This is a genomic window from Pseudomonas sp. NFPP24 (genome assembly GCF_900112095.1).
Lineage (GTDB): Bacteria > Pseudomonadota > Gammaproteobacteria > Pseudomonadales > Pseudomonadaceae > Aquipseudomonas > Aquipseudomonas extremorientalis.
In genome coordinates, this window is sequence record NZ_FOKD01000013.1 from 57,672 (window position 1) to 173,014 (window position 115,343).

Here is a 115,343-nt window from a genome sequence, read left to right on the forward strand (position 1 = left end):
AAACATAGTGGGCTGGCTGGCCCGGCAAAACACCGCAGTGGGTGACAGCAACGACCGTTACAGACTGATCCAAGCCTTGGAAAACTGGACACCGGACAGCGGCTCCAGGCGTCTTGTGGTCGATCCAGACTCTTCCCATCAACCCAAGGGCGTGACAACGGTTGCCGAATTTATCTCGCACAACAACTGGTACCCAGTGTCATCAAAAGCAGACAACGACAATTTGCTGAAGGCCTTGCAGACGCGGGCTCCCCACTCTCCTCCGCTGGGCAATCGCTGGGGGTTCCTGTCGACGCCACTGCCGCTGAATGCCGCGCAACGCGATGAGCTGGTCGAAGAGGCGAAAAAAAGGATCGGCACCAATAACACGCTCCTCAATTACCTCAGCAGTAGGGTTACCAACCTCAGTACCGATCCTGAACAGGCACTGGAGCAACTGCTTACCTGCAGTGATGCGCTTGAACTCGCCACCGATCTGCAAACCCGCATTAAGGTGGCTGTAACCTCAACCAGCTTGAGGAAGTTGCTTTTGACGTACCTGATACTGGAAGTTGATCCAACGGCCGGCACTCAACACAAGACCATTGCCGGAGCCGATTTGACCGACAACGATAACGTTGGCCGCAGCACTCACCTCAGGCGCGAACGCTTCACGCAACACCTGATTGAGAACAAAGGCATCCCTCGTCACCTTGCACCGGCAGTTGCGCACTTGCTTCTACAAGGGGCGGCACCGCAATTACTGGTGAAGGATGTACCGAAACAAGTAACGCTCGGCTCGCCGGAGGATGTCGAGTTTACGACTGCGGTCAACCGGATCGAATGGACAGCGCCTGGCGCGACCGCAAACATGACGTACCCGGAAATCATGAGTCTTCATAACATCCGGCCTATCTCAGCACTGGAAGCGCAGATATACAGCTACGCGCAAATGAATCCGTTATTGGATTGGGCGGCCATCCATAACAACGTTGATAAGAACAACTACACCCTGGAGCAATTGAAAGACAGCCAGCAGAAACTCCAGGCAGCCACCCAGGCCACCGCCGAAGCCGTCCAGTGGCTGAGAACAGTTGAAGCGCCCAATAGAAGGGACATGGCACTGAAAGTACTAAGAGAACAGTTCGGCAGCCATATCGACTATGAAAAACGCTTTATGATTGAAAACGAACTCGCTGGTTTGATCAGCGGGAGACACTATAGCCTGGCAGAAATCTATGAAGCAGGCAGGCTGGATGAAAGCTGGGGGCAGGAAGGCAATCATGTGGATTTCGACAGCCTGCGTAAAAAGGCCGGGGAACCTGGCTTTCCAGTGATCAACGATGAATTCGACAAGGCTATAAAGGCGGATTTCAATCTTCGCAGGCGGCATACCACGACACTGTTCGAGAACATGCTCAACAAGCTGCCTGTCGAAGAGCGCAAGAGCCTGCTTTATGGCGACGTAGAGTTTTTGAACGTTGAAGGCGCCGGCAGCGGCATGGTGATCACGTCGATCTACAACGGGGCCAGAAGAGATTTTGCGGTTTACCCGACGTGGGGCCAGATTGTAAGAATTGCCGACATTGATCCGGATACCCCCCTAGGCCAAAAAGTCAGCCTGGAAATCGATGCCGAGGCTTTCAAGACCGGCACTGAACCTAAATCGGGGGTTAAATCAGAAGTCGTTTTGAGAGCCACCGATCAACGCCTCCTGGATGACAATAACGAACCCTGGCCGTTACCGGTGTCCTTCCCTGCCCACCAGGAAAATGACGCGTTCTCCCCCCATTATGTGGCTGGAAGACTATCGAAATTGGCCAAAGTGATGGTCGACTCCACATACCTGTACAAATCCGACTTTGTCGACCTTCACCGTAATTGGTCCAGCAATACACTTGAAACGGCCACGCAACCCCGTGACTTCTTCAAGGCCATATGGCACTCCTTGCCCGGCACCAGCAGCTTGGAAGACCTTTATCACGGCCAATTCCTGAAAGCAGGCGTAGACCTTGGCATTGATGTCGCGATCCTTGTTGCCACAGAGGGCGCCAGCAATTTGTGGGGCTTGGCCAAATCTGCTGCATCTTGGGCGGCTGCCAAGGTATCCGCGGGGTTTATCGAGAAGTTTGGCGTTAAAGAGGTTGAAGCAATTGAGCTCAAGGACTTCACGGCTGCCACTACCACGCAATCAATCCGCTCGTTGAGCCGGCTTCAGGATGGCCAGCTAACTGAGCAGACAGCTGACATGGCCAATGGCAGCGTGTGGCTTTCCGGGGCTCAGGACCGGGCCAACATCACCGCCATACGCCAGGGCAATGAGTGGTATGCCTACGACGCAAAGACCATGGCCGCTTATGGTCCTGCGCTTGAGGGTTTTGTGTCTGACACATCCTCGGTCCTGAAACAAGAAACCTTTTCCGACGGCACAAAAGCCCTGGTCACCGAAAAGCCTTTGGCCGCAGATGCCTATACCGTCACGCGCACCCATGGCTTCGACTTGATCAACGAGGGCAAGGTTTACCGCTACGACTCTCGCCAACCAGGCTTGCTACGAGACCTGGAGTCAGCCGACCACTACACGCCGCTGGAAAGCTTTGAAGCCTGGTGCCCAGCCCCCAGTATCGGCGGCCGCGTCAAGCGCGGTGCCAACGACGTCTGTTTTACCAAGTTCATCGAGGAGGTATCCGGCGAATTGAAGCAGGAACTTCAGGCGCTTGAGCACGTGCGCCTGTTTCCCTCAGCGCCGAAGTTCCTGCGCAAGGGCCAGTTTGTGATTTTCGAACGCCGCCGCTGGAAAATGGTCGACGGCGAAAGGGGGCCAAAATTGCATCCGGTGCCTGGGACCAAGCCCATCGTCTACAAATCAAAAATCACCGGCACACTCAAAAATGAACCCGAATTCGGCTTTTTCAGCGCACAACACAGTGAGGGGCTGGAGCGAGAAACACGCGTGGTCAAGCTCAACCGCATCACTGATGCTGTCGACGATAAACGTGAACTGCGTGGGGTGATCGTTAACGACAAGGCACACGGCAGTACCGCCAAATACCTGGTGATCGAGGCGGATACCGCCGAGTTCTACTACGCACGATTGGAGGAGACACCCGGCAGCCAGCTGACGTTCAATAAATGCACGCGTAGGGAGCTGCCGATGGTGAGGGCTTACCGGAATAAATTCAGCATCCGTCAAGGTGCTGCCAACTTACCGTTTGATGCCAATTTCATTGCGCTGCCAAAATTGAAATTTGCCTTTGAAGATCTGGAGCGCACGGGCTACTTGAAAGAGGACATCGATGAGTTAAAAGCAATGTGCAAGAATCTGACGGATGAACAGCAACGCGAGGTTGTCTATCAGCTACAGCGGGCCAAAGCGATTGATAAAGCGGATATTGCCTTGCAACCCAACCAGGTTACCGCGCTGGACCATCCCGCCAACTTCACATCGTGGACCGCTGAACAGCAAAACAAATTCTACGCACAACAAGCGCAAGACAGCGTGAACCGTTCCATGAAAGCCACCGGCCTGGGGCCTGCTAACCAAATGCACTCAAAAGCGGACCTGGCCCGCGCTGAGGCCGCAGATATGACGATTAACTGGTTGCGCAACACCGTACCGCCTGGGGCGTTGAACCATCCAAACCTGATTGTGAAGTCCGGGGCTGGAAACTGTGGGGAAATGGCTTTGCTATCCGAAAACATCATCGAAAAAAGCGGAGGAAAGGCCCAAACATGGTATGTGGAAGGAGGCGACCACGTATTCACAGTTGTCGGCGGACCGGCCTCGGGAGGTAAAGCCACCATTGATTTTTCACAATCCGAATGGAAAGACGCCTGGATCGTCGACCCCTGGGCCGAAATTTCATGCAGGGCATCCGAGTACACCGAGTCAGTGAAGAAGAAGATGGCCGAGTGGGACGCAAAAGGCCTGAAAATTCACACCCGTGGCCAATGGCGCAAGCCTGTGGACCCACAGTGGATCAAAGAGCTGACCACGCATGAAAAAAGAGCCTATTAAGTCGTAGCATCGTAACCTGCGAAGACCTGGCCCCACCGCACTATTCAGGGCGCCAGGTTTTCGGATGCCCGCCGGCGTCAAGCCCCCACCTGAACTCAAGTGCAAAAAAGTATCAGTCCTAGTGCTCCCAAGGATTTGTCACATCGCCGTTTCAAGGCTGTAATCGACGCACACTCTTCCTGACTCCTTGTAGGAAGACACAACAACAATAACTGTCCTTCCGTAGCCCCCTGGGCATGGAAATGGAGTGCGCGATGAAGTTCACAGCAAAAGCACTGCTCGTCTCTACCTGCATGACCACCTGCATGACCCTCAGCGCCGTCAGCTTTGGCGCGCAGACCCTGACCATTGCCACCGTCAACAACAGCGACATGATCCGCATGCAAAAGCTCTCGAAAACCTTCGAGGCCGAGCATCCGGAGATCAAGCTGAACTGGGTGGTGCTCGAAGAAAACGTACTGCGCCAGCGCCTGACCACCGACATCGCCACCCAGGGTGGGCAGTTCGATGTATTGACCATCGGCATGTACGAAGCTGCACTGTGGGGCGCCAAGGGTTGGCTGGAGCCGATGAAGGATCTGCCGGCGTCCTACGACCTCGACGATGTCTTCCCTTCAGTACGTGACGGTTTGTCCGTCAAAGGCTCGCTGTACGCCCTGCCGTTCTACGCCGAAAGCTCGATCACCTATTACCGCACCGATCTGTTCAAGGACGCCGGGCTGACCATGCCCGAGCACCCGACCTGGACCCAGATCGGCGAATTCGCCAGCAAACTCACCGACAAGAGCAAAGAGCAATACGGCCTGTGCCTGCGCGGCAAAGCCGGTTGGGGCGAGAACATGGCGCTGATCACCACCCTGGCCAACGGCTACGGGGCGCGCTGGTTCGATGAGAAATGGCAGCCGGAATTCAACGGCCCTGAATGGAAGGACGCACTGAACTTCTACGTCGACAACATGAAGAAATCCGGCCCGCCGGGCGCTTCCAGCAACGGTTTCAACGAAAACCTGGCGCTGTTCAACAGCGGCAAGTGCGCGATCTGGGTGGATGCCAGCGTGGCCGGCTCGTTCGTCACCGACAAGACCCAGAGCAAAGTGGCTGACCATGTCGGCTTCACCTTTGCCCCTCATGAAAAGACCGACAAAGGTACGTCGTGGCTGTACTCCTGGAGCCTGGCGATCCCGACCAGTTCCAAGGCGAAGGACGCCGCCAAGGTGTTCACCAGCTGGGCCACCTCCAAGGAATATGGTGCCTTGGTCGCCAAGACCGACGGCGTCGCCAACGTACCGCCAGGCACGCGCACGTCGACCTACAGCGACGAGTACATGAAAGCCGCACCGTTTGCCAAGGTGACGCTGGAATCGTTGAAAGTCGCGGACCCGACCAAACCGACGCTCAAGCCGGTGCCGTATATCGGTATCCAGTTGGTGACCATTCCTGAGTTCCAGGCGATTGGCACCCAGGTCGGCAAGTTCTTCTCGGGCGCGCTGACCGGTCAGCAGACAGTGGATCAAGCCTTGACCGCCGCGCAGACCACCACCGAGCGTGAGATGAAGCGGGCGGGTTACCCCAAATAACCCAGCCCCACCCACAGTCAAATGTGGGAGGGGGCAAGCCCCCACCCACATTGACCGCGCTCCGATTCGTATCTGACTGGTCTTGACCCTAATGAATACACCCGCCAAAAACCGCCTGGCCAACCCCGGCTGGTTCCTCGTCAGCCCCTCGGTGGCCTTGCTGCTGCTGTGGATGATCGTGCCGCTGGGCATGACCCTGTACTTTTCGCTGATCCGCTACAACCTGCTCTACCCCGGTGAAAACGAGTTCGTGGGGTTGGAAAATTTCGCTTACTTCGTGACCGACTCGGGCTTCCTGCCCGGCGCCACCAATACCCTGTTGCTGGTGGGCAGCGTGCTGCTGATCAGTGTGGTGTTCGGTGTGTTGATCAGTGCCCTGCTCGAAGCCAGTGAGTTTTTCGGTCGTGGCCTGGTGCGGGTGCTGCTGATCTCGCCGTTCTTCATCATGCCTACCGTCGGCGCGCTGATCTGGAAGAACCTGATTTTCCACCCGGTGTCGGGGATTCTCGCTGCCGTGTGGAAGCTGTTCGGTGCCGAGCCGGTGGACTGGCTGGCGCACTACCCGTTGCTGTCGATCATCATCATCGTGTCGTGGCAATGGCTGCCCTTTGCGATCCTGCTGCTGATGACCGCCATGCAGTCCCTCGACCAGGAACAAAAGGAAGCTGCGCGCCTGGACGGTGCCGGCGCCATCGCGATCTTCTGGCACCTGACCCTGCCCCACCTGGCCCGGCCGATTGCCGTGGTGGTGATGATCGAAACGATCTTCCTGCTCTCGGTGTTCGCCGAAATCTTCACCACCACCAACGGTGGCCCCGGTTACGCCTCGACCAACCTCGCGTACCTGATCTACAACCAGGCGCTGGTGCAGTTCGACGTGGGCATGGCCTCGGCCGGCGGCTTGATTGCCGTGGTCATCGCCAATATCGCGGCGATCATCCTGGTGCGGATGATCGGCAAAAACCTGACTGACAAGCCTTGAGGGCCGCGCCATGACGCTTCAACAATCCCGCCGCCTGCAAAGCCTGTTGCTCGGCACCCTGGCCTGGGCCATCGCGATCCTGATTTTCTTCCCGATCTTCTGGATGGTGCTGACCAGCTTCAAGACCGAGATCGACGCGTTCGCCACGCCGCCGCAGTTCATCTTCACGCCGACGCTGGAGAACTACCTGCACATCAACGAGCGCAGCAACTACTTCAGTTATGCGTGGAACTCGGTGCTGATCTCCTTCAGCGCCACCGCCCTGTGCCTGCTGATCTCGGTGCCGGCCGCCTACTCCATGGCGTTCTACGAAACCCAGCGCACCAAAGGCACGCTGCTGTGGATGCTGTCGACCAAGATGCTGCCGCCGGTGGGCGTGCTGATGCCGATCTACCTGCTGGCCAAGAGCTTCGGCCTGCTGGATACACGCATCGCGCTGATCATCATCTACACCCTGATCAACCTGCCGATCGTGGTCTGGATGGTTTACACCTACTTCAAGGATATCCCCAAGGACATCCTCGAAGCCGCCCGCCTGGATGGCGCCACCCTATGGCAGGAAATGGTCCGTGTACTGCTGCCGATTGCCAAGGGTGGCCTGGCGTCAACCGTGTTGCTGTCGCTGATCCTGTGCTGGAACGAGGCGTTCTGGTCGCTGAACCTGACCTCGTCCGCCGCCGCGCCGCTAACCGCGCTGATCGCCTCCTACTCCAGCCCCGAAGGGCTGTTCTGGGCCAAATTGTCCGCCGTGTCGACCCTGGCCTGCGCGCCGATCCTGATCTTTGGCTGGATCAGCCAGAAACAGCTGGTGCGCGGTCTGTCCTTCGGCGCCGTTAAATAATAATTCCTAGCGGAGGCCCCTCATGGCCAACCTGAAAATCAAGAATCTGCAAAAAGGCTTCGAAGGCTTTTCCATCATCAAGGGCATCGACCTGGAAGTGAACGACAAGGAATTCGTGGTGTTCGTCGGCCCCTCGGGCTGCGGTAAATCCACGCTGCTGCGCCTGATCGCCGGCCTGGAAGAAGTCAGCGAAGGTACCATCGAACTGGACGGGCGCGACATCACCGAAGTGACCCCGGCCAAGCGCGACCTGGCCATGGTGTTCCAGACCTATGCGCTGTACCCGCACATGAGCGTGCGCAAGAACATGTCGTTTGCCCTCGACCTGGCCGGTGTCGACAAGAAACTGGTGGAAAGCAAAGTCAGCGAAGCGGCGCGCATCCTGGAACTTGGGCCATTGCTGGAGCGCAAGCCCAAGCAACTGTCTGGCGGCCAGCGCCAGCGTGTGGCCATTGGCCGGGCAATTGTGCGTAACCCGAAGATCTTCCTGTTCGACGAACCGCTGTCCAACCTCGACGCCGCTCTGCGCGTGCAGATGCGCCTGGAACTGGCGCGCCTGCATAAAGAACTGCAAGCGACCATGATCTACGTGACCCACGACCAGGTCGAAGCCATGACCCTGGCCGACAAAGTGGTAGTACTCAACAGTGGCCGTATCGAGCAGGTCGGCTCGCCGCTGGAGCTGTACCACCAGCCGGCCAACCTGTTTGTGGCGGGTTTCCTCGGCACGCCGAAGATGGGCTTCCTCAAAGGCAAGGTAACCCGCGTCGAAGGCCAGGGCTGTGAAGTGCAACTGGATGCCGGCACCACCATCAGCCTGCCGTTGAGCAGCGCCACCCTGAGCGCCGGCAGCGCGGTGACCCTGGGCATTCGCCCGGAGCACCTGGAAATCGCCACGCCCGGCCAAACCACCCTGACCGTCACCGCCGACGTCGGCGAGCGCCTGGGCAGCGACACCTTCTGCCACGTCATCACCGCCAATGGCGAGCCGCTGACCATGCGTATCCGTGGCGACATGGCCAGCCAGTACGGCGAGACGCTGCACCTGCACCTGGACCCGGCGCACTGCCATCTGTTCGACACCGATGGCGTGGCCGTGGCCCGCCCACTGCGCGCTGCCGCCTGATTTCGCGAGATTGAGCTGATGAAACTGAATAAACACAACCTCACCCAGCTGGCACCGCAAGTGAAGCTGCCCACCTATGCCATCGCCAGCACCACCCAGGGCATCGCCCATATCGGCGTCGGCGGTTTTCACCGTGCGCACCAGGCGTATTACACCGATGCGCTGATGAACACTGGCGAAGGGTTGGACTGGAGCATCTGCGGCGTCGGCCTGCGTGCCGAGGACCGCAAGGCCCGCGACGACCTGGCGGGCCAGGACTACCTGTTCACCCTGTACGAACTGGGCGACACCGACGACACCGAGGTGCGGGTGATCGGCTCGATCAGCGACATGCTGCTGGCCGAAGACGGCGCCCAGGCGCTGATCGACAAACTGGCCGACCCGGCCATTCGCATCGTCTCGCTGACCATCACCGAAGGCGGCTACTGCATCGACGACAGCAACGGCGAGTTCATGGCCCACCTGCCGCAGATCCAGCACGACCTGGCGCACCCGAGCGCACCGAAAACCGTGTTCGGCTTTATCTGCGCCGCGTTGACCCAGCGCCGCGCCGCCGGCACCCCGGCGTTTACCGTGATGTCCTGCGATAACCTGCCGCACAACGGCGCCGTGACCCGCAAGGCCCTGCTGGCGTTCGCGGCGCTGCACAATGCCGAGTTGCACGACTGGATCAAGGCCAATGTGAGCTTCCCGAATGCCATGGTCGACCGCATCACACCGATGACCAGCACCGCCCACCGCCTGCAATTGCATGACGAGCACGGTATCGACGACGCCTGGCCGGTGGTGTGCGAACCCTTTGTGCAGTGGGTGCTGGAAGACAAATTCGTCAACGGTCGCCCGGCCTGGGAAAAGGTCGGCGTGCAGTTTACCGATGACGTTACGCCCTATGAAGAGATGAAGATCGGCCTGCTCAACGGCAGCCACCTGGCGTTGACCTACCTGGGTTTTCTCAAGGGTTATCGGTTTGTGCACGAGACCATGAATGACCCGCTGTTCGTGGCCTACATGCGCGCCTATATGGACCTGGACGTCACGCCGAACCTGGCGCCGGTGCCGGGCATCGACCTGACGGAGTACAAGCAGACGTTGGTAGACCGCTTCTCCAACCAGGCGATTGCCGATCAACTGGAGCGCGTGTGTTCCGATGGCTCGTCGAAGTTTCCCAAGTTCACCGTGCCGACCATCAACCGGTTGATTGCCGATGGGCGCGAGACGCAGCGTGCGGCGCTGGTGGTAGCGGCCTGGGCGTTGTACCTGAAAGGCGTGGATGAACATGGCGTGAGCTACAAGATCCCCGACCCGCGTGCCGAGTTCTGCCAGGGACTGGTGAGTGACGATGCACTGATCAGCAAGCGCCTGCTGGGGGTGGAAGAGATTTTTGGCACGGCTATTCCCAAGTCGGCCGAGTTTGTGGCAGCGTTCGAACGGTGTTATGCAAGCTTGCGTGATCACGGCGTGACCGAAACCCTGAAGCACCTCCTGAAGAAACCGACTTGAACATGTGGGAGGGGGCTTGCCCCCTTGCACATTGGAATGCATTGCCAACTCGAACAATAAACTGCTGAGCACACCCTCATGACCCAGCAAAACCTGTTTCTCGGCATCGACTGCGGCACCCAGGGCACCAAGGCCATCGTTCTCGACGCCTCCAGCGGCAAGGTACTCGGCCTCGGCGCTGCGGCGCACACCCTGATCAGCGGCGCCAATGGCCGCCGCGAACAGCACACCCAGGAATGGCTGGACGCCTTCACCGAGGCCACCCACCGCGCCCTGCAACAGGCCGGCGTGGACGGCCAGGATATCCTCGGTATCGGCGTGTCCGGCCAGCAACATGGCCTGGTGCTGCTGGATGAACACGGTGAGGTATTGCGCCCGGCCAAGCTGTGGTGCGACACCGAAACCACGCCTGAAAACGAGCGCCTGCTGGCCTATCTGGGCGGTGAGAACGGCTCGCTGGAACGCCTCGGCGTGGCGATTGCACCAGGTTATACCGTGTCCAAGCTACTGTGGACCCGCGAACAGCACCCGGACCTGTTTGCACGCATTGCGCATATCCTGTTGCCCCACGACTACCTCAACTACTGGCTCACCGGCCGCGCCGTCGCCGAGTATGGCGATGCGTCCGGCACCGGCTACTTCAATGTGCGCAGCCGTGAATGGGATGTGGACCTGCTCAAGCACATCGATCCCAGCGGCCGCCTTGAAGCGGCGCTGCCGGCGTTGATCGAAGCGAATCAAGGCGTCGGCACGATCCTGCCGGCCATCGCCGAACGCCTGGGCATCAACCCCAACGCCATCGTGTCCAGCGGCGGCGGCGATAACATGATGGGCGCCATTGGCACCGGTAATATCGCAGCCGGCGTGATCACCATGAGCCTGGGTTCATCGGGCACCGTGTATGCATTTGCCGACCAACCCAACGTCAGCCCCCAGGCTTCGGTCGCGACGTTTTGCTCATCCAGCGGCGGCTGGTTGCCATTGATCTGCACCATGAACCTGACCAACGCCACCGGGGTCATGCGCGAGCTGTTCGACCTCGACCTGGCCGCGTTCAACACCCTGGTCGATCAGGCGCCCATCGGCGCCGACGGCGTGAGCATGCTGCCATTCCTCAACGGTGAGCGTGTACCCGCCCTGCCCCACGCCACCGGCAGCCTGCACGGCCTGACCATGACCAACCTGACCCGCGCGAACCTGTGCCGCGCCGTGGTCGAAGGCACCACCTTCGGCCTGCGCTACGGCCTCGACCTGCTGCGCGAGACCGGCCTGCAAAGCCAGAGCATCCGCCTGATCGGCGGCGGATCGAAGAGCCCGGTGTGGCGGCAGATGGTGGCCGACATCATGAACACCGAAGTGGTCTGCACCGAACAAAGCGAAGCCGCGGCCCTGGGCGCGGCGATCCAGGCGGCGTGGTGCCAGTCCGGCGAAGCGCTGGCCAGCCTGTGCGACAAATGCGTAAGCGTCGACCCCGCCAGCCGGACCCTGCCGGTGGCGGCCAGCGTAGGCGCCTACCAGCAGGCTTACGAGCGCTATCAACAACTCGTGGCAACCCTTTAAGAGCGAACGACTATGTATCTGGTGTGTGGTGAAGCGCTGTTTGATTTCTTCAGCGAGGAAGATGCCAGCGGGCAGGCTTCCAAGGTCAACTACAAGGCGATTGCCGGCGGTTCGCCGTTCAACGTGGCGGTAGGCCTGCGCCGCCTGGGTATCGAGGCCGGGTTGTTCGGCGGCTTGTCCACCGACTTCCTTGGCCGCCGCTTATTGCAGGTGCTCAAGGATGAAGGCGTGAGCGAGCAGTTCCTGGTGGAGTTCGCCGCACCGACCACCCTGTCGATGGTCGCCGTGGGTGCCGATGGCTCACCGCAGTACAACTTCCGAGGCGAAGGCTGCGCCGACCGGCTGCTGGAAATCGCCCATCTGCCCAGCCTGAGCGATGATATTCGCGGCCTGCACGTCGGCTCGTTCTCCCTGGTGGTGCAACCGATTGGTGACACGCTGCTGAACCTGGTCAAGCGTGAAAGCGGCAAGCGCCTGATCAGCCTCGACCCCAACGTGCGCCTCAACCCGCAGCCGGACATCCAGCTGTGGCGCGACCGCGTGGCGGAGCTGGTCAAGCATGCCGACCTGATCAAGGTCAGCGACGAAGACCTGCACCTGCTCTACCCGGACCAGTCGCCGGAAAGCGTGCTGCAGGGCTGGCTGCAACACCGTTGCCAATTGGTGTTCCTCACCCGTGGCGGCGACGGTGCCAGTGTGTTCAGCCGCCAGCACGGCAACTGGTCGCAACCGGCAGTCAAGGTGGTGATGGCCGACACGGTGGGGGCCGGCGACACCTTCCAGGCGGCGTTGATTGCCTGGCTGACCGAGCAGCAGCTTGACTCGGTAGAGGGCCTGCAACAGCTCACGCGGGCACAGATCGACGTCATGCTGGGCTTTGCCATTCGCGCCGCGGCGATGACCTGCGGCAAGACCGGGCCGGACCTGCCCTATCGTCATCAGCTTGGATGAAGCTTTTGTCAGCCAGGCAAACTTTAATCGATGGTTAATCCCGCAAGCCGAGAGTGAAGTTGTACCCACTTGTTGCGGAGAAACACCATGAAACTGCGCACGTTGATGCTCGGTGCCACCCTTGCACTGGCGGCTGCGTCTGGCCTGGCCCAGGCCGACGATCAAACAGCCGCCGTCAAACCCGTGCCTTACCACTACGGCCTGCCGATGAATATCGACAAGGTGCTGGCCATGAACGAAACCCCGACCGATGAGTGCAAGGTCATCAAGGCGGATATCAAGTTCCTGGATAAAGCAGGCAAGGTGGAAGACGTGAGCTATCGGAAGATGTCCGAAGCCTGCGACTTCCAGAACTGAGGCGTTGAAACAATAGAGCCAGGCCCGCACTAATAGGCGTACGCTTGCGGGCTTGTCATAAGGCTGAAAGGATTCGCCATGCGCTTGAACTTCCGTACCCTCGCCACCTTCACCGCCCTGCTGTGCTTCGCCCTCGCACTGGTCTGGGGCCTGCGTCCCGACCTGCTGCTGTGGTTGTGGAGCGTGGAGTATTCCAACGCCACCGGGATGGTGTCGCGCCGCAACGCCGCGCTCTTCCTGGGCATCGGCATCATGTTCTACCGCGCCCGTCACGCGCCTCCTTCAGACACGCGCCGCGCCCTGACCACCGGGTTTGTCACCGGGTGCCTGGTGCTGGCGCTATTGGGGTTTGGTGAGTGGATCAAGGGCAATGCGGGGCCAGGCATCCTGCTGGCGGTGGCAACAGAAACCGTATTGGGCCTGGCGTTTATCCAGGCCCACAGGTCTTCGGTCCCTCATACTCAAGCGTCAAGCTAATAGAAGCTGCGCCCTCCCGCGCGTTGCAGGGCGGGTGCATGGGTGTGCTTGAGGTCTTCGCGCAACCCGGCAATCAGGTTGCAAATCGCTCGACTGCTGTCGAGTTTGTCGGCGTTGATACCTTTGACTTCCAAATCCACCCGGTCACGGTCACGGTCGTCATAGATCTTGATCGTCAGCGAGGCATCTTCGGCTTTGGTGCATTCGCACCGTTTAGGCAGGAAACTTCCTTCAATGATGCTGCGAAGCTCTAGTTCCGAAAGCATGGTCAACCTCTCCTTTTCTGAGACTGCCAACAGATTGTCATGAACCTGGCAGGCGCGTGCCCGCCACGTCTTGCCGACCCTGGCAGACGCTTGTAACTCCCAAGCCTACTCGGCAAAAACGGCCCTCGTTGTAACCTTTCCTCATAAGCACTGTGCGTTGTTATAGAGGTTGAACAGTGTCGACGGAATCGTCGTCGAACCGCTGCGATTAATCGTTTAACCCTGGGCTTCAAGTTAAACGGCGCCCTGTGCAGCCACCCTTTCAGCAACATGTCGCAAACTATCGAAGTTGATGTTCGCCCCGGAGTTGATCGCCACCAGGGTCTGTCCGCGGAATTGATGACGGGCCACGTAGTGGCGGATGCCCGCTACCGCCAACGCACCGGAAGGCTCGGTGATGGACCGCGTGTCGTCGTAGATCAACTTGATGGCGCTGCACAGTTCGTCGTTGCTGACAGTGATGACTTCATCCACCCAGTCGCGGCAGATCTCGAAGCCATACGCGCCGACCTGCGCCACTGCCGTGCCGTCGGCAAACCCGTCGACGCTGGGTAGTATCACCCGTTCACCGGCCCGCAGTGCCGCCAACAGGCAGCTGGAACCTTCGGGCTCGACGCCAATGATGCGCACCTCGGGCCGCAGGTATTTGACGTAGGCGGCGACGCCGGCGATCAGGCCACCACCGCCCACCGGCACGAAGATCGCGTCCAGTGGCCCTTGCTGCTGGCGCAGGATCTCCATGGCAACGGTGCCTTGGCCGGCGATCACGTCCGGGTCATCGAAGGGCGAAACAAAGGTGCACCCGGAACACTCGGCCAACTGCAGCGCGTGGGCCAGGGCAAACGGGAAGCTTGCGCCGCGCAGCACCGCTTCGGCGCCGCGTGAACGCACGCCCAGCACCTTGAGTTCCGGGGTGCTGGCGGGCATTACAATGCGTGCCTCGATCCCCAGTTCCCGTGCCGCCAGGGCCACACCCTGGGCGTGGTTACCCGCCGACGCGGTCACCACGCCACGGGCTTTTTGCTCAGGCGTAAGCTGCACCAGCTTGTTGTAGGCGCCGCGAATCTTGAAGGAAAAGGTCGGTTGCAGGTCTTCGCGTTTGAGCAACACCTGGTTACCCAGCAGCGCCGACAGGGCCGGGGCCGCCTGCAACGGCGTGCGCACCGCCAGGTCGTATACCGGGGCGGCAAGAATCTTCTTCACGTAATGCTCAAGCAGTCCCGGGTCGGCGGTGTGAGGCGCGGTGCAGGTGCTCATGGGTGTCTCCTGGCTTTTTGTCAGAAACCCTGGAGACGGAAAAACAAAACCCGCCTCTAGGGCGGGTTTGGGTACAGCCGTGTGCTATCCCGCCAAATGAGGAATGGCGGTAATAATGCTTGGCTGGCTACGAAAGGCTTGAAATGTCATGTGACGAAACTAACCGGCGGCCTGCGGGCAAGTCAATGGTCAAGCGCCATTTGGCGGCCAGGGGTTTACTATCGATATACGAAACATATACGCTTTGTATATTGCTACCACACAGTGAACACCATGGGCATCGTCAAGATCACCGACCAACTGCACGAACAACTGCGCCTGGCCAGCGCCGCGATGGACCGCTCCATCAACGCCCAGGCCGAATTCTGGATCAAGATCGGGCTGCTTGCCGAACTCAATCCTCACCTGCCCTATAACGAGCTGATCAACAAACTGTTGTTGGACAAGCCCGACCTGATCCGGGGGCGCAGTTGATGATCAAGACTGCCGCACAACTGGCGGTGATGCGTGAATCCGGCCGCCTGCTGGCCCAGGTGTTCAGCATGCTCGATGGGTACGTCGCGGCCGGCCGCTCCACCCTGGAGCTGGACGCCGCCGTCGAAGCCTTCATCCGCAATGACCTCAAGGCCCGCCCGGCGAGCCTGGGTCAGTACGACTACCCCTTCTGCATCAACACCTCGATCAATGAGGTGGTGTGCCATGGCATGCCCAGCGCCAAGGAGATCCTCAAGGACGGCGACATCATCAACATCGACATCACCCTGGAAAAAGGCGGCTACATCGCCGACTCCAGCAAGATGTACATGATCGGTACCGTCGCACCCAAGGCCCGGCGCCTGGTGGAACAGACTTTTGAAGCGATGTGGGCCGGCATCCGCCAGGTCAAGCCCGGCGCACGCCTGGGGGATATCGGCCACGCGATCCAGAGCCACGCGCAGGCCAACGGCTACAGCGTGGTGCGCGAGTATTGCGGCCACGGCATTGGCCGACAGATGCACGAAGAACCGCAGGTCCTGCACTTCGGCCGTCCCGGCACCGGGTTGGAACTGCGTGAAGGCATGGTGTTTACCGTGGAACCGATGCTCAACCAAGGCAGCTCGAAAGTACGCAGCCTCAAGGATGGCTGGACGGTGGTCACCAAGGACAACAGCCTGTCGGCGCAGTGGGAACATACCGTGGCGGTGACGGCGGATGGGTTCGAGGTCTTGACCTTGCAACCCGGCGCCTGAACGACACACACCCTGTAGGAGCCGGTGTTCATACCACATTGGCGCCGCCCGCTATCCGCTTCAGCCCCAACACCATCAACCCCGCCCCAAGCCCCATCACCAGCAGGAACAACGGATACGACACCCACCACGGCGTCCCCGCCGTCATCATGCTGAACTCCGACATGCCGCCGATGCTCGCAATCAGGTTGAGCGGCAGGAACACCACGTTGATCAGCGTGAGCTTGCGCAACAGGTTGTTCATGCTGTTGTTCATCAGGTTGCCGCGCGCATCGATCAGGCCGGAAAACACGTTGGAATAGATCTCCGCCTGCTTGTAGCACTGGTGGTTCTCGATGATCAGGTCATCGATCAGCCCGATGATCTCGGCGCTGAAATGTTCCTTTTCCGCGTGGTTGCGCAACCGCGACAACACCGCCCCGTTGCTGTGCAGCGCGTTGATGTAATAGATCAGGCTCTCGCTGAGGTTGAACATCTGCATCAGGTGGTGGTTGCTCATGGACGCATTGAACTGCTGCTGCAACTCGCGGGCGACCAGCTTGATCACCTTCAGGTGGCCGAGGTAATGGTGGATGTTGTTGAGCAACAGATCGAGCAGCACATCCAGCGGCGTGTGCAGCGGACGGCGCTTGCCCAGGCCGCTGAGCGGGGTTTCGTCGGTGGCGATCACCAGCAGGCGGCTGGGAGAAAACAGCAGGCCGCAGGACGACACTTCGAACACCAGGTTGCCGCCGCCGGAGTAGTTCTCCGGCCGTTTCCAGATCAGGAACAGATTGTCGGGGTGAAATTCGATACGCGAGACTTCGTCCGGGTCCAGGGCCGAGGCCAGGGCGTGTTCGTCCAGCTTGTGGTGGTCGCGCAGCCACTCACGTTCGGCCAGGTCAGGGTTGTTGAACAACATGACCGGGGCTGCGTCACTCTCCCCGCCCTGCAGCTTGCCATCAGTCAGGTCGAAACGCTGGATCATCGCCGGGTCACCAGACCTGGCCCTGGCGCTTCAACTCCAGGCGCCGCACGAATTCCTCCAGCACCAGGCCATACAAGTCGTCCTGCAAGTACGCATCCTCGATGCCCGCATCCAGGTTGGGGTTGTCGTTGACCTCGATCACCACCACCTTGTCACCGGACTGCTTGAGGTCGACGCCGTAGAGGCCATCGCCGATCAGGTTGGCGGTCTTCACCGCCAGCTCCACCACTGCCCTGGGCGCTTCATGGACCGCCAGGGTGCGGCATTCACCGTTGATGTCCTGGCCGATGGCCTTGTGGTTGTAGATCTGCCAATGGCCCTTGGACATGAAGTACTGGCAGGCAAAGATCGGCTTGCGGTTGAGCACGCCGATGCGCCAGTCGTACTCGGTGTAGAAGAATTCCTGGGCCAGCAACAGCACCGAATGCTCGAACAACTCGGCGGTCGCCTTGAGCAAAGCCTCCTGGCTTTCAACCTTGATCACGCCTCGGGAAAAGCATCCGTCAGGGATCTTCAGCACCAGCGGGAAGCCCAGGCGCTCGCCGACCCGTTCGAAGTCTTCCGGTCGTTCCTTATACAGAATCTCGGTGGCGGGCATGCCCAGTTGGTGGCTGTTGAGCAAGTCGGTGAGGTAGACCTTGTTGGTACAGCGCAGGATCGACGCCGGATCGTCCATCACCACCAGGCCTTCGCTTTCGGCTTTCTTGGCAAAACGGTAGGTGTGGTTGTCGACACTGGTGGTTTCGCGGATCAGCAAGGCGTCGTACTCGGCCAGGCGCGAATAGTCCTTGCGCTCGATCAACTCCACATCGATGCCCAGGCCCTTGCCCACGCGGATGAAATTATCCAATGCCTTGGCGTTGGACGGCGGCAACTGTTCCTGAGGATCGTGCAGGATGGCCAGGTCATAACGGGCCAGGCGACGTGAGCGCGGCTGGCGCCAGATCTTGCGGCTGAAGTTGTCCAGCGCATGGGCGAAATGATCTTCCTGGTCATCGCGCAACTTGTGCAATACACCGGACTTGATCCCTTCGATATGCCAGCCGTTATTCCTTTTGAAATCAACTAACAGGATGGGACACGGGAACGCTTCAAATAACTGACGGGCCAGGTCCTGCAACGGTTCTATATTGGTCCGGCCGAAGTAAAGTGTCAGGGTAAAGCCTTCGGTATTGCTGTAAAGATGATGACTCAAGGCTTTATCGAGGGTTTTATCCAGGTCGTCCAGGGCCAGCCCGTACAGCGACTTCTTCGTCAGTTCGCTGATGGTGCGCACCGACGGAATCACCTTGTGCCCGCGGGCTTCGGCCAGCAGCGAGCAGTAATAACCGTGCCCCAGGTACTTGTAGCCGCGGCACAGGTTGATCACCTGCACACGCTTGCCAGTCTCGGTTTCCCGGGTCTGTTCCAGGTACTCCTGGGCGGTGACGATATCTTCGCTGGGGAAGTAGGAGGCCCAATCTTCCTTGCGCTCGACAATGATCACGACTTGACGGGTTCCTTTGATAGGGGCGAGAAAATAACCCTTGTCAGTTATTGTCGTCGCGACTGTTTGCTCCGATACTTCACGCCAATGACCTTGTACCGCCGACATAATAGTTGATCCGCTTTAGAGAACTCGACCTTTTCTATTAAGCACGATCATTTAGAGAAGTCCCGTTTCGTTACGCAACTTTTACGGCGGTCATATGGCTCTTTGCTTTCGCGTTGCAACCTCCAACGATGTGTCTGAACTGGTGGCACTGGAACAGCGCTGCTTCAGCAGCGACCGGCTGTCATCGCGCAGTTTCCAGTGGATGGTCAGCCGCGCCCACGGCCAGTTGCTGGTGGCGGAAAATGACCGGCAGTTACTCGGCTATGCGCTGGTGTTGTTTCGTCGGGGCGCCTCCTCGGCGCGCCTGTATTCGATTGCCATTGCCGAGCATGCACGCGGCATTGGCTTGGGCAAGCAGTTGCTGAACGGCGTGGAAGCTATCGCCGTGGCACAGGGCTACACCTGCATACGTCTGGAAGTACGCACCGACAACCCCGGCGCCCTCAACCTCTATGAGCGCAACGGTTATCGGCGCTTTGCCCTGATCAACGACTACTACGAAGACCACACGCCCGCCCTGCGCCTGGAAAAACACCTGTAGCAAGCCCGCTCACTACTTGCACGGATCAAGCTCGCACGGATCAAGCCACCTGTTTGATTGCCGCCTTGGCTTCAAGCTCTCGCACCAGCGGCAACACGCGCTTGCCGAAGTATTCGACTTCTTCCTGGAAGTGCAGGAACCCGGCGAGTACCAGGTCCACCCCCACCGCCTTGAGCGCAACGATGCGCTCGGCGATCTGCTGCGGCGTGCCGATCAGGTTGGTCTTGAAGCCATCGTTGTACTGCACCAGGTCCTCGAAGCTGGATTTGGCCCAGTTGCCCTCTCCCTCCGGCGACGCCTTGCCGGCCTGTTTCGCCGCATCGCCGAAGGCATTCACCGCTTCCGGGTCGGCCTTGTCGATGATCTCCGCCAGCACGGCGCGCGCTTCTTCCTCGGTGTCGCGGGCGATCACAAAGGCGTTGACGCCGACTTTGACCGAGTGGTTATTGGCTGCTGCCTTGGCACGGATGTCGTCGACCTGGGCCTTGATACCTTCCGGGGTGTTGCCGTTGGTGAAGTACCAGTCCGACACCCGCGCCGCCATGTCCCGTGCCGCCCGCGAGCTGCCGCCCTGGAACACTTCCGGCTGGCCCAGTGGCTTGGGCTTGAGGGTGTAATTGTTGAACCGGTAGAAGTCGCCCTTGAAGGTGAAGTCATCCTGGGTCCAGATGCCTTTGAGGGCGCGGATGAACTCTTCGGAGCGGCGATAACGCTCGTCGTGCTCCAGCCAATGTTCGCCAATGGCCTGGAACTCACCCCTGAACCAACCGCTGACGATATTCACCGCGATACGACCATTGGTGAGTTGGTCGATGGTTGCCAATTGCTTGGCCGCCAGCGCCGGCTGCCACGGGCCGGGCAGGATCGCGGCGATCACCTTGAGCTTGGTGGTTGCAGCCAGCAACGCATGGCTGAATGCCACGGACTCATGCTGGTTCTCGGCGCCGTAGCCGGCGGTGAAACGGATCTGGGTCAGGCCGTACTCGAAGCCGGCAGCCTCAGCCAATTGCGCCAGCTTGCGGTTGTAATCGATGCCCCAGTGGGTGCGTTGCTCGATTTTGCTGACCACCAGCCCACCGCTGACGTTGGGCACCCAGTAGGCAAATTTCACGGCATGTTGAGTCATCGGACGGTACCTCGCAAAAAGGGATGTACCAGGGCTTGAGCAGCAAGCGTGCCAGGCTGGGAAACGCCCGCGCCATGCGGGCTGCGTTGAATACCGTGCGCCGTCGCCAGTGTCCTGGATTGCACGGGTTTGTCGATCCGCTGTTGCCAGGGCAACAGTGACTCGACGTTTGTCCCCGTAAATACGCGCCCCGGCACCCGGCACGGACTGTGCAATCGCCTCTGCATCGATCACTGCCCAGGAACCTCGCCATGACCGAACATCACGTCATCAACCCGCTGTCCACCGGCGTCGACTACCCCACGCTGGCGGCACGCTTTCGCCCGATCTTCCAGCGCATCGCCGAAGGCGCCGTAGCACGCGAACACAGCCGCACCCTGCCCCATGAGCCGATCCAATGGCTCAAGGAGGCGGGGTTTGGCGCGGTGCGCGTGCCGGTGGAGTATGGCGGCGGTGGTGCTTCATTGCCGCAGTTGTTCGAACTGCTGATCGAACTGGCCGAAGCCGACTCCAACGTGCCCCAGGCCCTGCGCGGGCACTTCGCCTTTGCCGAAGACCGCCTGAATGCACCGCCCGGCGCCGGCCGCGATGTGTGGTTCAAGCGTTTCGTGGACGGCGATATCGTCGGCTGTGCCTGGACCGAAATCGGCAACGTGGCCATTGGCGACGTGGTGACCCGGGTCAGCCCCGACGGCGACCAGTGGAAGCTCAACGGAGAAAAGTTCTATAGCACCGGCAGCATCTTCGCCGACTGGATCGATGTGTACGCCCAACGCAGCGATACCGGTGGCGACGTGATCGCCGCGACCCGCGCCCGTCAGCCTGGCGTGGAACACAGTGACGACTGGGACGGTTTTGGCCAACGCACCACCGGCAGCGGCACGTCGCGCTTTACCGATGCGGTGGTGGAGGCGGACAACGTGATCGACTTTGCCACGCGCTTCAAATACCAGACCGCGTTCTACCAACTGGTGCTGCTGGCCACCTTGGCGGGCATCGGCCGTGCCGCACTGCGCGATGTGGCGCATCAGGTGCGCAGCCGCAAGCGCATCTACAGCCATGGCAATGCGGCGCATGTCAGCCAGGATGCGCAGATTCAACAGGTGGTGGGTGAAGTGGCGGCGCTGGTGTATGCCGCCGAAGCGAGCGCGCTGAAGGCGACACTGCCCGCGCAACGGGCGTATGTGGCGCGATTCGGGGGCGACGATGCGGTAGAGCGCGAAGCCAATGTGGCGGCCGAGATTGAGTCGGCTACCGCACAGGTGGTGGTGTCGTCGTTGATTCAGCGGGCGACCAGCGAGTTGTTTAATGCGCTGGGGGCTTCGGATGTGCGCCAGGGTAAGGCACTGGATCGGCATTGGCGGAATGCGCGGACGGTGTCGTCGCATAATCCGCTGATTTACAAGGCGCGGATTGTGGGGGATTGGGTGGTCAATGGGGCTGAGCCGCCGTTTGTCTGGCAGATTGGGAATGGGCCTGGCGTAGTGGGTTGAGGTTTTTGACTGTGTGTATATCCGTTATTTAGGTGATGGCGGAACCCTAAATGGCCGTTACCTGAACAACGGATATGCGCCCAATCAGAAAGCCAGTTTATAGCCAATAGCCATGAGCATAACCGCCAAACACGGCCGCAGCACCCCATCCGGCAACTTCCCCGTCATATGACTACCGATATAGATCCCCGGCAACGACCCCATCAACAAAAACCCGAGCAGATGCCAATCCATATTCCCCATGCTGGCATGCCCCAACCCGGCTACCAGGGTCAACGGCACGGCATGCGCAATCTCAGTCCCCACCAGCCGCCGCGTGGCCAGAAACGGATAAAGAATAAACAACGCCACCGTCCCCAGCGCACCCGCGCCAATGGAGGTCAGCGCCACCATGGTGCCGAGGATCGCCCCTGTCACCACCGTCAGCGCATTCAAGTTGCGCGGGCTCATGTGATAGCTGTCGCCCGCATGCCGCTGGGCAAACGCCAACAGGCTTTTCTTGAACAGAATCGCCAACGCCGTCAGCAGCAGCACCACACCGAGCGCCTGCTTGATCACTGCATTCATGGCGCTGGGGTCAGTATGCAGGCTGGCCAGAAACCACAGCGTCAGCAACACCGCCGGCACACTGCCCAGGGTCAGCCAGCCGGTGATGGTCCAGTCGATATTCTTGTTCTTGCTGTGTACCAGCACCCCACCCGACTTGGTGATGGCGGCGTACAACAGATCGGTACCCACGGCAGTGGCCGGGTTGATGCCGAACCACAACAGGATCGGCGTCATCAACGAACCGCCGCCCACACCGGTCATGCCCACGATAAAACCCACGATCAGACCGGCAACCACAAAACCAAAATTACCCACATCCATTACAGCTACCTGCGGCCTTATAAATTTCTGGCCGCAGGATAGCGATTTTTCTTATAACGACTTATACCAATATGATCTGACTTTATGCCTTTTAGGCCAGTCGATGACAGACATAAGCCTGGGTCTTATACGGAAAGGCCACGGTGTCCTTCCCCTTCAACGCCGGATGGGTGTCGATCAGCGCCTGCAATTGCGCGGTAACGCGGGCCTTGGGCTCATCGTCCAGCGCGGCAATAAAGCTCACCGAGAGAAAGCGATCCATGATCACCTCTTGAGGACTGCCGACATGGCTATAGGGGAAACAGGTGACTTCGGGCTGGGAAAAATACTTGCCGCTGAACGCGTCACGCCAACGCCCGGTATGAAAGCGCGGGGTATCGCCCTCGTACGGGGTGATGATGTCGGTGATCGCGGCGACCCAATCCACCGATTCGTCTCGCACATTCCACACCAGGCCAAGGCGGCCGTCAGGCTTGAGCACGCGATGGATTTCCGCCAGGGCCGCCTCGGTGGAAAACCAGTGGAAGGCCTGGGCGCACACCACTGCATCGGCGCTGGCGGCTGGCAATGGGATGGATTCAGCGGTGCCATTGAGCAGACGCACATCCGGCATCAGTCGGGTCAACTGCGCGCCCATCGCCGCCACCGGCTCGACCGCGATCAGGGTCGGTGCCAGGGTGCTGAGCAAGCGGGTGAACTTGCCGGTGCCGGCGCCCAGGTCAATCACGCTGGACTGCGCGCTGATGCGCAACGTGTCGGCCAGCCAGCCGGTGAGTTGCCGCGGATAATCCGGTCGCCCCTGGGCGTAGGTAACAGCCTGGGCAGAAAAACCTTGTTGAGCAGACGTGTGCACACCAGTCATTGCCAATCTCTCCTCGGGTAAAACGGGGGGACACAGTGTGCGCCCTCTCAGGTTTATTTTCTAATCGCTGCATCCAATCGTGCCGGCCATGGGTAGTCCTCTCAGTTACCCCGCTGTTTCACTGAAATGGAGAAGTACCCATGAACGCTAAAGCACTGCTCTGCCTCACCGCCCTGCTCGCCGCCGCGCCTGCCGCCTTTGCCCAGGCCGACCTGCCCGACAGCATCAAGGTGCCGGACGGCCACAAAGTGGCACTGGAGACCACCGGCGTTGGCGAAATCACCTACGAGTGTCGCGACAAAGCCAACGCCGCCGGCCAGACCGAGTGGACTTTTGTCGGGCCCAAGGCAGTGTTGAACGACCGCAGCGGTAAACCAGTCGGCACCTACTTCGGCCCACCGGCCACCTGGCAGGCCGAGGACGGCTCGAAAATCACCGGCACGCAGTTGGCCGTGGCACCGGCGGGGGCGGGCAACCTGCCGTATCAACTGGTCAAGGCCAACCCGGCCGAAGGCAAGGGTGCAATGAGCGGCGTGAGCTACATCCAGCGCGTGGCGCTCAAGGGTGGCGTGGCGCCGAGCAGCGCGTGCACCACGGCCAGCAAAGGCAAGCAGGAAGTGGTGAAATACCAGGCGGATTACATCTTCTGGGCGGCCAACTGAGCAAAGTCGGCTACGCTGCCCCCCATACTGATCGTTGGGGGGGAGCACCACGTGTTTGATTACGAAGCTTGCCTGCGGGCCTGCGCCCGCGGCGAGCAACGCGCCTTGCGCCAGCTCTACGAGCAGGACAGCAGTCGCTTGCTCGGCGTGGCTTTGCGCATCGTGCGCGAAAAAGCGCTGGCCGAAGACATCGTGCACGACGCGTTCATCAATATCTGGCGTGGTGCCGGCAGTTTCGACCCCAGCCGCGGTTCGGCCCGTGGCTGGGTGTTCAGCGTGACCCGGCACCTGGCGCTCAATGTGGTTCGCAACCACTACCGTGAAGTGCCGCTGGGCGAGGAATACGAGCAGGTCGCAGCCACCGACACTGTTGAATTCAGCACACGCTCCGGGCAAGTCCACACCTGCCTGGAGCAGCTCGACCCGACCCGTCGCACGTGCATCCTGCATGCCTATGTCGACGGTTTTTCCCACAGCGAAATCGCCCGGAAACTGGACGCCCCGCTGGGGACCGTCAAAGCCTGGATCAAACGTAGCCTCGCCGCGCTGCGGGAGTGCATGGCATGAGCAACCCTCTGGACGAACTGGCCGGCGAATACGTGCTGGGCACCCTGCCCGGCGAACAGCGCGCCGAGGTGGAACAACGTCTCCAGCACGACGCCGAACTGCGTGCCGCAGTGGACGCCTGGGAGCAGCGTCTGTTGCCGCTGACCGCCTTGGCGGAGCCCGTGCCCCCCTCCGCTGAATTATGGCGACGCATCGAGCGCCACACGGCAAGTGCCCGCACCCCCTGGTGGAACCTGCTCGCCGTATGGCGCAGCCTGGCCGGTGCCGGGATGGTCACCACGCTGGTCCTCGCCGCGCTGCTGCTGACGCGTCCGCCTGTCCTTGAACCCAGCTTTGTGGTCGTGTTGGTCGCCCCGCAAAGCCAGGCGCCGGGCTGGGTGATCCAGGCCAGCAATGACCAGCAGATCCAATTGATTCCATTGGGCGTGATGGACGTGCCGGGCGACAAGGCCCTGCAGTTCTGGACCAAAGGTGATGGCTGGCAGGGGCCGGTGTCCCTGGGGCTGGTCAAGCCGGGCCAGACACTGTCGGTGCCGCTGGACCAACTGCCGCCGCTGACACAGAACCAGCTGTTCGAACTGACCCTGGAAGACTCACAGGGCTCGCCGACCGGCAAGCCCACCGGGCCGATCCAGGCGATCGGCCGTGCGGTCAAGGTGCTCTGATCAGCCGGCGCTGGGCAACCACAACCGGAACCGCGCACCACCCAATGGCGACGCCAACGCCGTCAAGGTGCCGCCCTGGGCTTCCAGGGCGCGCCGGCTGATGGCCAGGCCCAGGCCGAAACCGCCGGTGGCGCGATCACGGCTGCGGTCCAGGCGGTAGAACGGTTCGAAGATGCGTTCACGCTGGTCAAGCGGGATGCCGATGCCATCATCGTCCACCCAGATTTCACACCCCTTGGCGCAGACCTTTACGCCGACCTGAATGCGCTTGTCGCAGTAACGTGTGGCGTTGCGCAGCAGGTTTTGCAAAGCGCGGGCGGTGAGGCGCGGGTCGAGGCTGAAGCGCTCCACGGCACAGTCGAGCGCGACATCGATGACGATCTCGGGATTTTCCAGTTCGTCGTCGACGCTGCCCAGCACGCTGTCGATAAACTCATCGAGCACCACCTCGACCCGCTCCGGCAGTTGCGCCGGGTTTTGCAGGCGGCTGTAGGACAGTAGCTCCAACACCAGTTCATCCAGCTCGCGGATATGTGCCACCAGGCCGTGCAGGCGTTCGCGGCTGGCCTCGGGCAAATCTTCGGACAACGCCAGGGCCAGGCCGAAATCCAGGCGCGTGAGCGGTGTGCGCAGTTCATGGGAAACGGCGTTGAGTAGATCGCGCTGTTGGTTGAGCAGGTGCTCGATGTCGTCGGCCATGGCGTCGAACACCGATGCCAGGCTGCCGATGCTGGAACTGGCCGGAAGACCGGTGCGTTCAGCCAGGTTACCCTGGCCCAGTTGCCCGGCGGTGCTTTTCAGGCGTTCCAGGTCGCGCCAGTGCGGACGCAGCCATATGAGCAGGCAGGCCAGCAGCGCGGCGACGATCAGCACGTTGATCGCCCAATACAGCACGTTCATGTCCATCGGGTCGGGCGGAATGGTCAGCTTGACCACGAATTGCTCATTGATCGGCGAGCTGATCTGCTCCATCCAGCCCCATTCGCCCAGGCGCACCACCGACTTGCCCTGCTCCAGCAGCTGTTCTTCCGCCGGGGTGTAGCTGGCGTCCTGGCGCAACAGCAATTGCACTTTCAGCGGCGCAAAATCGCGGCCCAGTTGCTCGGTCACCTGTGACCAACGCTCTACCGGCGCCCGCTGATATTGCTTGACGATCAGCTTTTGCTGGCCGCGGGTCTGCTCGATGTTGTAGTTCATGTAGCGGTGTTCGAACAGCTGGATCACCAACGAAGGGATCAAATAGATCGCCAGGCTGTAGGTGACGATGGTGATCAGGTAGAGGCGCAGCAATACACGAAACATGGCTCAGCATTCCCACTCGGAACGGCTGAACAGGTAGCCCTTGCCCCACACCGTCTTGATCTTGCGCGCCTCGCCGGCGTTGTCGTCGAACTTGCGACGCAGCTTGGAGATGGCCACGTCCACCGAGCGGTCGGTGCCGTTGAACTCGATGCCGCGCAGGCGTTGCAGGATCTGGTCGCGGCTGAGCACTTCACCGGCATGCCGCGCCAGCACTACCAGCAGGTTGTATTCGCCGCTGGACAACTCCACCGCCTGATCGCGCCAGGTCACGGTGCGCTCCGACAGGTCGATGCACAGGTTGCCCATGATGATCTGGTCGTTGGCCACCTGGGGCTCGGACAGGCTGCTGCGACGCAGCAAGGTGCGGACGCGGGCGAGCAGTACACGTGGCTCGCAGGGCTTGGTCACGTAGTCGTCGGCGCCCATTTCCAGGCCCAGCACCTGGTCGTGGCTGTCATCGCGGGCGGTGAGCATCAGGATCGGCAGGCCCGCCGAGTCGGCACGCAGCAGGCGGCACACCTGCAGGCCGTCGAGGCCGGGCAGCATCAGGTCGAGGATCACCAGGTCCGGCGGGTTCAGGCGTGCGCGCTCACGGACATGGTCGCCACGGCTGAGCACATTGACGTGGTAGCCATTGCGTTCCAGGTAGCTGGCAATCAGCTCGGAGAGTGCGGCGTCGTCTTCCACCAGGAGGATGTTGGGCATAAAGGTGTTTCCAGAAAATACAGTTGTTGGTCGTACACAAATCCCATGTGGGAGGGGGCTTGCCCTCGATAGCGGTGGCTCAGTGAAGCGTATTTCGACTGATACACCCCTATCGGGGGCAAGCCCCCTCCCACATGGCATCTCCATGTTTGCAGGATTGTGCAAGGATATACGCCCCCGGCGCCCCGCGCGCCGCACCTTACATTTCTTCACAGACCCGCTACACAGCTTCACAGCACCACGGCGCAGGTGACTTTAGGATGCGCCAGTCAATATTGGGATAAGAGCATGTCGAAGAATCTGTTTGCGCCATTTTGCCTGCTGGCCCTCACCCTGGCCCTGAGCGCGTGTGGCGACTCCGCCGCCGAAGCGCCGCAAATGCCCCTGGCCAAAGTGCGCATCGAAACCCTGGAAGCCAAGCCCCTGTCGATCAGCAGCGAACTGAGCGGGCGCATTGCCGCGCCGCGCATCGCCGAAGTGCGCGCAAGGGTCGCCGGCGTGGTGATGCAACGGGTGTTCAAGGAAGGCCATGACGTGAAACAGGGCGACGTGCTGTTTCGCATCGACCCCGCGCCCTTCAAGGCCGACCTCGACAGCGCCCAGGCCAACCTGAGCAAGGCCGAGGCGGATGCGTTCAAGGCGCGCCTGCAGGAGCAGCGCTACAGCCAATTGGTGGAAGGCAACGCCATCAGCGGCCAGGACTACGACAACGCCCGCGCCGCCGTACGCCAGACCAACGCCGAAGTCGCCGCCAACAAGGCAGCCGTGGAACGCGCCCGCTTGAACCTGGGTTATGCCACTGTGACCGCACCGATTTCCGGGCGCATCGGCCGGGCGCTGGTGACGGAAGGCGCGCTGGTCGGGCAGAACGAGGCCACGCCGCTGGCGATCATCCAGCAACTGGACCCGATCCATGCCGACCTGACCCAGTCCAACCGCGAGCTGAACGACCTGCGCCGCGCCTTCCGTGCCGGCAGCCTGAAGCAAGTCGGCCAGGACCAGGCCAAGGCCACCCTGATCGAGGACGACGGCAGCCTGTACCCACTGCCGGGCAAGTTGCTGTTCGCCGAGATCAGCGTCGACCCGGGTACCGGGCAGATCATCCTGCGCAGCGAGTTCCCCAACCCGGACCTCGACCTGCTGCCCGGCAGCTTTGTACGGGTGCGCCTGGAGCAAGCCGTCGACAAGCAAGGCATCAGCGTGCCGCAACGCGCCATCACCCGTGACAGCGCCGGTATCCCGATGGTCTTGCTGCTGGACGCCGAGCAGACCGTGAGCCAGCAGCCGGTGGAGTTGGGCGCGGTGGTCAACGATCGCTGGATCGTCAGCAGCGGTCTCAAAGCCGGTGACCGCATCATCGTCGAAGGCCTGCAGCACGCGCGCCCCGGTGAAAAAGTTGAAGTGGACGACAGCCCGCTCGTAAAGGAATAACCCGCCATGCCGCAGTTCTTTATTGACCGCCCGATCTTCGCCTGGGTGGTCGCCCTGTTTATCCTGCTGGCCGGCTTGCTGGCCATCCCGCAGTTGCCGGTGGCGCAGTACCCCAACGTCGCGCCGCCGAAAGTAGAGATCTACGCGGTGTACCCCGGTGCATCGGCGCAGACCCTGGACGAAAGCGTGGTGAGCCTGATCGAGCAGGAGCTCAACGGCGCCGATCACCTGTTGTATTTCGAATCCCAGAGCAGCCTGGGTTCGGCCACCATCACCGCCACCTTCCAACCGGGCACCAACCCGGAAATGGCCCAGGTCGATGTGCAGAACCGCCTCAAAGCGGTCGAGCCGCGCCTGCCGCAAGCCGTTACCCAGCAAGGCTTGCAGGTGGAGAAAGTCTCCGCCGGCTTCCTGCTGCTGGTGACCCTCACGTCCAACGACGGCAAGCTCGATGACGTGGCGCTCAGCGACTACCTGGCGCGTAACGTGATGAACGAGCTCAAGCGCCTGGACGGTGTGGGCAAGGCCCAGCTGTACGGCGCCGAGCGTGCCATGCGGATCTGGATCGACCCGCAGAAGCTGATCGGTTTCAACCTCACGCCGGCCGATGTGAACGCGGCGATCAGCGCGCAGAACGCCCAGGTCTCGGCGGGCAGCATCGGTGACTTGCCGGGTACCAATACCCAGGAAATCACCGCGGCGATCCTGGTCAAGGGCCAGTTGTCGACGCCGGCCGAGTTCGCCGACATCGTGCTCAAGGCCAACCCGGACGGCTCCACCGTGCGCATCGGCGATGTGGCGCGGGTGGAAGTCGGCAGCCAGGAATACCAGTTCTCCACGCGCCTCGACGGCAAGCCCTCCACCGCCGTCAGCGTACAGCTGTCGCCCGGCGCCAACGCGTTGAGCACCGCCACCCTGGTGCGAGCCAAGATGGACGAGCTGTCGCGCTATTTCCCGGCCAATGTGGAATACAAGATCCCGTACGACACCTCGCCGTTCGTCAAGGTTTCGATCACCAAGGTGGTCTACACCCTGCTTGAGGCAATGGCGCTGGTGTTCGCGGTGATGTTCCTGTTCCTGCAAAACGTGCGCTATACGCTGATCCCGACGCTGGTGGTGCCGATTGCGCTGATGGGCACTTTTGCCACCATGTTGCTGCTGGGCTTTTCGATCAACGTGCTGACCATGTTCGGCATGGTGCTGGCTATCGGCATCCTGGTGGACGACGCGATTGTGGTGGTGGAAAACGTCGAGCGCATCATGGCCACCGAGGGCCTGTCGCCCAAGGAAGCGACGAAAAAAGCCATGGGCCAGATCACCGGCGCCATCATCGGCATCACCCTGGTGCTGGTGGCGGTGTTCCTGCCGATGGCGTTCATGGCCGGCTCTGTGGGGGTGATCTACCAGCAATTCTCGCTGTCGATGGCCACCTCGATCCTGTTCTCGGCGTTTCTCGCCCTGACCTTGACCCCGGCCCTGTGCGCCACCTTGCTCAAGCCGATCCCCAAGGGCGAGCACCATGCCAAGGGCGGTTTCTTCGGCTGGTTCAACCAGCGTTTTGAAAGCCTCACCGACCGCTATGAAGGCTGGGTGGCCTATGCCCTCAAGCGCAGTGGCCGTTACCTGCTGATCTACCTGGTATTGCTGGTGGGCCTGGGCTGGATGTTCAGCCGCCTGCCCTCCTCGTTCCTGCCGGTGGAAGACCAGGGCTACACCATCACCGACATCCAGTTGCCGCCGGGTGCGAGCAAGAACCGCACGGTGCAGGTGGCCGAGCAGATCGAAGCGCACAACGCCGAAGAGCCTGGGGTGGGTGATACCACCATGATCATGGGTTTCAGCTTCTCCGGTTCGGGGCAGAACGCAGCGCTGGCGTTTACCACGCTCAAGGATTGGTCGCAGCGCAGCAGCGATGACTCCGCATCGTCGATTGCCGACCGCGCCAACATGGCCTTCAGCGAACTGAAAGATGCGGTCGCCTACGCCATTCTGCCGCCGCCAGTGGACGGCCTGGGCACCTCCAGCGGCTTCGAGTTCCGCCTGCAGGACCGCGGTGGCGTCGGCCATGCCGCGTTGATGGCCGCGCGTACCGAGTTGCTGGCCGCCGCCGCGAAAAGCCCGATCCTGGCCAACGTGCGCGAAAGCGCCCTGGCCGAAGCACCGCAAGTGCAGCTTGAAGTGGACCGCAAACAGGCCAATGCGTTGGGCGTGTCGTTTGCCGACGTCGGCAATGTGCTGTCCTCGGCCGTCGGTTCGGCCTATATCAACGACTTCCCCAACCAGGGCCGCATGCAGCGGGTGGTGGTGCAGGCCGAAGGTGACCAACGCAGCCAGGTGGCGGACTTGATGAAAATCAACGTGCGCAACAACGCCGGCAAGATGGTGCCACTGTCCGCCTTTGTCGAAGCCAGATGGACCCAGGGCCCGACCCAGTTGACCCGCTACAACGGCTACCCGGCCATCGCGATTTCCGGCGAAGCCGCTCCAGGGCACAGTACCGGTGAGGCCATGGACGAGATCCAGCGCCTGGTCAGCCAATTGCCCGCCGGCCTGGGCCAGGAATGGACCGGTTTGTCGTTGCAGGAACGTCTGTCCGGCTCCCAGGCCCCGATACTGCTGGGCTTGTCGCTGCTGATCGTGTTCCTGTGCCTGGCGGCGCTGTATGAAAGCTGGTCGATCCCGACCTCGGTGCTGCTGGTGGTGCCGCTCGGTGTGCTGGGCGCGGTACTGGCCGTGGCCTTGCGGGGCATGCCCAACGATGTGTTCTTCAAGGTCGGCCTGATCACCATCATCGGCCTGTCGGCGAAGAACGCGATCCTGATCATCGAATTCGCCAAGGACCTGTACGACCAGGGTGAAGACCTGATGAGCGCCACCCTGAAGGCTGCGCGCTTGCGCTTGCGCCCGATCATCATGACCTCGCTGGCGTTCATCCTCGGCGTGGTGCCGTTGGCGATTGCCACCGGCGCCAGTTCCGCCAGCCAGCAAGCGATTGGTACCGGCGTGATCGGCGGGATGATCACCGCGACACTGGCGGTGGTGTTTGTGCCGGTGTTTTTTGTGGTGGTGATGAAGTTGGTTAAAAAGCGCCGCGACTGATTGACGTCAACCGACGCAAGCCCACTGAAAAGAGCCCTTACAAACTGTCAATGTTGACAGTTTCGCAGGGTTCTTTTTCGTTTTAGTGTGCCTTTGTTCAATCCGAACGATCAGTAAAGAGAAGCTTCCCATGAGCGAACACTCAGGCTTACTGCTTTCCAACGGGTACCTGGCGGTAGGCATTGGAAACAGTTTTTTTGTCAGCGAAGACTTAACAGTAATCCATACGAGCCAATTGCTGCGTATTGAGGCACCGGGCACTGGAAACTCAGCCGGAGAATTCATCATCACGGTCAATAACCCTGGGAATGGTGGAACAGCCATACCGGTTGGTCCTGGCAACCCTTCGCAGCTCACCTACGAACGGTACGGCTATCCTACCCGCCATGCCGGTAGCGGAAGCATAACCTTCGTGTGGGACCCTACACGTAAAATGCTTGATGCGACGTTTGAAGCCATCTTGGTTCCTGTCGCGCACTACCCCGCAGTCAAACTCACGGACGGCGCCATCCGTCACGTTGAATAAGCACGGCTGTAACCGCCATGTTTGATGGCCAGGACGTGCAACTGACAAAAAGGAGTGTTCGACGCAGTCAGTCAGGGACTAAAGAATGCGCTATGGTGCTCGCAGAGACATTTCATTGTGAGCCGCCATGCCGTTCCTCGCCCGCACCCACCCTCGCCTCTCCGCCGCCGCCGTGCTGGGTATTGCCGTGGGCATCATGGCGCCGGCAGACACCGTCGTCAGCAAAATCCTCATCGGCTGGAATGCCGGGGTCTGGACCTACCTGGTACTGATGCTATGGCTGACCCGGCGGGCCAAGGCCGAGGATGTGAAGCGCATCGCCGAAATCGAAGATGAAAATGCCGGGCTGGTGCTGTTCACGGTGTGCATCGCCGCTCTCGCCAGCCTGGCAACCATCACCTTCGAACTGGTGGGCAGCAAAGACCTGGCCACCTCGGAACGCCTGCTGCACTACGGTTTCACCGGGCTGACAGTGATCGGTTCGTGGTTGCTGATCGGGGTGATCTTCAGCGTGCATTACGCGCGCCTTTATTACACCTGGGACGGCAAGGAGCCGGCGCTGCGCTTTGCCGAAGGTTTGCAGACCCCCAACTATTGGGACTTCCTGTATTTTTCCTTCACCATCGGCGTGGCGGTGCAGACCTCTGATGTCGGGGTTGCCACCCGAGGCATGCGCAAGGTAGTGCTGGGTCAATCATTGATCGGGTTTCTGTTCAACACGGCGATCCTGGGGTTCTCGATCAATATCGCCGCTGGCTTATTCGGTTGAGGCTGCACAAACCTTCTAGACGCTTATGCCCAGCTGGGCGCTAATTACCTCACCTATTCCGCCTCGGTGTTTTATGGCCGCGCACAATTGGATCGACCTGTCCCAGGACGCCGACACCGGCATCGAGACCCTGCGCGCGCATTTCGAAGGCCATGCGTACGACCCGCATTGGCACGACAGCTACCTGATCGGCGTGACCGAGCAAGGCGTGCAGCAATTCAACTGCCGCCGTACCCGCCACAACAGCGTGCCCGGCCAGGTGTTCCTGGTGGAGCCCGGGGAACTGCATGATGGCGATGCGCCCACTGCCGACGGCTTCACTTACCACATGCTCTATCTCGACCCGCAGTGGTTGGCGCGGGAGGTGAGCGCGGTGTTTGAAGAGGCACCACTCGATAGCCAACTGAGTTTCGCCAATACCTTGACCAGCGACCCGCGCCTGGCCATCGCCACCACTCAAGCTTTCCAGACCCTGCACGCCGGCGAACTGCGCATCGTGCGCCAGCGCGCCATGGACCATCTGTTGGAGCGCCTCACCGGCCAACTCTACTGGCGCATCCGCTACCGCGAAGACCCGCGACTGCCACTGGTTGCGCACAAGGCGCGGGAATACCTGCACGCTCATCTGCACGTGGATGTGGGCATGGACGAACTGGCCCTGGCCTGCGGCGTCGACCGTTTCCGCCTGACCCGTGCGTTCAAGAGCGCCTTTGGCCTGCCCCCTCACGCCTATTTGGTGCAACTGCGTCTGGCCCGCGCCCGTCATTTTCTGACCAGGGGCGAACAACCGGCGGACGTCGCGATTGCCCTGGGCTTTGCCGACCAGAGCCACTTGGGGCGTTGGTTTGTACGCGCCTACGGCCTCACACCTGCGGCCTACCGCAAGCGCTGCTCAAATCTTCCAGACAGGTAGCAAGCGGGCTTGTGAAGATCGACTCCATCGATTGGTTTATTGGAGTCTGCCGTCATGTTGCCGTTTATGTTGTTCGCCTTTGTGGCGTCGATCACCCCCGGCCCCACCAACATCCTGGTGCTGAGCAACAGCGCACGTCATGGTTTCAAGGCGGCCTTGCCGATCATTCTGGGTGCCTGCGCAGGTGCTGCGGGCCTGGTGTTGGTGGTGGGCAGCGGGGTTGGCCAGTCGTTGGTGCATGTGCCCAAGGTGCAAATGGCCATGCAATGGATCGGCATCGCCTGGTTGAGTTACCTGGCCTGGCAGATCTTCAGCGCGCCCGCCCAAGCCATCCACGTGCAAGCCAGCGAAAAGCCCCTTGGCCTGATCGGCGCCGCCAGCCTGCAGTTGATCAACCCGAAAACCTGGATGATGGCCCTGGCGGTGGTCAGCGTATTCGCTGACAACGGTGCTGAGCGCCAGAGCCAAGTGGTGTACCTGTCCCTAGTATTTTTCCTGATATCGCTGCCGTGCCTGGGCACTTGGGCGTTGCTGGGCGTGGGGTCGGCACGGCTGTTTCGTTCGGCCAGGGCGATGCAACGTTTCAACCGGGGCATGGCGCTGTTGCTGCTGGTGGCGACTTGGCTGAGTGTGGTGATTTGACGCACCGGCCATCCGGCTTTGTCCGACAACAGCTTGACGACTTTCCTCATTTGATGGTTTCCTGAAACCGGTTTCAGTCATTCCAATAAAAACAGAAGGTCGATGACCGTGAACACTTTTTCCGCCGCCCAGCGCAGCCGCGTGACCATGCTCGACGTGGCCCAACACGCCGGCGTCTCCAAAGCCAGCGTCTCGCGCTTTATCGGCGACGACCGTGCCCTGCTCTCCGATGCCATCGCCCTGCGTATCGAGCAAGCCATCGAGCACCTCGGCTACCGCCCCAACCAGATGGCCCGTGGCCTGAAACGTGGGCGCACGCGCCTGATCGGCATGCTGGTGGCCGATATCCGCAACCCCTATTCCATTGCCGTGATGCACGGTGTCGAAACCGCTTGCCGTCAACACGGCTACAGCCTGGTGGTATGCAACACCGACCGTGACGACGAGCAAGAACGCCAGCACTTGGCAGCGTTGCGTTCGTACAACATCGAAGGGCTGATCGTGAACACCCTCGGCCATCACTTGGACCAGTTGCTGGAACTGCAACGGGAAATGCCGCTGGTGCTGGTGGACCGCAAGGTCGAGCCGCTGCGCAGCGACCTGGTTGGCCTGGACAACCCGGCGGCGGTGCGTATGGCTGTAGAACATCTGGAGCGACAGGGTTACCGCGATGTGCTGATGGTCAGTGAAGCCACCGATGGCACCAGTTCGCGCCTGGAGCGCCTGGACAGTTTCAAGGCTGAAATCGCCAGCCGCCCGGCATTGACCGGCGCTGTGCTGGCGTTGGATGAAACACTGCAACAACACCTGCACACCTTTCTTGCCAAACCTGGCCCCAAGGCACTGTTCTGTGCCAACGGCGTCGCGGCGCTGGCCTGCACCCGTGCATTGAAGAACCTGGGTTGCAACCTGTTCGACGACATCGGCCTGATCGCCCTGGATGACCTGGACTGGTACCCGCTGGTAGGCACGGGTATTACCGCCCTCGCCCAGCCGACCGCATCCATCGGTGCAACGGCATTCGATTGCCTGCTCAAGCGCTTGCGCGGCGATACCGAGCCAACACGTACCCTGGATTTCCTGCCCGAGCTGATCGTCCGTGGCTCGACCCGGCACCTCTAAAAAATTTTGAACAAAAATGAAACCGGTTTCAGAGGTAAACAACAATGCATAAATACCCCGTCTCCATCAGCCTTTCCAGCTACGGCGCCGAGCTGGTACGTCAGCAGGGCCAGCTTAGTTTCGTCGAAGTCCTCGCCGCCGCCGGCGCCCAGTGCATCGAGTGGCGCGAAGAGCTTTTAACGGACGAACAGCCCACCGAACTGGCCCAGGCAGCAGCGCAACAGGATTTGAAGTCGGTGTTCTCATCGCCTTTGGAACTGTGGGTCGCCGGCCGCGCCCAAGCGAATGCCGAACTCGCGGCCACCCTGGATCGGGCGCAGGCGTTTGGCTCACGCTGGCTGAAAGTCTCCCTCGGCTACTTCACCGACACCAACGACCTGGAAAGCCTGCACGCCCTGCTCAACCGCCACCCGGTCCGCCTGTTGGTAGAGAACGACCAGACCCTGCACGGCGGCCGCATCGAACCCCTGCAGCGCTTCTTCACCGAAGTGGAACGCCTGGGCCTGCCGGTGAAGATGACCTTCGACATCGGCAACTGGCAATGGCAAGACCAATCCGCTCTAACCGCTGCACGCCTGCTGGGCCGGCATGTGGATTACCTGCACTGCAAGGCCGTGGCCCGGCGCCCGGACGGCAAGCTGGTCGCTGTGCCGCCGGGCGCCACCGACCTGCATCTGTGGGAACAACTGCTCAAGCATATGACTCAAGGGATTACCCGGGCGGTGGAATTCCCGCTGCAAGGCGATGACCTGGTCGAGGTCACCACCCGGCACATTGCCGCCCTCGCCATCCTTGGCCAACCGCGCGTGGAGAATGCCCATGTCTGAGATCGATATCCTGTCGTTTGGTGAGACCATGGCGATGTTCGTCGCCGAACAGACCGGCGACCTGGCGCAAGTGGCGCAGTTTCACAAGCGCATTGCCGGGGCGGACAGCAACGTCGCCATTGGCCTGTCACGCCTGGGCTTCAACGTGGCCTGGCTGAGCCGGGTCGGCAATGACTCCCTTGGGCGCTTTGTGGTCGATACCTTGAACAAAGAAGGCCTGGACTGCCGGCATGTGGCGGTCGACCCGTTGCACCCCACCGGCTTTCAGCTCAAGTCCCGTGAAGAAACGGGTGATGACCCTCAGGTCGAGTATTTCCGCAAAGGCTCGGCAGCCAGCCACTTGTCCGTCGCAGCCATCAGCCCTGCCCTGCTGCAAGCCCGCCATCTGCATGCCACCGGCATTCCGCCAGCGTTGTCCGCCGCCACCCGCGAGTTGTCCGCCGAGCTGATGACCCAGATGCGCAAGGCCGGGCGCAGCGTGTCGTTCGATCCCAACCTGCGCCCATCGCTGTGGGCCAACCAGCAGACGATGATCCGCGAAATCAACGCCCTCGCTGGGCTGGCCGATTGGGTCCTGCCGGGTCTGGGCGAAGGTCGCCTGCTGACCGGCTTCGATGACCCGGCCGATATCGCCGCGTTCTACCTCGACCAGGGCGCCGAAGCCGTGGCGATCAAGCTTGGCCCGGACGGCGCCTATTACCGCACCCAGATGGACCAGGGCTTCGTCGCCGCCGTGCGGGTGGACAAGGTGGTCGACACCGTTGGCGCCGGCGACGGTTTTGCCGTGGGCATGATCAGCGCCCTGCTGGAAAACCTCAGCTTTCCCGAGGCGGTGCAGCGCGGCAACTGGATCGGCAGCCGCGCCGTGCAGAGCCGTGGCGATATGGAAGGCTTGCCCACCCGTTCAGAGTTACCGATTCGATCCGTTGCCTGACCCATTCCCTGTTGCCACAACTACAACAAGCTCAGGAGCAACCCCATGGACACCGTGAAACTCGCCACCCGCCGTTGGTGGTACATCATGCCCATCGTTTTTATCACCTACAGCCTGGCGTACCTGGACCGCGCCAACTATGGCTTCGCCGCCGCCTCCGGGATGGCCGAAGACCTGATGATCACCCCCGGTATGTCGTCGTTGCTGGGGGCGCTGTTCTTCCTCGGCTACTTTTTCTTCCAGGTGCCGGGGGCGATCTATGCGCAGAAGCGTAGCGTCAAGAAGCTGATCTTCGTCAGCCTGATCCTGTGGGGCGGCCTGGCCACCCTGACCGGCGTGGTGTCCAACGCCTACATGCTGATCGTGATTCGCTTCATGCTCGGCGTGGTCGAAGCCGCCGTGATGCCGGCGATGCTGGTGTACCTGTGCCACTGGTTCACCCGTGCCGAGCGCTCGCGCGCCAATACGTTCCTGATCCTCGGCAACCCGGTGACCATGCTGTGGATGTCAGTGGTGTCGGGCTATCTGGTGCAGCATTTCAGCTGGCGCTGGATGTTTATCATCGAAGGCCTGCCGGCCGTGCTGTGGGCGTTTATCTGGTGGAAGCTGGCCGATGAGCGTCCAAAGGATGCCAAGTGGCTGAGCGACGCCGAGAAACAGGACCTGGAAACCGCGCTGGCCGCCGAGCAAGTCGGGATCAAGGCGGTGAAGAACTATGCCGAAGCGTTCCGCTCGCCCAAGGTGATCATCCTGGCGCTGCAGTTCTTTTGCTGGAGCATCGGCGTGTATGGCTTTGTACTGTGGCTGCCGTCGATCCTCAAGCAAGGCTTGCAGATGGACATGGTCGAAGCCGGCTGGCTGTCGGCGCTGCCTTACCTGGCGGCGGTGATCGGCATGCTGGTGGTGTCCTGGGGCTCGGACAAGCTGCAAAAACGCAAGCGCTTCGTATGGCCGCCGTTGCTGATTGCTTCGATTGCTTTCTATGCGTCCTACGTGCTCGGCGCCGAACACTTCTGGTGGTCCTACACCCTGCTGGTCATTGCCGGCGCGTGCATGTATGCGCCGTACGGACCGTTTTTCGCCATCGTCCCGGAAATTCTCCCGGCCAACGTCGCCGGGGGCGCCATGGCACTGATCAACAGCATGGGCGCCCTGGGTTCATTCGGCGGCTCGTACCTGGTGGGCTATCTCAATAGCAGCACCGGTTCGCCCGGCGCCTCTTACCTGCTGATGAGCGGCGCGTTGCTGCTGTCGGTGGTGCTGACGATTTTTCTCAAGCCCGGCGCCAGTGACCGTACGCCGGCGCCCAACCCGGAATTGAAGGTAAAGACCGCATGAAAAAGTCTGTCGTGTTGTACAAGAAACTCTCGGCACCGTTGATGGCCCGCCTGCATGAACAGGCCGAGATCACGCTGATCGAAGCGTTGGGCGAGACCGGCCTGGCCAAGTTGCGCGCCGCCCTGCCCGGCGCCCACGGCCTGTTGGGCGCAAGCCTGCGCCTGGACGCCAGGCTGCTGGACCTGGCGCCACGACTGGAGGCGGTGGCGAGCGTGTCGGTGGGCGTCGACAACTATGATATCGACTACCTCACCGAGCGCGGCATCCTGCTCAGCAACACCCCGGATGTGCTCACCGAGACCACCGCCGACACCGGTTTTGCGCTGATCCTGGCCACCGCGCGCCGTGTGGTCGAACTGGCCGACATGGTGCGCGCAGGCCAGTGGAGCAAAAACATCGGCCCGGCGCATTTCGGCAGCGACGTGCATGGCAAGACCCTCGGCATCATCGGCATGGGCCGCATCGGCGAAGCGTTGGCCCAGCGCGGGCATTTTGGCTTCGGCATGCCGGTGATCTACCACAGCCATTCGCCCAAGCCTGCGGTGGAGGCCCGTTTTGGCGCGCAGTACCGCAGCTTGAACGAGTTGCTGCAACAGGCCGACTTTGTCTGCCTTACGCTGCCACTGACCGCTGAAACCGAGAAGTTGATTGGCGCCGAACAATTCGCACTGATGGGCGCGGAGACGATCTTTATCAATATCTCGCGGGGCAAGGTGGTGGATGAGGCGGCACTGGTGCAGGCGTTGCAACAACGCACGATTCGAGCGGCGGGGTTGGATGTGTTCGAGCAGGAGCCGCTGGATCATGGCTCGCCGTTGTTACGCTTGAACAATGTGGTGGCCACGCCGCATATCGGCTCGGCCACCCATGAGACGCGGGAAGCCATGGCCAAATGTGCAGTGGATAATCTGTTGCAGGCGTTGGCGGGTGAAAAACCGAAAAACCTGGTGAACCCAGGCGCCTGGAAACAGTAGCGCTGACACAACACAGAACAAATGTGGGAGGGGGCTTGCCCCGATGGCGGTGTATCAGTCGACTTATCTATAACTGATCCACCCAGATCGGGGGCAAGCCCCCTCCCACATTTAAATCACATTTCAGCCAGCTAAATAACGAACCTGGCCACCATCCCATTCAGGTCCACCGCCAACCGCGACAGCTCATGGCTGGCCGCGCTGGTCTGGTTGGCACCCGCCGCCGACTGGGTCGCCAGGTCACGGATATTGACCAGGTTGCGGTCCACTTCGCGGGACACCTGGGCCTGTTCTTCCGAGGCGCTGGCGATCACCAGGTTGCGTTCGTTGATCAGGCTGATGGACTGGGTGATCTGCTCCAGGGCCACCCCGGCGGCGCGGGCCATTTCCAGGGTGTCCTGGGTGCGCTGGTTGCTCTGCTGCATGGACTGCACGGCTTCACCGGTGCCGTTCTGGATACCGGCGACCATTTTCTCGATCTCCTGGGTCGACTGCGCCGTGCGGTGGGCCAATGCCCGCACTTCGTCGGCCACCACCGCAAAGCCACGCCCAGCCTCACCGGCACGTGCCGCTTCGATGGCAGCGTTAAGCGCCAGCAGGTTGGTCTGTTCGGCAATCGCGCGGATCACGTCCAGCACCTTGCCAATGTCCCGGCCTTGGGTGGCCAGGCCTTCGATCATCGCGGCAGTGTTCTGCACGTCCTGGGTCATGGTCTGGATCGCGCCGACGGTTTCCACCACGCGGTCGCGCCCTTCCCGCGCCGCCTGGTTGGACTGGGTCGACGCCTCGGAGGTGGACACCGCGTTGCGCGCCACTTCTTCCACCGCCGCAGTCATCTCGTTGACCGCCGTAGCGGCCTGGTCGATTTCATTATTCTGTTGTTGCAGGCCCTTGGAGGCTTCCTCGGTGACCGCACTCAGCTCTTCAGCGGCAGACGCCAGCTGGGTGGCCGACCCGGCAATGTGCTGGATGGTCTGGCGCAGGTTGCCTTGCATGGTAGACAAGGCGTTGAGCAAGCGCGCCGGTTCGTCCTTGCCGTCGTCTTCAATGGTCTTGGTCAGGTTGCCACCGGCAATGGTTTCGGCCACCTCCACGGCTTTGCGCAAGGGGACGACGATGCTGCGGGTCAGCAGCCAGGCCAGCAATACCGTGAGCAATGCGGCGGCAACCGAAACGACAATAGCGCCAGTGATGGCACTGCTGTAGTTTTGCCCGGCTTCCTCGTTGGCTTGCTTGGCATCCGCCGCGTTGATGGCGATCAGCTTGTTCAGCTGTTCGCCCATCTGGTCGGTGCCGTCCTTGATCCGCGTGTTGATCAGGGTGCGCATCTCATCGACCTTGTTCTGCCTGGACAGCGCCAGCATCTCGGCCTGAGCCTTGAGATAGTTGTCCAGGGTGGTCGTGAATACCTTGTACAGGGCGGCCTCCTCGGGCCCGGCAGGCAAGGCTGCGTAACTGGCCTGGGCAGTCTTCACCTTGTCGGCCAGCACGCCGATACGCACTTCAGCTTCCTGAAGGCCGGCAGGCTCACGGTTGACCAGCACGCGGAACGAAAGGATGCGCATACGCAGCACGTTTTCGGTGATCACCGACAGTGACGTCACGCTTGGCAGTTGATTGGTACTCATGTCCACCGAGGCCTGGCGGATCAGCGTCATACGGTTGACCGCAAATACCCCCAATACAACCACTAACACAGCAATAAACGCGAAACCGAGAGAAGCGCGAGGAGCGATATTCAGATTACGGATGGACATGGGGGAGCTCTCAAAAGTAGTGTCTGCGCGCGTCCCTGCCGCGAAACGATCTGTCAGCGTCAACGCACTGCCCAGACCTTGGTCACCACCGTTGTCATTAGTATGTGGGCCTAACCACGCTATCGGCAGGCGCTGCGGTTTCCCGCAGGGGCTTTATAAATATTTTTTTACACTTCTGACGACAGGCAGTTTCTGGCATCCTGCGCCTCCATTTTCTGACCCGAGCCCGCATTTTGTCTGACGCTCAAGCCCCGCGCCCCCGCTATAAATCCGACCTGATCTACGGCCTGGAAGACCGCCCGCACTTCACCGCCGCCCTATTTGCCGCGCTGCAGCATGTGCTGGCGAGTTTCGTCGGGATCATCACCCCCACCCTGATCGTCGGCGGCGTGCTGGGCCTGGAAAGCGAAGTGCCATACCTGGTGAGCATGGCGCTGTTCGTGTCGGGGCTCGGCACCTTTGTGCAGGCACGCACCTTCGGCCCGATCGGCTCGGGGCTGTTGTGCCTGCAGGGCACCAGTTTTTCGTTTATCAGCGTGATTCTCAGCGCGGGCTTCATGGTCAAGGCCCGGGGCGGCGGCACTGACGAAATCCTCTCGACGATCTTTGGCATCTGCTTTTTCGCCGCGTTTATCGAGGTGGTGCTCAGCCAGTTCATCGGCAAGCTGCGCAAGCTGATCACCCCGGTGGTCACCGGCACCATCATCACGCTGATGGGCTTGTCGCTGATCAAGGTGGCGGTTACTGACATGGCCGGCGGGTTTGGCGCCAGCGACCTCGGCGCGGCGAGCAACATGGGCCTGGCGGCGCTGGTGCTGCTGACCATCGTGGTGCTCAACCGCTTCAATAACCCCTTCCTGCGCCTGGGTTCGATCGTGATCGGCCTGACCCTGGGCTTCGTCGTGGCCTGGCTGCTGGGCCGCGTGGACATGGCGGCGCTGCCTGAGGTGCCGTTGATCAGTGTGCCGGTGCCGTTCAAGTACGGGTTCTCGTTCGACTGGGTGGCGTTTATCCCGGTGGCGGTGATCTTCCTGATCTCGCCGCTGGAAGCAGCCGGTGACCTGACGGCCAACTCGATGATTTCCCAACAGCCGGTCAAGGGCCCGCTGTATATCAAGCGCATCAAGTCCGGCCTGCTGGCCGACGGTCTCAATTCGGCGATGGCCGCCACCTTCAACAGCCTGCCGATGGTGACCTTCGCCCAGAACAACGGGGTGATCCAGTTGACCGGCGTAGCCAGCCGCTACGTGGCGTACTTCATTGCCGGCCTGCTGGTGCTGCTGGGGCTGTTCCCGATGATCGGCGCGGTGCTGCAACTGATGCCCAAGCCGGTACTGGGCGGCGCCACCCTGATCATGTTCGGCACCGTGGCCGTCGCTGGGATCAAGATCCTTGCCGAAGCCGGGTTGCATCGGCGCAATGTGCTGATCGTGGCGATCTCCCTCGGCATGGGCCTGGGCGTCGCTGCCGTGCCGGAAGTATTGCGCGAGCTGCCCAAGGCGCTGCACAACATCTTCGAGTCGCCGATCACCGTGGGCGCTTTCTGTGCAATCGTGCTGAACATTTTCCTGCCGGAAGAGTTCATAGAGCTGGAAGAAGATGAATTTGATCCGGAGTCCTCTACCCTCAAAGTGATGCAGGACCCGGACGTCACGAAATAGGAGCACCTTTGTATGCGCAGGCTCATGGTTCTATCGCTGTTGCTGCTGACCTTGAGCGCCTGTGCGCTGTTCCCCGACCGTGATCCGGTGAACATCAACGTAGTGGGCATCGAGCCCCTGCAAAGCCAGGACCTGGAAGTGCGCTTCGCCGTGAAACTGCGGGTGCAGAACCCCAATGAAACGGCGATCGACTACAACGGCGTGGCCCTGGACCTGGAGGTCAATGGCCGACCGTTGGCGTCGGGAGTGAGTGACCAGAGCGGCTCCATCCCGCGATTTTCCGAGACGGTCCTGAGGGTGCCGGTGAGTGTTTCGGCGTTTTCCGTGTTGCGTCAGACCCTGGGCCTGAGCCAGACCCAGAGCCTGAACAACCTGCCGTACGTGCTGCGGGGCAAACTGGCGGGCGGGCTGTTCGGCACGATGCGCTTTGTGGACCGTGGCACGCTTGACCTGCCCAATACCGCCACCTGGTAATTGACGCGGCTCACTTGTGGCGAGCGGGCGTGCCCCGCGTTGGGCTGCGTAGCAGCCCCAGCCCAGGCTCCACACAGTGTCAGACAAAAACGGTCGCTGGCTTCAGGGCGGCTTCGCCACCCAACGCGGGGCAAGCCCGCTCGCCACAGGATTTTGCTCAATCCGTCAGGTAGAGCACGCCGGGCTTGGCGCGCTCGTCCACCACCAACTCGAAGATATCCGGCCGGGCATAATGCCCCACCACGTCATAGTCATACCGCGCGCGTACCAAGTCATCCGTATTGATTTGCGCCGTCAGCAGCCCGGCTTCTCCCAGCAGCGGCCCGGCGAGAATGTCGCCCATCGGCCCGACAATCACGCTGCCGCCCGCGATCAACGGGCGGTCTGCCGGCCAGTTGGCGATCTCGACCCCCAACGCCTCGGGCGAGGCCTGCACCTGGCAGGCACTCACCACAAAGCAACGCCCTTCGTGAGCCACATGACGCATGCTCACCTGCCACATCTCGCGCTCATCCACCGTCGGCGCGCACCACACTTCCACGCCCTTGGCATACATCGCCGTACGCAGCAGCGGCATCATGTTTTCCCAGCACACTGCGCCACCGACACGGCCCACTGCGGTGTCGATCACCGGCAGTGTCGAACCGTCGCCCTTGCCCCAGATCAGCCGTTCAGTGCCGGTGGGCATCAGCTTGCGGTGCTTGGCCACCAGGCCGCCCGCCGGCTCGAAGTACAGCACGGTGCAATACAGGGTGCTGCCACTGCGCTCGATCACGCCAAGCACCAGACTGGCGCCGGTACGTGCGGACAAGCCGGCCAGCGCCTCGGTTTCCACACCTGGGACATCGATGGCATTGGCAAAGTAACGGGCAAAGGCTTCGCGGCCTTCCGGCAGGCGGTAACCCAACTGTGTGCCGAACGCCTCGCCCTTGGGGTAACCACCCAGCAGCGCTTCAGGCATCACCACCAATTGCGCGCCGCTGCGCAGGATCTGGTCCTCATAACTCAGGATTTGCGCCAGGGTTTCACCCTTGCCGCCGGGCAAGGAACCGATTTGCAGGGCCGCCACAGTAGAAACAGGCATCACGATCACTCCAGGTAAAGGGGGGTTGCCCATTCTCCCGCCAGCCTCGATCATGAATAAAGCCCACTTCAGTGCTGAATGATATGAGCCAAACAAATATCGACCAGGTCGATCTCAACCTGCTGAAAACCTTCGAAGCGTTGCACGACGAGTCCAGTGCCAGTCGCGCAGCCTTGCGCCTGGGCGTCACGCAATCGGCGATCAGCGCGGGGTTGCGGCGCTTGCGCGAGGTGTACGGGGATCAATTGTTCGTGCGTACCGGGCGCGGCCTGGCGCCGACGTTGCGAGCCAACCAGTTGAAACCGGTGATCAGTGAGGCGTTGGACCGCTGTCGGCAGAGCCTGGCAATGGTCAACCCGGATAACCAGCAGTATCAGGGCCGCTCAGTGGTGCTTGGGTTATCCGATGATTTCGAGGTGGCCTACGGCCGCCGATTGATCGAAGCGATTGCACAACGTGCGCCCAAACTGCGGGTGATTTTCCGTCAGACCCACAGCCAGATCGTCGCCGGCGCCCTGCTCGACCGCACCCTTGACCTGGCAATCACCGCCGGCGGTTTTGCCCAGGGCAGGCTGAGCCGCCAGGTGTTGGGGGAAGGTGATTATCGTTGCCTGGTGGATTCGGACCAGGCACACATCAGCCTGGACGAGTTTGTCACGCGTGAGCACATTTTGGTGTCGTCAGGCGGGTTTATCGGCATCACCGATGAAGGCCTGGCGGCGCAGGGCCTGAGCCGCCAGGTGTGCGCGTCGACCAGCCACTTTGCCGCACTGCCCTTTTTGCTCAAGGGCAGCCAAGCCGTGGCGACCATTCCAGGGCATGCGGCCCAGGCCATTGCCGAGATGACCGGCCTGCGCGTATTGCCCTGCCCGCTGGCACTGCCGCGCTACCCGGTGGAGCTGGGCTGGCGCACCCAGGCGCAGCTGGATCCGCTGTTGTTGAAAGTGCGTGAAGCCATCGTGGCGGGCTTTACTTGTTGGCCGCCATCAGCTTGTTGACTTCGCTGCGCACCATGTTGGAAAACTCCGGCGGCGACATGCCGTCAAGCTCTGCGCGAACCCATTCGGCCCACTTGCCCTTGCGCTTGGCGCGCTCACCGAACAAGCGTGCAGCTTCGCCCTTGGCCTTGCCCAGGTTGGTCTGCCACAGGTCATAGAGGCGGGACTTTTCATCTTCCAGCTCGGCGCGTTCGGCGAGGGTCTTGTTGGCGAGATTGAAGCTCATGTTGAATTACCTGCTGCACAAATAGGCGACATCTTACACTGTAGGTCGAAATTTCCTGATTCGGATTTTGCTCAAGAACAGGCAGCGGCAAAAAAACTGCAACTTTTGCCGCTGGCCAATACTCCATTGTTCACTGCCACATTCACTCGCAAGGAGTCACACAATGGCCCGCAAAACCGCTGCCCAAGCCGTCGAAGACCAAATCAAGGACCAAGCCTTCAGCGAACTCACCGCGCTGATCGAAGAATCGGACAAACTGCTCAAGAGCAGCGCTTCCCTGGTAGGCGAAGAAGGCGAAACCCTGCGCGAGCAGGTCGCCATCAAGCTCAAGCAAGCCCTGGACTCGGTGTCCAATGTGCGCGAGCGCAGCAAGCCGGTGGTGGATGCCACCGAAACCTACATCGGTGGTCACCCATGGCAGACCGTGGCGATTTCCGCAGGGTTTGGCCTGGTGGTCGGCCTGCTGCTCGGTCGTCGCAACTAAGCGGCTACAGGGGCTGCGCCAGCGGCGCAGCCCTGTTCAACCTTGCGCGATTTCCCGCAAGTGCTCCAACTCTTTGCGATCGACTTCGATCCCCTGCTCCTGCGACTTCGCCCGTGTGCGATGGCGCCGATCCCCCGGTAAACGCCGCAACCCTACCGCATGCATCTGCCGCACCAGCTCCTGGCTGCGCTCGGCAAACGCTTGCCCGGCGGTCTTGCTCGGGTCGATCACGATCAACAGTTGGCCGGTCCAGGGTGTGCGCGCCCCCGGATGATCGGCCCAATTGAACTCGAACGAGAAATTGCCGCCGGTCAACGCTGCTGCCAGCAGTTCGACCATCATCGATAACGCCGACCCTTTGTGCCCGCCAAACGGCAGGAGTGCGCCGCCCTCGAGGATCGCCTTGGGGTCCTGGGTCGGCTGGCCCAGGCTGTCGACGCCCATGCCCGGCGGCAGGCGCTCGCCTTTGCGCGCAGCGATCTGAACATCACCGTGGGCGATGGCGCTGGTGGCCAGGTCGAACACAATCGGCAAGCCATCGGCGCGAGGCGCGGCAAAGGCGATGGGGTTGGTGCCGAACAACGGGCGGTCGGCGCCATGGGGCACCACGCAGGTCATGCTGTTGACCACGCTAAGGGCCACCAGGCCTTCTTCGGCGAACGGCTCGACATCCGGCCACAGGGCGGCGAAGTGGTGGGAGTTATGGATCGCCAGCAGGGCAATGCCGGCACTGCGGGCTTTCTCCACCAGCAGCGCACGTGCGGCTTCGAGCGCCGGCTGGGCAAAGCCGTTGGCGGCGTCCACGCGCACAAACCCTGAGGCGACATCGGTCACCTGGGGCACGGCCTTGCCATTTACCCAGCCACTGGCCAGGGTGCTGATGTAGCCGGGAATACGGAAAATGCCGTGGCTGTGGGCGCCATCGCGTTCAGCACTGGCACAGTTGTGGGCGAGGATCGCCGCGACTTCAAGGGACGTACCGTGCCGTACGAACACCTCTTGCAACAGCGCGACCAGTTCAGCGAAAGCGACCGTGACGCGGGAACCCTCAACGACGTTGGACGGCGTAGACATCTGAAGCTCCGATTTTATGATTGGAAGGCGCAACAAGACGAAAGACCATGATTAAACAACGCGCCGACGGCCTGCTGTCAATCGACTTTATCGGCATGGCCGTCTCCGATCAGTTATGTACCGCAGTCATCGAACCCTTTGCCCCTAACGTGCTGCTCATCATCGTTGCCATCCCCAGGCCCTTACAGAGAGCAGCTCATGGCCCATGTAGATCCCCCGTATTTTTTTGATGAGTACCTGCGTCCGGTTTCGAGAAAACACCCAACCGACCGAGAGCGGGCGCTGGGTTTGACACTCAAGGATGTCAATTGGCTGAGTACGGTGTACGGCGCCACCCATGTCGGGCGCTATAATCGTGACGCGCCGATGACCGTAGAAACCCTGATGTTGAAAAGGCGCGGCAAGCGTGCAGTCGCGCTCGCCGGTGCGTTCATGATGAGTTCGAGCCCCGAAGAGAAAAAGACTGCGCTCTACACCCCCTATGCCGGTATCGAGGTATTCAATCAGCGCAAGGACTGCCTGGATGAGATAACCCGGCGACTCAAAGATCCAACCTCATACCTTGATTTAATCAGGTTTGTACCTATTGAATGGCGCAACCAGTTCAACCCCGGCAGCCCCTTCACGCTCAGCACCGCCACGGTTGAACACGCGGTATTCGAAGACCAGCAAAACACCCTGCGCGCCAACCAGACCCAGGATCTGCAGTGGGCGTTGAAAGAACTGCAAACCCTGCCGACGCTGCCCGACCTGCTGGAAGCGGTCCTCGACCTTGTCGGGGCAGCGAGCCCACACTTTCAAGGGCTCAAGCTCAAAGACACGCGGGTCAACAGTTTCGTCTCATCAACCCCGGACATTCCCGGGAGCACCTCCCACTGGGTGGCTTCGGCCACCCTGGCTGAAACCTTGCTGCAGTACTACGCCAGGCACGATTGGCCGGCGCAGCGCACACGCACTTTCGTCAACCCCAGGCATGACACCAGCCGGTTCAGCGCGGCCCAGCATCAACAAGACCTGCAACGCTGGGAAAGCCTGGTTCAGCAAGCCAGCGCAATCTTCTCCAAGCTGCTGAGCGCCCTGCTGCAAACCTGGTGGAATGCCCCCATCAGCCAGAACATGTCACGCCTGGATTTGTTTACTCAAATCATGAGCGACAAGTTCCGCCTGGACATGCTGCTCAAGCGCCAGTCACAAAGCGACATTTTGTCCTCAGACAACGCCTACCGACTGCTCGCCGTCTTCCTCCCCGACGAGGCTGAGCGCAACGCGTGGCAAAAAGGCTTGCGCATCGAAAAAATCAGCATCCATGCGCCCTATCAACATCACGTGGAGCTTGCCGCCACATTGTTGATCAGTGACGAGCACGCCTACCTGTACACCCAATCACGCGGGCTGCAGGTGCTCAAGGATGTCGACGACCTGAACGACACGCTGTTGAGCATGCTCAAGGCCGCCGGGCATCAAGACGAATTGTTGAACTTCCTCTCCCTGGAGGAGCGCAGCATTTACCTCGCCATGCGTGGCGTACAGGTTAGCGGGCGGGCGACACAGGGCAGTGTGTTCGGTGGGATGCTCACAGACATTCAAGACAAGCAACTGAGCAACCTGGAGCATGCACTGACGCAATTCCGCCGCAGCGAGGGCACCGTGGACCTGGCCGCTTTGCTCGATTGCTCCCTGGACATCCGCCAGATGCTCGACAGCCGCCTGCTGGACCTCGACGCCAGCGGACGCTGGAGCATGCACCCCGTCAGCAGCGGAAACGGCCGGCCATCCACCGTGCAGGCAGAACGCGCCAAACTGCAACTCCAAGCACTGCAGACCGATGAAAACGCCTTGCTGGCCGCACGGGCCACTCACCCGACGGTGCGTAGCCTGGCCACCAAAGCCCTCAATGAGGAAATGAATAAGCGCCATCTGGGCCTGGATGCCAGCGACGTCTACGTCAATACCTACCCCAGCGAGGCGCAGGACAGGGAAGAGCGACTGCCGCAGTCATCGGTCAACATGGTCGAGCACTTCATCAAGCGCCTGGCCAACGCCGCCGCGAATATAGGCAGCTCACCGCGCATCGGTTTTTACGGCGCGCGGCGCGACGGCGCAGCCTTGAGCTTGAACAACCTCAACAGCCATATTTTCAATGCAGTGATCACGCAGACCACCGCCTACTTCGTCAAACGCGACGTACGTTCGTTGCCCGGGCGATTCATGAAAAACCATGGTGATCAAATGATCGCAAGCCTCCTCCACGGCCTGCGCAGTGAGGCAGAGCTACGGCGGCTCAACAACACCTTGGGCCAAACCCCTTACGCGATGCTGGATACGGTCTTGCGTCGCGACAGCATGACCCGCGATAAACGCCATGGATTGCACGGTTTCTTGCCGGATGTTTTCGAGGTCACGGTCAGCATCAACGGTGACAAGCCGGTTCACCCCCTGGCCAACTGTTTTGTGCTGACGGAACGGGGCGGACTGGACCCGCGCCTCTCCGGTGCAGTCGTGCTGTGGACGCCGCAGCGCGGCCATGAAGCCTTCGACTCGCTGACCAGCCTGCGCAACCGGCTTCAACAGCGCCTGGAACACCCTGGCCGACGCACCGCCCTGCTGCAGAACTTGCCCATCAGCCTGCGCTCCCCGCACCAGCGATACCGACTGGGCCCATTGCAGCGTATCGACGAGCATTTTTTACTCAACCGCCAAAAGAGCCACCTGGTGCATCATCTGGATACCCTCGACTACTGGCTCGCCATGCCTCTGGAACCGATCCAGTTGCAGGACTGCCTGGATGCCGAGATGGGCCGTGTGGCACCGTCAAATATCGGCAGGGCGAAAGCCATTGCCAATGCCATGATCCAACAGCAAGGCCTGCCTGCCTGGCTGGGCATGGCGTCGCCAAAGGATCAGTTGCTGCATGCCGAACTGCTCGAGCAATATCGTCTCAGCGCCCCGGATAACCAAGATTACCTTCATAGCCTGCCGCTTCTGGAGGAACAGGTCGCTGAAACATTGACCGCCCTGCTCAACGCGCGCTTCCCACACCAGGCATTGTCCCCGGACGACATTCTGATCCCGGCACGCTTGGCACTCAATGGGCACACCCAAAGCCTGACTGAGTTTGCCCTGCGCCATTTGCCCGACCTGCAGCCCGATAACCTCACACCGCACGCACGCGGCACAACACCCTTGCCCGCCGCATTGAATGGCGAAGCGATCGTCCAATTGGTACGCCAATTGGACATCGGGAAAATCTACCGCGACCTGTTGACCACCCACCTGACAGCTGACACCGAGGATGCGCGCAAACGCCGCGAGCTATTCTGTCAGCAGCTTCCGTGGCAAGTACTGCTGCATGCCCACGAGGAAAAGCTGGCGGAACGCCTGAGCACGACGGCGTGGGGTTTTATCCAACAGATTTTCGATATGCCAGATGCCGTTGCCCGGGAAGCTGTCAGCGGCGCCACCGCAATGATCCGTCCGCTGGAACTGATTGCCACCCGCGGGGCGACTCCGGCCAGGGTGCCTGGCGTTTATGTGATAGGCGCGAGGGCCGGAACAAGCGGTCCATTGGTGCTCTATGCACCCTATGCCCCGTTGAGCGTTTTGAAGGAATACGGCGACGAAGAAAAATTGCTGGATGACATCAGCCGCCCAGGCCCACTTCAGGCCTGGATCATCAGCCAGTTGGGGGATCCCGAACAGGCAACATGGCGCAATCTGTTCGAAGCGTCGACCTCGCAGGAAAAAGAAAAAGAAAAAGAAAAAGAAAAAGAAAACATCAGCCTGGCTTCGAATCCGATCAGAGGCAACCTGCTGCGACTGCTGTTTCATGACAATGCCCTCCAGTTGATCAACATGCTTTCCAACCAATTCACCAAAGAGGGCAAGCATTTGTGGGAGGGCGTAACCAGCCTTGTACGTAAAGGCATTCCCATGGCACTGCAATTCATTGCGGGCAAACTCAAGTTTCCGCTGGTGGTCTGGCGTAGCTTCAGGCTGTTTGAAGCCTCCGCCGAGAATTTGCAAGAGCAGCACTTTGGCGCCGGTCTGCGCCTGTTTATCCAAGGCGTGGCTTCAATGGCGTCGCTGCGCAAAGAGCTCGACGGTGTGACCGCGGCTGAGACTGACACGCAGCCACCCACGACCTGGGAAGGCCCGGTGCCTGCCACCACCGTAGAAACCCTGGACATCACAGACCCATTGCGCACTCGGTTACGGCGGTTCGAAGACGTCACGGTGGCATTGACCGATTTGTCACTCGACCGCCAGAACCACGTGTACATCCAGCCGATCAACAGCCGCACCTATGTGCCCGTGGCCGGCCGAGTCTACCCGGTCGCCCGCAGCGGCACACAATGGCGAGTCAGCCTTGCTCGGGAACTGGGGCCCTTTGTCGAACGCAACGCACAGGGTCAGTGGGTGTTCGATCTGTCCATGCGCGAGCCGCGCTTCGGGCCAACCGTGTCCCGTATCAGGGACCGGGTCAGCACCCATCTATCAGAACGCGACGCCATCAATATCGAGGCTGTCGGCATGCCGGCCATTCGCGGGCTTGATCGTGACAAAGGGCTGTCTATCGACCGCGCACTCAACGTTGCGCTGTATTACACCAATACCTGCCAGCGCAACCTTGCGGAGTTTGCACTGCAGCGCCTTACCGAATCCACTGTCGGTCGCTTCTTGAGCGAGATGTTCGGCCTGCTGAATTTCAACCCCGGGCAAGTGGAGAAAATCCGCAACCGGGTCATGGAAGTCATGGAGGAGATGACCCGGCAGGATCTACTCACCCTGGACTCCAATCGATTTGTCACCGGCACTTCACGCTGGCCCATCGACGACGAAATCGCTTTTGTGATTCCTGAGGATGCAGAGCGGAAAATCTATCTGCTGGATCGCTTTTTCAATACCGGCATGGATCAATACCGCGAGCACCTCACTGCACCGTTCGATCTCGAGGATCATGCACGGGCTGCTACCCTTATCCATGAGATCAGTCACTTGGCGTCGAACACCGAAGACATTGCCTACATGGACACCATCCGCCCGTTCGTGGACCTGATCCATCGCGGTACGGCCGAGGGCTTGCGCAAGCACACGAGCCTGTCCACTTTGCAAAGCACTGCCCTCTCCGCGCTCACGCCGGCAACGATGCTGTTCAAGAGCTGGGATGCACTAGAACAACGCTGGGAAGACTTCGGCAAGACCGGCTCCACCAAACTGCGCGACAGGGTACTGCACCTCACGGGCGCCAGGACATTGGATGAGGCGCGGCAGACATTCATGAGCAATGCGGACCTTCGAATGGACATCATCCTGGCAAATGCCGACTCGGTGACCTTTCTGATTACACATCTGGGAAGGCGCTTGGAGCCAGGGGCCTGAACAGGCCCCTGGAGGATGTATCAGTCTTTCTGGTCACGCAGAACGTTGCCTGATGCGCCGTCGATACGGGCTTCATACACGGTGCCATCGGACTTGCGGCCTTTGACTTCCCAATAGCCGTCGTTGTCGGCTTCTGCCGAATAGACCTCGATGTAGCCGGCCTTGGTCTTGGCCACTTCGATGGCTTTTTCAATGGTAATCCAGCCTGCGCCCGGCTTGTCCGCCAGGGCAGCGCCTGCACTGAGCAAGGCGGTGGTTGCACACAGGGTGACTAAGGTTCTCTTCAGCATCGTCGTACTCCATTGTGGGAATGTCCTGAATATTTTTTTAGGTAGCAACAAACGAGAATAAGTTCCAATTGATGTGCAATCGCCATGACGGCTGTTCTCGCCGTCCACCTTGGGAGGTTAGAATGTGGGAAATCAGGATGAGTAAATGAGCGAAAAGTCCCTTTCAGAAGCCGAATATGACGCCATCACCGACGCCGCCGCGCATTGGTGCATGCGCCTGCATGCAAGCGATTGCACGCCCGGCGAACGTCAGGCCTTTGCCCAATGGCATGATTCGCACCCCCTGCACGCCTTTGAATACGCCGCGATGCTGGAGATCTGGGACGTCGCCGACCACCTGCCGCGCAGCGACATCCCGCCGGTAACGGTGCCCTCCAAACCCCGCAGCCGGGTGCGCACCTATGCCGTGGCAGCGGCCATCTGCCTGGCCGCCCTGCCCCTCGCCGCCTTCACTGGCTGGGAAGCGGGCTGGCTGCCGAGTTCCTATGAACGCTTCGAGGCTGCCAACGGCTTGCGCCAGGTCACCCTGGGCGACGGCAGCCAGGTGGAACTCAACCTGGGCACCGAACTGGTCTACAGCAACTACAAGGACCAGCGCCGCGTCACGCTGAACAAGGGCGAAGCGTTTTTCAAGGTCAGCCATGACAGTACCCATCCTTTCATCGTGCACGCCGGCACAGGCCAGGTGCGCGTCACGGGCACTCAGTTCAACGTCTGGAAATATGAAGACCAGGTGCGGGTGATGCTACTGGAAGGCTCGGTGCAGGTCAGCAGCGACCAGGTGCACGGCAGCGTCCCCCTCACCCCCGGTATGCAGGCCAGCTATCAACAGGGCGATGCCACACCGAGCGTGCGTGCAATCAGCCCCAATGACTCGGCCCTGGCGTGGCGCCAGGGCAAGCTGATCCTCGACAACCTGGCCCTGGCCGATGCATTGCCGCTGATCAACCGTTATCTCAGCAAACCGGTGATGCTGGCCGACGCCAACACCGGCACGATTCGCATCGGCGGTATCTACAACATCAACGAGGTCAACAACCTCGTGCCCTCCCTGCCCAAGGTGCTGCCGGTCTACCTGACCCAGAACCAGGACGGCAATCCCGTCCTCAATGCCATTCCGCGTAAAGCCCCCAAAAGCTGAGCCCTGTTGCGTCCTGCCTCAGGCATCGTTACGCCTGAACTGTCCATTTTTTTTACACACCTCTTCCCTGGATCGCCCGTGCGCAGCGGATTCAGCGTTTCGTCATGTTCGGTGTTACAGCGCTGATACAACGGGGTGAAGCGGTTGTGCAGTGGCTGGATAGCCGGGGCTTTCAGGGCGGTTGTCTCACGGCTGATACAGCACGGCTATCATTTTGCCTTGCAGTTATTGCAAGCCTTTGAAAAACCGTAATAAATCAAAAGCGGCACGGCTTCTGCTCTTTCCCTGACAACGTTGTTTAGGGTCAGCGTTGAGAATAAGGGATGCCGCCGTGATCACATTCACTCAAGGTTCGATGAACGTACTGCTGGCCAGCTGTGTACTCAGCGCCAGTATCAGTCTTCCAGCCCTGGCAGGTGACGGCGTGATCGTGACGGGCCGCAACGTACAGGGCCACATGTATGGCCGTTCCTCCTTTGGTCCTGACCCTTATCCCCAGACCGCCAACGCCAATCCCAGCCGAGAAATCAACAGCGCCCTGTCGGGCGAGCTGAGCGACCGTGACTTCGGTAGCGTCAGCAGCGGCCTGGGCATTACCCGCGCCCTCCAGCCCAACAGCAACCTCACCGGTTTGAGTGCCACGCAAAACGGTATGTCCACGCTGGGTGCCGGCGCAGCAGCCAGCCGCTCGGGCGGCAGCGGCAGCATGGGCGGGCAGATCAGCGATTCGATTCAGCGCGGCATGGCGCCCTTGAACAACCTGGGCGGCATGCTGGGTGGCAAACCATGAAACGCGCCCTGTTCATTCTGGCCCTGCTGGGCAGCGCCGTGGCCATGGCCGACAACACCGCCGTGATCAACAACAGCGGCAAGGACTACACCGGCAACCTGATGATCAACCAGGCGGCGGGCAACCAGCAGCAAACGGCAAACAACCGCGCCGTCACGCTGGGCGGCCAGGCCACCACCGGCAATACCCAGAGGATGGACGGCAAGGTCGACCCTTCCCTGAACGCCAAGGCGGCGATCGAGGGCACTTCTTTTACCAATGGCAACGGCATGTTGGGCGTCAACCAGTCCGCCGGGGCCAATAACCAATCAGTCAATGCCGTGCGGATCAGCGTCAATTCTGACCCGCAAGCCATCGACGACAGCGTCCTGTTGCAACAGAACACGACGACGCTGGCAACCGACTCAGGGCTCACCCCCACCACTGGCAGCCGCCAGGTCGTGACAAGCGACCAGGCCTTCACCGGCAGCCGAGGAGTGATTCAGGTGAACCAGAGTGCCGGGGTGGGGAACCGAGTGGCTAACACCCTGGGCATCACTATCAAGTAACGGCTTGGTAGCACTAGCTAGACCGTACCAACACTTAACCAACTAATCAGAAGCAAGGAGAAACACCATGAAACCTCAAATGGCTCTGAAACCAATGGTTTTCGCGCTCGCTGCACTCATGGCTGCTGCAGCTCAAGCAGGTGGTGGTGGCTGGCATCCAGCGCCTCAACCTACCGGTGTGGTTGCCTCCGTGGTTACGGACGTACAAAACAGCATCGGCAACAAGTTCGATGACACCAAGACCGAAAATAACGCGTCTAACGACAACTCAGTGAACGGCAACAGCGGTAACGTCGGCGTTAACGTTCAATCCGGCAGCGGCAACCAAGCTGACAACTCTGGCGCGATCTCCAGCGCCAAGGGCGACTTTGCTACCGTTTTCGCGGTAGTCGATGTCAACCAAAACAGTGCGCTGAACAACTTCATCAACAAGGGCACTCAAAACAACGCCTCCGTGGATAACGGCATCAACGGCAACTCCGGCAACGTGGGTTACAACGGTCAAGCCGGTCAAGGCAACCAAGGCAAAAACAACCTGGCGATCACCACAGCTGATGGCAAAAACATCGCAGCGGCCGCCAATACCGAGCAAAACTCGCTCGCCAACAACTACCTCAACACGGCGGCTACCAGCCACGGCTATGGCTATGGCGGCAAACCTCAGTATGTCTCCAACAACTCGAGCCTCGACAACTCGGTTAACCGTAACTCCGGCAACGTAGGTGTGAACCTGCAATCCGGCGCCGGCAACCAAGGCAGCAACAGCCTCTCTGTAGGCCAAGGCTGCAGCGTTTGCGGCAGCGGCGTGCGCTTCTGATCCAACGGGGCCTTGGCAACAAGGCCCCTTTCTTTTGCCAATGTCCAGCAGGTCACACGATCATGCGCCTCGCGACCCTTTCCCTCCTGATGCTGCTCACCGGCCCGACCTGGGCAGGCACCATGGCGATTTCCGCCATGCCTGGCGGTGCAGTCATCTACAAGAAGGTCGAGAGCATCCGTGAACGCAAATTCGCCAACCTGGTGGAACAGAAAACCGATTTCAGCTGCGGTGCCGCGGCACTCGCCACCATCCTGCGCCAGGGCTATTGGCTCGACGTCGATGAAGACCACGTGATCAAAGGCATGCTGGTCAATGCCGACCAGGACCTGGTTCGCACCCAGGGTTTTTCCATGCTGGACATGAAGCGCTACCTCGAAAGCATCGGCATGCGGGCCCGGGGCTACAAGATTTCGCCGGACACCCTGGTGACCGTGAAAATCCCCGTAGTGGTGCTGCTGGAGATTCGTGGCTACAAGCACTTTGTGGTGTTGCAGCGCGCCGACAAGGACTGGGTCTATATCGGCGACCCGGTGCTGGGCCACAAGCGCTATTCGCGCGACGACTTCGTCAAGGGCTGGAACGGCATCGTGTTTGCGGTGCTGGGTGAAGGCTACGACAAGGCCAATGCCTTGCTCGACCCGCCCACACCGCTGACCGCCAAGAACCAAGTCAATGAGTTCAGGCCTGTAGGCGATGCCGAGCTGATGGATTTCGGTTTCATCCAGAGCGACTTCTTCTAAGAAGCGCAATAAGGGGCAGGACGCTCCAGGAGCAGCAGATGAACACTCCCCGTTGGCTGACGGTCTTGTGTCTGGCAGCCTCAATGCCCGCTTATGCTTCATCGGCATTCAAGCCGATCGAACTCAAGGATTCGGAAATGGCCGAGTTGCGCGGTCGTTATGTAATGCCGGGGCGGATCATCAGCTTCGGTATTGTCATGAGCAGCACCTGGACCAATGCCGTGGGCGACACCCTCACCGGCAAGGCCAGCATGCAAATCGATTCATCGACCATTACACCGCAGTTCTACGTGCAGACCACCGGCTCGACCGGGAACGGCACCAACCCGAACGCCGGCACCGGTAACGTCACCGGAGGTGCCGGCCTGGGCACCGGCACAGGCGTGACCCAGAGTGTGCGTGCCGCCGGCGACAAAAACACCGCCTACAACAATGTCGGGATCAACGTCACTGAAAACGGCTTTGCACCTTCCAATGCCGCGCAATCGGGGCAGGTGCTGGTGGCCGGCGGTACCGTGACCGGCGACAGCGCGGCAGGCCGCGTGAGCGTCTCGGCCAACAATGGCGGCTTGCAGATGGCGATCCAGGCCAATCATAACCAAGGCAACAGCCTCCAGCAGATTGGTGGCGGCCAGGTGCTGCAAGGCACGGTATTGACTGGAAACAGCAACTTCGTCAACAACATGACCCAACTCAACGTGGTCATGAATAACGCATTGAACAACCCGGCGTTGAACTGCAATCTGGATCAACTCAAAGGCCTACGCACTCTCGGTTATTGAACTACGCTGACCCTCGACACTTACGCATTAGAAAAGGACGGCTTATTTCATGCATCGATCGTTATCGCTACGTGCGGTGGTCTGTTTAAGTACGCTCTTGCCCGCATCCGTGTTGTATGCCGCGCCAGACGCCGATATCGAAACCCTCAAGCGGGAACTTCTGGAGCTCAAGCAGCGGTACGAAGTGCAACAGAAAGCCCTGGCGGTGTTGGAGCAACGGGTGCGCCAGGTCGAGGACACGCCGGCGACCCCCGCGCCCAAGCGCCTGGCCAAATCCCCGGCGGACTTTCAAAAGGCCAGCGGTGCCACCGTGGCAGGCACGGGAGCGGCGGCGGCCTCCGGCGGTGCGGGCGGTGGCGGCAGCTCCTATGGGCAGTCGCTCAAGGACGATTCGGCGCCTGCGCAAAGCGTGAGCAACCTCTATAACGAGGCCAGCGGCTTCTTCGGCAATGGCAAATTCAGCTTCGAAACCGGCATCACTTATGCGCGCTACGATGCACGTCAACTGACGCTAAACGGCTTCCTGGCGCTGGATTCGATCTTCCTGGGCAATATCAATCTGGACCGGATCAAGTCGGATAACTGGACCCTGGACCTGACGGGGCGCTACAACGTCGACAACCGCTGGCAGTTCGATGTGAACGTACCGGTGGTGTACCGCGAGTCGACCTACCAGTCGGGCGGCGCCGGCAACAATGCCAACGCCACCTCGGAAGAATCGGTGAGCCGTGACCCGACCATTGGCGACGTCAACTTCGGTGTGGCCTACAAGTTCCTCGACGAAACCCCCACCCTGCCGGATGCGGTAGTGTCGCTGCGCGTCAAGGCGCCAACGGGCAAAGAACCGTTCGGCATCAAGCTGGTCAGGTCAACCGCCAACGACAACCTGTATGTACCGGAAAACCTGCCCACCGGTAATGGTGTCTGGTCGATTACCCCGGGTATCTCGCTGGTCAAGACCTTCGACCCTGCGGTGCTGTTTGGCTCGTTCTCCTATACCCATAACTTCGAGGAGTCGTTTGACGACATCAGCAGCGACGTCAACCAGAAAGTCGGCGGCAAGGTCAGCCTGGGTGACAGTTTCCAACTCGGTGTAGGCGTCGCATTTGCCTTGAACGAGAAGATGAGTATGTCGTTCTCGGTCTCCGATCTGGTGCAGCGCAAGAGCAAGCTCAAGCCTGACGGAGGGGACTGGCAGTCAGTGGTGTCCAGCGATGCCAACGCCGGTTACTTCAACGTGGGCATGACCATTGCCGCGTCGGATAACCTGACGATCGTGCCGAACCTGGCGATCGGGATGACGGATGATGCGCCGGACTTTACGTTCAGCTTGAAGTTTCCGTATTACTTTTAGGGAGAGCCGGGGGTGGGGGGCTGCTTCGCAGCCCAACGCGGGGCAAGCCCGCTCGCCACAGCAAGCCCCCCTAACCACGGCAAGCCCGCTCGCCACAGTACATAAGGAAAAGCCCCGCAACGATAAGGGTCGTTGCGGGGCTTTTCGGTTTACCCGCCCTAGCGGATCTGGTGTTTGTGCAGCAACCGGTAGAACGTTGGCCGGGAAACCCCCAGCACACGGGCGGCGACACTCAGGTTGTCGCTGTGCCGGTCGAGCACATCGCACAGCGCCTGGCGTTCGGCGCGGTGCTTGTAGTCTTCCAGTGTAGCCATCGGCGGGGAAATTGCCTGTTCGGCCTGCAATCCCAGATCAGCGGCTTCGATCTGGCGTCCTTCGGCCAGCACCAGGCCACGGCGCACGCGGTTGGCCAGCTCGCGCACATTGCCCGGCCAGGCGTGCTTGGCCATGGCCACCAGAGCACTCTCGCTGAAACTGCGCGGGCGTCGGCCCGTCTCCTGGCTGTAAAAGCGCGAAAAATGGTTGGCCAGCATCGCCACGTCGCCATGGCGTTCGCGCAACGGCGCCGTCACCACTTGCAGGACGTTGAGCCGGTAATACAAGTCTTCGCGAAAAGCGCCCCTTTCAACTGCGGCCTCCAGGTCGACGTGGGTCGCGGCCAACACCCGTACATCCACGGGAATGGGCTGGCTGCCACCGACGCGCTCGATCTGTTTTTCCTGCAGAAAGCGCAGCAGGTTGGCTTGCAGTTCCATCGGCAAATCACCGATCTCATCCAGGAACAGCGTGCCGCCGTGGGCCGCTTCAATACGCCCGACCTTGCGCTGATGGGCGCCGGTAAACGCGCCCTTTTCATGGCCGAACAATTCGGACTGGATCAAGTGTTCCGGGATTGCCCCGCAGTTGATCGCGACAAAGGGCTTGGCATGGCGCTGGGACTGGCGGTGCAACGTCCTGGCCACCAGTTCTTTACCCGTGCCGCTGTCGCCACGGATCAACACCGGCGACTCGGTGGGCGCCAGCTTGGACAGCAATTTACGCAGTTCACGGATCGCCCGGCTGTCGCCCAGCAGCTCATGCTCAGGCTCATCCACCAGGGTGTGGCCCTTGCCGCGCAAGCGCGCCATGCCAAAGGCACGGCCCAGGGTGACCTGCACCCGGGCGACGTCGAAGGGCAAGGTATGGAAGTCGAAAAACCACTCGCAGACAAAATCACCGACGTTCTGCAAGCGCAGTACGTCCGGGCTGAGCACGGCAATCCACTCGGTGCCGCTGCGGCCAATCAACTCCTTGACCGCTTCGGGGCGTTCCAGGTGAGAGGGTTGCAGGCGCAGCAGGCCGACATCACAGGAGCGCTCGCCGACCCCTTCCAGCGGGCAACTGTCGACCGCCCAGCCGGCTGCGCGCAATCCAGGCAACAGGTCGTGGCAATCGTCACAGGGATCAACCACTAGCAACCGACGTTGAACGGGAGGCATACCCATGACTGTTCCTTGGCGTCAAGCTTGGTAAAGTTATTTAGAAACAACGGTTTGTGACGCCTGCGACTAACACTAGCAAGATCTTGACGCGCGGCTTGTACCATTTCGCTATAAGTGTGGGCAAAAAGCCACTGGCCGGTGTTTTCAACGAATAAAGTTGCGAACCTTGGAAACTTTCATTCAGCTTTCAAAACAGCCGCTTACATGACGTCAATCACTAAAATCCGAAAATAGTTGTTCTAACATGTGACCCGTACCCCGCCATCGTGCATCAGTACAAGTAACCCGCCGCACGGTCAGCCCAACCGCCGGCAATCACTTGAATGGGCATTTAGAGAGACGACCCACATGAACGCCCCGCTCCGCATCAACGAAGCTCTTTTGATCGCAGACCGTGCTTTCCAACCCTTTCAGTGCGTGGCCTGGCATGACGGCAATGGCGCCCTCAGCCTGAGCGTCATCGACCGCACCAATACCCGCATCGGCAGCCAGCAACTGGATGCCGGCGTCTATTCCGATCCAACTCGGTTGGAAAACTTGCTGTTGCAGGCTCGTGCCGAGTTGGACAAGAGCGGCTATCAATTGCAAACCTGGGCCATGCCGAAGTAATTCAACGCACCGTTGAGCTGACGTCTTCGGTGAAGAACACGGTTTCGGCAACTTCGTGATCAATGTTCGAGCGCAGGACATTGATCAGTTGCAGTCGATTATTCGCCGCATAGTCTGTCAACTTCTTATAGCTGATGTTGCGCTCTACAAAGCGTTTGAGATACCCGCGAATGAAGTGGTAGCCGATATCCCGTGCCGCCCGTGTCCTATAGTGGAAACGGGCCAGCCACAGCGGGCGGCCGCTGGACTTTTCGCGCACTTCGAACTCGCGGATCAGTTCGACTGAAGATGGCCTTTCCACTACGTCGACCTTCCAGGCCTTGTACAGTTGCAACAGCCCTTCCGATGTCGGCGAGTACTTCATGATCATACGGTCACGCATCGCCGAACCCTCCTCCATGTAGCGCAAGATCTCGTCATACAGCGCACTGGGGGTATGTCGGAAGAAGTCTTGCAGGTCCCGATGCCCGGGCGAGTCCGGTCGCGCGTTGAGTGCCTTGATGAGTAACTCCCGTTGCGTCCTCATACGCTGGGCATACTTCCACCATTCGCCGCGCGCCAAGCGGGGCGACAACCTCTGGATGGTCTCCAGGCCGCAAAGCAGGTCGTACTCTCGCTGTGCATTGCGCCACAGGCGCAGTGCCTCATTGCCGATGTCAGCGAGCGACTGGAGCGCATCATCGTTGTCGGGCGGCGTTACAAGCCTCGGCACTGCTCTCCACAAGGACTCCTGTTCAACCCCCGGACGCTCGAATGTAAAGACAGGGCGATGGTCGAAAGGCTCCAGCACATCCACATATTCATGGGTGACACTTTGCTCGAGCACACTGCGTGGATTGCCGATCACCGCTCCCAATATGCCGTCATCAATCAGTCGCTTGGGCATGCCGGTGACTTTTGTGGAAATGGCTTCCAGGCTGGCATCCTCGTAGCGCCGATAGCGCTCGATCAGTTCTTCTTCCAGCCTGAGCTGCAGGCGCCTGACATGGCTTCGAAAATTGCCCAGCGCTTGAGGGACGATATAGGGAGGCGAAGGGGCCAGATGGTAAGCCACGCGCAGGTAGGCCAGCACCACCCCATCCAGTGCGTCATTGGCGACTCGCAGTTGATGGTCCAGGTTAAAACGGCCGGTGGTATATAGCTCCCGATAAGTCAACAGCTTCAGGCTGCATAACGCGGTGAGCTCTTCGATCAGGTCCATCGTCGCATCCCTGAAGGTGCTCACTCGCCCGTTGAAACACTGCAACGCCAGGGTGCGCAGGTGTAATTCTTGCCATTTCAAGGACATGCGACCACCGGCCCAGGCCGCGTTATCCAGCGCGGCAACAGCCGTGTCGCCAATCCTGCCCGAGCGCTTCATGTCTTCAAAACGCCGTTCGGCGTCCAGGCAAGCCTCGATAGCCTCCAGTTCCAGCGCTGCGTAATCGGGCAGCCTTGCGGCGATCCCACCCCAGGTTCGAGTATCCAGGACCCGTTTGCTCAGACTCTGTGCATCGAACCACGCAGCGTTGAAAAGATCGTCATGGAGCATGACCTTGCGTTTGCTGGCAAGCAACAATGCCTGATTGCGCCGCGCCTTGACTGCTCCGGCGGCGAACCGGTTGTACAACGCACTGAACTCCCTGATCAACATCATTTCCCGACGCCGGGTGAGCGCCTCCATCAGCGCGCTGGAACACCAAAACGCGGTGCTCGCATTGGCCAACTCCTCCTCGATCAGTGCCAGCGTGCCGGGCTCGTCACTGCGCTGGGTCAGCACCTGCAGCGTATCGTCGGCGGGATAGACCAGGCCCGCAAACTTCAGCACCAATTGGTTGTATTCATCATCGAGGGCCTTGCGTCGTTGCTCGGCACTTTTCAATTGCGCCAGACGCTGTTTCTCCAGCGCGAGGGCTTCCTGGAAGTCGTGGGGCACGACCGGCCCAGGGGAAAACAACCATTGCCCGTGTTCACCGGCCACCACTTGGGGGCCGAAACGGTTCACCAGGTCGTCGCTGACCACGCGCGTGGCCCCCTGGTGCTGCTCGACCTTGTACATGTCCCCATCGATACTTGCGTATACGGCTCCGCCGGCACGGAACAAGCCACGTTGCTGACCGCTGCTGATGCGCTCGGCATACGGCAGCGGCCTGACCTTGTACAGCGCCAGTTCGGCCAGGCGAATAACCGACAGCCGCTGGAACAGACCGCTCCATAACCGCTCCAGGTCCCCCGCCCCCCGCACCAGCTCTTCAGGCCCCTGCACCGTCGGCAATTGAACCGTCGGCGTCTGGATGCGACTGGTCTGGCCACCTTCGGACGGATGTTCCGCTGCCTCGCTCCAGCTCATTTCAATGCTTTGCTCCAGATCCGCGCCCTGGGCCAGGTCCAGCAAATCATCAGTTTTCGATCGCACTCCCGCCTTGGTGGAAATACGACCACGGCTGAGCAGGAGCAAACCGATATTCAACAACAGGTCGGCCACGCTGGAAGCCTTGCCTTCGGCGTGCTCCTGGCCAATCACGCGAACGTCCTGCACCACCGACCACGCCAGGTACAGCCACCCCAATGCCCGGCCAACCGCCCCCCCATAGAAGGTCAGGAGCAGAAACAGGCCTACGCCGAGAAAGCGCTTGATCCAGTCCCAGAACACCTCCAGCGCGGTCGGCTCTACCGGTTCTGTCAGGCTTAACATCGTGTCGACGCTGCTGCTGAACAGCGCCTCCATATAGTCGCCGTCGACCTCCCTGTCAGCCAGGACAATGCCGTCGCCCGACCACAGCGACTGATTGAAGTCGACCGCCTCGAACGCCGCGGGGCTAGGAGCCGTCACGCCCGGTACCAAATAACGCGACCTTGCCGTCTCCGGCAACCAGGCCAACACTTGGTACTGCAATTGCCCGGGACTGGCGATGGCCGCCATCAGTGCGTCGGCCGTGGCAAACTCGATGAATTTCACTGCACACATTGGCCGATACAGTATTTGCGGGCCTGCGTTGAGGTTGCGCGGGCCGATGATGAACGTGTTGCGAACAGTATCGGGTTGTTCGCCTACCTGGGCGTTGAATGCCAAAGGGCGCAGCACGATCGCCTCGGTCTTGGCGGCGGCGCGCGGCTGAAATACGGCGACCACGCTGGTGTAGGCTTTCCGGGAAAACGCCTGGGGGTACTTGAGGTGGTATTCCAGCGCCAGCATGGGTATTTGCAGGCGCACTTGCCGGATGAACTGGGCCTGGCGCCAGCGCCGCTCACTCTCGTTGTCCTTGAACTTTTCCCGGATCAACCGATTGTAGCCGCCGCGAACATCAGCCCGCGCGACCACGGCCAGCGCTTGAGCGCGTGTGAGCGATACATCAGGGTCGCCAGGGGCCGCCGTGAGCGTAAGTCGTGCAGGATCGACGGCCGTCAACGGCAACCATGCAAACTCGCTCAGGGTCCAGCTGCCATGGTTGTATAACGGCGGCAACTGCCACAACAGCGCGGGCTGCGTTTGCAGGTCACGCTCATCAAGTTCGATCATCACCTTGATGCGGTCGGGGTCGAGCACCGGTTCGCCGGGGTGGTCCTTGGCCAATTGCGCCGACAGCCCCTGGCGCGCGTAATCAAGCAACGACGGCACGCCTTCGTCAAAGGCTCGCCAGTCCGGCTGCCGGACCTGTCTGGCCAGGTCCAGGACATGGCGGCTCATTTGCAATTGCAGGTCATTGGGTGCCTGTATCAACCATCCCGGCAGTGCGTTACGCAGACGCTCCAAGAGCGGGGATTCGAGGGCAGTGCTGTCAAAGTCAGCGGTGATGACCTCCATTGCACGTTCCAGTACATATTGTGGTTCGGGAAATGTTCGGACCAAAGACAGGACGGCGTTGATATCTGCCAGTTGTTTGGCCAGGAAGGTCAGGCTGAAACTGTAGAAGATATTGCCAGCAGGCTGGTACAAACGCCATTGCATCGAATGGCCGGACGCTATTGCGCTCAACAGGTTGACCAGCCATTCGCCCAATTGCGCCAGGGAATCAAAGCGTTGAATGCCCTTGGACAGGGTGAAGAGCAACACCGTCGTACGTTCGCCCTGCTGCTTGACCAGCACCAGCCCGCGCAGCATCTCAAGGTTGATTGCCCCGGTTTCGCCCCATTGGTCAACGATGTAGGCCTGCCCGTTGGCCGGCTCCAGGTGCGAAGTCTGCTGTGAGCGGCTGATCAGACTCATCACCAGATCCAACTCAGTCCCGGCCAAGGCTGCATGGGTCGCCGCGTCCATCAACGCATTCCTGAGAATGTCGGCCAGGCCTATGTAGCGAACGACCTGGCCCTCTCCCCGGCTCATCCAGTAATCCACCAGCGCTTCCTGATAGCGCTCGAGCAACACCGGGCCCTGCTGATTGAGCATTCGCTCGACATAACCGATATCGACGTTCAACGGCAGCGGCAAACCCTCGACGTCGCGCACGATGGAATGGTCCTGGGCAAAATCGACGAACCGACCCGTCGCGCAACGCTCGATCAGCGCATCCGGCAGGTTTTGTGCGTCATGGCGTTCAATGGTGTAACTGCCGTTGTCGTAGCGATACACCGGTCGCAACAATATCGGCTCGGTGTGATTGATGGGCAGCCAGGGATACTGCGTGCCCAGGTGGTGTTGCAGCACGCGCAACGCAACATCCCGCAACGAAGGGGGCTCGGCAAAATGTTGGAGGATGTTCTGCGCAAGCGCCGCGCAACGCTCGCGACAGGGAGGAGTAGACAGGGCGGCCATGGGACATTCCTTGCTGATGAAGCGCCCTGCCATAGCGGGCGCATTAAGTCAGCTTCCATTGTCGGCGCAGTGCCCCGCCTCATTGCTGTATCTGTCTATCGCACGACGTCGGTGCCTTCCCAGCCTGCCAGGATAAACCGCTCGATCGCCTCGGCGGCGCCCTCATCGAGGTTACTACCGGTGACCACACTGGCCTGGCGCTTGACGGTTTCTTCCGCCTGCCCCATGGCAATCGACAACCCGGCCACCTGGAACATCGCCGGGTCGTTACCGCCATCGCCGATCGCTGCAGTCTGCTCCAGCGGTATACCCAGGTGTGCGGCCAGGGCCTTCAAGGCTTCGCCCTTGTTGGCCAGCATCGCCGTCACATCCAGGTAAACCGGTTGTGAACGCGACACCTGGGCCAGCCCCTGTACCTTGGGCTGCAACTGCGCTTCCAGCTCGACCAGCAACGAGGTGTTGTTGCTCGCGGCGACGATCTTGTCGATCCGATCCAGGTAGGGCTCGAAACTCTCCACCACCACCGGCCCGTAGCCCAGGCCATCGGCTTCGCGCTGTACCATCGGCCCGGGCGGGTCGCGGCGCAGCCAGTCACCGTCGGCAAACACCCACACTTCCACGTCCGGCTCGCCGGAAAACAGCGCCAGGGTGACCAGCGCCGCTTCCGCCGGCAAATGGTGGGCAACCAGGATGCTGCCATCGGGGTTGATCAGCGTGCCACCGTTGAAGCCTGCCACAGGCACATCGATACCGAACGTTTCGATCAGATGCAGCATGGCCTTGGGCGGACGCCCACTGGCCAGGCTGAAAAACACCCCGGCGTCACGCAGCGCATGCACCGTGTCGACGGTGCGCTGGCTGAGGCTGTGGTCGGGGTGGAGCAAGGTGCCGTCCACGTCACTGAGGATAAAACGGATGGGATGAATCGCTGCATCACTCATCCGAGGCGGTGCCAGGTGCGGCCATCGCGGGCCAGGAGCGCGTCGGCGGCGGCCGGGCCGTCTTCACCGGCCTTGTAGGCCTGGATGCCGTCGTCTTCCTTCCAAGCATCAAGAAACGGCTGCACGGCGCGCCAGCCATTTTCGATGTTATCGGCACGCTGGAACAAAGTCTGGTCGCCGGTCATGCAGTCATAGATCAGGGTTTCGTACCCGGTCGACGGTTGCATTTCGAAGAAGTCCTTGTAGGCGAAACCCAACTGGATATTGGCCATATCCAGGGTTGGCCCGGGCTTCTTCGCCAACAGGTCGAACCACATGCCTTCGTTCGGCTGGATCTGGATTTTCAGGTAGGTGGGCTTGAGTTCGTCCACCTCGGTGTCTCGGAACTGCGCATACGGGGCCGGCTTGAAGCAGATCACGATTTCAGTGTCGCGCACGCTCATGCGCTTGCCGGTGCGCAGGTAGAACGGCACGCCGACCCAGCGCCAGTTGTCGATCATCACTTTGAGGGCGACGAAGGTCTCGGTGCTGCTGTCAGGCGCAACGTTGGCTTCTTCACGGTAGCCCGGCAGTGGCTTGCCGCCGATTTCGCCGGCGGTGTACTGCCCGCGTACCGAGTTGGCCCGCGCATCCTCCAGGGACCAGGGGCGCACTGCACCGATCACCTTGGCCTTTTCACCGCGTACCGCATCGGCACCAAAGGCTGCGGGCGGCTCCATGGCCACCATCGCCAGCAACTGGAACAGGTGGTTGGGCACCATGTCGCGCAGGGTACCGGTCTTTTCGAAGAAGTTGCCCCGGGTTTCAACGCCGACGGTTTCGGCGGCGGTGATTTGCACGTGGTCGATGTAATGGTTGTTCCAGAACGCTTCGAACAGCACGTTGGAGAAACGGCTGATCAGGATGTTCTGCACCGTTTCCTTGCCCAGGTAATGGTCGATGCGATAGATCTGCTTCTCGCTCATCACCTTGAGCAGGCTGGCGTTCAGCGCCTCGGCGGTGGCCAGGTCGGAGCCGAAGGGTTTTTCGATGACCACGCGACGGAAGCTGTCGTCGGTTTCCGTCAACAGGCCGGCACTGCCCAGGCGTTGCACCACTTCACTGAAGAAGCGCGGCGCGGTGGCCAGGTAGAACACCGCGTTGCCGGTACCGCTGTCGGCAATCTTGCGGCCAATGTCGGCGTAGGTGCTGTCGTCGAGGAAGTCGCCCTCGACGTAGCTGATGCCCTTGGCCAACTGCGCCCACAAGGCGGGGTCCAATGCGTTGTCGGCATTGCCCTTGACCTTGCTCGCCGCTTCGGTGCGGATGAAGTCTTCGAGTTTCTTGGCGAAGTCGGCATCGCTGATGGCGTTGTGATCCACGCCGACAATGCGCAAGCCATCGCCCAGCAGGCCATCACGGCTGAGGTTGTACAGCGCCGGCATCAGCAGGCGCTTTACCAGGTCACCATGGGCACCAAACAGAAACAGGGTGGTGGGCGGAGCGGGTTCGGCCTTGGGTTTCTTGCCGTTGGCGGTCATTTTTTGGAAGTCTCCACGTGACCACCAAAGCCGAAGCGCATGGCAGAGAGCATTTTGTCACCGTAAGTGCTCTGCTGGCGCGAACGGAAGCGGGCGAACAGCGAAGTGGACAATACTGGCACCGGCACGGCTTGTTCCATGGCGGCTTCGATGGTCCAGCGGCCTTCGCCACTGTCGGCCACGGAGCCGGAGTAGCCGTCGAGTTTCGGGTCGGTGGCCAGGGCATCGGCGGTCAGGTCCAGCAGCCAGGACGAGACCACACTGCCACGGCGCCAGACTTCGGCGATGTCGGCGACGTTCAGGTCGAAACGCTGGTCTTCGGGCAGGTTTTCCGAGTTCTTGGTCTTGAGAATGTCGAAGCCTTCGGCAAACGCCTGCATCATCCCGTACTCGATACCGTTATGGATCATCTTGACGAAGTGCCCGGAACCGGCGGGGCCTGCATGAATGTAACCCTGCTCGGCACGCGGGTCGGCGCTGGAGGAACGATCCTTGGTACGCGGGATATTGCCCAGGCCCGGGGCCAGGCTCTTGAAGATAGGATCAAGGCGCTGCACGGTCTCGGCGTCGCCACCGATCATCATGCAATAGCCACGCTCCAGACCCCACACGCCGCCGGAGGTGCCGACGTCGACATAGTGCAGGCCCTTTTCCGCCAGGGCCTTGGCCCGGCGCACGTCGTCCTTGTAGTTGGTGTTGCCGCCGTCGATGATTGCATCACCGTCTTCGAGCAGCGTGCTCAATGCGTTGATGGTGTCTTCGGTGGGCGCGCCCGCCGGCAACATGACCCACACGGTGCGCGGCTTTTGCAGCCCGTCAACCAGCGCCTTGAGGTCGGAAACGCCGGTGGCGCCCTCTTCGCTCAGGCCTTTTACAAATGTTTCGTTACGGTCGTAAACAACGGTGGTATGCCCATTGAGCATCAGGCGCCGTGCAATATTCCCGCCCATGCGGCCTAGTCCGATAATCCCCAGTTGCATGTGCTGATGCTCCTAACTACTAAAAAATGTGTGACATAGTTTATAGCGCAATGCGGCTAATGAGGGTTAGTCCAGCGCGGATACCGCTAGTTTCATGGAAAAAAGTTGCCATCATTTCAGCATCACAGCACAAAAAGTCACACGACCATCAAAAATAAAAAAGTTCCATTGCCCGCAAAAAGAATTCAGAATTGTCTCCGACTGCTGCCGAGAACCTCGACTCAAGCGTTCTGGCACACCGCGACACACCGGCTATTTGCGAGGTAAGCAATGAGCACTGCACAGATGACACGTCCGCCACAGACCCTCTACGTCACTATCCGTCGCGACGAGTTGCACCAGTTGAAAGACGAGCGCGAACAGCTGCAGCAGGAAGTCCTGCGCCTGCGTGCCCATATCATCCAGGCCCAATTGGACCAGCCCGCCGGTGCGCAACCCGCGCTCTGCTGAGCCCCGTCATCGCTTTGTAAGATAACCGCTACAAAAATCTCACAAAGTTTTCACATGCCTCTCCCGATACTCCAGCCCCCAAGGGCCACCCCATGCAAGGGTGGCCTCCGTTGCGTGCAGCCCTGCGCGTCAACTGGAAAATCATCGGGTTGGAGCACTGGATGGCGATGTTCAAACGCAGCACCACGTCTGCGAAAGGCTTTGATTGGGCCGGCCTTGGCTGGCTGTTCTTGTTTTTCTGGTACTTCTCGGGCATTACCCAACTGCTGATCCAGTTGACCGGAACTTCCGGTTTCAGTGGTTTTCGCCAAGCCTTTTTCATGAGTGCGCTGTGGCTTGCGCCCATGCTGTTGTTCCCCAGCCGTACACGACTGCTCGCCGCCTTGATCGGCGCAGTACTGTGGGCGTGCTCCATGGCCAGCCTGGGTTATTTCTTCATCTACCAGCAGGAATTCTCCCAAAGCGTCATCTTCATCATGTTCGAGTCGAACATCTCGGAAGCCGGCGAATACGCCACCCAGTATTTTGCCTGGTGGATCGTGCTGGCGTTCATCGCCCATACCGCCTTCGCGGTATTCCTGTGGACGCGGCTGCGCCCGGTCTACCTGCCTCGCGGCCAGTCGATACTGGCGGCGGCAGCGATTGTGCTGGCGGTGGTGGGTTATCCGCTGGTCAAGCAGATCGCCACCAGCGACAACATGGAACAAGCCATCGATCGTTTTGAAACCCGTATTGAACCAGCGGTGCCGTGGCAGATGATCGTCGCCTACCGCCGCTACACCGAGCAGTTGGACAACATGCAAGGCATGCTCGACAGCGCCAGCCAGATCCCGCCCCTGACCAACCTCAAGGACACCATGGCCGGCCAACCGTCGACCCTGGTGCTGGTGATCGGCGAGTCCACCAACCGCCAGCGCATGAGCCTCTACGGCTACCCGCGCAACACCACGCCGGAGCTGGACAAACTGCGCGACCAACTGGCGGTGTTCGACAACGTCATTACCCCGCGGCCCTACACCATCGAGGCGCTGCAACAGGTGCTGACCTTCGCCGACGAAGAAAACCCGGACCTGTACCTCAAGACGCCGTCCATCGTCAGCGTGATGAAACAGGCCGGCTACAAGACCTACTGGATCACCAACCAGCAGACCATGACCAAGCGCAACACCATGCTCACGACCTTTTCCGAACAGGCCGACGAACAGGTGTACCTGAACAACAACCGCAACCAGAACGCCCGCCAATACGACGGCGACGTGCTGGCGCCGTTTTCCAAGGCCCTGGCCGATCCGGCCGAGCGCAAGTTCATTGTGGTGCACTTGCTGGGCACCCACATGAGCTACCAGTATCGCTACCCGCCGACCTTCGACAAATTCACCGACCGCCAGGGCGTGCCGGCGGGCATCAGCGACGATCAGTTGCCGACCTACAACAGCTATGACAATGCGGTGCTGTACAACGACTTCGTGGTGTCGAGCCTGATCAAGGACTACGCCAAGACCGATCCCAACGGCTTCCTGCTGTACCTGTCGGACCATGGCGAGGATGTCTTCGACTCGATTGGCCACACCACCCTGGGACGTAACGAAGGCAAGCCGACAGCGCCGATGTACACCATTCCGTTCATGGCCTATGCCTCACCGAAATGGCGCGAAACCCACGACTGGAGCTTCGCCGGTGACTTGCAACGGCCCTACTCCAGCTCGCAGTTGATTCACACCTGGGCTGATATGGCCGGTCTTAGCTTCAATGAACTCGACCGTACAAAAAGCCTGGTGAGTGACAGCTTCACGCCGCGCCCACGGATGATTGGCAACCCTTACGAGCGCCAACAAAAGCCCCTGATCGACTTCAGTCTGATCAAGCCGAAAAAGGCCAGCCCGACCGACGTGGTGCTCCAGGAAAAACCGGCCTTGTAACAGAAAGATAACAATCATTCTCGTTTAAGCCTAAAGATCCCCCTCTCCTTTCGTCTTTGAACCAAGGCCATTCCGACCGGAAAGGCCGCAAAGACGACAAGGAGTCTTCCGCGATGTTCGCGCCTTTCACCCGTTCCATGACGCTCACCATCGGCCTCTTCAGCGTGGTGGCAAGCCCCGACCTACTGGCTGAAACCGACCCCGAAAACAAAGCCCTCGAGCTGCGGTCCACCAGCATCACCGCCGAAGGCCTGGGTGCCACCACCGAACACACCGGGGCCTACACCACCGGCTCGATGAGCACCGCCACGCGGCTGAACCTGTCGGTCAAGGAAACCCCGCAATCGATCTCGGTGATCACTCGCCAGCAGATGGATGATTTCAATCTCAATACCTTGACCGAAGTGCTGCGCCAGACCACCGGGGTCAACGTCCAGCACAACGACTCCGACCGCGTGTCCTATTCCTCTCGTGGCTACGGCATCAACAACTTCCAGATTGATGGGATGCTCAACACGTTCGGCTACATGAAGTCCGATTCCGACACCATCATCTACGACCGCATCGAGGTGGTTCGCGGTGCTACCGGCTTGACCACCGGCGCCGGCGACCCCTCGGCCACGGTCAATATGGTGCGCAAGCGCCCCACCGCCCAGTGGCAGGCGAAAACCGGGGTGAGCGGTGGCAGCCATGACAACTACTACAGCTTCGTGGATGTCGGCGGCCCGTTGGCGTACGACGGCAAGCTGCGCGGGCGTACAGTGCTGGCCTATCGCGACAGCCAATCCTTCCGTGACAACTACGCGCTGCAGCGGGCAGTCGGCTACGGCATCCTCGAAGGCGACCTGTCGGACGACACCGTGCTGGCGGTCGGTTTTGATTACCAGGACAAAAAGGTACAGGGCACTTCCTGGGGCACCGTGCCCTACTGGAACAGCCAGGGTGGCAAGGCCGGACTGTCACGTTCCACCAATATGGCAGCGCACTGGAGTTCCTGGCCACTGACCGACAAGACCACCTTTGCCAGCCTCGACCACCGCCTGGGCGGCGACTGGCACTTGAAGGCGGCCTACACCCATCGCCAGAGCGACACGGACGGCAAGGTCTACTACGGCGGCGCGGGGTTCCCCAACGACGACCGCAGTGGCATGACGGCCTGGGCCAGCCATATGCGCGGCACCTCGAGAATGGAGGCGGTAGATCTCAACCTGGCCGGCAGCTATGCGCTACTGGGCCGCGAACATGAACTGATGGTGGGTTATGGCGAAGCCACACAGCGGGACGTCTCGCCAGTGATGCGCGACAACATCCCGGACGGCTACTACAGCATCGAAGACTGGAAATACATGGGCGGGATCGGCAAGTTTCCCGACACCGTGACCGGCCTCAAGGGTGAGCACAGCAGCAAGCAACAGAAAGCCGGCTACCTGGCCACGCGCCTGAGCCTGACCGAGCGCCTGCATGCGGTACTCGGCAGCCGTTATGGCAGCTGGGAGCTGGAAAGCGCGGCGCCTGAATACACGGCCAATGACCAATTGCTCAGGGCCAACAAGACCCGCCAGACCCACAATGATATGTGGACGCCCTACGCCGGGCTGCTCTACGACATCACCCCGGAGTACACCGTCTACGCCAGCTACACCGACATCTTCAAGCCGCAGAGCCTCAAGGACGTCAGCAACAAATACCTGGAGCCCGTGGTGGGCAGCAACTATGAAGTGGGGCTCAAGGGGAGCTTGTTGCAGGAGCACTTGAACGTAGCGGCCGCCTATTTCTGGAGCAAGCAGGACAACGTCGCGGAACGGGATGACTCCGTACCGCCGAACCCGATCACGGGCGAGGAGTACTACAAGTCAGGCGGCAAGGGTAACAAAGTAAGCGGCTTCGAGCTTGAGGTGGCCGGCGAGGTGATGCCGGACTGGAATCTCACGGCCGGCTACACCTATACCCACTCGGTGAATGGCACGGACAAACGCAACAACACTGGCCAACCGCTGAACCTGCTGAAGGTTTCCAGTTCCTACCGGTTACCCGGTGCATGGCGCAACCTGACGGTAGGCGGTGCCGTGAACTGGCAGAGCGATATCCATGAATTCGGCAACCGGCCAACGGGGGCTCGTGACAGCGAGGGAAATCGAATCACCACACGGGCAAAGATCACCCAGCAGGCCTACAGCGTGGTCAACCTGATGTCCCGCTACCAGTTCGACGAACATGTTACGGCATCGCTTAACGTCAACAATCTATTTGATAAAAAGTATTACGAGCGCGTTGGCTTTTATAACGGCGTGTATTGGGGTGACCCACGCTCGGTCACCTTGGCTTTGGACTGGAAGCTGTAGGATTTTTTAACCAAAAGTTAACGAAATTGTTAGCTTTTGGTTTTTCTGGCGTTAATTCCTACTTAATAAACTCTCTCCACACTCGCCCCATGAATCTGATCAAGGACAGAGCGGATACCGATCACACTTACCGGAAACACTGCCATGAAACTTTCTACCCTGATAGTTGCCAGCCTGATGACCTTGACCTCCGCCGCCGCCTTCGCCGAAGGTGGCTCGGAGCGTTCCAAGGCGTTCTACAAGGACTTTACCTTCGTGCAGCAACAAACCCACGGCACCGCTGAACAAACCGCGCTGGCCGATGGAAAGAGCGTGAAGAAAGAAACCGCTGACAAGTCCGCTGCCGAGCAACAACCAAACACTTGATGTAACCGTATTAACCCTTTGCCATCCCGCTCCTTTGGCCAAGGTCAACTTTGGCGCCATTCAATGGCGCCTTTTTTTGCCTGTTATTTATTAAAGCGGTTTGCTCCAGAACAACATGCGCCCGTGGGCCGGATCAAACTTCGAGTCATCAAAACCAAACTTGCGATACGCCGCTTGAGCCACCGCATTACCCTCCAGTACCTCCAGGGTGATCTTGCAGCAGCCACGCTGACGGGCGATTTCCTCGACCTTTTGCAGCATTTTCTGGCTCAGCCCCAAACCACGGAATGCATCCATCACCACCACGTCGTGGACATTGACCAAAGGACGGCAGGCAAACGTGGAAAACCCTTCAAAACAATTGACCAGACCCGCCGGTTCTCCCCCCACAAACGCCAGCACGCTGAACGCATGGGGCCGTTTGGCCAGCTCGCCCGGCAGTTGCTCCAGGAGGTCGGCGGGCAGGCTGTGACCACCGCCCATCGGGTCCTCGGCGTAATGGTTGAGCACGCGGCCGATGGCGTCGGCATGCACGGGGTTGGTGTAGCTGGCTTGCAGCACCAGGATGTCTGGGGTGTCCATGTCCTTCCTCGATCACGATTACAAGGGATTCGGCTCCCTATGAGGGGCACGATTGTAAGCGTGGAGCGAGCGCCAGATGAAGGAGATTAACTACAAATATGCGCATGAATACGCGAACGTTGCGTGGTTGAAAAAGCGCAATCAGACGATTCCTGGATTTTTTCGTACGGGCGTCAGCCGAAACGCTGCAACTGCATTTCTTGCAGCCGGCTGAGTGTCCTGCGAAAGGGAAACGCCAGGTAACCCTCGGTATAAAGTCGCTCCAGCGGCACCTGGGCCTCGATGAACAGCGGTACTTTACGGTCGTAGCACTCATCCACCAGGGCGATAAACCGACGCACGCTGTCATCGTGCACCGACAGCGCCGGCAACTCACGGTCGCCGGCTACTACACGCTGAACGCCATCCTCGGTGCCACGGGCAATCCGGCCAGGACGCTGTTGCGCGCTGAGGTTGGGGACTTCGCCAATCAGGATGGCCTTGAAGCGATCGCACAGCAGCATGAAATCCATGGCCGCCAGCGGTTGTTCGCACAGGTCGGCGTAACGGCACCAGAGCACGGTGTCGCTGGACTGCACGGCGACGATGGCGCGATGCCCCACGACAATCGGCCCGCTGCGGGTTGGCTCGCCCTGGGCCAAGCGCTGGAACACGCCCGCCAGCGCCTCGGGTTGATTGACCCAGTAGCGCTGGAGTCCTACACCCGGATGCAACCGGTGATCCTCTCCCCCATCCACCGCAACCACATGCATGTGCTGCTTGATCGCTGTAATGCCCGGCAAAAAGCGCTCGCGGTTGAAGCCATCGGCATACAGCTGGTCAGGTGGTTGGTTGGAGGTGCAGACCATCACGACGCCTTCTTCGAACATCACCTGGAACAGCCGCCCGAGGATAATCGCGTCACCGATGTCATTGACGAACAATTCGTCGAAGCACAGCACACGCACTGCCTGGCTCAGTTCCCGGGCCAGGGCCTGCAAGGGGTCGTGGGTGCCGGTCAGTTGGAACAGACGCTGATGCACCCACTGCATGAAGTGATGGAAATGCTGGCGCCGCGCGGGCACTCGCAGGCTTTGATGGAACTGGTCCATCAGCCAGGTCTTGCCCCGCCCCACCGGGCCCCACAGGTACACGCCAGTGATCGGCGCATGGCCGTGGTGCAGGGCTTGGTGGCAGGCTTGAAGAGCGTCCACCGCGCGGCGCTGGGCAGCGTCGGCGACGAAACCCTGTTGGGCAACGGCGTGTTGGTAGGCAGCGAGGGGCGTGTCGAAAGTCATGCCCGCCAGTATGAACTACAGCGAAATATCCAGCCGCGAAATCTTGCCCTGCTCGTTCAAGCGAAAGGTGTAGCGCAGCTCCAATGGGCTGCCCGGAAAATTGCCGGACACGATATTGCTGACCAACACCTTGCCGGTACGGTGTTGCACCTTGAGCACTTCGACCCGCGGCTGATAACGACGCCCGGTGTCTTCCATCCAGCGTGCAATGGCGGCGGCGCCCACCTGGTGCTGGCCTTCATCGAACACATTGGCATCCTCGGCAAAACACTGGGCGATAGCCGAGGTGTCACGGGTATTGGCCGCTGCGATATAGGCCACGATGGCCGGCGCCAACTCAGGGATAGACATGGCACAGCTCCTTTCTTGGTGATTTGTAGTGCCATGCTAAGCCACCATCGTGTCAGTTTTTGTCAGGAGTGAAGGGACCGGATTCATTCTGTTCCATCAGCTTGCGCCAGGCCCGCAGCCAATCGCTGCGCCGGCCCGGGTAACGTTCACCGGGCACCTCGGCTCTCGCCACGCGGTCGGTGCGAAAGGTGCGATAGGCACCGCGCAACTCACACCAGGCCACGATCACCCGTACTTCATTCAGAAAGCCCAGGGCCAGGGGCCAGATCAGCCGTTGGCTCTGGGTCTGGCTGGCGTCGGCGTAATCGATCTGCAGCTTGGCCTGGTTGCGAATGGCCTCGCGAAACACATCGAGCGACACGCGGTTTTCCGGGTAACCAAACCCCGGCGGGCCAGGCAGCAGTGTCGGGTTGCGCAAGGCTTCCTGGGCGGCGGGGTCGAGTACATCGGCGATCTTCGCCAGGGCATTGGCTGCGGCGCGACTGAGCACCTCGTCGCCACGCTGGTCGACATAACGCAGGCCGAGCACGATGGCTTCGGTTTCCTCGGCGTTCAACATCAAGGGCGGCAGAAACAAGCCACTGCGCAACACATACCCTACCCCCGCCTCACCAAAAATCGGCGCGCCCAGGGCAGTCAATTCGGCGATATCGCGATACAGCGTGCGCTCGGACACCTCCAACTGCGCCGCCAGCACGGCAGCGGTCACCGGACGTTTCTTGCCCCGCAGGGCCTGGAGCAAAGTCAGTAGACGAGTGGTTCGCGACACAGGAACGCCTGCCGAGAAGGGAAAAGTGACGCAGCTTAACAGAGCCCCCTGTCAGAAAACGTCAGCAGTAAAAAAGCCCCCTTGACCGAATACATTACCAATATCATATTAAATACATGTTACTAAACATGTAAGAAAATCACTGCCTCAGGAGTCCTTGTATGCGCAATAAAGTCTTTGGCCGCCGCAGCGGCCTGCAGGTATCCGAACTGGCCTTGGGCACCGGTAATTTCGGTACGGGCTGGGGCCATGGCGCCGAACGCGACGAAGCCAAGGCGATTTTTGACGGGTACCTCGAAGCCGGGGGCAATTTCCTCGATACCGCCAATGGCTACCAGTTCGGTCAGGCCGAAAAGCTGCTGGGGGAATTTATCGCCTCGGAACGCGACAACCTGGTGGTGGCCACCAAGTACACCCTGCGCACCGAACCGTCCGATGAAGGCACGATCCGGCTCGGTAACAACCGCAAGAACCTGGTGCGCTCGGTGGAAGAAAGCCTCAAGCGCCTGAACACCGACCGCATCGACCTGCTCTGGGCACACATGAGCGACAACGTCACGCCCATGGAAGAGATCCTGCGCGGTCTCGATGATCTGGTGCGCGCCGGCAAGATCCACTACGCCGGCCTGTCCAACTTCCCCGCCTGGCGCATTGCCCGCGCTGACCTGTTGGCCGAGGTACGCAGTTTCGCGCCGATCATCGGCATCCAGGTGGAATACAGCCTGGTCGAGCGCAGCGCCGACCGCGAGCTGCTGCCAATGGCCGAAGCATTGGGGCTGGCCGCCACGCTGTGGTCGCCCCTGGGCGGTGGCTTCCTGACAGGCAAGTACCGCAACACCCAGGACGACAACCGCGCCAACAAACTCGGGATCCTGGTGCACGCCGAACACACTGCGCGTGAAACCGCAGTGCTCGATACGCTGCTGGCGGTTGCCGGTGAAATCGACGCCACACCGACCCACGTCGCCATCGCCTGGCTGCGGGACAAGGCCCGGCGCTCGACCACCGCGCTGGTCCCGATCCTCGGCTCGCGCACCCGCGCCCAGCTGGACAGCACCCTCGGCGCGTTGAATGTGCATCTGTCGGCCGAGCAAGTCACCCGCCTTGACACCGCCAGTGCCATCCCGCTGGGCGTGCCGCACGGGATCATCGCAGAGCGCTTCCCCGTCGATAACGGCCTGGACACCCCGCGACCACCGGTTATCTGAGGCGAAAAAAAACGGCCTGTCGAACAGGCCGTTTTTTATTCAACGATGCAACTCAGGCAAGGCTCTTACTGACCACCTCGAACACATCACTCGACAACTCACCGGACGCCAGAATGCGCTCCAGCTCGGCTTTCATCAACGCCTGGCGCGCGCTGTCGTATTTACGCCAGCGGGTCAGCGGCGCCAACTGGCGCGAAGCGATCTGCGGGTTCAAGCCATTCAACTGGATCACCAGGTCCGCCAGGAAGCGATAGCCCGAACCGTCCGCCGCGTGGAAGTTGATCAGGTTCTGCCCGGCAAAGGCACCGATCAAGGCGCGTACCTTGTTCGGGTTCTTGAGGGTGAACGCCGGGTGCTCCATCAACGCCTTGACCCGCGCCAGCCCGCCCGGCAACGTGCTGCCAGCCTGCACGCTGAACCACTGGTCCATGACCAGCGGGTTGTCCTTGAAGTTCTCGGCAAACACCGCCAGCGCCTGGGCTTTCTCTGCCTCGAACGGCGAATTCACCAGCACCGCCAGCGCGGTCAGGCGCTCGGTCATGTTGTCGGCCGTGTCGAATTGCTCGATGGTCGCCGCCAACACCTCTGGCTTACCGCTGAGCATCAGGTACGACAGCGCGATGTTCTGCAACGCACGACGGGCGAAGTGCTCGGCGGCCGCCACGTACGGCGTTTGTCTGGACAGCTCGCGATTGGCCTGGTAACGCAACGACAGCGCCTCGTGCAGGTTGTCCGCCAGTTGCTTGCGCGCAAACTCACGGGCGGCGTGGATGGCATCCACATCCGCCACGTCGCTGATTTCGGTCAGGTAGGCTTCACCCGGCAACGACAGCATTTCCGCGACCATCGCCTGATCCAGGCTTTCATCACTCAGCACGCTGCGCAGCGCAGTGATCAAGCGCTGATCCATCTTCAAGGCCTGGCCCTGTTGATGCTGCTCAATCAACTCCTGCAGCACCTGCACCGACAACTGCTGGCCGGCGTCCCAACGGTTGAAACCGTCACTGTCATGCTGCATCAGGAACATCAGTTGGTCGCGGCTGTACGGGAAGCTCAGCTTCACCGGCGCCGAGAACCCGCGCAGCAGCGAAGGCAACGGCTGTTCGGCGATATCAACGAAGGTAAACGTCTGCTCGGCCTCGGTCACCGAAATCACCCGCGACGTGCCTCCCGCAGCCTTCTCACCGGCCAGGCGCAAGGCAATGCCAGCGCCCTTCCCGTCCAGCAAGCCCAGCTCCACCGGAATTACGAACGGCAGTTTTTCCACCTTGTCCGGGGTTTGCGGGCAGCTCTGGCGGAAGGTCAGGCTGTAGGTTTTCGCCGCCGCATCGTAGGACTCGCTCACCGCCAGGCGCGGCGTACCGGCCTGGCTGTACCAGCGCTTGAACTGGGTCAGGTCGGCGCCGTTGGCGTCCTCCATGGCCTTGATGAAGTCGTCGCAGGTCACGGCCTGGCCGTCATGGCGTTCAAAGTACAGGTCGCTGCCCTTGCGGAAGCCTTCGGCGCCGAGCAAGGTGTGGATCATGCCGACCACTTCCGAGCCCTTTTCGTACACGGTCAGGGTGTAGAAGTTGGAGATCTCGATGAAGCTGTCCGGGCGCACCGCGTGGGCCATCGGACCGGCGTCTTCGGCGAACTGATGGGTACGCAGGTACGCCACGTCCTGGATGCGCTTGACCGTGGCCGAATTCATGTCGGCCGAGAAGCCCGAATCGCGGAACACGGTGAAGCCTTCCTTGAGCGACAGCTGGAACCAGTCGCGGCAGGTCACGCGGTTGCCCGACCAGTTATGGAAGTATTCATGGGCAACGATCGCCTCGACCCGCTGGTGCGCGGCGTCGGTGGCAGTTTCGGCACGGGCCAGCACGGCGCTGGAGTTGAAGATGTTGAGGCCCTTGTTTTCCATGGCGCCCATGTTGAAGTCGTTCACCGCGACGATCATGAAGATGTCGAGGTCGTACTCACGGCCATAGGTTTCTTCGTCCCAGCGCATGGACTTTTTCAGGCTGGTCATGGCGTGCTGGCACTTGTCGATGTTTTCCGGCTCGACGTAGATGCGCAGCGCCACGGTGCGGTCGGTCATGGTGGTGAAGGTATCTTCGACACACCACAGGTCACCGGCCACCAGGGCGAACAGGTAAGCCGGTTTCTTGAACGGATCTTCCCAGGTTGCCCAATGGCGGCCGTCCTCACCCGGACCGCTGGCGATCGGGTTGCCGTTGGACAGCAGGATCGGGTAGCGGTGTTGCTCGGCGATCACCGTGGTGGTGAAGGTGCTCATCACATCCGGGCGATCGAGGTAATAGGTGATCTTGCGAAAGCCCTCGGCCTCGCACTGGGTGCAGAACATGCTGCCGGACTTGTACAGGCCTTCCAGGGCAGTGTTGGTTTCCGGATGGATTTTTACCGTGGTATCCAGGGTAAACGTCGCGCTTTGCGGATGCACCGTCAGGTGGCTGTCGGTCAGCTCGTAGTCACCAGCGCTCAGTGCCTGATCGGCCAGGTTCACGCTCAACAGCTCCAGCTGCTGGCCGTCCAGCACCAACGGCGGCAAACCGGCGCCGCGCTCGGGATTGCGGCGCATCACCAGTTGCGCGTGGACCAGGCTGTGGTCCTCGAACAACTCGAAGGTCAGGTGGGTCTCGTCGATCAGGTAGTCCGGCGCCTGATAGTCCTTGAGGTAAATCATCTTCGGTTGTTCGGTGCGCATGGGTGGCATCCTTCTACTGATGCACGGCGAGCTGGTAGGCCGTGTACTTACGAATATTGATCACGCCGGTATCGAAGATCAGGTACTGGCCCTTGATCCCCAGCAGCGTGCCTTCGGCAATCGGGTTCTTGTCCAGGTTGAAGCTGACGATCTTCGCCGGATACTGCTCCACCGGGTAGCGGATTTCGAGCGGCTCGATGTCGGTGACCGGTTGGATGGCCTGCAGGCCAAAGCGTTCCTGCAAACCCAGCAGGCCGTCAGCACAGGCGGCGAACAGTTGGTCACGCACCTGCTTGAGGTCGACGGACTGGGCGTCGCCCTTGAGCAGCGCACGCCAGTTGGTCTTGTCGGCCACTTGGCTGCGGAACAGGTCTTCGACAAAACCTGACTGCTGGCGGGTAGCCACGCGCATGATCGGCAGCGCCTGGCTCGCGCCCTGGTCGAGCCAGCGCGTCGGCAACTGGGTGGCACGGGTGATGCCGACCTTGATCCCTGACGAGTTCGCCAGGTACACCACATGGTCGGTCATGCAGAATTTCTCGCCCCAGCCTGGATCGCGGCAGGTGCCGGCGTCGTAATGGCAACGCTCGGGGCTCATGATGCACAGGTCACACTGGGCCAGCTTGGTCATGCACGGGTAGCAATACCCCTGGCTGAAGCTGGTCTTGGTCTTGCGGCCGCAATGGCTGCAATGGATGGCACCGAGGTATTCCAGGCGCACATGGGTGCCGATCAACGGGTTGACCGGCACCTCGGCGTCGCCCAGTCGAAACGCGTATTGAACGGTCGGCTCACCGAGTTGCGCCGACATCTTGCTGACTGCACCGCGACCGATTTCAATCAATGGATCGCATCCGACTTGAACAGGATGTTCGGCACGGTGGTCGACTTCGACTGGCATTCCTGCGGGCCCATGTAGCCGGTGCGCTGGTCTTCCGGCAGGTTCTGGATTTCCCAGGCTATCACCGCCTGCAACGACAGCTCGCGCTGTTCGGCAGTGAGCTTGCGGCCATCGGACCACTTGCCGATTTCCACGGCGAGCTTGAGGCTCTCGTAGATATCCGGGGTGATATTTTCGATCATTTCAGCAAAAGAGGACATGAGGCTCTTCCTTATCAAATAGACGATTTGCGACGGCTGTACAGCCCGCCCAGCAAACCTGTCAGGCAACCGATGACCAAGCCGCCGACATGGGCCGCGTTGGCGATTTCGCCGAAACCGATCATCGAGACCAGCCCCGACAGGCAGAGCAGCAGCCAGACCAGCATCATCACCAGTACCCCACGGGGCAGGCGATAGGCCGGGTTGGGCGACAGCAGTTGAAAAATCCAGCAATGCCCGAGCAGGCCATACAACACGCCGGACAACCCACCGAACAGACCGGGGCCACCATAAGCGTATTGAGCGTAGTTGGAGACCAGGCTGAACAACAGGGTCAGGCCCAGCAAGTTGATACTGCCCTGGCGCGCCTCTATGCGCCGGCCCAACTCCCAGTACCACATGCCATTCATGGCCAGGTGCAGGATGCCGAAGTGGATCAGCATCGGCGTGACCAAGCGCCACCACTGCCCCGCCGCCAGACTGTCGGCCAGCGGCGTGAACTGGATGTACTCGCCGATAATGCGAAACTGCAGGAATGTCAGCCAGCTCATGGCTTGCAGGTTTTCACCGAGCAAGGTCACCGCGCCGACGATGATGCTTGCCAGCAACACCAGAGCGGTCAATGGGCTGTGCCGCAGTTGCTGGACAAATCCAGGGCGCCTGTTCGCTGCCTGTTCGGGAATATCCAGTTGCCGGTCCGGGTCACCGGCGGGAAAGCGCTGGTACAGCACGCGCACGTCGTCGCTGATGGTCTCGGGTACCCATAACACTTGCTCCCCGGCCTCTTCACTGACGCGATGGGGCACCTGCATGCGTTGCAGCAATTGGATAAAGCCGCCCAGGTCCACACTCAGTGGCAGGCGCAATACGGCCACGGTACTCATTGGATGACCTCGGGCCGCTCAACGTCGACCCAGACGAATTTATTCGGGTCCAGCCGCGTTTCCTGATCCAGGCGGTACGCCACCAGCTTGCCGTACAGCACCGCGCTGTAGTCCAGGCAGGCCAGGTTCGGGCGGATCGGCGCCGGTTTGCCACTGCGCCAGTAATGCCCGACGAACAACAGCGGTTCATCGACGCCGTAGCGCAGCAGGGAATTCTTTTCGGTGGACGACAACGGTGTACGCGCCACCGGCTCGGGCAGTGCATCGGGCTGGAACACGATATCGCCGTAGGTCTTGGGGTCGTCTTCCCAGAACTTGGTGCGGAAGAACGAGCGCGTCAGGCCATCGCCACCGGTCAACGTGAGGCCGTCCGGCAAACGCATGTCGGTGCCGCGCAACAGGCGGTCGAACGCATTGCAGGCAAAACTGCCCGGCACGGCGGCGGCCTGCAGGAAGTGCTGGTCGATGCAGCCGTCCGGGAAGGTGCCACGCAGCGGCTGGATAAAGCCATCATCCCAGCACGCATGCACCACGCGAAAGCGCCCGGCGTCGACAAACAGCGGCATGTCATAGAACCAGCCGAGGAAGTCGTGCCAGTCGGCCGGGTGATGTTCGAACTGGGTCAGGGTCTCGTGGATCAACCGCGCATGCCGTGGGTTGTGCTCACGCACGAACTGCCTGCCACTGCCCGGCGGTGCCGGTGTGGTCCAGCCCAGGGCGTTGAACTCGTGGTTGCCCATGATGCACAGCGCCTGGCCGGCCTCGGTCATGTCGTGGACGATATGCAGCGCCTCGCGGATGCGCGGGCCACGGTCGATGATATCGCCGAGGAACACCGCCATACGCGTTGGATGGCGCCAGGTGCCGCCCTGCTTGTGGTAGCCCAACAGGTCGAGCAAGTGCTCAAGGGTATGGGCGCAACCGTGCACGTCACCAATCAGGTCGTAGCTACGCGCGGGATCGAGCATCAGTCGCCTCCACCCCCCAAGCGGCTGCCCCAGCCCAGCTTGGTGCGGCACACTTCGTAGTAGTTGTGGTCCAGCGGGTGGATCAACCGCAACTTCTGTGCCTTCTTGCTCACGGTGATGGTGTCACCGGGGGCGCAGGTGAAATGGTTCTGCCCGTCACACGAGACCTGCGGGTAGATCTGCATATCTTTGGACACCACGATTTTCAGTTCACTGTTGCCGTCGACCACAATCGGCCTGCTCGACAACATATGGGGATACATCGGCACGATCACAATGGCATCCAGCTTGGGATGCATGATCGGGCCACCCGCCGACAGCGCGTAGGCGGTGGAGCCGGTAGGCGTGGCAACGATCAGGCCGTCGGCCTTCTGGCTGCACACGAACTGGCCGTCGATATACAGTTCGAACTCGATCATCCGCGTGGACTTGCCGGGGTGCAGCACCACGTCATTGAGCGCATCGCCCTGGCCGATGGCTTCGCCGTGGCGGCGCACTTCTGCCTGCAGCAGGAAGCGGTTCTCCACCAGGTAATGACCGTCGAGCACCTTGGCCACTTCGACTTCCAGCTCATCCGGGCGGATATCGGTGAGGAACCCCAGGCTGCCCCGGTTGATCCCCAGCACCGGCACGTTATGCCGCGCCAGGGCACGGGCCGCGCCGAGCAGGCTGCCGTCGCCGCCGACCACGATGACCATGTCGCAGACTTCACCGAGCATCTTGCGCGACGAGGTCTGCAGGCCGTGGCCCGGCAGGATTTCAGCGATGGTGTCTTCGAGGATCACATGCAGGTGACGCTCCAGCAGGAATTTTTTCAGCCGGCGGACGGTGTCCAACACCTGGGTACTGCCCAGGCGACCGATAATGCCGATATTGCGAAATTGCTCCATGGGGCTCCTGCGGGATGTGGAGTGTGGCAAAAAAGAACGATTATGGGCGAAAGGCCGTCTCAGGCAAAATCCTTTGTCGCCGTGAAGCCTTGATGACAACGGTTCTCAGCCACCTTCAGCGCCGTTAAAAGGCTATGCTCGGACCATGACTGTGCTCCCCGATCTGCACAACCTGCCCCGCCAGCTGCGCCACCCCGAGGTGCGCGACCTGGCGTGGGTGATGCTCGCCCCGCCGATGCTCGCGCAAACGCCATGGCCACAACGTCACCCGCTGGCCGGCAGCGACTGGGTGCAGGCGCCGCATCTGCTGGAACGCTGGCTACGCCAACTGGACCAGGACAGCAGCGCCTTGCAGCAGTGGCTGAGCCTGTCACGTACGCGCCGCCTGGGCCTGTATTACGAACGCCTGTGGCAGTTTGCGGTGCAGCATGCGCCGGGCGTGGAATTGCTGGCCGCCAACCTGCCGATCCGCCGTGCCGGGCACACCCTCGGCGAGCTGGACATGTTGCTGCGCGATCGCGATGGCGTGCATCACCTGGAACTGGCGATCAAGCTGTATCTGGGCCCGCAGGACGGCAACGGCCAGGACACTGCGCAATGGCTCGGCCCGGGCTGTCATGATCGACTGGACCGCAAGCTGGCGCATCTGGCCCAGCATCAGTTGCCGATATCGTCACGGGCGGAAAGCCGTGAAGTGCTGGCCGCGTTGGATGTCCAACAGTTTGATGCGCATTTATGGTTGGGGGGCTACCTGCTCTACCCCTGGCCCGGCCAGGCCATGGCTCCCAGTGGCGCCCATCCACAACACTTGCGTGGGCGCTGGTTGCATCAGCGTGACTGGCAGGCGTTTGTCAGCCTCAGCCAACCGGGCCGGTGGCAGCCCCTGCCCCGGCATGCCTGGCTGGCGCCGGCGCACTACCCCACGGAAGAAGTGTGGAACGAAGAACAGATGCACGGTTGGCTGGCCGACCTGGACCCGATGGCTCCGGCGCAGCTGCTGGTGCGGCTGGTACAGGTGGGTGAGGATTGGGAGGAAGCCGAGCGGTTGTTTCTGGTGGCGGATCTTTGGCCAAATGTGCCGGGGGCGGGCTGACAGTTTTGCGCTGTCTTTTAGGGCCTCATCGGGGGCAAGCCCCCTCCCACACTTGACTCTATTCACAAATACAAATGTGTGAACCCAATCCAATGTGGGAGGGGGCTTGCCCCCGATAGGGCCGGTGCAGGCACTACAACTGGTCGATATGCCGATACTCCAGCTGCAACCCAAAAGCCAACTCCTGAGCCCTGCCCAACCTGATCGGCCCCCGCTCGATATCCACCAGCAACCCAGTGCAATCCAACACCGGCAACCCGCCAATCTCCTTAAGCCGCCCATCGGTAATCACTAACAGCCGCTGCTGCTCCGCCGGATAGCGCTTGCGCCGCAATGCCAGCCAATTTCCGGCCTCGACAAGCGCCGCCAGCAATGGCGTACCGCCGCCCGCGCCCAACTGCGCCAGCCAACCCGCCAGACCCTTGGCCGCTTTCAACCCCTGCACCTGCCACTTCGGCGCCTGCCCGCTGGCCGTCAACAGTGCCAGGCGCGACCGCTGGCGGTAGGCGTCGTCAAACAACTGCGCCAACAAGCCCTTGGCGTCGGAGAGCGCTCGATGTCGTCGGGTGGACGCCGACGCATCGACAATCACCAACCACAGCTCATGGGCCGCACGACTGCGCAGGTGAAACAGCAAGTCCTCTCGCGTTTGCGGCCGACCGCCGAGCAAGGTGCCCGGCCAGTTGATCGCGCCCTGCTTCGCGCTGCGTGCCTTGCCTTGCCTGCCGTTGCCTAGTCGCCCTGCCTTGGGTCGCGCATCCGCCCCCGCGTCAGGTCGAGGGCGAATGCCTAGGGCTTTTTTGGCCAGGCGGGCACTTCCCGGCGTGCGCCCGTGGGCAGGGCCGGTGCGGGCATATCGCCCCATTGGCCTTGACCGGGAGAGGAGCCGGAGGGTTTCGGCGACTGCCCTTCACTCGGCGGGCTGGCCGGTGGAGGAGACTGTTCCTGCCGGCGATGGCGAAGAGCGAATTCAGCAACCGCTTGGATATCTTCCTCGGCAATGGCACTGGCTCCCCGCCAAGCGGCATGAGCCCTGGCACCGCGCAACCAGACAAGGTCCGCACGCAGGCCATCGACCCCCGCCGCAAAGCATCGCTCGGTGATCTGCGCCAGCGCCAGGTCATCCAGTGCAATGCTGTCGAGCCGCGCCCGTGCCTGGGTGCAACGCTCGCGCAATGCCGCTTGTGGCACGTCCCACTGCGTGCAAAAGGCAACAGGGTCGCTGTCGAAATCCAGGCGACGCCGGATGATCTGCCCACGCTCGGCCGGCAAGGTCTGCCCGCTCAAGGCCACGTTGAAACCGAAGCGATCGAGCAGTTGCGGGCGCAACTCGCCCTCCTCCGGGTTCATGGTGCCGATCAGCACGAAGCGCGCCGAATGGCGATGGGAAATGCCATCGCGCTCGATCAGGTTGGTGCCGCTGGCGGCCACATCCAGCAGCAGGTCCACCAGATGGTCGGGCAGCAAATTGACTTCATCGACGTAGAGCACGCCGCCGTCGGCCTTGGCCAATACACCGGGGGAGAATTGCGCCCGGCCTTCGCCCAATGCGGCGTCCAGGTCCAGCGTGCCGACCAGGCGCTCTTCAGTGGCGCCCAAGGGCAAGGTCACGAACTGACCACTGGCCAGCAGGTCGGCCAGACCACGCGCCAGGGTAGACTTGGCCATGCCGCGCGGGCCTTCGATCAGCACACCGCCAATCTTCGGGTCGATAGCGGTCAGGCACAGCGCCAGTTTCAGATCATCGGCGCCGACCACGGCGGACAGCGGGAAATGGGGAATATCAGTCATCAGCTGTCTTCTTCTATATCCAGCAACAGGTTTTCCAACGCCTCGCGATATGCCCCCGGTTCCTGCCACATGCCCCGCTGCTGCGCTTCCAGCATGCGCTCGGTCATGTCGCGCAGTGCATCGGGGTTGTGCTGTTGCACAAAGGCCCGGGTGTCGGGGTCGAGCAAGTAGGCGTCGGCCAACAGTGCGTATTGGTGATCGTCAATCAGTGCGGTGGTGGCGTCGAAGGCGAACAGATTGTCCACCGTCGCGGCCATTTCAAACGCACCTTTATAGCCATGGCGCTTCACGCCTTCGATCCACTTGGGGTTGGCGGCGCGGGAACGGATCACCCGGTTCAGCTCTTCCTTCAACGTGCGGATCTTCGGCAGGTCAGGCTGGCTATGGTCACCGTGGTAGCTGGCGGCCTTGTCGCCGCTCAGGGTTTCCACGGCAGCGAGCATGCCACCCTGGAATTGGTAGTAATCGTTGGAATCGAGCAGGTCGTGCTCGCGGTTGTCCTGGTTCTGCAAAACGGCCTGCACCTGGCTCAGGCGCTGGGCGAATTGCCCGCGGGCGGCAGTACCTTCGTCGGAACCGCCATAGGCGTAGCCGCCCCAGTTCAGGTAAACCTCGGCCAAGTCTTCACGGCTTTGCCAGAGACGCCCGTCGATCGCGCCCTGCACGCCCGCACCGTAGGCGCCGGGCTTGGCACCAAAGATGCGCCAGCCGGCCTGTTTTGCCGCGGCCTCTGCGTCCAGGCCCGAAGCCAGCAACGCTTCACGCTCACTGCGCACCTTGGCGGCCAGCGGGTTCAGCTCGTCCGGTTCGTCCAGCGCAGCCACCGCCTGCACCGCCGCATCGAACAGGCGGATCAGGTTGGCAAAGGCATCCCGGAAGAAACCGGACACGCGCAACGTCACATCAACGCGCGGACGATCGAGCAGGCTGACGGGCAGGATTTCAAAGTCATCCACGCGCTGACTGCCCGTCGCCCATACAGGGCGCACGCCCATCAGCGCCATGGCCTGGGCGATGTCATCGCCGCCGGTGCGCATGGTCGCGGTCCCCCAAACCGACAAGCCGAGTTGGCGCAGGTGGTCGCCATGGTCTTGCAGGTGCCGCTCCAGAATCAGGTTGGCGGATTGGAAACCGATGCGCCAGGCGGTGGTGGTAGGCAGGTTGCGCACATCGACGGTGAAGAAGTTGCGCCCGGTCGGCAACACATCCAAACGCCCACGACTCGGCGCACCACTGGGGCCAGCGGGTACGAAACGGCCGCTCAAGGCATCCAGCAAACCGCGCATTTCTGCCGGGCCACAAGCATCCAGCCGAGGCGCCACGACAATACGCAGGCTTTCGATCACGGCCTTCACGTCTTCCCAACCGGGCTCTTCCAATTGCTCAAGTGGCCCTTCCAGGGCTTGCTCGATCAATCGCGCCGCGTAAAGCTCCAAGCGTTCACGGGTATCGCCGGCGGTACGCCACAACTGCCCGTCGATCTTCTGTAGCACCAGCGGCCGGCGTCCAGTCCAGGGTTCAGCCAGGGCGCAGTCCAGCGGGTCGAAGCCCAGCTCGAAGGCCTTGGCCAGCACGCGCAGCAAGCTCGACTGCGGGCCACGGCCATCGCCACGCGGGATGCGCAGCAGCGCCAGCAAGGTATCGATACGCAGACGACCCTCGGGTGACTCGCCAAAAATATGCAGGCCGTCGCGGATCTGCGATTCCTTCAAGTCGCACAGGTAGGTGTCCAGGCGCGGCAACCACACGGCGGCATCGGCGTCGCTCTCCAGCTCAAGCTCCTGGTCGATGCGGGTTTCGCGCACCAGCTTGAGAATGTCCTTCTGCAGCTCCAGGGCGCGGCGCGGATCGAGCAACTGCGCTTCGTAATATTCGTCCGCCAGCAGCTCCAGGTTACGCAGCGGGCCGTAGGTTTCGGCACGGGTCAGCGGCGGCATCAGGTGGTCGATGATGACTGCCTGGGTGCGCCGCTTGGCCTGGGCGCCCTCGCCCGGGTCATTGACGATAAACGGATATATATTCGGCAGCGGCCCCAGCAACGCATCGGGCCAGCAGTTTTCCGACAGGCCCACGCCCTTGCCCGGCAGCCACTCCAGGTTGCCGTGCTTGCCCACATGGATCACGCCGTGGGCGCCGTAGGTGTGGCGCAGCCAGAAGTAGAACGCCAGGTACGCGTGGGGCGGCACCAGGTCCGGGTCGTGGTACACGGCGCTGGCGTCCACCTGGTAACCCCGCGCCGGCTGGATGCCGATAAACGTCAGGCCCAGGCGCAGGCCGGCGATCATCAGGCGACCGTCGCGGCACATCGGATCGTTCTGCGGCGCGCCCCAGCGCTCCAGCACCGCCTGGCGATTGGCTTCGGGCAGGCACTGGAACATCGCCTCGTACTCGTCCAGGCCCAGGCTTTGATGGCAAGGGCGCAGGTCGAGGCTGTGCAGGTCGTTGGTGACGCCGCCGAGCAACTCGTGGATCAACGCCGTGCCGCTGTCCGGCAATACGTCCGGCAGCGCATAGCCTTCGGCTTGCAAGGCACGCAGGATGTTCAGCGCCGCCGCCGGTGTATCCAGGCCCACGCCGTTGCCGATGCGACCGTCGCGGGTCGGGTAGTTGGCGAGGATCAGCGCAATGCGTTTCTCCGCATTCGGCACCCTCGCCAACTCGACCCAACGCCGCGCCAGCTCGGCGACAAAATCCATGCGTTCCGGCGCAGCGCGGTAGCACACCACGTCCGACTGGCTGCGTTCGCTGCGCCAGGCCAGGTCCTTGAAGCTGATGGGCCGGCTGATGATGCGCCCATCCAGCTCCGGCAACGCGATGTGCATCGCCAGGTCGCGGGGGCCGAGGCCCTGTTCGCTGGCCTCCCAGCCGGGCTGGTTGTCTTGGGCACAAATGGCCTGGATCACCGGGATATTGCGGCGAAACGGGCGCAAATGCGGCGCTTCGGGGCTGGATTGGGCGAAGCCGGTGGTATTGAGGATCACCGCCGCGCCGACCTCATCCAGCAGGTCTTCGACCACCGCCAGGCAGCCGGGCTCTTTCAAGCTGGCGACCGCCATCGGCAACGGGTTAAGCCCCGCTGCGTGCAGGCGCTGGCAGAACACATCGATAAAACCGGTATTGGCCGCCTGCAAATGGGAGCGGTAGAACAACACCGCCGCCACCGGCCAGTCGGCGTTCCAGTCTGCCTGCCAATGGTTCAGGCGGGCGCTGGCGTGGTGCGGGTGATAGATCGCCGTGCGTGGCAGGGTTTGGGGCTCGGCCCAGGCATAGTCGCGGCCCAGGTAGGCGCTGGCCAGGCAACGATAGAAATCCAGGGCATTGCCCAGGCCGCCCTGACGCAGGAAGTGCCACAGCCGATCACGCGCTTCGGCACCGACGGTGCTCAGCCCGCTGAGTTCCGGGTCCGGGCGATCATCCCCCGGCACCAGGATCAGCTGCACACCGCGCTCGGCCAACTCCACCAGACGCTCGATGCCGTAGCGCCAGTAACCGATACCGCCATGCAGCGAAATCAGGATGACTTTGGCGTGGCGCAGCACCTCATCGACGTACAAGTCGACCGAGGCATGGTTCTGCACCTGCATCGGGTTGGCCAGGCGCAGGCTCGGGTAGTCGTCGGGCAACTGTCGGGCCGCTTCGGCCAGCAGCGCCAGGCTGGAATCGCCGCTGCACAGGATCACCAGGTCAGCGGGGGTTTGGCCAAGGTCGGCAATATTGTCGTCCGAGACGAAACCACCGGGCTGGGTCCTGAGCAGGTGCATGGGTCAGACGCTGAGGGCGGCGCGCAGTTGCGCTTCGAGGCCCGCCGCGTCCAGTTCCTGGCCGATCAGCACGAGGCGCGTGGTGCGTGCTTCTTCAGCGCCCCAGGCACGGTCGAAGTGTTTGTCGAACCGCGTGCCCACACCCTGGATCAGCAGGCGCATCGGTTTGTTCGGGATGGCGGCGAAACCTTTGACGCGCAGGATGTCGTGTTGCACCACCAGTTGCGTCAGGGCATCGAGCAGCAGTGCTTCATCGGCTTGCGGCAAGTCGATGGAAATCGAGTCAAACGCATCGTGGTCGTGGTCGTCTTCACCTTCGTGGTGATGATCGTGGTGGCTGTGGCGGCCGTCGATGTGCTCTTCGGAACCGGCGCCCAGGCCGATCAATACGTCCAGGGGCAAGCGACCGCTGCTGGCTTCGACGATCTTCACCGCCGCCGGCAGCTCCTCGGCGACTTCCAGGCGCACGCGGGCCAGGTCTTCGGCATTGATCAGGTCGGCCTTGTTGAGGATCACCAGGTCGGCGCTCGCCAGTTGATCGGCGAACAACTCGTGCAACGGCGATTCGTGGTCCAGGTTCGGGTCGAGTTTGCGCTGTGCGTCCACCTGGTCCGGGAAGGCAGCGAAGGTGCCGGCGGCGACGGCCGGGCTGTCGACCACGGTGATCACCGCATCCACGGTGCAGGCACTGCGGATTTCCGGCCACTGGAAGGCTTGCACCAATGGCTTGGGCAATGCCAGGCCGGAAGTTTCAATGAGGATATGGTCGAGATCGCCGCGACGGGCGACCAATTCGCGCATCACCGGGAAGAATTCTTCCTGCACGGTGCAGCACAGGCAGCCATTGGCCAATTCGTAGACGCGGCCGTTGGCCTCTTCTTCGGTGCAACCGATGGAGCACTGCTTGAGGATTTCACCGTCGATGCCCAGCTCGCCGAATTCATTGACGATCACCGCGATGCGACGGCCCTGGGCGTTGTCGAGCATGTGGCGCAGCAAGGTGGTCTTACCCGAGCCGAGGAAGCCGGTGACGATGGTGACGGGGAGTTTGGCCAGTGTTTTCATCGGATGCCCTTGGGGGCGGGCATATGGGACGATTGGCGCTGCGACGGCGCGCAGCAGCGGATTTCGTCACCGGATCACCCCGCCCGGTTGAAGTAGAAAATCGGTTGCGAGGCAGGTCTCCTGGCTTGGGGCTTGCGGGTCTTGCGACCGGCGCTGGCTGCGCCTTCCCGCCTTGTCGGCAGTGGCGTGGCAGTCAGCTGAACCCTTTACAGTTGCGGGGGCAGCCGCGGCTTGGACCGCGTTCCCTTCTTAGCTTCGGCCTGGGCCGAAGAACCTCGAGGGTGCAAGGCTACGCAGTGCTTGGGGGATGGTCAATGATGGGGTTGGGTTGGCTTGAGTACATATCCATTGCTGCGGTAACGGACATGCCCCCAGAACGCACATCCCCAATTGACTCCCCTCCCACCCCCATGCTCTCCTACACATCTTGTTTCGGGTGCCCTGCAAAGGGTGAAACGGGAAACCGGTGACTCATGCACACACGCATGACAGTCCGGTGCTGCCCCCGCAACGGTAAGCGAGCGAAACGTCATATCCACTGTGCCAGTCGGCATGGGAAGGCGACGTTTTCAGGCATTGAGCCCCTCGCAAGCCCGGAGACCGGCCCGAAAAAATCAGATAACAAACCCGCGGTGGGCGGGCGCTGTTCAAAGCCCTGCGTGCCTGGCTCGCGGGGCTTTCATGCGCTCGTTTCACCCTGACACCTGAGGGACGCGCCATGTCGATCATCAGCAGCACTTCGCACGCCACCAGCAGCACCTCTACCTTGGGCCAACGCCTGACCGCCGCCATCGGTGCGTCGATCCTCGGCGCGTGCCTGGTGTACTTCGCCGGCTTCTCGCATATCGAGGCGGTACACAACGCTGCCCACGATACCCGCCACAGCGCCGCGTTCCCGTGCCACTGAGGCCTGCCGACATGATCAAGCGTATTGCGCAAACCGCAGGTTTCACCGGCCTTCTGGCTGCCCTGTTGCTGACTTTGCTGCAAAGTTTCTGGGTCGCCCCGCTGATTCTGCAGGCGGAGACCTTTGAAAAGGCCCCGGCAGCGGCTGAGCTGCACGAACACGCCGACGGCGCAACTGCACATACCCATGACGCCGAAGCCTGGGAGCCTGAAGACGGCTGGCAGCGCGTGCTGTCCACCACGGGTGGAAACCTGGTGGTCGCCGTTGGCTTCGCCCTGATGCTGGCCGGCCTGTACACCCTGCGTGCACCGACGCGTACCGCCCAAGGCCTGCTCTGGGGCCTGGCGGGTTATGCGACCTTTGTACTGGCGCCTACCCTGGGCCTGCCGCCCGAGCTGCCGGGCACCGCCGCCGCTGACCTGGCCCAACGGCAGATCTGGTGGATCGGTACTGCCGCGTCTACTGCAGCCGGTATCGCGCTGATCGTGTTCGGTCGCAACTGGCTGCTCAAGGCGCTGGGCGCGGCAATCCTGGTGGTGCCGCACGTGATCGGCGCGCCACAACCGCAAGTGCATTCGATGCTGGCCCCGGAAGCACTGGAAGCGCAGTTCAAGATTGCTTCGCAGCTGACCAACGTGGCGTTCTGGCTGGCCCTGGGCCTGATCAGCGCCTGGCTGTTCCGCCGCAACCGTGACGATCGATACTCGGCGTGAAACTGGTCGTCGGCCTGGGCTGCCGGGAGGGCTGTGATGTCCACACTCTGCTGGCCTTGTTTGACGCCGCCCTCGTCGAGGGCGGTATCGAGCGCCACCGTATCACTGCGCTGGCCAGTCTTGATCGCAAACAGGAAGAACCCGGGCTACTGGCCTTGGCCGCGCTGCTGAACCTGCCGTTGCAGTGTTTCAACGCTGAACGACTGGCGATTTATGCCGACCGGCTGAGCCATAAATCGGACGTGGCTTTTGCCCACACCGGCTGTTACGGCATCGCCGAAAGCGCCGCCCTGGCCCTGGCCGAACAGCTCGCCAACGCCCCTGCGCACCTGCTGATCACCCGCCAGAAAACCGCCCTGGCCACCTTTGCATTGGCGTGCGCCGACTGAAAACCCGATAATCGCCCCTTTCGATCATGAGCAGATTTCATGCTCGCCCGTTTTCATCAGGATTTCCCATGACCGTCTACTTCATCGGCGCAGGCCCCGGCGACCCGGAATTGATCACCGTCAAAGGCCAACGGCTGATCCGCAGTTGCCCGGTGATCATCTATGCCGGCTCGCTGGTGCCGGCGGCGGTACTGGAAGGTCATCAGGCAGAAACGGTGACCAACAGCGCCGAACTGCACCTGGAACAGATCATCGACCTGATCAAGGCCGCCCATGCCAAGGGCCAGGATGTGGCACGCGTGCACTCCGGCGACCCCAGCCTGTATGGCGCGATCGGCGAGCAGATCCGCCATTTGCGCGACCTGGGCATCCCGTTCCAGATCATCCCTGGCGTTACGGCGGTGGCCGCTTGCGCGGCCCTGCTGGAAACCGAGCTGACCCTGCCCGACATTGCCCAGAGTGTGATCCTGACCCGCTACGCGGATAAAACCAGCATGCCGGCCGGTGAGGACTTCGACAGCCTGGCGCGACATGGCACCACCATGGCGATTCATCTGGGGGTCAACCACCTGGACAGGATCGTCGCCGAACTGCTGCCCCATTATGGCGCGGATTGTCCGGTTGCCGTGGTGCACCGGGCGACGTGGCCCGATCAGGATTGGGCGGTCGGCACCCTCAGTGACATCGCTGCAAAAGTGGCGACCAAAGGGTTTCGGCGTACGGCGTTGATTGTGGTGGGTCGGGTGTTGGCGAGTGACAGTTTCAGTGAGTCATCGTTGTATCGGGCGGGGCATGCGCATCTTTATCGATCTTGATATTCAACATCACAAAACATTTACAACATATTGATTTTATTGAGTAAATTTATTAAAAAAAATCTGACAGCCCAGCTTTCGCAATGAACACTCAACATTAGATAGATAGCGTAATCTATTGAATTTAAAGCAAAAAAAAACGGCGCTCACGGGGCGCCGTTTTTATGTCCGCAGCGAACGCCTTACTCAGTAGTAGGCGTTTTCTTTCTGCGTGTGGTCGGTCACGTCACGTACGCCCTTGAGCTCCGGAATACGCTCGAGCAAGGTGCGCTCGATGCCTTCGCGCAGGGTCACGTCCGCCTGGCCACAACCCTGGCAGCCACCGCCGAACTTGAGCACGGCAATACCGTCTTCAACCACGTCGATCAGGCTGACCTGACCGCCGTGACTGGCCAGACCTGGGTTGATCTCGGTCTGCAGGTAGTAGTTGATACGCTCGTTGACCGGGCTGTCAGCGTTGACGTTCGGCACCTTGGCGTTCGGTGCCTTGATGGTCAATTGGCCGCCCATGCGGTCGGTGGCGTAATCGACCACGGCATCGTCAAGGAAAGCTTCGCTGAAGGCATCGATGTACGCGGTGAAGCTTTTCAGCCCCAGGGCGGTGTCTTCAGGCTTCTCTTCGCCAGGCTTGCAGTAGGCAATGCATGTCTCAGCGTATTGGGTGCCGGGCTGGGTGATAAAGACGCGGATGCCGATACCCGGGGTATTCTGCTTGGACAGCAGGTCGGCCAGGTAATCGTGGGCGGCGTCGGTAATGGTTATGGCAGTCATGGAAACTCCTCACAGGCTTGCCGGCAGTTTACGCCAAAATATTACGCAGGTACAAAGTCCTAGTATTTTTGTCGGGCAATAGATTCCGGCCCCTCTATGTCAAGCCAGCGCCTGAGGGCGCGATAGGTTCCCTTTTCAAGCCATTGGTAGCTCCAATATGAGCCCAACGCTATTGCTGCGATGCACACCAGCAGCATCGCGTAGGGATCTATTCCCATACTCTTGGCAATCAATAGCCCAGCAGCGAGTACCGGCACGTGGATCAAGTAAACCGAGTAAGAGCAGTCTCCCAGCATCTTCAAAAGGCGGGAGCCCTGAAAGTAGGGTTCCAACGCCACACAACTGATCACCAACACAGCGCTTGGCACCCCCCACTCCAACGAACGCGGTAGATTTGCCCCGTGATAAATCGCCACTGACGAGACCAGGATACCCAATAACGGCAACCATGAGCCGGACCGGCACAGGCCACATCGGTACAGCATGCCGATGGCAATACCCATCAGAAAGTCGAGAATAATGTCATTCCTGTAAAAACCGCTGGCTAGACCCAGGGCGGGGCCGATATAACACACAAGATAAAGCAGTGCCGCGACAACCCACAGCCGATAGGATTGCCGAACGAACAAAGAGAAGGAAAACAGCAGATAAAACAGCATCAAGAAGTTCAGGGTCCACCCGACGCCCAGCAGAGGGTAAACCTCCACACCCGGCGGGCTCGGGGCGGCAATGAACAGCAGCGACATCAACACATAGCCCGGCTCGATATTCTCGTACGGAAACATCGCAGGCACAGTCGCAACCAGCAGCATCATGAGCAGGGTATAAAACCAATACGCCGGAACGATTCTTGCCACACGCATGAGCATGAAACGCCAAGGTGTCAGGGTTTTGTCCGCAGTCGAAAGAAAAATCACAAACCCGCTGATAACAAAAAATATATCGACCCTGACCCCGCCTGTTTCGACCAACAGGTCCTCCAGCCAGTTATGCGCCTCAAAGTCGAAAAACAACTGTACGAAGTGAACACCCACCACCATCCACGCCGCCAAGGCACGTAGCGCTTGCACTGAAATCAACATGATCGGAATACCTGTTCCATTCCCGCAAGATAGATATCCGACCGCTTCAGCACCCGCTCAGAGAGATGACTGGATCACTGTCATTAGTTATAGGTTCTCATAGCGGTTCATGTCCAATACACCCTCTTCCACCGGCGTAGTCTCACGAATGTACCGCGACAGATCATGGAAATACTGCCAGAACAACGAATGACTGCGCCGCACACCCCACCGATCCACAATCTTCTCGAAACCCTTGGCATCCTTGGCCTGCTCCATTTCAGCCACGAACTCAGGCACGTCCTGGGCTGGAATATTGAACATGAAGTTCGGGTAGCTGCTCAGCACACCCGGATAAATCGTCACCGTATCCAGGCCCGGCTGGTAGCGATAGGCCTCCCCCAGCAAAAACGCCACATTACTGTGGGCACGATTGCGCAGCATGCTATAGACCACACGCTTGCCACCGGCGGTTTCAACCCGCAGCATCGTCGCTTCAGGCAATTGATCAATCACCTTGAGCCCGGCAGCTGGGCGTGAGGTCAGGCGGCTCAGGGCCTGCTCCGCATCCTGCAAGGCCGGGTCGATCCCATCGCGAGAGCAATAGGCGCCGCTGCAGCGGTTGATCGGGTCCGGGCTGGCGTTCAAATCGCCGTAACGGGTGAGCAACTGGTTGGCAAAGTCGCGCTTCGGATCGTTTTTGTTCAGGTGCAGACCAGTGGGTTTGTCGTCATCGATCGCCTCGTAATCCAGCCACAGCTTGAGCTTGCCGCTGTTCTGGTACCAATCGTCGAGGAAACCATCACGCGAATCGGCCGGCATCAGGCGCAAAAAGTTCTGCTCGGCACCATTGCGGATCAGGTCGAAATACAGCCGGGTCTGGGCCTGGTGCGACACATTGCCGAACACGTCGAAATTCACCGCCAATTGGTAATAGGTGCGCTCCAGCAGTGGATAGTCGAACAGCCACATCGTTTGCGGCACCTCGCCGATCAGGCCTTTGTTGACCGCGGCACTGTCGAAGTGGCGGAAGATGCTCAGCAAGGCATTGTCATTGCCTGCCCACAGGCTCGACCAACTCGGCGGCGGCAGGTCGGCGTAGCTGTCGCGGCGCAGCGCCTCGTATTCGTTGCGCTTATCGCGGTAGGCCAACCACAGGCTGAGCACGCTGCCCACGTCATCGTTTTGTCCCGGCATGGCCAGCAGCGGCGTGGCCTGGCCGCGATAGCGCGCATCGGTGATGTACAGGTCGTGGTCCGGGTCCTGGAACAGGGTCCAGAAATTGTCGCGGATCACATCCGTGGCGATCTGCCCACGGCACACCGGCCCACGGATAAAGGTACGCACGAAGTATTCGGCGTTATCCAGCATGAACTGGTAGCGCGCCTTGGCCGGGATGGCTTCGAAGGTTTCAAAAGGGTTGGCACGGCGGCCCGGACCGTAGCCCGGCAAGGCGTTGACCTGCCAATTGCCGGCGTAGAACAGCTCTTTGATGCGGGCCATCTTCTCGGCGCTGAACGGGTAGGTAATGTGGGTTTTATGCACGATCACGCCCTGCACCGGCCACAGGCGGTAATACACGCGGGTGCCGGGGTCATCATTGGGACGGCGCGTAGCGATCAGGTCAATCGGTTGGCCACTCGGCGTGCGCGAACGCACCCACTGGAAGAAATGCCCCGGCTCGCCATTCTCGAAGTAGATGTGCGCGAGGAATAAATGCTCGAACAACCAGCGCGCCACCAGGCTTTCGCGGGCGCCGGGCTGGTTGAACAGGTTTTCCCACTGCTGCACTTGCAGGGCTTCTTTCGCGCTGGGCGCCAGGCCTTGTTCATCAATCGGCGCGCCGGAGGCAAGCCAGCGTTGCAGGGTCTGGTACTGCTGGTCCGTCAGGCCAGTGACCGCCAGCGGCATGCCTTCCCTGGGGTGGGCGCCGGCATAGGCATTGAACTCGCCGGGCATGGCGCACATGTTCTCGCGGTTCAGGCCCAGCACGATGTCTTCGGGCAGCTTGGCGTTGGGTTGCAACGGCGCGTTGTGGCCCAGCTCCAGCATGCGCGCCATCAGCGCGGCCTGGCTGCCCTGGGCGTCCAGCACCGAATAGAAGCCCTTCTGCTGCCAGGCCTGTTTGCCGAAGGCGTCATAGAACAAGCGGGTGGTCGGCGTGGCCTGGCTGCGTTCGCCATCGTAGACCGGCACTTTGCTCGCGCCACGCGCCGCGCCCTCGGCACTGCCCAGGTTGAGCTGGCAGGCGGAGTCGTAGCAGGCATGGCAGGCCACGCATTTCTCGGTGAAGATCGGTTGAATGTCGCGGGTGTACGAAATCGCCGGGGCGGCTCCGTCGGCCTGTGCGATGCAGGCGACCAGTGCCAGGACGGCGCTGGTGATGAGGCGAAGTGACATGTATCCGGTCCCGATTCAATGCGTGCGCTGGAAAATTGCCGGTGATTCTACCGGGCCATACGGCCCTGCAACATGAGCGATATTCATCTAAAAACCGGGCATACTGCAAAACCGCACAGGTTTGTTATGATCCACGCCCTCCGTGATGCCTGACCAGAGTAGTCCCATGTCCGATCGTAGCGTTCGTCTGCAAGCCCTTCATCAAGCCCTCAAGGAACGTATCCTGATCCTCGACGGTGGTATGGGCACGATGATCCAGAGCTACAAGCTCGAAGAAGAAGACTACCGTGGCAAACGTTTCGCCGACTGGCCGAGCGACGTCAAGGGTAACAACGACCTGCTGGTGATCACTCGCCCGGACGTGATCGGCGGCATTGAAAAAGCCTACCTGGATGCCGGTGCCGACATCCTCGAAACCAACACCTTCAACGCCACCCGCATCTCCATGGCTGACTACGGTATGGAAGAGCTGGCCTACGAGCTGAACGTAGAAGGCGCACGCCTGGCGCGCAAGATCGCCGACGCCAAGACCCTGGAGAACCCGGCCAAGCCACGCTTCGTCGCCGGCGTGCTCGGCCCGACCAGCCGGACCTGCTCGTTGTCACCAGACGTGAACAATCCCGGCTACCGCAACGTGACCTTCGATGAACTGGTGGAAAACTACACCGAGGCCACCAAAGGCCTGATCGAAGGCGGCGCCGACCTGATCCTGATCGAAACCATTTTCGACACCCTCAACGCCAAGGCCGCGATCTTCGCCGTGCAAGGTGTGTTCGAGGAGCTCAATACCGAACTGCCGATCATGATCTCCGGCACTATCACCGACGCCTCCGGTCGTACCCTGTCGGGCCAGACCACCGAAGCGTTCTGGAACTCGGTCGCCCACGCCAAGCCGATTTCGGTGGGCCTGAACTGCGCCCTGGGCGCCAGCGAACTGCGTCCGTACCTGGAAGAGTTGTCGAACAAGGCCAACACCCACGTGTCCGCGCACCCCAACGCCGGCCTGCCCAACGAATTCGGCGAGTACGACGAACTGCCTTCGCAAACCGCCAAGGTCATCGAAGAGTTCGCCCAGAGCGGCTTCCTCAATATTGTCGGCGGCTGCTGCGGCACCACGCCAGGCCATATCGAGGCCATCGCCAAGGCCGTGGCCGGTTATGCGCCACGCGTGATCCCGGACATCCCCAAGGCGTGCCGCCTGTCGGGCCTGGAGCCGTTCACGATTGATCGCAGTTCGCTGTTCGTCAACGTCGGCGAGCGCACCAACATCACCGGCTCCGCCAAGTTTGCCCGGCTGATCCGTGAAGACAACTACACCGAGGCCCTCGAAGTCGCCCTGCAGCAGGTGGAAGCCGGCGCCCAGGTGATCGACATCAACATGGACGAGGGCATGCTCGATTCGAAGAAGGCCATGGTGACCTTCCTCAACCTGATTGCCGGTGAGCCGGACATCTCCCGCGTGCCGATCATGATCGACTCCTCCAAGTGGGACGTGATCGAGGCGGGCCTGAAGTGCATCCAGGGCAAGGGCATCGTCAACTCCATCAGCATGAAGGAAGGCGTCGAGCAGTTCATCCACCACGCCAGGTTGTGCAAGCGCTACGGCGCGGCCGTGGTGGTGATGGCCTTCGACGAAGCCGGCCAGGCCGACACCGAAGCGCGCAAGAAAGAGATCTGCAAACGCTCCTACGACATCCTGGTGAATGAAGTCGGCTTCCCGCCGGAAGACATCATCTTCGACCCGAACATCTTCGCGGTCGCCACCGGTATCGAAGAGCACAACAACTACGCCGTCGACTTCATCAACGCCTGCGCTTATATCCGTGACGAACTGCCCTACGCGCTGACCTCCGGCGGCGTGTCCAACGTATCGTTCTCGTTCCGTGGCAACAACCCGGTGCGCGAGGCGATCCACTCGGTGTTCCTGCTGTATGCGATCCGCAGCGGCCTGACCATGGGTATTGTCAACGCCGGCCAACTGGAGATCTACGACCAGATCCCGGTCGAGCTGCGCGACGCCGTGGAAGACGTGGTGCTCAACCGCACCCCGGACGGCACCGACGCCCTCCTCGCCATCGCCGACAAGTACAAGGGCGACGGCAGCGTCAAAGAAGCCGAGACCGAGGAATGGCGCGGCTGGGACGTGAACAAGCGCCTGGAACACGCCTTGGTCAAGGGCATCACCACGCATATCGTTGAAGACACCGAAGAATCCCGGCTGTCGTTCGCGCGTCCGATTGAAGTGATCGAAGGCCCGCTGATGTCCGGCATGAACATCGTTGGCGACCTGTTCGGCGCGGGCAAAATGTTCCTGCCCCAGGTGGTGAAGTCCGCCCGCGTCATGAAACAGGCCGTGGCCCACTTGATCCCGTTCATCGAGCTGGAAAAAGGCGACAAGCCGGAAGCCAAGGGCAAGATCCTGATGGCCACCGTGAAGGGCGACGTGCATGACATCGGCAAGAACATTGTCGGCGTGGTGCTGGGTTGCAACGGCTATGACATCGTCGACCTCGGCGTGATGGTGCCGGCGGAGAAGATCCTGCAGGTGGCCAAGGAGCAGAAATGCGACATCATCGGGCTGTCCGGCCTGATCACCCCGTCCCTGGACGAGATGGTGCACGTGGCCCGCGAAATGCAGCGCCAGGACTTCCACCTGCCGCTGATGATCGGCGGTGCGACCACCTCCAAGGCGCACACGGCGGTGAAGATCGAGCCCAAGTACAGCAATGATGCGGTGGTGTACGTGACCGACGCTTCGCGTGCGGTCGGCGTGGCCACGCAGTTGCTGTCCAAGGAACTCAAGGCCGGCTTTGTCGAGCGCACCCGCGAAGAGTACGTGGAAGTGCGCGAACGCACGTCGAACCGCAGCGCCCGCACCGAACGCCTGAGCTACCCGGCCGCCATCGCCAAGAAGCCGCAGTTCGACTGGAGCAGCTACACGCCGGTGGTGCCGACCTTTACCGGCGCCAAGGTGCTGGACAATATCGACCTCAAGGTGCTGGCCGAGTACATCGACTGGACACCGTTCTTTATCTCCTGGGACCTGGCCGGCAAGTTCCCGCGCATCCTCGACGATGAAGTGGTCGGTGAAGCGGCCACTGCGCTGTACGCCGACGCCCAGGAGATGCTCAAGAAGCTGATCGACGAAAAACTCATCAGCGCCCGTGCGGTGTTCGGCTTCTGGCCGACCAACCAGGTGCAGGACGATGACCTGGAAGTCTACGGCGATGACGGCCAGCCGATTGCCCGGTTGCACCACCTGCGCCAGCAGACCATCAAGACCGACGGCAAGCCGAACTTCTCCCTGGCCGACTTCGTGGCGCCCAAGGACAGCGGCGTGACCGACTACATCGGCGGCTTCATCACCACCGCCGGCATTGGTGCTGAAGAAGTCGCCAAGGCCTACCAGGACGCGGGCGACGACTACAACTCGATCATGGTCAAGGCCCTGGCCGACCGCCTGGCCGAGGCCTGCGCCGAATGGCTGCACCAGCAGGTGCGTAAAGAGCACTGGGGGTATGCCAAGGACGAGCAACTGGACAACGAGGCGCTCATCAAGGAGCAATACAGCGGCATCCGCCCTGCCCCGGGCTACCCGGCGTGCCCGGATCACACCGAGAAAGCCCAGTTGTTCCAGTTGCTCGACCCCGAGGCCCGCGAGATGCAGGCCGGCCGCAGCGGTGTGTTCCTCACTGAACACTACGCAATGTTCCCGGCGGCTGCCGTCAGCGGCTGGTACTTCGCCCACCCGCAGGCGCAGTACTTTGCCGTGGGCAAGGTCGACAAGGACCAGGTGACCAGCTACACCGCGCGTAAAGGCCAGGACCTGAGCGTGACCGAGCGTTGGCTGGCGCCGAACCTGGGGTACGACAACTAAGCCCGGCTGGATTGTCTATGCTCTCCCTCACACACCTTGTGTCGAGGGATGTATGGACGATCCAGTCAACAACAAACCCCCTACCTTCTGGCAGATGCTACACAGCGTCGTGGCGGCCGCGTTTGGCGTGCAGAGCGGCAAGAACCGCGCCCGCGACTTCACCCACGGCAAGCCCAGCCACTTTGTGGTGCTGGGCATTCTGTTCACGGCGGTGTTTGCCTTGACGCTGTTCGGCATCGTCAAGCTGGTGCTGCACCTGGCCGGCGTCTAGCGCAGCAGCAGTTGCAGGCTGAAGGGGTAACGGTAGGACGCCGGCTTGCCGACGGCTGACAGTGCGCGAAAATCCACCGGCGCCAACGGACCGAGCAGGCGTTGCGCCTGGGTCGCATCGATCAGCTGGAACAACGCCTCCTGGCAGTCACGCCCGCCATGGGCGTCGATATTCACGCCCTTGGCATCATCGTTGATCAACACCATCGCCCAACCACCCAGGGTGAAATGGCCTGCGACCAGCGTACTCAGGCGACCATCCAAGCGTGCCTGCAAGATAGCCGGCGAGCTGTTGACGGCGCTGAACAGTACGTCCTTGCCAGGCACTCGCCCGCTCTGTTGAAAGGCCTGCATCGCCATAGACCAAATGACGCAGGCGCACCTCGAGGTGCTCGACCAAGCGCGGCGCAGGCCCTGTTCACGCAACTGCGCAGCCGGAGCGGTCTTGGTGCCGGAGAACGCTAGCAGTTCGATGGATTGGCCAGCGGCAACGGGACCGTGCAGACGTAGCAGACCCGTGAGCATCAGGTAGCCGGCCTGTTCATCATCGGTGACCATACTGGCGATCCGTAGCGCACGCGCAGATGCAGGCCGAGGTCCTTGGCACCGGCCTGCATGAATTGCGCGTAGCTGACCCGGAAGGTTTCCGTCGACATGCCCGGGTTGAGAAACACCACCGACGTGGCATGGACCATGGCCCCATACGCCGATCCCAGCAACCACACACACGCAATCAGCACCTTCGATAGGGTTATCAAGCCTTGAACATTGACCGCCATGGATAGTGGCAAGGCGACAGTCAATCGAGGCTCTTTACTGGTGGCTCACCCAGAATACGGCGGTTCCCACCACCAGGATGATCAGAAACAGAATGGCCCAGGCATCAACGGTACTATCAGGTTTACGGGCTTTTGTCGGATTGCTCATCGCATCGCCTCTTGTCGGTTTTATAGGAGATAACGCTTAAACACGCTCACAGTAAAGTCGACGATTGCCCGCATGACAAATGTGGGTATGGCGATAACGGTTCTCATTAGTCAATTTGGTTATTTGCATATACTCAAACATCACTTTTGCGCATAAACGCAAACTGGTATCGTGCGCCGGCTCCGTTGGGAGTGCGCGGCCGTGCGCGCAGATTTGCCGAGAACAGGACCTATATGTACGTATACGACGAATACGATCAGCGCATCATCGAGGACCGCGTCAAGCAGTTCCGTGATCAGACCCGACGCTATCTGGCAGGTGAACTGAGCGAAGAAGAGTTCCGCCCTCTGCGCCTGCAAAATGGCCTTTATGTTCAGCGCTTTGCGCCGATGCTGCGGGTGGCCGTGCCCTACGGCCAACTGACGTCGCGCCAGGTACGCATGATGGCCAAGATTGCCCGCGACTACGACAAAGGCTACGCCCACATCAGTACCCGCCAGAACGTACAGTTCAACTGGCCGGCCCTGGAAGACGTGCCGGATATCCTGGCCGAGCTGGCCACCGTGCAGATGCACGCCATTCAGACCAGCGGTAACTGCCTGCGCAACGTGACCACCGACCAATTCGCCGGTGTCGCCGCCGACGAGCTGATCGACCCACGCCCGTGGTGTGAAATCGTGCGTCAGTGGACCACCTTTCACCCCGAATTCGCCTACCTGCCGCGCAAGTTCAAGATCGCCATCAATGGCTCGACCTCAGACCGCGCGGCCATCGAAGTGCACGATATCGGCCTGGAGCCGGTGTACAACGCGGCCGGCGAGCTGGGCTTCCGCGTACTGGTGGGCGGCGGCCTCGGCCGTACCCCGGTGGTCGGCGCATTTATCAATGAATTCCTGCCATGGCAGGACCTGTTGAGCTACCTCGACGCGATCCTGCGGGTCTACAACCGCTACGGCCGTCGAGACAACAAGTACAAGGCCCGGATCAAGATCCTGGTCAAGGCGCTGACCCCAGAGGTCTTCGCCCAGAAAGTCGATGCCGAGATGGAACACCTGCGCGGCGGCCAGACCACCCTGACCGAAGCTGAAGTGCATCGTGTGGCCAAGCACTTCGTCGACCCTGAGTACAAGGTCTTGAGCAATCAGGACGCCGAGTTCGCCGCGCTGGATAAAGAACATCCAGGCTTCGCCCGCTGGCGTGCCCGCAATACCCTGGCGCACAAAAAGCCGGGTTATGTGGCGGTGACCTTGTCGTTGAAACCTACCGGCGTAGCGCCGGGCGATATTACCGACAAACAGCTGGACGCCGTCGCCGACCTGGCCGAGCGCTACAGCTTCGGTCAACTGCGCACCTCCCACGAGCAGAACATCATTCTCGCGGACGTTGAGCAGAGCCAGTTGTTCACTCTGTGGGGCGAGCTGCGCGAAGGCGGTTTCGCCACGCCGAACATTGGCCTGCTGACCGACATCATCTGCTGCCCGGGCGGCGATTTCTGCTCCCTGGCCAACGCCAAGTCGATCCCGATCGCCGAATCGATCCAGCGCCGTTTCGACGACCTGGACTACCTGTTCGACATCGGCGAGCTGGACCTGAACATCTCCGGCTGCATGAACGCCTGTGGTCACCACCACGTCGGCCACATCGGCATCCTGGGCGTGGACAAGAAAGGCGAAGAATTCTACCAAGTGTCCCTGGGTGGCAGCGCCAGCCGCGATGCGAGTCTGGGCAAGATCCTTGGCCCATCCTTCGCCCAGGAAGCCATGCCCGAGGTGATCGGCAAGCTGATCGACGTGTACATCGAACAGCGCACCGAAGATGAGCGCTTCATCGACACCTACCAGCGCATCGGCATCGACCTGTTCAAGGAGCGCGTCTATGCAGCGAATCATTAAGAACAACGAAGTCCTCGACGAAACCTGGCACCTGCTGCCCAAGGACGCGAGCTTCGACGGCATTTCCAACTGCGACGACCTGATCGTGCCGTTGGCCCTGTGGCGCGAACACGGCCACGCCCTCAAGGCCCGCGACGGCGGCCTGGGTGTGTGGCTGGACGCCGATGAAGAAGCCGAGGAGATCGGCGACGACGTGGAACACTTCCAGGTCATCGCCCTGAACTTCCCGGCCTTCACCGACGGTCGCAACTACTCCAATGCGCGCCTGCTGCGTGACCGCTACGGTTACAAGGGGGAGTTGCGTGCGATTGGCGACGTGCTGCGCGACCAGCTGTTCTACCTGCGCCGCTGCGGGTTCGATGCCTTCGCCCTGCGCGCCGATAAAGACCCGTACGAAGCACTGGAGAGCCTCAAGGACTTCTCGGTGACGTACCAGGCGGCAACGGATGAGCCGTTGCCGTTGTTCCGCCGGCGCTGAGTATCAAAGGTGGGAGGGGGCTTGCCTCCGATGGCGGTGGATCAGTCAATGAATCTGTTGACTGGCCCTCTGCTATCGGGGGCAAGCCCCCTCCCACATTGGCATCTACTTGCTCTGTAGACCGGTCTTGATCGACGCCAGCACCTGCTTCTGCCCCATCGAACACGGCACCCCTTCCGGCTGCGCCTGCACTGCCTCGATCACACCCAGTAGTTGCGCCTTGCTGTGGGCCAACTGCGCCTGCATGGCCTCAATCTGCTCCACCTTGCGCTCCAGCGCTTCAAGCAACGCCTCACGCTTGTGCTCCCCTGGCGCGGGCATCAACGCCTTGAGTTCCTGCAAGGTGAACCCGGCCTGCTGCGCGCTCTGGATCAGTTGCAGGGTCTGCAGCGCTTCGGGTGCATAGCGTCGATAGCCATTGGCCTGCCGCCCCACTTGGCTGATCAGGCCCTGCGCCTCATAGAACCGGATACGCGACGCCGCCAGCCCACTCTGTTTTGCCAGTTCTCCAATATTCATCGAACTACCTGCTTGACCTTAAAGTTACCTTTAAGCTTAGCCTGAGGCTTCCCCTGCTCAGGAGTCAACTCATGTCGCCCTTTGAAACCCTGCAACTGCCCAATGGCCAAGTCCTTTCCAACCGTATCGCCAAGGCGGCGATGGAAGAGAACATGGCGGACGCCCGGCAAGCGCCCTCCCCCGAGCTGAAGCAGCTCTACACGGCCTGGGCCGATGGCGAGCCGGGCCTGTTGATCAGCGGCAACGTGATGGTCGACCGCCGCGCCATGACCGGCCCCGGCGGCGTTGCCCTTGAGGACGAGCAGCAACTGCAGCGCTTTCGCGAATGGGCCGACGTGGCGCGGCGCAAGAACGTGCACTTCTGGGTGCAACTCAGCCATCCTGGGCGCCAGACACCCGCCAACCTGCGCCAGCAGGCCATTGCACCGTCCGCCGTGGCGCTCGACCTCGGCGGTTTCTCGAAGATGTTTGCCACGCCCAAGGCCATGACCGAGGCCGACATCCAGGACGTGATCCAGCGCTTCGCCACCAGCGCCCGCCTGGCCGAGAAAGCCGGTTTTACCGGCGTACAGATCCACGGCGCACACGGCTACTTGCTCAGCCAATTCCTGTCGCCGTTGAGCAACCAACGTACGGATCGCTGGGGCGGTTCACTGGAGAACCGTGCACGCCTGCTCCTGGACGTGATCCGTGCGGTCCGCACCAGTGTCAGCCCGTCGTTTTGTGTGTCGGTCAAACTCAACTCCGCTGATTTCCAGCGCGGTGGGTTCGAAGAAGCGGATGCACGCGCCGTGGTCGAGATGCTCAATCCGCTGTCCATCGACCTACTGGAATTGTCCGGCGGCAGCTATGAAGCACCGGCCATGCAAGGCGAAGCACGGGACGGCCGGACCCTGGCCCGGGAGGCGTATTTCCTCGAATTCGCCAGCGAAGTCGCCGCCATTGCCCAGATGCCGGTGATGGTCACCGGCGGCATCCGTCGCCTGCCCATCGTGCAACAAGTGCTCGACAGCGGTATCGCCATGGCCGGCATCGCCACCGCCCTGACGCTGGAACCGCAACTGATCCAGCACTGGCGCGAAGGCCGCGACCCCAACCCGCAACTCAAACCCATCGACTGGAAGCGCAAGCCCCTGGCATCCCTGGCCATTCTCGCCGTGGTGCGCTACCAGATGCGCCGCCTCAGCCGCGGCCATCTGCCCAAGGCCCACGTCGCACCTTGCATGGCGCTGGTGCGTGACCAATGGTTTCTGGCCCGGCGCACCCGGCAATACCGCGCGGCCATGACGCAATCTTCACATTAAAGGCGGAGCATTCGCCGTGATCGAACTGTCCCCTATTGATCAGCAGTTTTTAACCTCACTGACGATTGGAGTTCTTCATGGCGAAAATCAACCTGGCCCAGCAATTGGCGACCACCCTTGAACAGGCGGGCATCAAGCGCATCTGGGGGCTGACCGGCGACAGCCTCAACGGCCTCACCGACGCGCTGCGCACCATGGACAGCATCGAGTGGATGCACGTGCGCCACGAAGAAGTGGCGGCGTTCGCCGCCGGTGCCGAAGCGGCTGCTACTGGCGAGCTGACGGTGTGCGCTGGCAGTTGCGGGCCGGGCAACCTGCATTTGATCAACGGACTGTTCGATTGCCATCGCAACCATGTGCCGGTGCTGGCGATTGCCGCGCAAATTCCATCTTCAGAGATTGGCCTGAACTACTTCCAGGAAACCCATCCCCAGGAACTGTTCAAGGAATGCAGCCACTTTATCGAGCTGGTCACCAACCCCGAGCAGATGCCCCAGGTACTGCATCGCGCCATGCGTTCGGCGATCCTCAATCGCGGAGTGGCCGTGGTGGTCATACCGGGCGATGTATCGCTGCTGGAGGTCGAGGACAAACTCAAGCCGTGGCCCGCCCTGCATGCACCGCGTACGCTGCCAGCGGAACAGGACCTGCAACGCCTCACTGATATCCTCGAAAACAGCCGCAAGGTCACCCTGCTGTGCGGCAGCGGGTGTGCCGGAGCCCATGATCAAGTAGTCGCCCTCGCCGACGCACTGGGCGCCCCCGTGGTACACGCGCTACGTGGCAAGGAGCATGTGGAGTGGGATAACCCGTTCGACGTCGGCATGACCGGCCTGATCGGTTTCAGCTCCGGCTACCACGCCATGCTCGACTGCGACACGCTGATCATGCTCGGCACCGATTTCCCTTACCGCCAGTTCTACCCCACCGACGCCAAGATCATCCAGGTCGACCGCAACCCACAGGCACTCGGTCGACGTGCCACGCTGGACCTGGGTATTGCCGCCGACGTCAGCGAAACCCTCGCTGCGCTGCTGCCAAGGTTAACGCGCAAGACTGATCGCAGCTTTCTCGAAACGTCCTTGAAGCATTATGAAAAAGCCCGTCAAGGGCTGGACGACCTGGCCCAGCCGTCGAAAGCCAACCGGCCGATTCACCCACAGTACGTGGCACGCCTGCTCAGTGAGTTGGCGGATGACGATGCGATCTTCACCGCCGATGTCGGCTCTCCCACCGTGTGGGCAGCGCGCTATTTGAAGATGAACGGCAAGCGCCGCCTGATCGGTTCGTTCAACCATGGTTCGATGGCCAATGCCATGCCCCAGGCCATTGGTGCGCAGGCGGCATTCCCGAATCGCCAGGTGATCTCGATGTCGGGTGACGGCGGTTTCGCCATGCTGATGGGCGACTTTATCTCGCTGGCGCAACTGAAGCTGCCAGTCAAAGTCATCGTATTCGATAACTCGTCCCTGGGCTTTGTCGCCATGGAAATGAAGGCGGCGGGCTACCTGGACGCCGGCACCGAGCTGAAAAACCCGGATTTCGCCGCCATGTCCAACGCCATGGGCATCCTAGGCATTCGCGTGGAGCAATCCGAAGACCTGGAACCGGCCCTGCGCCGCGCCCTGGCCCATGACGGCCCGGTGCTGGTGGATGTGGTCACCGCCACTCAGGAATTGGTGATGCCGCCGACGATCAAGCTGGAACAGGCCAAGGGGTTCAGCCTGTACATGCTCAAGGCGGTGATGAGTGGGCGTGGCGATGAGGTGATCGAACTGGCACGCACCAACTGGCTGCGCTGAACCCAGCGTGGGAGCTTGCTCCCACTGCTGGACCTGATTGCCCGATCAAGCGAGCTGTTTTTCGACCCATTTACCGTAGGCATCGATGAAGGCCTGCAGGAACGGTCTGGTCTTCTCGGACACCTTGCCCGCCTCATCGAACACACTGCCCGCGCCGCCCAGGTAGGCCTCCGGCTGCTGCATGCACGGCACATCGAGGAATACCAGGGACTGGCGCAGGTGATGGTTGGCGCCAAACCCGCCAATCGCACCCGGCGATACGCTGATGATCGCCCCCGGCTTGCCACTCCAGGCGCTCTGCCCGTACGGCCGGGAACCCACGTCGATGGCATTCTTCAACGGGGCCGGGACGGAGCGGTTGTATTCCGGGGTCACGAATAACACCGCGTCGGATGAGCTCACCTGTTTGCGGAAAGTACTGTAGGCTGCCGGCGGTGATGCTCCGTCAATGTCTTCGTTGTAGAGCGGCAAATCGCCAATTTCCACAATGTTCAACTTCAGGTTGGCAGGGGCCAGTTCAGCCAATGCCAGGGCAACCTTGCGGTTGATCGAGTCTTTTCTCAAGCTGCCGACCACGACGGCGATGGTGTAGACCTTGCTCATTGGGGCTTCCCGACGTCTGACTAAAGGAGCTTGTAGTTATAAAGTCTTCGCGACGGGTTCACCAGAAGGTTTTTGATAATCCTGCGGGCACCTGCATTGCGCAGCATCATGTAGGAAGCATCTGAAAACATCGGCGAATAGTATTTTTATTCCGTAAGTAAACTACCCAGCTCCATGACGGTCTACAGAACCGCAAATCGAGTGTTTATCTCCAGAGGTTCTAAACAGATGGCAGCAGTACTAGTCGGACAGTTTCATGCCAGAGACGCAGAGGGACGCGTGTATTCGGTGCATGAGTTCCAGGAATCCAACCCGGCGCAAGGCGACCTGGCTGGCTCGGCACCTACCATTACCTACAAGCTGGCCATTGGCGACCGTGTAGAGAAACTGGAAGGCGACGAATTCAAGCTGATCCAGTCGGGCACCATTCTCGTGCGCGAATCGCAAACCACCCTCGCGTCATAAGATCCCGCCTTATCCACCTGCTCAGTCCTGGCCATTGACGGCGTTGACTGGGCTGGGGTGATCACGGGCGACGGATCTCGGTGACTTCAATGCCCTGCTCGCCCTCGACCTTCTTCACGGTCACCACCAATCGCCCCCGCTCACCCTCCACCGCGAACATGGAACGCTGGTAGCCCGCCGTGTTGTAGCCTGGGTGCGCCACCACCTGCCTGACCAGTTCAATTCCCAACACCGCCCCCACCTGTTCGATGACCTGTTCCTGGGAACGGATAAACGCTTCAAGTGCCAGGTTTTCCGGCGCGGTTTCGTTTTGACTGTTGAAGAGATAAGCAGCCACGCACCCTACGGTCACCAGGACCAGCAGTTGCTTGACCGTTACCCCGAGGAATATCGAGGGTAGAGGCATGTGAGACCAGACCTGTTTTTGTTGTTAATGCCGGCAGCCGGCTTTGGTCGTTAATGATCAGCGAAGCCATTCTATTGAATACCCGGCTCGCTGCACATAGACTCCGGCGATGCGTTTACGTCATATCGAAGTGATTCAGGCCATCTTGCAGACCGGACACCTCGGCACGGCCGCCGAGTGGTTGCAACTTCCCGTGGGCGATGTGGACGCGGCGCTCAAGGACGCCGAGCAACAGCTCGGCTTCATGTTGTTCGCCAGTGTGCGCGGGCGTTTGCAAGCTACCCGGGAAACCCTGGAACTGCAGGCGGAAATTGCCCATGTGTATGAGGCCCTGGAGCCGGTGCAACGCCTGGCCAGCCGCCTGAAAAACCATCATGCCCCTGCCCTGCGCGTGCTCTGCACACCGCCGCTGGCCAATCAGCTGTTGCCGCACAGTATTGCGGTGCTGCGCCGACGCTTCCAGGACACGCCCTGCAACCTGTCGAGCCAACCCACCCGGGAGATCATCAGGAGCCTGCTGCTGCACGAAGCCGACGTGGGTTTGAGCCTGCATGACCCGGAGCACCCGCAGATCCACTGCACCGTACTCGCCCAGGGCAAGCTGCAACTGCTGGCCCCCCATGGTTGGCTCAAACCCAAGCAGAAGTACATTGCGCTGCAGGACCTCGCCGGACAATCGATGATCGGCCTGGAGGGCCAGGACCCGCTCAGCCGCCTGCTGGACGCCAAGCTGCAAGCCTTGCGCCCGCTGCCGGTGGTGCAGACGCGGGTGCAGACCTACCAGATGATGCGCAGCATGGTGGAAGCAGGCGAAGGCCTGGCGGTGGTCGACCCGTTCACCGCGTTCGGAGCCCGCGAGGCCGGGCTGGATGCGTGCCCGGTGTCGCCGCCGATCATGATCAGCCTGTATGCGCTGACCCTCAAGGATGGCCCGACCTCCCCGGCGCTGAATGCGCTGCTGGAGATCGTGACGCAGAAGGCCGAGGGTTTGTTGGCGGGTTAAGCGTTGCCGGCTTCGCTCTTGAACAACCGATACCAGAATATCGCCACTTCGCGGGTCTGCGGGTCGATACCGCGATAGCGCAGATGGTCGATGCCGCCCATCACATAGCCGCAACGCTCGTACAAGCGGCAGGCACCGAGGTTGTTGTTCTGGGTTTCGAGCATCATGCCGGGGAGGTTTTTCTTGCGACTCCAGAACTGCGCCACATCCAGCAACGCCTTGGCTACTCCGTGGCGGCGCGCAGGCAAGGCCACCGCCAACTCGTCGACATGGGCAAAGCCGTTCCAGTTGGTGCTGACCACGATGTGCCCCACCGCCCGGTCGTCCAGGTAGGCCATGAAGATCGCACTGTCGGGCGCGTCACGGAAACTGGCGAACTCCTCAGGGTCAATGCCGTAGCACTTGCGGTACGGCAAGATACGCTCCACGGGCCATTGATCGACCCGCTTGCCCATCTGCGGCTCACCGTAGGCGCTGACCTCAAAGCTGAAGTCATTGCCCCACACATAGGCATCAAAGCCTTCATCTGCGACCCGCACACTGAGTCCGGGATACTTCGGGTTCATTACAGCCTGCATAAACATCCTTAACCCTTGATGCAATCGACGGTGTAACAACGACCGCTGCCATCATCCTCGCGTTGCAACCCATGAACATCGGCGACAAAACCGGGGAAACTGCTATCGAACGTCCGGGCAAACGCCAGGTAGTCGATGATCGAGCGCGTCGACTCGGTAAAGCGCTCGCCCGGCATGATCAACGGAATGCCGGGCGGATAAGGCACCAGCATCACGGCTGCGATGCGTCCTGGCAAGGCGTCGATGGAAACCGCCTCCACTTCGCCCCTCACCAATTGGTCGTAGGCGTCGGCGGGCTTCATCGCGATTTCCGGCAATACGGTGTACATGCGCTTCAAATGCCTGGCCGTGGCGTTGCTGCGATAACAGCTGTGCAACTGGTCACACAGGTCGCGCAAGCCCAGGCTTTGGTAGCGCGTCGGCCCTTGGGCAAACACCGATGGCAAACAACTGGCCAGGCTGATATTGGCGTCGTAACTGCGCTTGAATTCCAGCAATTCGGTGAGCAAGGTACTCCATTTACCTTTGGTAATGCCCATGGAGAACAGCACGAGGAAGGAATACAGCCCGGTCTTTTCCACTACCAGGCCGCGCTCCCAGAGGAACTTGCTGACCACCGCCGCCGGGATCCCGCAATCGCTCAAGGCACCGCCGGCATTGAGACCGGGCATTACCAGGGTCACTTTGATCGGGTCGAGCAGCACGTAGTCCTCGGCTACGTC

99 protein-coding genes, 2 pseudogenes and 2 riboswitches (2 of these 103 cut by a window edge) are annotated in these 115,343 nt (G+C 61.0%); of the genes and pseudogenes, 59 read left to right on the forward strand and 42 right to left on the reverse strand.

The features are described from left to right. The 10 genes from BM026_RS24080 to BM026_RS24125 form a co-directional block, all read left to right on the forward strand. Positions 1–3,997: the 3' portion of a hypothetical protein gene (locus BM026_RS24080; RefSeq protein WP_093530353.1), read on the forward strand. Its footprint begins 2,405 nt before the window's first position; only the last 3,997 of its 6,402 coding nucleotides appear in the window; the start codon falls outside the window, past its left edge; the stop codon is at positions 3,995–3,997. Between the two features lie 293 nt (positions 3,998–4,290). Further along, positions 4,291–5,574, forward strand: coding sequence for an ABC transporter substrate-binding protein (locus BM026_RS24085; protein ID WP_371914420.1), 1,284 nt, complete (start codon positions 4,291–4,293; stop codon positions 5,572–5,574). 91 nt (positions 5,575–5,665) lie between these two features. Further along, complete coding sequence (locus BM026_RS24090; protein WP_071490600.1) at positions 5,666–6,556, forward strand: carbohydrate ABC transporter permease; 891 nt, start codon at positions 5,666–5,668, stop codon at positions 6,554–6,556. A gap of 10 nt (positions 6,557–6,566) precedes the next feature. Then, positions 6,567–7,397 (forward strand): carbohydrate ABC transporter permease, encoded by an 831-nt coding sequence (locus tag BM026_RS24095; protein ID WP_003173672.1) that lies wholly within the window; start codon positions 6,567–6,569, stop codon positions 7,395–7,397. Positions 7,398–7,419: 22 nt separating this feature from the next. Then, positions 7,420–8,523 (forward strand): ABC transporter ATP-binding protein, encoded by a 1,104-nt coding sequence (locus BM026_RS24100; RefSeq protein ID WP_093127661.1) that lies wholly within the window; start codon positions 7,420–7,422, stop codon positions 8,521–8,523. Between the two features lie 18 nt (positions 8,524–8,541). After that, positions 8,542–10,023, forward strand: a complete 1,482-nt coding sequence (locus tag BM026_RS24105; protein WP_093127657.1) for a mannitol dehydrogenase family protein — start codon at positions 8,542–8,544, stop codon at positions 10,021–10,023. A gap of 78 nt (positions 10,024–10,101) precedes the next feature. Next, entirely contained in the window at positions 10,102–11,583 is a 1,482-nt protein-coding gene (gene xylB / locus BM026_RS24110) for a xylulokinase (protein ID WP_093530357.1), read from the forward strand. Between the two features lie 12 nt (positions 11,584–11,595). Beyond that, positions 11,596–12,534 (forward strand): carbohydrate kinase family protein, encoded by a 939-nt coding sequence (locus BM026_RS24115; protein ID WP_092249052.1) that lies wholly within the window; start codon positions 11,596–11,598, stop codon positions 12,532–12,534. An 87-nt stretch (positions 12,535–12,621) separates the two neighbouring features. Beyond that, positions 12,622–12,891, forward strand: a complete 270-nt coding sequence (locus BM026_RS24120) for a DUF2790 domain-containing protein (protein WP_092249050.1) — start codon at positions 12,622–12,624, stop codon at positions 12,889–12,891. 78 nt (positions 12,892–12,969) lie between these two features. Beyond that, positions 12,970–13,368: a hypothetical protein gene (locus tag BM026_RS24125; protein WP_093127646.1), complete on the forward strand. Its 399-nt coding sequence runs from the start codon at positions 12,970–12,972 to the stop codon at positions 13,366–13,368. Here BM026_RS24125 and BM026_RS24130 read toward each other — a convergent pair. Continuing rightward, positions 13,365–13,634: a DUF1652 domain-containing protein gene (locus BM026_RS24130; protein WP_071490607.1), complete on the reverse strand. Its 270-nt coding sequence runs from the start codon at positions 13,632–13,634 to the stop codon at positions 13,365–13,367. The genes BM026_RS24125 and BM026_RS24130 overlap by 4 nt on opposite strands. A 234-nt stretch (positions 13,635–13,868) precedes the next feature. Beyond that, the gene (gene ilvA / locus BM026_RS24135; protein WP_093530359.1) at positions 13,869–14,891 is read right to left on the reverse strand and encodes a threonine ammonia-lyase, biosynthetic; all 1,023 of its coding nucleotides are present in this window, start codon (positions 14,889–14,891) and stop codon (positions 13,869–13,871) included. A gap of 273 nt (positions 14,892–15,164) precedes the next feature. Here ilvA and BM026_RS24140 point away from each other — a divergent pair, with 273 nt between their 5' ends. After that, positions 15,165–15,365, forward strand: coding sequence for a ParD-like family protein (locus BM026_RS24140; protein WP_003190946.1), 201 nt, complete (start codon positions 15,165–15,167; stop codon positions 15,363–15,365). Continuing rightward, a complete protein-coding gene (gene map / locus BM026_RS24145) occupies positions 15,365–16,120 on the forward strand; it encodes a type I methionyl aminopeptidase (protein WP_093514491.1) in 756 nt (251 codons plus the stop codon). Before BM026_RS24140 ends, map begins: the two co-directional genes overlap by 1 nt. A gap of 28 nt (positions 16,121–16,148) precedes the next feature. Here map and BM026_RS24150 read toward each other — a convergent pair whose 3' ends face one another. Together BM026_RS24150 and BM026_RS24155 are read right to left on the reverse strand one after the other, a co-directional pair. Next, positions 16,149–17,087, reverse strand: a complete 939-nt coding sequence (locus BM026_RS24150) for a magnesium transporter CorA family protein (protein WP_093530361.1) — start codon at positions 17,085–17,087, stop codon at positions 16,149–16,151. A 7-nt stretch (positions 17,088–17,094) separates the two neighbouring features. Beyond that, positions 17,095–18,681 (reverse strand): RimK family protein, encoded by a 1,587-nt coding sequence (locus BM026_RS24155; protein WP_093530363.1) that lies wholly within the window; start codon positions 18,679–18,681, stop codon positions 17,095–17,097. Positions 18,682–18,775: 94 nt separating this feature from the next. Between BM026_RS24155 and BM026_RS24160 the strand changes: the two are divergent. Next, positions 18,776–19,219: pseudogene (locus BM026_RS24160) on the forward strand (GNAT family N-acetyltransferase); the annotation flags it as partial. A 43-nt stretch (positions 19,220–19,262) separates the two neighbouring features. Here the strand turns inward: BM026_RS24160 and sfnG are convergent. Beyond that, positions 19,263–20,348: a dimethylsulfone monooxygenase SfnG gene (gene sfnG / locus BM026_RS24165; protein WP_093514493.1), complete on the reverse strand. Its 1,086-nt coding sequence runs from the start codon at positions 20,346–20,348 to the stop codon at positions 19,263–19,265. A gap of 251 nt (positions 20,349–20,599) precedes the next feature. On the opposite strand from sfnG, the gene BM026_RS24170 reads away from it, so the two are divergent. Next, positions 20,600–21,841 carry an acyl-CoA dehydrogenase family protein gene (locus tag BM026_RS24170; RefSeq protein ID WP_093530366.1) on the forward strand — a complete coding sequence of 414 codons (1,242 nt, stop codon included), beginning with the start codon at positions 20,600–20,602 and terminating at the stop codon, positions 21,839–21,841. A gap of 84 nt (positions 21,842–21,925) precedes the next feature. Here the strand turns inward: BM026_RS24170 and BM026_RS24175 are convergent, their stop codons facing one another. Together BM026_RS24175 and BM026_RS24180 are read right to left on the reverse strand one after the other, a co-directional pair. Next, the gene (locus BM026_RS24175) at positions 21,926–22,711 is read right to left on the reverse strand and encodes a sulfite exporter TauE/SafE family protein (RefSeq protein ID WP_092249036.1); all 786 of its coding nucleotides are present in this window, start codon (positions 22,709–22,711) and stop codon (positions 21,926–21,928) included. 91 nt (positions 22,712–22,802) lie between these two features. Further along, the gene (locus BM026_RS24180) at positions 22,803–23,573 is read right to left on the reverse strand and encodes a class I SAM-dependent methyltransferase (RefSeq protein WP_093530368.1); all 771 of its coding nucleotides are present in this window, start codon (positions 23,571–23,573) and stop codon (positions 22,803–22,805) included. A gap of 140 nt (positions 23,574–23,713) precedes the next feature. On the opposite strand from BM026_RS24180, the gene BM026_RS24185 reads away from it, so the two are divergent. Genes BM026_RS24185 through BM026_RS24195 form a run of 3 tightly spaced genes read left to right on the forward strand, consistent with a single transcriptional unit; the run spans position 23,714 to position 25,467 of the window. Next, complete coding sequence (locus BM026_RS24185; RefSeq protein WP_092249032.1) at positions 23,714–24,235, forward strand: DUF3455 domain-containing protein; 522 nt, start codon at positions 23,714–23,716, stop codon at positions 24,233–24,235. 51 nt (positions 24,236–24,286) lie between these two features. After that, positions 24,287–24,802 carry a sigma-70 family RNA polymerase sigma factor gene (locus BM026_RS24190; RefSeq protein ID WP_093514495.1) on the forward strand — a complete coding sequence of 172 codons (516 nt, stop codon included), beginning with the start codon at positions 24,287–24,289 and terminating at the stop codon, positions 24,800–24,802. Further along, a complete protein-coding gene (locus tag BM026_RS24195; protein WP_092249028.1) occupies positions 24,799–25,467 on the forward strand; it encodes an anti-sigma factor in 669 nt (222 codons plus the stop codon). The genes BM026_RS24190 and BM026_RS24195 overlap by 4 nt, the downstream gene beginning before the upstream one ends. On the opposite strand, the gene BM026_RS24200 is transcribed toward BM026_RS24195, so the two are convergent. After that, complete coding sequence (locus tag BM026_RS24200; RefSeq protein ID WP_092249025.1) at positions 25,468–26,769, reverse strand: ATP-binding protein; 1,302 nt, start codon at positions 26,767–26,769, stop codon at positions 25,468–25,470. It abuts the gene before it with no gap. Positions 26,770–26,772: 3 nt separating this feature from the next. Then, on the reverse strand, positions 26,773–27,474 hold the full coding sequence (locus tag BM026_RS24205) for a response regulator (protein ID WP_058424857.1): 702 nt from the start codon (positions 27,472–27,474) through the stop codon (positions 26,773–26,775). Between the two features lie 288 nt (positions 27,475–27,762). On the opposite strand from BM026_RS24205, the gene BM026_RS24210 reads away from it, so the two are divergent. The 11 genes from BM026_RS24210 to BM026_RS24260 all read left to right on the forward strand — a co-directional run bounded on the left by BM026_RS24210 (position 27,763) and on the right by BM026_RS24260 (position 40,049). Next, positions 27,763–28,905, forward strand: a complete 1,143-nt coding sequence (locus BM026_RS24210; protein WP_058424858.1) for an efflux RND transporter periplasmic adaptor subunit — start codon at positions 27,763–27,765, stop codon at positions 28,903–28,905. A 6-nt stretch (positions 28,906–28,911) separates the two neighbouring features. Beyond that, positions 28,912–32,004: an efflux RND transporter permease subunit gene (locus BM026_RS24215; protein WP_093530370.1), complete on the forward strand. Its 3,093-nt coding sequence runs from the start codon at positions 28,912–28,914 to the stop codon at positions 32,002–32,004. A gap of 130 nt (positions 32,005–32,134) precedes the next feature. Next, entirely contained in the window at positions 32,135–32,530 is a 396-nt protein-coding gene (locus tag BM026_RS24220) for a hypothetical protein (RefSeq protein ID WP_093530372.1), read from the forward strand. 127 nt (positions 32,531–32,657) lie between these two features. After that, on the forward strand, positions 32,658–33,299 hold the full coding sequence (locus BM026_RS24225; RefSeq protein WP_093530374.1) for a DUF1345 domain-containing protein: 642 nt from the start codon (positions 32,658–32,660) through the stop codon (positions 33,297–33,299). Positions 33,300–33,372: 73 nt separating this feature from the next. Then, the gene (locus BM026_RS24230; RefSeq protein ID WP_093530376.1) at positions 33,373–34,212 is read left to right on the forward strand and encodes an AraC family transcriptional regulator; all 840 of its coding nucleotides are present in this window, start codon (positions 33,373–33,375) and stop codon (positions 34,210–34,212) included. Between the two features lie 54 nt (positions 34,213–34,266). Beyond that, positions 34,267–34,854, forward strand: coding sequence for a LysE family translocator (locus BM026_RS24235; RefSeq protein WP_093530378.1), 588 nt, complete (start codon positions 34,267–34,269; stop codon positions 34,852–34,854). Between the two features lie 108 nt (positions 34,855–34,962). Continuing rightward, positions 34,963–35,976, forward strand: coding sequence for a LacI family DNA-binding transcriptional regulator (locus BM026_RS24240; protein ID WP_093514541.1), 1,014 nt, complete (start codon positions 34,963–34,965; stop codon positions 35,974–35,976). A 44-nt stretch (positions 35,977–36,020) separates the two neighbouring features. Then, positions 36,021–36,803 carry a sugar phosphate isomerase/epimerase family protein gene (locus BM026_RS24245; RefSeq protein WP_093514498.1) on the forward strand — a complete coding sequence of 261 codons (783 nt, stop codon included), beginning with the start codon at positions 36,021–36,023 and terminating at the stop codon, positions 36,801–36,803. Then, positions 36,796–37,737 (forward strand): sugar kinase, encoded by a 942-nt coding sequence (locus BM026_RS24250; RefSeq protein WP_092249006.1) that lies wholly within the window; start codon positions 36,796–36,798, stop codon positions 37,735–37,737. The genes BM026_RS24245 and BM026_RS24250 overlap by 8 nt, the downstream gene beginning before the upstream one ends. 45 nt (positions 37,738–37,782) lie before the next feature. Continuing rightward, on the forward strand, positions 37,783–39,075 hold the full coding sequence (locus BM026_RS24255; protein ID WP_071490628.1) for an MFS transporter: 1,293 nt from the start codon (positions 37,783–37,785) through the stop codon (positions 39,073–39,075). After that, a complete protein-coding gene (locus tag BM026_RS24260; protein ID WP_093530380.1) occupies positions 39,072–40,049 on the forward strand; it encodes an NAD(P)-dependent oxidoreductase in 978 nt (325 codons plus the stop codon). The genes BM026_RS24255 and BM026_RS24260 overlap by 4 nt, the downstream gene beginning before the upstream one ends. Positions 40,050–40,180: 131 nt before the next feature. Here the strand turns inward: BM026_RS24260 and BM026_RS24265 are convergent, their stop codons facing one another. Beyond that, positions 40,181–41,806 (reverse strand): methyl-accepting chemotaxis protein, encoded by a 1,626-nt coding sequence (locus tag BM026_RS24265; RefSeq protein WP_093530382.1) that lies wholly within the window; start codon positions 41,804–41,806, stop codon positions 40,181–40,183. Between the two features lie 233 nt (positions 41,807–42,039). Between BM026_RS24265 and BM026_RS24270 the strand changes: the two genes are divergently transcribed. Continuing rightward, positions 42,040–43,467 (forward strand): nucleobase:cation symporter-2 family protein, encoded by a 1,428-nt coding sequence (locus BM026_RS24270; protein WP_092248998.1) that lies wholly within the window; start codon positions 42,040–42,042, stop codon positions 43,465–43,467. Positions 43,468–43,479: 12 nt separating this feature from the next. Next, positions 43,480–43,941 (forward strand): LEA/WHy family protein, encoded by a 462-nt coding sequence (locus BM026_RS24275; RefSeq protein WP_092248995.1) that lies wholly within the window; start codon positions 43,480–43,482, stop codon positions 43,939–43,941. A gap of 157 nt (positions 43,942–44,098) precedes the next feature. On the opposite strand, the gene BM026_RS24280 is transcribed toward BM026_RS24275, so the two are convergent. Beyond that, positions 44,099–45,025 (reverse strand): carbon-nitrogen hydrolase family protein, encoded by a 927-nt coding sequence (locus tag BM026_RS24280; protein WP_093530384.1) that lies wholly within the window; start codon positions 45,023–45,025, stop codon positions 44,099–44,101. A gap of 83 nt (positions 45,026–45,108) precedes the next feature. Here BM026_RS24280 and BM026_RS24285 point away from each other — a divergent pair, with 83 nt between their 5' ends. Further along, positions 45,109–46,023 (forward strand): LysR family transcriptional regulator, encoded by a 915-nt coding sequence (locus BM026_RS24285; RefSeq protein ID WP_092248988.1) that lies wholly within the window; start codon positions 45,109–45,111, stop codon positions 46,021–46,023. On the opposite strand, the gene BM026_RS24290 is transcribed toward BM026_RS24285, so the two are convergent. Continuing rightward, positions 45,995–46,249: a hypothetical protein gene (locus BM026_RS24290; protein WP_058424873.1), complete on the reverse strand. Its 255-nt coding sequence runs from the start codon at positions 46,247–46,249 to the stop codon at positions 45,995–45,997. The genes BM026_RS24285 and BM026_RS24290 overlap by 29 nt on opposite strands. A 163-nt stretch (positions 46,250–46,412) precedes the next feature. Here BM026_RS24290 and BM026_RS24295 point away from each other — a divergent pair, with 163 nt between their 5' ends. Further along, positions 46,413–46,733 (forward strand): ElaB/YgaM/YqjD family protein, encoded by a 321-nt coding sequence (locus BM026_RS24295; protein ID WP_016979401.1) that lies wholly within the window; start codon positions 46,413–46,415, stop codon positions 46,731–46,733. Positions 46,734–46,769: 36 nt separating this feature from the next. Here BM026_RS24295 and BM026_RS24300 read toward each other — a convergent pair whose 3' ends face one another. Beyond that, positions 46,770–47,807, reverse strand: a complete 1,038-nt coding sequence (locus tag BM026_RS24300; RefSeq protein ID WP_071490636.1) for an Ldh family oxidoreductase — start codon at positions 47,805–47,807, stop codon at positions 46,770–46,772. A 288-nt stretch (positions 47,808–48,095) separates the two neighbouring features. Between BM026_RS24300 and BM026_RS24305 the strand changes: the two genes are divergently transcribed. Continuing rightward, positions 48,096–53,186 carry a dermonecrotic toxin domain-containing protein gene (locus BM026_RS24305; protein ID WP_371914419.1) on the forward strand — a complete coding sequence of 1,697 codons (5,091 nt, stop codon included), beginning with the start codon at positions 48,096–48,098 and terminating at the stop codon, positions 53,184–53,186. Positions 53,187–53,206: 20 nt separating this feature from the next. On the opposite strand, the gene BM026_RS24310 is transcribed toward BM026_RS24305, so the two are convergent. Further along, complete coding sequence (locus BM026_RS24310; protein WP_093530388.1) at positions 53,207–53,476, reverse strand: PepSY domain-containing protein; 270 nt, start codon at positions 53,474–53,476, stop codon at positions 53,207–53,209. Positions 53,477–53,621: 145 nt separating this feature from the next. On the opposite strand from BM026_RS24310, the gene BM026_RS24315 reads away from it, so the two are divergent. The 7 genes from BM026_RS24315 (at position 53,622) to BM026_RS24345 (ending at position 59,651) form a co-directional block, all read left to right on the forward strand. After that, positions 53,622–54,617: a FecR family protein gene (locus BM026_RS24315; RefSeq protein WP_093530390.1), complete on the forward strand. Its 996-nt coding sequence runs from the start codon at positions 53,622–53,624 to the stop codon at positions 54,615–54,617. A 355-nt stretch (positions 54,618–54,972) separates the two neighbouring features. Beyond that, complete coding sequence (locus tag BM026_RS24320; protein WP_092248973.1) at positions 54,973–55,407, forward strand: hypothetical protein; 435 nt, start codon at positions 54,973–54,975, stop codon at positions 55,405–55,407. Next, positions 55,404–55,955 carry an adhesin gene (locus BM026_RS24325; protein ID WP_093514507.1) on the forward strand — a complete coding sequence of 184 codons (552 nt, stop codon included), beginning with the start codon at positions 55,404–55,406 and terminating at the stop codon, positions 55,953–55,955. Before BM026_RS24320 ends, BM026_RS24325 begins: the two co-directional genes overlap by 4 nt. A gap of 67 nt (positions 55,956–56,022) precedes the next feature. Beyond that, the gene (locus BM026_RS24330; protein ID WP_071496019.1) at positions 56,023–56,772 is read left to right on the forward strand and encodes a hypothetical protein; all 750 of its coding nucleotides are present in this window, start codon (positions 56,023–56,025) and stop codon (positions 56,770–56,772) included. A 62-nt stretch (positions 56,773–56,834) separates the two neighbouring features. Next, complete coding sequence (locus BM026_RS24335; protein ID WP_093530392.1) at positions 56,835–57,515, forward strand: C39 family peptidase; 681 nt, start codon at positions 56,835–56,837, stop codon at positions 57,513–57,515. Between the two features lie 38 nt (positions 57,516–57,553). After that, on the forward strand, positions 57,554–58,297 hold the full coding sequence (locus BM026_RS24340; protein WP_092248965.1) for a hypothetical protein: 744 nt from the start codon (positions 57,554–57,556) through the stop codon (positions 58,295–58,297). Between the two features lie 49 nt (positions 58,298–58,346). Further along, the gene (locus BM026_RS24345) at positions 58,347–59,651 is read left to right on the forward strand and encodes a hypothetical protein (protein WP_092248962.1); all 1,305 of its coding nucleotides are present in this window, start codon (positions 58,347–58,349) and stop codon (positions 59,649–59,651) included. Positions 59,652–59,809: 158 nt separating this feature from the next. Here the strand turns inward: BM026_RS24345 and BM026_RS24350 are convergent, their stop codons facing one another. Next, positions 59,810–61,135 carry a sigma-54 dependent transcriptional regulator gene (locus tag BM026_RS24350; RefSeq protein WP_092248959.1) on the reverse strand — a complete coding sequence of 442 codons (1,326 nt, stop codon included), beginning with the start codon at positions 61,133–61,135 and terminating at the stop codon, positions 59,810–59,812. A gap of 345 nt (positions 61,136–61,480) precedes the next feature. On the opposite strand from BM026_RS24350, the gene BM026_RS24355 reads away from it, so the two are divergent. After that, entirely contained in the window at positions 61,481–61,741 is a 261-nt protein-coding gene (locus tag BM026_RS24355) for a hypothetical protein (protein ID WP_093127548.1), read from the forward strand. A 1-nt stretch (position 61,742) separates the two neighbouring features. On the opposite strand, the gene BM026_RS24360 is transcribed toward BM026_RS24355, so the two are convergent. From BM026_RS24360 to gnd, 4 genes are all read right to left on the reverse strand, one after another. Next, a complete protein-coding gene (locus BM026_RS24360; RefSeq protein ID WP_093530395.1) occupies positions 61,743–66,473 on the reverse strand; it encodes a dermonecrotic toxin domain-containing protein in 4,731 nt (1,576 codons plus the stop codon). A gap of 95 nt (positions 66,474–66,568) precedes the next feature. Next, positions 66,569–67,414, reverse strand: a complete 846-nt coding sequence (locus tag BM026_RS24365; RefSeq protein ID WP_093127541.1) for an HAD family hydrolase — start codon at positions 67,412–67,414, stop codon at positions 66,569–66,571. Then, positions 67,411–68,934 (reverse strand): glucose-6-phosphate dehydrogenase, encoded by a 1,524-nt coding sequence (zwf, locus tag BM026_RS24370; RefSeq protein ID WP_071490649.1) that lies wholly within the window; start codon positions 68,932–68,934, stop codon positions 67,411–67,413. The genes BM026_RS24365 and zwf overlap by 4 nt, the downstream gene beginning before the upstream one ends. Next, on the reverse strand, positions 68,931–69,914 hold the full coding sequence (gnd, locus tag BM026_RS24375) for a phosphogluconate dehydrogenase (NAD(+)-dependent, decarboxylating) (RefSeq protein ID WP_071490650.1): 984 nt from the start codon (positions 69,912–69,914) through the stop codon (positions 68,931–68,933). The genes zwf and gnd overlap by 4 nt, the downstream gene beginning before the upstream one ends. 270 nt (positions 69,915–70,184) lie before the next feature. Between gnd and BM026_RS29245 the strand changes: the two genes are divergently transcribed. The 4 genes from BM026_RS29245 (at position 70,185) to BM026_RS24390 (ending at position 74,991) form a co-directional block, all read left to right on the forward strand. Then, on the forward strand, positions 70,185–70,364 hold the full coding sequence (locus BM026_RS29245; protein WP_256573001.1) for a DUF6026 family protein: 180 nt from the start codon (positions 70,185–70,187) through the stop codon (positions 70,362–70,364). A gap of 161 nt (positions 70,365–70,525) precedes the next feature. Next, the gene (locus BM026_RS24380) at positions 70,526–72,283 is read left to right on the forward strand and encodes a phosphoethanolamine transferase CptA (protein ID WP_093127750.1); all 1,758 of its coding nucleotides are present in this window, start codon (positions 70,526–70,528) and stop codon (positions 72,281–72,283) included. A 113-nt stretch (positions 72,284–72,396) separates the two neighbouring features. Continuing rightward, a complete protein-coding gene (locus BM026_RS24385) occupies positions 72,397–74,625 on the forward strand; it encodes a TonB-dependent siderophore receptor (protein ID WP_093530397.1) in 2,229 nt (742 codons plus the stop codon). A 144-nt stretch (positions 74,626–74,769) separates the two neighbouring features. After that, the gene (locus tag BM026_RS24390; RefSeq protein WP_093127534.1) at positions 74,770–74,991 is read left to right on the forward strand and encodes a hypothetical protein; all 222 of its coding nucleotides are present in this window, start codon (positions 74,770–74,772) and stop codon (positions 74,989–74,991) included. 90 nt (positions 74,992–75,081) lie between these two features. Here the strand turns inward: BM026_RS24390 and BM026_RS24395 are convergent, their stop codons facing one another. The 4 genes from BM026_RS24395 to BM026_RS24410 form a co-directional block, all read right to left on the reverse strand. Next, a complete protein-coding gene (locus BM026_RS24395; RefSeq protein ID WP_093530399.1) occupies positions 75,082–75,573 on the reverse strand; it encodes a GNAT family N-acetyltransferase in 492 nt (163 codons plus the stop codon). Positions 75,574–75,746: 173 nt separating this feature from the next. Next, positions 75,747–76,850, reverse strand: coding sequence for a cell division protein ZapE (gene zapE / locus BM026_RS24400; protein WP_093530401.1), 1,104 nt, complete (start codon positions 76,848–76,850; stop codon positions 75,747–75,749). A 15-nt stretch (positions 76,851–76,865) separates the two neighbouring features. Further along, positions 76,866–77,201, reverse strand: coding sequence for a nuclear transport factor 2 family protein (locus BM026_RS24405; protein ID WP_071490655.1), 336 nt, complete (start codon positions 77,199–77,201; stop codon positions 76,866–76,868). Positions 77,202–77,253: 52 nt separating this feature from the next. Next, the gene (locus tag BM026_RS24410; protein WP_093530403.1) at positions 77,254–77,970 is read right to left on the reverse strand and encodes a helix-turn-helix transcriptional regulator; all 717 of its coding nucleotides are present in this window, start codon (positions 77,968–77,970) and stop codon (positions 77,254–77,256) included. 161 nt (positions 77,971–78,131) lie between these two features. Between BM026_RS24410 and BM026_RS24415 the strand changes: the two genes are divergently transcribed. Then, on the forward strand, positions 78,132–79,178 hold the full coding sequence (locus BM026_RS24415) for an aldo/keto reductase (RefSeq protein WP_093127518.1): 1,047 nt from the start codon (positions 78,132–78,134) through the stop codon (positions 79,176–79,178). A 52-nt stretch (positions 79,179–79,230) separates the two neighbouring features. Here the strand turns inward: BM026_RS24415 and pepN are convergent, their stop codons facing one another. Genes pepN through BM026_RS24445 form a run of 6 tightly spaced genes read right to left on the reverse strand, consistent with a single transcriptional unit; the run spans position 79,231 to position 85,731 of the window. Further along, on the reverse strand, positions 79,231–81,888 hold the full coding sequence (pepN, locus tag BM026_RS24420) for an aminopeptidase N (protein ID WP_093530405.1): 2,658 nt from the start codon (positions 81,886–81,888) through the stop codon (positions 79,231–79,233). Between the two features lie 13 nt (positions 81,889–81,901). Continuing rightward, positions 81,902–82,732, reverse strand: a complete 831-nt coding sequence (locus BM026_RS24425; protein ID WP_093514517.1) for a DUF2797 domain-containing protein — start codon at positions 82,730–82,732, stop codon at positions 81,902–81,904. Continuing rightward, positions 82,729–82,989 (reverse strand): YeaC family protein, encoded by a 261-nt coding sequence (locus BM026_RS24430; RefSeq protein WP_017528545.1) that lies wholly within the window; start codon positions 82,987–82,989, stop codon positions 82,729–82,731. The genes BM026_RS24425 and BM026_RS24430 overlap by 4 nt, the downstream gene beginning before the upstream one ends. 14 nt (positions 82,990–83,003) lie before the next feature. Then, the gene (locus tag BM026_RS24435; protein WP_093530407.1) at positions 83,004–83,873 is read right to left on the reverse strand and encodes a rhomboid family intramembrane serine protease; all 870 of its coding nucleotides are present in this window, start codon (positions 83,871–83,873) and stop codon (positions 83,004–83,006) included. Beyond that, positions 83,870–84,844, reverse strand: a complete 975-nt coding sequence (locus tag BM026_RS24440; RefSeq protein ID WP_162276401.1) for a metallophosphoesterase — start codon at positions 84,842–84,844, stop codon at positions 83,870–83,872. The genes BM026_RS24435 and BM026_RS24440 overlap by 4 nt, the downstream gene beginning before the upstream one ends. Then, a complete protein-coding gene (locus BM026_RS24445) occupies positions 84,841–85,731 on the reverse strand; it encodes an NAD(+) kinase (protein WP_003217892.1) in 891 nt (296 codons plus the stop codon). Before BM026_RS24445 ends, BM026_RS24440 begins: the two co-directional genes overlap by 4 nt. Positions 85,732–85,876: 145 nt before the next feature. Here BM026_RS24445 and BM026_RS24450 point away from each other — a divergent pair, with 145 nt between their 5' ends. Continuing rightward, the gene (locus tag BM026_RS24450) at positions 85,877–86,824 is read left to right on the forward strand and encodes a DUF1853 family protein (protein WP_093530409.1); all 948 of its coding nucleotides are present in this window, start codon (positions 85,877–85,879) and stop codon (positions 86,822–86,824) included. Between the two features lie 133 nt (positions 86,825–86,957). On the opposite strand, the gene BM026_RS24455 is transcribed toward BM026_RS24450, so the two are convergent. From BM026_RS24455 to cobW, 4 genes are read right to left on the reverse strand one after another with little or no spacing between them, the layout of a single operon-like run. Next, positions 86,958–87,689, reverse strand: coding sequence for a vWA domain-containing protein (locus tag BM026_RS24455; RefSeq protein ID WP_093530411.1), 732 nt, complete (start codon positions 87,687–87,689; stop codon positions 86,958–86,960). Continuing rightward, entirely contained in the window at positions 87,614–88,615 is a 1,002-nt protein-coding gene (locus BM026_RS24460) for a magnesium chelatase ATPase subunit I (RefSeq protein ID WP_093127502.1), read from the reverse strand. The genes BM026_RS24455 and BM026_RS24460 overlap by 76 nt, the downstream gene beginning before the upstream one ends. Further along, entirely contained in the window at positions 88,615–92,376 is a 3,762-nt protein-coding gene (cobN, locus tag BM026_RS24465) for a cobaltochelatase subunit CobN (protein ID WP_093530413.1), read from the reverse strand. The genes BM026_RS24460 and cobN overlap by 1 nt, the downstream gene beginning before the upstream one ends. A 3-nt stretch (positions 92,377–92,379) precedes the next feature. Beyond that, on the reverse strand, positions 92,380–93,441 hold the full coding sequence (gene cobW / locus BM026_RS24470; protein WP_093530415.1) for a cobalamin biosynthesis protein CobW: 1,062 nt from the start codon (positions 93,439–93,441) through the stop codon (positions 92,380–92,382). A gap of 92 nt (positions 93,442–93,533) precedes the next feature. Continuing rightward, a riboswitch (cobalamin riboswitch) is annotated at positions 93,534–93,734 on the reverse strand. A 124-nt stretch (positions 93,735–93,858) separates the two neighbouring features. Continuing rightward, positions 93,859–94,065: riboswitch (cobalamin riboswitch) on the forward strand. 94 nt (positions 94,066–94,159) lie between these two features. On the opposite strand from cobW, the gene BM026_RS24475 reads away from it, so the two are divergent. The 4 genes from BM026_RS24475 to cobM all read left to right on the forward strand — a co-directional run bounded on the left by BM026_RS24475 (position 94,160) and on the right by cobM (position 96,265). Further along, the gene (locus BM026_RS24475; protein WP_093127496.1) at positions 94,160–94,348 is read left to right on the forward strand and encodes a CbtB domain-containing protein; all 189 of its coding nucleotides are present in this window, start codon (positions 94,160–94,162) and stop codon (positions 94,346–94,348) included. 11 nt (positions 94,349–94,359) lie between these two features. After that, positions 94,360–95,061 (forward strand): CbtA family protein, encoded by a 702-nt coding sequence (locus BM026_RS24480; RefSeq protein ID WP_093530417.1) that lies wholly within the window; start codon positions 94,360–94,362, stop codon positions 95,059–95,061. Further along, positions 95,058–95,450 carry a cobalamin biosynthesis protein gene (locus BM026_RS24485; RefSeq protein ID WP_093514525.1) on the forward strand — a complete coding sequence of 131 codons (393 nt, stop codon included), beginning with the start codon at positions 95,058–95,060 and terminating at the stop codon, positions 95,448–95,450. The genes BM026_RS24480 and BM026_RS24485 overlap by 4 nt, the downstream gene beginning before the upstream one ends. Before the next feature lie 68 nt (positions 95,451–95,518). Beyond that, entirely contained in the window at positions 95,519–96,265 is a 747-nt protein-coding gene (gene cobM, locus BM026_RS24490) for a precorrin-4 C(11)-methyltransferase (protein WP_093127489.1), read from the forward strand. 186 nt (positions 96,266–96,451) lie between these two features. Here the strand turns inward: cobM and nfuA are convergent, their stop codons facing one another. From nfuA to BM026_RS24505, 3 genes are all read right to left on the reverse strand, one after another. Continuing rightward, complete coding sequence (nfuA, locus tag BM026_RS24495; protein ID WP_003173594.1) at positions 96,452–97,036, reverse strand: Fe-S biogenesis protein NfuA; 585 nt, start codon at positions 97,034–97,036, stop codon at positions 96,452–96,454. Positions 97,037–97,095: 59 nt separating this feature from the next. Further along, positions 97,096–98,118 (reverse strand): acyltransferase family protein, encoded by a 1,023-nt coding sequence (locus tag BM026_RS24500; RefSeq protein WP_093514526.1) that lies wholly within the window; start codon positions 98,116–98,118, stop codon positions 97,096–97,098. Between the two features lie 87 nt (positions 98,119–98,205). Further along, positions 98,206–100,497: a fatty acid cis/trans isomerase gene (locus BM026_RS24505; RefSeq protein ID WP_093530419.1), complete on the reverse strand. Its 2,292-nt coding sequence runs from the start codon at positions 100,495–100,497 to the stop codon at positions 98,206–98,208. A 166-nt stretch (positions 100,498–100,663) separates the two neighbouring features. Between BM026_RS24505 and metH the strand changes: the two genes are divergently transcribed. Together metH and BM026_RS24515 are read left to right on the forward strand one after the other, a co-directional pair. Continuing rightward, positions 100,664–104,374 carry a methionine synthase gene (gene metH / locus BM026_RS24510; protein WP_093514528.1) on the forward strand — a complete coding sequence of 1,237 codons (3,711 nt, stop codon included), beginning with the start codon at positions 100,664–100,666 and terminating at the stop codon, positions 104,372–104,374. A gap of 52 nt (positions 104,375–104,426) precedes the next feature. Continuing rightward, positions 104,427–104,645 carry a DUF2970 domain-containing protein gene (locus BM026_RS24515; RefSeq protein ID WP_058426282.1) on the forward strand — a complete coding sequence of 73 codons (219 nt, stop codon included), beginning with the start codon at positions 104,427–104,429 and terminating at the stop codon, positions 104,643–104,645. On the opposite strand, the pseudogene BM026_RS24520 reads toward BM026_RS24515, so the two are convergent. Next, a pseudogene (locus BM026_RS24520) lies at positions 104,642–105,339 on the reverse strand (hypothetical protein). The gene BM026_RS24515 and the pseudogene BM026_RS24520 overlap by 4 nt on opposite strands. Before the next feature lie 465 nt (positions 105,340–105,804). Here BM026_RS24520 and BM026_RS24525 point away from each other — a divergent pair. Further along, on the forward strand, positions 105,805–107,463 hold the full coding sequence (locus BM026_RS24525; protein WP_071490673.1) for a nitrite/sulfite reductase: 1,659 nt from the start codon (positions 105,805–105,807) through the stop codon (positions 107,461–107,463). After that, the gene (locus BM026_RS24530) at positions 107,447–107,941 is read left to right on the forward strand and encodes a DUF934 domain-containing protein (RefSeq protein WP_048727764.1); all 495 of its coding nucleotides are present in this window, start codon (positions 107,447–107,449) and stop codon (positions 107,939–107,941) included. Before BM026_RS24525 ends, BM026_RS24530 begins: the two co-directional genes overlap by 17 nt. A 105-nt stretch (positions 107,942–108,046) precedes the next feature. On the opposite strand, the gene BM026_RS24535 is transcribed toward BM026_RS24530, so the two are convergent. Beyond that, positions 108,047–108,460 carry a MerR family transcriptional regulator gene (locus BM026_RS24535; RefSeq protein WP_093514529.1) on the reverse strand — a complete coding sequence of 138 codons (414 nt, stop codon included), beginning with the start codon at positions 108,458–108,460 and terminating at the stop codon, positions 108,047–108,049. Positions 108,461–108,531: 71 nt separating this feature from the next. Here BM026_RS24535 and BM026_RS24540 point away from each other — a divergent pair, with 71 nt between their 5' ends. Together BM026_RS24540 and poxB are read left to right on the forward strand one after the other, a co-directional pair. After that, positions 108,532–109,764, forward strand: a complete 1,233-nt coding sequence (locus BM026_RS24540; protein WP_093530421.1) for an NADH:flavin oxidoreductase/NADH oxidase family protein — start codon at positions 108,532–108,534, stop codon at positions 109,762–109,764. Between the two features lie 77 nt (positions 109,765–109,841). Continuing rightward, positions 109,842–111,566: a ubiquinone-dependent pyruvate dehydrogenase gene (poxB, locus tag BM026_RS24545; protein ID WP_092248880.1), complete on the forward strand. Its 1,725-nt coding sequence runs from the start codon at positions 109,842–109,844 to the stop codon at positions 111,564–111,566. Positions 111,567–111,611: 45 nt separating this feature from the next. Here the strand turns inward: poxB and BM026_RS24550 are convergent, their stop codons facing one another. After that, positions 111,612–112,169 carry an NADPH-dependent FMN reductase gene (locus BM026_RS24550; RefSeq protein ID WP_071490677.1) on the reverse strand — a complete coding sequence of 186 codons (558 nt, stop codon included), beginning with the start codon at positions 112,167–112,169 and terminating at the stop codon, positions 111,612–111,614. Positions 112,170–112,397: 228 nt separating this feature from the next. Between BM026_RS24550 and BM026_RS24555 the strand changes: the two genes are divergently transcribed. Next, positions 112,398–112,634 (forward strand): hypothetical protein, encoded by a 237-nt coding sequence (locus tag BM026_RS24555; RefSeq protein ID WP_058426290.1) that lies wholly within the window; start codon positions 112,398–112,400, stop codon positions 112,632–112,634. A 61-nt stretch (positions 112,635–112,695) separates the two neighbouring features. Here BM026_RS24555 and BM026_RS24560 read toward each other — a convergent pair whose 3' ends face one another. Beyond that, positions 112,696–113,040, reverse strand: coding sequence for a hypothetical protein (locus BM026_RS24560; RefSeq protein WP_092248874.1), 345 nt, complete (start codon positions 113,038–113,040; stop codon positions 112,696–112,698). A gap of 109 nt (positions 113,041–113,149) precedes the next feature. Between BM026_RS24560 and BM026_RS24565 the strand changes: the two genes are divergently transcribed. Further along, positions 113,150–114,043, forward strand: a complete 894-nt coding sequence (locus BM026_RS24565) for a LysR substrate-binding domain-containing protein (protein ID WP_092248871.1) — start codon at positions 113,150–113,152, stop codon at positions 114,041–114,043. Here the strand turns inward: BM026_RS24565 and BM026_RS24570 are convergent. Both BM026_RS24570 and BM026_RS24575 read right to left on the reverse strand, forming a co-directional pair. Continuing rightward, positions 114,040–114,621 (reverse strand): GNAT family N-acetyltransferase, encoded by a 582-nt coding sequence (locus BM026_RS24570; protein ID WP_083351445.1) that lies wholly within the window; start codon positions 114,619–114,621, stop codon positions 114,040–114,042. The genes BM026_RS24565 and BM026_RS24570 overlap by 4 nt on opposite strands. 8 nt (positions 114,622–114,629) lie before the next feature. Beyond that, on the reverse strand, positions 114,630–115,343 hold the final stretch of the coding sequence (locus tag BM026_RS24575; RefSeq protein ID WP_093530423.1) for an Orn/Lys/Arg family decarboxylase. The gene runs 1,542 nt beyond the window's last position; only the last 714 of its 2,256 coding nucleotides appear in the window; the start codon falls outside the window, past its right edge — the gene reads right to left on this strand; the stop codon is at positions 114,630–114,632.

Coding starts and splice junctions, on each gene's coding strand:
- BM026_RS24085 (WP_371914420.1), top strand. CDS start 4,291: ATGACCACCTGCATGACCCTCAGCGCCGTCAGCTTTGGCGCGCAGACC.
- BM026_RS24090 (WP_071490600.1), top strand. CDS start 5,666: ATGAATACACCCGCCAAAAACCGCCTGGCCAACCCCGGCTGGTTCCTC.
- BM026_RS24095 (WP_003173672.1), top strand. CDS start 6,567: ATGACGCTTCAACAATCCCGCCGCCTGCAAAGCCTGTTGCTCGGCACC.
- BM026_RS24100 (WP_093127661.1), top strand. CDS start 7,420: ATGGCCAACCTGAAAATCAAGAATCTGCAAAAAGGCTTCGAAGGCTTT.
- BM026_RS24105 (WP_093127657.1), top strand. CDS start 8,542: ATGAAACTGAATAAACACAACCTCACCCAGCTGGCACCGCAAGTGAAG.
- xylB (WP_093530357.1), top strand. CDS start 10,102: ATGACCCAGCAAAACCTGTTTCTCGGCATCGACTGCGGCACCCAGGGC.
- BM026_RS24115 (WP_092249052.1), top strand. CDS start 11,596: ATGTATCTGGTGTGTGGTGAAGCGCTGTTTGATTTCTTCAGCGAGGAA.
- BM026_RS24120 (WP_092249050.1), top strand. CDS start 12,622: ATGAAACTGCGCACGTTGATGCTCGGTGCCACCCTTGCACTGGCGGCT.
- BM026_RS24125 (WP_093127646.1), top strand. CDS start 12,970: ATGCGCTTGAACTTCCGTACCCTCGCCACCTTCACCGCCCTGCTGTGC.
- BM026_RS24130 (WP_071490607.1), bottom strand. CDS start 13,634: ATGCTTTCGGAACTAGAGCTTCGCAGCATCATTGAAGGAAGTTTCCTG.
- ilvA (WP_093530359.1), bottom strand. CDS start 14,891: ATGAGCACCTGCACCGCGCCTCACACCGCCGACCCGGGACTGCTTGAG.
- BM026_RS24140 (WP_003190946.1), top strand. CDS start 15,165: ATGGGCATCGTCAAGATCACCGACCAACTGCACGAACAACTGCGCCTG.
- map (WP_093514491.1), top strand. CDS start 15,365: ATGATCAAGACTGCCGCACAACTGGCGGTGATGCGTGAATCCGGCCGC.
- BM026_RS24150 (WP_093530361.1), bottom strand. CDS start 17,087: ATGATCCAGCGTTTCGACCTGACTGATGGCAAGCTGCAGGGCGGGGAG.
- BM026_RS24155 (WP_093530363.1), bottom strand. CDS start 18,681: ATGTCGGCGGTACAAGGTCATTGGCGTGAAGTATCGGAGCAAACAGTC.
- sfnG (WP_093514493.1), bottom strand. CDS start 20,348: ATGACTCAACATGCCGTGAAATTTGCCTACTGGGTGCCCAACGTCAGC.
- BM026_RS24170 (WP_093530366.1), top strand. CDS start 20,600: ATGACCGAACATCACGTCATCAACCCGCTGTCCACCGGCGTCGACTAC.
- BM026_RS24175 (WP_092249036.1), bottom strand. CDS start 22,711: ATGGATGTGGGTAATTTTGGTTTTGTGGTTGCCGGTCTGATCGTGGGT.
- BM026_RS24180 (WP_093530368.1), bottom strand. CDS start 23,573: ATGACTGGTGTGCACACGTCTGCTCAACAAGGTTTTTCTGCCCAGGCT.
- BM026_RS24185 (WP_092249032.1), top strand. CDS start 23,714: ATGAACGCTAAAGCACTGCTCTGCCTCACCGCCCTGCTCGCCGCCGCG.
- BM026_RS24195 (WP_092249028.1), top strand. CDS start 24,799: ATGAGCAACCCTCTGGACGAACTGGCCGGCGAATACGTGCTGGGCACC.
- BM026_RS24200 (WP_092249025.1), bottom strand. CDS start 26,769: ATGTTTCGTGTATTGCTGCGCCTCTACCTGATCACCATCGTCACCTAC.
- BM026_RS24205 (WP_058424857.1), bottom strand. CDS start 27,474: ATGCCCAACATCCTCCTGGTGGAAGACGACGCCGCACTCTCCGAGCTG.
- BM026_RS24210 (WP_058424858.1), top strand. CDS start 27,763: ATGTCGAAGAATCTGTTTGCGCCATTTTGCCTGCTGGCCCTCACCCTG.
- BM026_RS24215 (WP_093530370.1), top strand. CDS start 28,912: ATGCCGCAGTTCTTTATTGACCGCCCGATCTTCGCCTGGGTGGTCGCC.
- BM026_RS24220 (WP_093530372.1), top strand. CDS start 32,135: ATGAGCGAACACTCAGGCTTACTGCTTTCCAACGGGTACCTGGCGGTA.
- BM026_RS24225 (WP_093530374.1), top strand. CDS start 32,658: ATGCCGTTCCTCGCCCGCACCCACCCTCGCCTCTCCGCCGCCGCCGTG.
- BM026_RS24230 (WP_093530376.1), top strand. CDS start 33,373: ATGGCCGCGCACAATTGGATCGACCTGTCCCAGGACGCCGACACCGGC.
- BM026_RS24235 (WP_093530378.1), top strand. CDS start 34,267: ATGTTGCCGTTTATGTTGTTCGCCTTTGTGGCGTCGATCACCCCCGGC.
- BM026_RS24245 (WP_093514498.1), top strand. CDS start 36,021: ATGCATAAATACCCCGTCTCCATCAGCCTTTCCAGCTACGGCGCCGAG.
- BM026_RS24250 (WP_092249006.1), top strand. CDS start 36,796: ATGTCTGAGATCGATATCCTGTCGTTTGGTGAGACCATGGCGATGTTC.
- BM026_RS24255 (WP_071490628.1), top strand. CDS start 37,783: ATGGACACCGTGAAACTCGCCACCCGCCGTTGGTGGTACATCATGCCC.
- BM026_RS24260 (WP_093530380.1), top strand. CDS start 39,072: ATGAAAAAGTCTGTCGTGTTGTACAAGAAACTCTCGGCACCGTTGATG.
- BM026_RS24265 (WP_093530382.1), bottom strand. CDS start 41,806: ATGTCCATCCGTAATCTGAATATCGCTCCTCGCGCTTCTCTCGGTTTC.
- BM026_RS24275 (WP_092248995.1), top strand. CDS start 43,480: ATGCGCAGGCTCATGGTTCTATCGCTGTTGCTGCTGACCTTGAGCGCC.
- BM026_RS24280 (WP_093530384.1), bottom strand. CDS start 45,025: ATGCCTGTTTCTACTGTGGCGGCCCTGCAAATCGGTTCCTTGCCCGGC.
- BM026_RS24285 (WP_092248988.1), top strand. CDS start 45,109: ATGAGCCAAACAAATATCGACCAGGTCGATCTCAACCTGCTGAAAACC.
- BM026_RS24290 (WP_058424873.1), bottom strand. CDS start 46,249: ATGAGCTTCAATCTCGCCAACAAGACCCTCGCCGAACGCGCCGAGCTG.
- BM026_RS24295 (WP_016979401.1), top strand. CDS start 46,413: ATGGCCCGCAAAACCGCTGCCCAAGCCGTCGAAGACCAAATCAAGGAC.
- BM026_RS24300 (WP_071490636.1), bottom strand. CDS start 47,807: ATGTCTACGCCGTCCAACGTCGTTGAGGGTTCCCGCGTCACGGTCGCT.
- BM026_RS24310 (WP_093530388.1), bottom strand. CDS start 53,476: ATGCTGAAGAGAACCTTAGTCACCCTGTGTGCAACCACCGCCTTGCTC.
- BM026_RS24315 (WP_093530390.1), top strand. CDS start 53,622: ATGAGCGAAAAGTCCCTTTCAGAAGCCGAATATGACGCCATCACCGAC.
- BM026_RS24320 (WP_092248973.1), top strand. CDS start 54,973: ATGAACGTACTGCTGGCCAGCTGTGTACTCAGCGCCAGTATCAGTCTT.
- BM026_RS24325 (WP_093514507.1), top strand. CDS start 55,404: ATGAAACGCGCCCTGTTCATTCTGGCCCTGCTGGGCAGCGCCGTGGCC.
- BM026_RS24330 (WP_071496019.1), top strand. CDS start 56,023: ATGAAACCTCAAATGGCTCTGAAACCAATGGTTTTCGCGCTCGCTGCA.
- BM026_RS24335 (WP_093530392.1), top strand. CDS start 56,835: ATGCGCCTCGCGACCCTTTCCCTCCTGATGCTGCTCACCGGCCCGACC.
- BM026_RS24340 (WP_092248965.1), top strand. CDS start 57,554: ATGAACACTCCCCGTTGGCTGACGGTCTTGTGTCTGGCAGCCTCAATG.
- BM026_RS24345 (WP_092248962.1), top strand. CDS start 58,347: ATGCATCGATCGTTATCGCTACGTGCGGTGGTCTGTTTAAGTACGCTC.
- BM026_RS24350 (WP_092248959.1), bottom strand. CDS start 61,135: ATGGGTATGCCTCCCGTTCAACGTCGGTTGCTAGTGGTTGATCCCTGT.
- BM026_RS24355 (WP_093127548.1), top strand. CDS start 61,481: ATGAACGCCCCGCTCCGCATCAACGAAGCTCTTTTGATCGCAGACCGT.
- BM026_RS24360 (WP_093530395.1), bottom strand. CDS start 66,473: ATGGCCGCCCTGTCTACTCCTCCCTGTCGCGAGCGTTGCGCGGCGCTT.
- BM026_RS24365 (WP_093127541.1), bottom strand. CDS start 67,414: ATGAGTGATGCAGCGATTCATCCCATCCGTTTTATCCTCAGTGACGTG.
- zwf (WP_071490649.1), bottom strand. CDS start 68,934: ATGACCGCCAACGGCAAGAAACCCAAGGCCGAACCCGCTCCGCCCACC.
- gnd (WP_071490650.1), bottom strand. CDS start 69,914: ATGCAACTGGGGATTATCGGACTAGGCCGCATGGGCGGGAATATTGCA.
- BM026_RS29245 (WP_256573001.1), top strand. CDS start 70,185: ATGAGCACTGCACAGATGACACGTCCGCCACAGACCCTCTACGTCACT.
- BM026_RS24380 (WP_093127750.1), top strand. CDS start 70,526: ATGGCGATGTTCAAACGCAGCACCACGTCTGCGAAAGGCTTTGATTGG.
- BM026_RS24385 (WP_093530397.1), top strand. CDS start 72,397: ATGTTCGCGCCTTTCACCCGTTCCATGACGCTCACCATCGGCCTCTTC.
- BM026_RS24390 (WP_093127534.1), top strand. CDS start 74,770: ATGAAACTTTCTACCCTGATAGTTGCCAGCCTGATGACCTTGACCTCC.
- BM026_RS24395 (WP_093530399.1), bottom strand. CDS start 75,573: ATGGACACCCCAGACATCCTGGTGCTGCAAGCCAGCTACACCAACCCC.
- zapE (WP_093530401.1), bottom strand. CDS start 76,850: ATGACTTTCGACACGCCCCTCGCTGCCTACCAACACGCCGTTGCCCAA.
- BM026_RS24405 (WP_071490655.1), bottom strand. CDS start 77,201: ATGTCTATCCCTGAGTTGGCGCCGGCCATCGTGGCCTATATCGCAGCG.
- BM026_RS24415 (WP_093127518.1), top strand. CDS start 78,132: ATGCGCAATAAAGTCTTTGGCCGCCGCAGCGGCCTGCAGGTATCCGAA.
- pepN (WP_093530405.1), bottom strand. CDS start 81,888: ATGCGCACCGAACAACCGAAGATGATTTACCTCAAGGACTATCAGGCG.
- BM026_RS24430 (WP_017528545.1), bottom strand. CDS start 82,989: ATGTCCTCTTTTGCTGAAATGATCGAAAATATCACCCCGGATATCTAC.
- BM026_RS24435 (WP_093530407.1), bottom strand. CDS start 83,873: ATGAGTACCGTGGCCGTATTGCGCCTGCCACTGAGTGTGGACCTGGGC.
- BM026_RS24445 (WP_003217892.1), bottom strand. CDS start 85,731: ATGGAGCAATTTCGCAATATCGGCATTATCGGTCGCCTGGGCAGTACC.
- BM026_RS24450 (WP_093530409.1), top strand. CDS start 85,877: ATGACTGTGCTCCCCGATCTGCACAACCTGCCCCGCCAGCTGCGCCAC.
- BM026_RS24455 (WP_093530411.1), bottom strand. CDS start 87,689: ATGGGGCGATATGCCCGCACCGGCCCTGCCCACGGGCGCACGCCGGGA.
- BM026_RS24460 (WP_093127502.1), bottom strand. CDS start 88,615: ATGACTGATATTCCCCATTTCCCGCTGTCCGCCGTGGTCGGCGCCGAT.
- cobN (WP_093530413.1), bottom strand. CDS start 92,376: ATGCACCTGCTCAGGACCCAGCCCGGTGGTTTCGTCTCGGACGACAAT.
- cobW (WP_093530415.1), bottom strand. CDS start 93,441: ATGAAAACACTGGCCAAACTCCCCGTCACCATCGTCACCGGCTTCCTC.
- BM026_RS24475 (WP_093127496.1), top strand. CDS start 94,160: ATGTCGATCATCAGCAGCACTTCGCACGCCACCAGCAGCACCTCTACC.
- BM026_RS24480 (WP_093530417.1), top strand. CDS start 94,360: ATGATCAAGCGTATTGCGCAAACCGCAGGTTTCACCGGCCTTCTGGCT.
- cobM (WP_093127489.1), top strand. CDS start 95,519: ATGACCGTCTACTTCATCGGCGCAGGCCCCGGCGACCCGGAATTGATC.
- nfuA (WP_003173594.1), bottom strand. CDS start 97,036: ATGACTGCCATAACCATTACCGACGCCGCCCACGATTACCTGGCCGAC.
- BM026_RS24500 (WP_093514526.1), bottom strand. CDS start 98,118: ATGTTGATTTCAGTGCAAGCGCTACGTGCCTTGGCGGCGTGGATGGTG.
- BM026_RS24505 (WP_093530419.1), bottom strand. CDS start 100,497: ATGTCACTTCGCCTCATCACCAGCGCCGTCCTGGCACTGGTCGCCTGC.
- metH (WP_093514528.1), top strand. CDS start 100,664: ATGTCCGATCGTAGCGTTCGTCTGCAAGCCCTTCATCAAGCCCTCAAG.
- BM026_RS24515 (WP_058426282.1), top strand. CDS start 104,427: ATGGACGATCCAGTCAACAACAAACCCCCTACCTTCTGGCAGATGCTA.
- BM026_RS24525 (WP_071490673.1), top strand. CDS start 105,805: ATGTACGTATACGACGAATACGATCAGCGCATCATCGAGGACCGCGTC.
- BM026_RS24530 (WP_048727764.1), top strand. CDS start 107,447: ATGCAGCGAATCATTAAGAACAACGAAGTCCTCGACGAAACCTGGCAC.
- BM026_RS24535 (WP_093514529.1), bottom strand. CDS start 108,460: ATGAATATTGGAGAACTGGCAAAACAGAGTGGGCTGGCGGCGTCGCGT.
- BM026_RS24540 (WP_093530421.1), top strand. CDS start 108,532: ATGTCGCCCTTTGAAACCCTGCAACTGCCCAATGGCCAAGTCCTTTCC.
- poxB (WP_092248880.1), top strand. CDS start 109,842: ATGGCGAAAATCAACCTGGCCCAGCAATTGGCGACCACCCTTGAACAG.
- BM026_RS24550 (WP_071490677.1), bottom strand. CDS start 112,169: ATGAGCAAGGTCTACACCATCGCCGTCGTGGTCGGCAGCTTGAGAAAA.
- BM026_RS24555 (WP_058426290.1), top strand. CDS start 112,398: ATGGCAGCAGTACTAGTCGGACAGTTTCATGCCAGAGACGCAGAGGGA.
- BM026_RS24560 (WP_092248874.1), bottom strand. CDS start 113,040: ATGCCTCTACCCTCGATATTCCTCGGGGTAACGGTCAAGCAACTGCTG.
- BM026_RS24565 (WP_092248871.1), top strand. CDS start 113,150: ATGCGTTTACGTCATATCGAAGTGATTCAGGCCATCTTGCAGACCGGA.
- BM026_RS24570 (WP_083351445.1), bottom strand. CDS start 114,621: ATGCAGGCTGTAATGAACCCGAAGTATCCCGGACTCAGTGTGCGGGTC.